Here is a 108427-nt window from a genome sequence, read left to right as displayed (position 1 = left end):
GAGATCGGAGAGAGGGGCCGTCGCCCGTAGTGCCGTCCCACGGCCCAGGAGCCGATGTCGGTGGCGACGATCATCAAGCAGGCCGACAGCGTGATCTCCAGACCGTTGTCCAAACCGCGAAGACTTAGCCAGTGGCTGGGCAAAAAACCGAGGTAGAACAACCCGAAGATCGATGCCGCAATGTCGGCGATGGAACCCGTGACCGGTTGCAGCAGCAGCCAACCGCAGATGGCGGCTCCAGAGAGGGGCAAAACAGCATGGGCTACATCAGCCGGGAGTCCGCCCTGAATCGCCCACTGGGTGGTGAACAGCAGCAGTTGGCAAGCCACAAGGGTGGTTTTGGTGGCGGGGCGAATTCCCTTGAATTGCGCCATCCGGAAGAACTCGAGCAGGCCGAGGTGCACCATTCCCCCCAGCGCTGCGGTGAACCACCATCCCCCCAGGCTCACCACCAGCAGGCCGAAACCGCCTACACCCAGGCCACTGATTAACCGTTTTCGCAGCGCTGCTCGGGCCGTTGGGACTTGGCTCTGATCGAGGACAACCTCACGAATCACGCTGATTGGAGGCATCCTCAAGTCACCCTATCAATCGCCCTTGGAGAGGATCTCGAGCTTTACCGGCACTTCCCCCGCCTGCATCATTTTGAGCTGGGATGCGGCTCCATGGGCCAGATCGATCACCCGGTGGTATCTGAACGGGCCACGGTCATTGATTCTCACCACCACACTGCGGCCATTGCTCAGATTGGTGACGCGCACCTTGGTGCCAAAGGGGAGTGTGCGATGGGCCGCCGTCAGCGTGCCCTTGCGGAAGCGCTCACCATTGGCAGTTGTGCGGCCGTAAAACCCCGGCCCATACCAACTTGCGGCCCCCTGAACCACCTCGATCAGCTTGCTTGGCATGGCTGAGTCGGTTGCTATCGGTTTCGGAGGAGGGGCTGGCAGGGGCCTGACCGGGACGGCCTCCAGGATTCCTGTGATCTCTTCGCTCTCCTGGATGGCCTTAATCACGAACTCTTCGCCATGGGGGCTGGCCGCAACGGAGGGGCCCAGCATCAGCGCCATCAGCAGCGATGTCAGAGGTTTCATCCACCGCAGCCGAATGCGTGGATTGAAGCGGCTGTGGGGTTGGATTTCACCCCCCGTTCACCACAGACAGCGTGTCGGGCATTTGGTCTCCCCAGAACAGCTGCTGGCGCTCGAGCCAGCTCTGCCGCTGACGATCCAGCCGTTCGCCGGGAATCAGCAGGGGGATACCAGGGGGGTAAGGGCACAGCAATTCAGCCGCAATGCATCCCTCCGCGTCCTTCAACGCCACCTGGTGATGCACAGCCGTCCAGGCCTGGCTGGGTGACTGCGCTGTGGTGGTGACCAGTGGCAGCGGTGGGGCTTCGAACGCCGGCAAGGGAGCGCGATCGGGAAAGTGCTGCAGCAGGTTCTGCCAGTGGTGTCGCATTTGGCGCCCCAGCCCTCTGTGGCGTGCCAGCCCCAGGCAGAAGGTGAGGGTGGCTGGTTCCGGTAATTCGCCTACCAGCCCGCGGGCCAGAAACCATTCGTCGGCATCCAGGCCAGTGATTCCGGCCTGGCCTGTGTGCAGGATCAGGCGCAGCGGATCCTGGTTGTGCAGCAGAGGTACGCCGCTGTTGCGTAGGCCCTCGCCGAGCTCTTCAGCCTCCTGCAGACGCCGCAGCAATTGCCGGCGTCCCTTGAGGCGTTGCCAGTGTTGAAGGGCTTCTTCGCAGGAGGCCAGCAGCAGCGCACTGGGGCTGGTGGTCTGCAGCAAGCCCAGGCTGCGTTCCACCCGCACGGGATCCAGACGCTCCCCCTGCAGCCAGAGCACCGCTGTTTGCGCCAGAGCAGCCGCTGATTTCTGCAGGGAATGCACCACCAGATCAGCGCCGCAATGCAGGGCGCTGGGGGGGAGGGGGTGATCCACTCCTGCAGCGAAATGACAGCCGTGGGCTTCATCCACCAGAACGCAACAGCCCTGTTGCTGCAGCCGCTGAATCACCGCCGTCGGGTCATTGGCATAGCCCTGGTAGGTGGGATGCACCAGAACCGCAGCACGGATGGGTGCTCCGTCGGAGGGCAGAGCCTCCAGCACCCGTTCGATCCAAGCTGCATCTGCCGGTGCCGGCTGGCCGCAATCGCTTTGGAAGGGGAGATCGAACAGCACCGGCCGTAGGTCCCCAAGAACGCAGGCCTGAATCAGGCTGCGATGGACATTGCGGGGCAGCAGGACCCGCTCTCCCGGCCGGACCATGGCCAGCAGTGCGGCCTGCAGCAACCCCGTGGCCCCGTTCACCCCGTACCAGCAGCGCTCCACACCCATCTGTGCCGCGGCGAAGCGTTGGCTTTCTGCGATGGCGCCGTCTGCTTCCAGCGGACCGCCAAGGGCTGGCAGTTCCGGCAGATCCCAGATGCCAGCGCGGCGGCGCAGCAATTGACGCAGTCCATCCGGGAGGGCAGCCCCCCGTCCATGGGCCGGCAGAAAAAGGGGCTGACCGATTCGACGGGTGAGCTGGGGCAGAAGCGCCATCGAATCCGCCTGATCTCCTTAAAGTCTCTCTCTGTATTAATCGCGATGCGATGCGTTACGACCCCGGGCGGGATCTGGCCTGGTTGCTGCTGCGTCCCTGGGTCGCCATTCCGCGCCTAGTCCATGTGCTGTGGTCCTTGGCGGGGCTTGTGCTGGTGTTGCTGCTGCGTGGAGGCAGCAGTGACCCCGCCGTTCAGCAGGGGCTGGCGCGTCGCATTCTCAACACCCTGACGGGGCTGGGGCCCTGCTTCATCAAGCTGGGGCAGGCTCTCTCCACCCGACCGGATCTGGTGCGTCGGGATTGGCTGGAGGAACTAACGCGCCTGCAGGACGATCTGCCGGCCTTTCCCCATGCCACCGCCCTGGCCTGCATTCGCGAGGAACTCGGTGCTCCGGCCGAGGAGTTGTTTGAGGAGTTCCCCGACTCGCCGATTGCCGCTGCCAGTCTTGGCCAGGTTTACAAAGCCCGTTTGCAGGGCCAGCACTGGGTTGCGGTGAAAGTGCAGCGCCCCAATCTCAGCTTCATTCTGCGGCGGGATCTGGTGTTGATCCGGGCCTTGGGGGTGATGGCGGCGCCGCTGTTGCCGCTCAACCTGGGTTTCGGCCTGGGCGGAATCATTGATGAGTTTGGCCGCAGCCTGTTTGAGGAGATCGATTACGGCCTGGAAGCGGCCAATGCCGAGCGGTTTTCGGCTCTCTTCGCGGACAACGATGCGGTCTACATCCCGAAGGTGGAGCGGATGCTCAGCTCCACTCGGGTGTTGACCACCACCTGGATCGATGGCGCCAAGATGCGCAACAGCGAAGAGCTGCGCTCTCAAAGTCTTGATCCAACGGCGTTGATCCGCACCGGCGTGATCTGCGGCCTACAGCAGCTGTTGGAGTTCGGCTATTTCCACGCCGACCCTCACCCCGGCAACCTCTTCGCCCTGCCGGGTCGCACCGGCGATCTCGGCCATGTGGGGTATGTCGACTTCGGAATGATGGACTCCATCAGCGACAGCGACCGGCTCACCCTCACTGGTGCTGTGGTGCACCTGATCAACCGTGATTTCTCTGAGTTGGCCAAGGACTTCCAATCCCTCGGTTTCCTCAGCCCCACGGCCGATCTCACACCGATCATTCCTGCTCTCCAAGAGGTGCTCGGCGGCAGTCTTGGCGACTCGGTTGGATCGTTCAACTTCAAGGCGATCACCGATCGTTTTTCGGAGCTGATGTTCGATTACCCCTTCCGGGTGCCGGCTCGCTTCGCCCTGATCATCCGTGCCGTTGTTAGCCAGGAAGGTCTTGCTCTGCGGCTCGATCCGAACTTCCGGATCATTGCTGTGGCCTATCCCTATGTGGCCCGTCGACTGTTGGCGGGAGACACCAGCGAGATGCGAGAGAAGCTGCTGGAGGTGATCTTTGATGAGTCAGGCCGCCTGCGCCTGGATCGGTTGGAAAGTTTGCTGGACGTGGTGGGTCAGGACGCTCCCGCTCCAGGGAAGGAACTGATCCCTGTGGCCGGGGCAGGCCTGCGGCTTCTGTTCAGCCGAGATGGTGCTGACCTGCGCAAGCGTCTTCTGATGACGCTGATCCGTGACGATCGTCTGCACACCGACGACGTGCGTGCCCTTGTCGGACTGCTCGGACGCACCTTCGGCCCTGGGCGTCTGGCCGGTGGGTTCCTGAGGGTTCTCAATCCCCTGGCGGCAGCGTGAGGCTGAGATCACGACTCCAGCGAGATTGCCGAACTCACCGCTAAGGTCTCAGCTCTTTGAGATCGGCGTCGATGCCTGAGGAGATCAGCGCCCAGGAGCTTGAGCAGCTGCTCCAGATGATGACTCTGCCCCAGCCCCCCTACCTACTGGCTGGCATTGGTCTGTTGATGGGTGTGCTCTGCGGCCTGACCTTCGGCCGTCAGGTGCAGAACAAGTTGGATGGCTGGAAGCAAGACCGGCTCCCCCTGTTGCCACTGGGGACAGCAGAGATCAACCTCAGCTATGCCGGCACCCTCATCGGGGTGACGCTGTTCATTGGGTGTTGTCTTCAGATCTTCGGGTTTGCCTCAGGCGCTGCCCTGCTGGTTGCCCTGCTGCTCTCGCTGCTGACCGGTGGAGCTTTGTTTTCTCAGCTCGAGCGCCTGATGCAGCAGGTTGAAGCGGGCAAGTTCAAAGCGGTTGACTTCGACAACTTCGACGAATTCTTCTGAGCTTCGTCTGACCTGGTCGTTTCTCGTTCGTGATCTGAGCCCTTAAGCGAAGCCGCTGTTCTGTTTGAAAGAGAGTGGCCGCGAAGCAGAATGGTTATCAACCACTCCTTTTGGAGATGACAACCCTTTCTGCGGCTGTCTCCACAAGTCGTCTCCTCGTTGTGGAAGACGATGACAGTATTCGGGAAACAGTCGGAGAGGCCTTGCGTGCGGAGGGTTTCGAGGTTCACACCTGCGCCGATGGCGCCTCAGCCCTCAACCTGATCACGGCTGACAGTTCAGACCCATTGGATCTGATTGTCCTCGATCTGATGCTCCCGGGTTTGGGGGGGCTTGATCTTTGCCGTGAGCTCCGTCGCATTAACAACACCACCCCGATCCTGGTGATCAGCGCCCGTGACAGCGAGACCGATCGGGTGCTTGGGCTGGAGGTGGGTGCCGACGATTACCTGGTCAAACCCTTTGGGCTGCGCGAGCTGGTGGCACGCTGCAGGGCCTTGCTGCGGCGATCCCGTCAGACGGAGACGTCGTCGTCCGAACCGAAATCCCTCAGTCACGCCAACCTTTGCCTGTTTCCCAGTGAATGCAGGGTCACCCGGGATGGCACTGACCTCACTCTCTCCCCCAAGGAATACAAGATTCTCGAGCTGTTCATTCAGAACCCCAAGCGCGTCTGGAGTCGCGATCAGCTGCTGGAGAAAATCTGGGGTGTCGACTTCATCGGTGACACCAAAACCGTGGATGTTCACATCCGCTGGCTGCGGGAAAAGGTTGAGCAGGAGCCCTCATCTCCTCAATTGATTCGTACGGTCCGCGGCTTCGGGTATCGCTTCGGCTGAGGGTCCTGTGGTGATCTCTGCCGCACTCGGCTTTGCAGCTGGTATCGGGATCACGCTTCTGTTGCAGCGTCGACGCCGTGCCCTGGCGTCCAAGCGTGCGCCCAAGGACCGCTCCATCGTCTTGAACGCTCCCCAGCTGCTGGCCTGGATTGATGCGGCCACCCAGGGCTGGGTGATTTTGGCCCCGGATCACTCCATTGCCTACATCAACGATCGGGCCGAACGGCTGCTGCATATCCCCTCCAATCGCCTGGTTCGTGGCATGAAGCTCCGGGATGTCCTCGACATTCCTGCCTTGGAGGAGTTGATCTTCAGCAGCCGCTATCAACTGCGTCCCCAGCGTTGTGAATGGGATCAACAGGGGACCCCGCTGGAGGCCGTTGTTCTGCCGGGCAGTGATGAATGCTGGCTGGTGCTGATCCAGAGCCGTCAGTCCCTCGAAGCCCAGCAACAGCAGCAGGAACGCTGGGTGAGTGATGTGGCCCATGAGCTCAAGACTCCCCTCACCGCCCTGATGCTGGTGAGCGATCGGCTGGAACTTGCCGTCAAGGAAGAAGACACGGCTCTGGTGCAACGGCTGCAGAAGGAACTCCGGCGTCTTCAGCTGCTGGTGGAAGACCTGCTGGAGCTGTCGCGGTTGGAGAACAGCCTGCCCCAGGACGACAGCGACCATGTGCCCCTCACCCTGGAGGATCTGGTGGACAGTGCCTGGGGATCCATTGGCCCGATCGCGGAGGAACGGCGGGTGACGCTGCAGCTGGACCGCAGCGAATCCGGGCCCCTGCTTGGTGATCAGCGCCGTTTACACCGTGCGGTGCTCAACCTTCTCGACAATGCACTGCGCTACTCCCCGGAGGACAGCAGCGTTGATGTGAGCGTGCGCCAGAGCGGCGGTTGGTGGTCGCTCAGCATTCGTGACCATGGCCCTGGATTGAGTGAGACCGATCTCACGCGCATGTTTCAACGCTTCTATCGGGGGGATCCTTCCCGCGCCCGCTCCAACCGCAGCGGCAGTGGCCTTGGACTGGCGATCGTTCAGCAGATCGCCGTGAACCATGGCGGCCGCATCGAAGCCCGTAATCATCCCGTCGGCGGAGCCTGCATGGAGCTGCTGCTGCCCCGAGATCCCCTGGGATGACGCGCCAGCGCCTGCAGAAACTGATCGCTGCTGCCGGTCTCTGCTCAAGACGCCGGGCTGAGGAATGGCTGCAGGCCGGCCGTGTGACGGTGGACGGCCAGGTTGCCCGCGTTGGCGACCAGGCCGATCCGCAGCAGCAAACGATTTGTGTGGATGGTCAGCCCTTGCCATGCCGTGGTGTGGCAAGGGTGCTGCTGATGAACAAGCCGGTGGGTGTGATCTGCAGCTGTGATGATCCCCAGGGTCGCCGCACGGTTCTTGACCTGCTTCCTCCGGAGCATCGGGCTGGTCTTCACCCCGTTGGTCGTCTGGATGCCGACAGCCATGGCGTGCTTCTGCTCACCGATCTGGGTGAGCTCACCTTGAAACTCACTCACCCGCGTTACAGCCACGCCAAGACCTACCGGGTGTGGGTGAAGGGTGTACCACCGGAGCCGGTTCTGGACCGCTGGCGTCGGGGTCTGCCCCTGGATGGGCGCTTGACCCGCCCCGCCAGGGTGCGCCGGTTGCGGGCTTGGGGCGACCGTTCACTTCTGGAGATTGAGCTGCGGGAAGGTCGCAACCGACAGATCCGCCGGATCGCGGAAGCCCTGGGCCATCCGGTGCTGGACCTCCAGCGCACGGCGATTGCCGGGTTGCGGCTCGGTGATCTGGCTGAGGGGTGCTGGATCTGGTTGAGCGAGGGAGAATGGAAGCCCCTGATCGAGCGGGCTGATTCGATGAATCTGCCCAACAGCCCATGCGACTGAAGCGTCCAGGACTTTGGTGGCGACGTCCCCGCAAGGGGGCCAGCCCTGATGCCGGCACGATTGAGGCCCAGGAGCAGCAGCGTCTGGATCTGGGGCTGATGCTGCGGCGACGCCGTGAGGAACTTGGCCTCTCGCTTCGTGATCTGGCCAATGAAACCCGGATCACCACCCCCGTGATCGAGGCCCTGGAGCGGGGCTGGCGTGATCGTCTGCCAGAGCGGGCCTATCTCGCCTCGATGCTCCCTCAGATCGAGCGTCGCCTGGCCCTGCCCGGTGGATGCCTCGATCCTCTGCTCCCCCCGCCGGTGTTGCTCCGCCGCGGACCCGCTAAAGCGGGTTTGGGCCGCTTCACCCTGGGCAACATCGATGTGTTCACCACCTGGCAGGGAACGGTCGTTTACGCGGCGGTGATCGCCTTCAGCCTGCTGGCCATCAACCGTCAACAACAGGACCTGGCCCTGCGCAACAGCCTCAGCCTCGAGCCCGTGCGTGCCGACGTTGAGGCGATCACACGAGGCCCGAACCTGGCGAGTTCAGACGAAGGCATCGCGGCCCTGCGACCCCTGGAACAGGTCCAGAAACGCACGCCTCAGCAGTGGCTTGAGCTGGTGCGGGGCGCCCTGCCGCAGTCCCAGGGGGTGCTGGAGGTGGTGGTGGCTGAGCCCAGAGAGCTGCGGCTTTCCAGCGGTGGGGGAGATCGGGTTCAGTTCACGACGAGTGCCGGCAGGTTGACGCTGCAGTTGCTTGCCCCGATTGAGGTCCGCCTGGATCCCCCGGCTGGTGCCGTGGATCAGGTGCTCTGGAACGGAGAGCCTCTGCCTGTGGATCAAGAGCGGCCGGGGATCTACCGGGTCAACAAATTGCCGGCTCCCGAAAGCGACCGTCCCCAGACCGCTCCCCTGCTCCCGTAGCCGCCAAGGGCATTCCCCAGCGCGGCGTCAAAGCTGCAGAGTCTCCAGCTCCAGTTGCCTGTGCTGGTACCTGGGGTGTTGAACCTGGCCCGGTCGTCCAGGTGCATCAGGTCCTGCAGTGGGGCGATCACCAGGCCTGCGGTCGTAGCAAAGGCCATATCGAGCAGATGCCAGGCCGGAGCCGTGATCTCACCATTCACCCGAGCAGCGATGCGACCACGGCTGTCGGCATCCAAAGCGTTCCACCAGCCCAGGGTTGTGGGGTTGTCATGGGTGCCGGTGTAAACGACCCATCGATGCCCATCAGTGTTTTCCGGCAGATAGGGGTTGTCGCGCTCGCCGTCGAACGCGAATTGCAGCACTTTCATTCCCGGCAACCGGAAGGCATCGCGGAGTTCCTCCACATCCGGTGTGATCACGCCGAGATCCTCGGCAATCAAGGGGAGGGCACCACCGGCATCCCTGCGCAGTTTGCGCAGCAGGGCATGACCTGGGGAGGGCTGCCACTGACCATTCTCAGCGGTGCTGTCACCACCGGGGACGGCCCAGAAGGCCGCGAGGGCCCGGAAGTGATCCAGGCGCAGCAGATCCACAAACTCCCGCTGGCGCGCAATTCTTTGCCGCCACCAGCGGAACCGCGTGATCCGATGCTGTCCCCAGCGGTACACCGGTGAGCCCCACAGCTGTCCGGTTTCCGAGAAGTAATCGGGTGGCACACCGCTTTGGGTGGTGAGTTGTCCGTTCTCTTTGACGGTGAATAAGGAACGGTTGCTCCAGACATCGGCGCTGTCACTACTCACATAGAAGGGCAGATCGCCAAACAGCTGGATGCCCAGGTTGGCCGCTTGATGGCGGATCGCCTGCCACTGCCGATCGAGGTGCCACTGGATCAGTTTTTCGCGCAGCAGCGCGTCATGGTGTTGCTCCGCCCAAGCCCGTAGGGCCTTGTTGTCATGCCGGGCCAGGGGGAGCGGCCACTCCCACCAAGCGGTTCCGTGTTGATCGTGCAGGACCTGGAAACGGGAATGGTCGACCAGCCAGGAGCGTTGCTGGTGCGTCCAGCGCTTGAAGTCGGCATGTCGCTCTGGGGCTTGATCAGGCCAGGCTGCAAGTAGTGCCTCCCCCAGGGCATCGGCCCGTTGCTGGGCGAGGCTGAAGTCCACACTCTCAGCTCCCTCCAGCGGTGCATCAGCTCCTGGAGCAGCCCTGAGGGCTTCATCGCTGATGTATCCCTCCTTGGCCAGGTCCTGGCCGTCGAGAAACCAGGGGTTCAGGGCATTGCAAGAGGGAGAGCTGTAGGGCGAGCCGGTGGGATCCGGCGGGGCCAAGGGCAGCATCTGCCAGACGCCGATGTCATGGTCGGCCAGCAGCTGGAGCCAACGGCGACAGGGCTCTCCAAAGCTGCCGCAGATGGGGCTGCCCGGCAGGGCGGTGGGATGCAGCAACACCCCGGTACTGCGCCCAGGTTCAGCCTTGGCCTGGTCAACAGTGGACTGATCCATGGGGGCCTCTTCGTCTCCCAAGGATGGCTGCTTCAGAAAAGTGCGGCATCCCCCAGGTCCTGCCCGGCCATGCCCTCCCGTGCCACACGCTCGAAGAACTGCTCCAGCGTGTCGGTCCCATAGGACGGAGTGGCGGCCGCGTCGTAGCACTGCTTCTTCTCGTCCCAGACGAGCATCGATTCGCTGGCGTAGTAGCGGCCGATTCGTCCAAACTCCGCCGTGTCGTTGATGCCCGGGAACAGCCGAGCCAGGGCGTCCAGAAGGGCGATCGGTGCATCCATCAAGGCAATCGGCACCGACAGCATCCGCTCGGGCTTGTTCAGCGCACGGAAGAGCATCTCTCCCTGCTCCCGGGCGCTCAGCGCCGGACCCGGCCCCCCGATGGGCAGCACCTGGTTGCGTTTGGACTCGTCATGGATGCAGTCCGCCATGAAACGGGCCAGATCGCCTTCGCTGATCGGCTTGCAGCTGGCCATGGTTCCGCCTCCGAACATCACATAGGGGCCACCCTTGCGGCAGCTTTCCACCTGACCGCCCAGGCTTTTGAAGAAGGCGGTGGGGCGAACGATGGAGTGGGTCATGTCCTCGTCCGCCTGCAACACGGCTTCGAAGGCCAGCTTCGCCTTCTGAAATTCCAGCAGTGGTTTCTGCACGCAGATGGCTGAGAGCAGCACGAAATGGGCCACCCCGGCCGCTCGTCCCTGCTCATAGGTGTTGAGGGTTGCTGCATGGTCAATCGCCCAGGAATCCTTGCGGCCGCCGGTGCGGGAGGCCAGGCAACTCACCACCACATCCGTGGGTTGATCGAAGGCCTCGGCCGCGATCGAGGCTGGATCGGTGACATCCCCGAAGCGCACCTCAGCTCCGGGGAAATCGGCGATGACCTCGTCCTTGCTTTGGCGACCACCGATGCCGCTGCGGTCGCGGGCGAAGGCGATCACCTGGTAGCCCCGTTCCACCAGCTCCTTCACCACAAAACGGCCGATGTAGCCCGTGGCTCCGAACACGACCACGCGCACCTGTTCGGGTGGTCGGCTGCGGTAGTCGTGGCGGAGGGACATCGATGACGGCTTCACGGGGTCCAGGCTAGGAACTGGAGATCTGGGCGAAACTAAGCGCCATTGCGGTTGGTCCAGCGAAATGAACTGGTTCTCGCCACCCCGAGTTCGCGGTGCGCTGCGTGTCGGTTCCGCCGTGCTGGGAATTGGTGTCACCGGGTGGTTGCTGGCGACGCTTTGGCCTGAACCCGATCGTGTTGCCGCGAGCGCTCCGCTGAGTGGGGATCAACCTGAAACTCTGGCCCCCTTCCCCGAGGTCCCCGTCACGGTGTTGGTGATTGGTGTTGATGCGGATCGGCTGGGCGCGGCCTCCAATCAGGCTGCACCCAAAGGGCCTGCCAATGCTGATGCGCTGCTGTTGCTTCGCATTGCGGCTCAGGAGCCGCTTCAGGTGCTCCAGATCCCCACGGAGCTCGGGGTTCAGCTTCCTGACGAGAAGGATCCGGGCAGCCTTGCCCAGTTGTGGCGACGGGGTGGCGTCGGCCTTCTCAGCGATGTCATCCGCGACATTGTTGGCCTCCAGGAGGGTGATCCCAAGCGCTATGTGCTGATGCCCAGAGCCGCCCTACGCCGCCTTGTGGATGGACTGGGCGAGGTAGAGGTGGTGTTGAGCGACTCCTACAAGCGCCAGGACAAGACGCAGGGCTACACCGTCCTGCTCCAGGCCGGGCGACAGCGTCTCAATGGCGCCCAGGCGGAACAGCTGGTGCGCCACCTGCCCGACCCCAAGGCTGTCTCCCAGCGTCGCCAGCGCCAGGACATCCTGGTGGAGGGGCTGATCGAACAGGTCAAGGACCCCAGTGGCATCGCGGTGATTCCTGTCTTGGTGAACCAACTGAACACCGAGGTTGAGACCAACCTCAGTCGTTCGGAACAGCTGAGCCTGGCCGCGGCGATCATTGCGAGCCCTGAACCTGCACGGATCAGCCGCCTTCCCTTGGCCGACAGGGCCGGTGAGCAGACTTTGCGCCAGATCAAAGCCGGTGCCCGCCGTCCCCTCTGGCCCCAGCCTTAAGCGGGGTTCCGCAGCTGCAGTCTCAGGGCCAGGGCGTCGACGCATTCGGCCTGATCCGGATGCTTCTCATCGGGAATCCAGCCCAGCCAGCTGAGACCGTCCCGGCGCCGCGCTGGGCCGTTCCAGCGCCCTTGGAGCTGCACGAGACCGAGCAGCGGCACTTGCAGTTCCCGGCAGAGGGCGGCGTAGGCCGCGGCTGCACCAGGGATGGCGCCGTCGGGTTCTGCACTGGTTAACAGCAGCACCGGTTGGCGCCAGTCTGCAAGCGCCTGCAGCCAGCTGGCATCACCCTTTGCGGACGTTCTGGCTGCGTCACCGCTGAGCCGCACCAGCCCTGTGGCCGCCGGGTTGGTCTGCAGGATTTCAGCGGGTGATGCACCACTGGCCACTGTGGAGAGAGGGCATCGGCAAGCCCGGGCCAGGGCTTCGCAGGCCTGACGCATTTTGAGTTCTGGAAGGGGGCCCGCACCCACCAACAGTGGGAAACCTGTGGACATGGGGGCACTGCTCACCTCTACCATCGGATTACAGCAGAATTCGTTCCGCGGGCGCCGTGACCAGTTTCCTGACAGCAGCCCGTTCCGATCAGGAGCAGTTGGCCCCTGACAGCCGCCGCCTGCGTCTTTTCAGCGGCACTTCGAACCCTGCTCTGGCCAAGGAGATCTCCGCCTATCTCGGGGTGCCTGATGGTCCCCGCGTCTGCAAGCGTTTTGCGGACGGTGAGCTCTATGTGCAGATCCAGGAGTCGATCCGGGGTTGTGATGTGTTCCTGATCCAGCCCACCTGCGCGCCGGTGAACGACCACCTGATGGAGCTGCTGATCATGGTGGATGCCTGCAGACGGGCCTCCGCACGGCAGATCACCGCTGTGGTGCCCTATTACGGCTACGCCAGAGCGGATCGCAAGACCGCCGGTCGTGAATCCATCACCGCCAAACTCACGGCCAACCTGCTGGTGAAATCCGGTGTTGACCGCGTGCTGGCGATGGACCTGCACTCCGCCCAGATTCAGGGCTACTTCGATATCCCCTGCGATCACATCTACGGATCTCCCGTGCTGGTGGACTACCTCTCGACGCAGGACCTTGGAGATGTGGTGGTGGTGTCTCCGGACGTGGGGGGTGTGGCGCGGGCCCGGGCGTTTGCCAAGCAGATGAACGATGCTCCTCTGGCCATCATCGACAAGCGCCGCACCGGTCACAACATGGCCGAAAGCCTCACGGTGATTGGTGATGTGACGGGGCGGACGGCGATCCTGATCGACGACATGATCGACACCGGCGGCACGATCTGTGCGGGTGCACGGTTGCTGCGGGAGCAAGGGGCCAAACGGGTTCTGGCCTGCGCCACCCATGCCGTTTTCTCTCCCCCCGCCAGCGAACGTCTGTCCTCCGAGGGGCTGTTTGAGCAGGTGGTGGTGACCAACAGCATTCCAATCCCGCAGGATCGGGTCTTCCCTCAGCTGAAGGTGCTCTCCGTGGCCAACATGCTGGGGGAAGCCATTTGGCGCATCCATGAAGAGAGCTCCGTGAGCTCGATGTTCCGCTGATCGTTGCCTTGGGACCATGGACTGTTGAATGAGCGGGCTTGGTTCGGCTTGATCACGGTTAATCCAAGCCATCCTTGAGGCCCGGTGCTTCAACGGCGTTGGTTCAGCGGTGGAGGCCTCTAGTTGGTGTTGCTCTGGCCAGCCTGATGGCGGGGCTTCCGGCCCCTCTGATGGCCGAGTCTCGATTGGATCGTCTGCTCCGCAACCGCAGCACCATGGGGGTGTGGCTGACCAACAGCCCCAGTCCGCTCTATTACGACCGGAAGCGCATCAGCGCTGCGATGCAGCAGCTGCAGGATGCGGGGTTCAATCGCGTGGTGCCCAACGTCTGGAGCAGAGGCACCACGTTTCATCGCAGCCGCTTCGCTCCAGTGGAGCCACCGCTGCAGAAGGCTGGGATCGGTCTTGACCCCATCTGCACCCTTGCCGCAGAAGGTCGGCGCCGCGGCATCAAGGTGATGCCCTGGTTTGAGTACGGCCTGATGGAGCCGGCCGATTCATCCGTTGTGCGCGATAACCCCAGCTGGGTCTTGGCCAAAGCCAATGGCCAGCGTTGGATGAAGATGCACGGCAACCATCGAATGGCCTGGCTCAATCCGGCCCATCCGGAGGTTCGTGCCCGCTTCATCGGGTTGGTGGTGGAAACCTTGAAGCGCTGTCCAATGGACGGTCTGCAACTGGACGATCACTTCGCCTGGCCGGTTCAGTTCGGTTATGACCCCACCACCGTGGCGCTGTACCAGAAGGAGATGGGAGTGGCCCCCCCAAGGGATCACAGCAATCGACAGTGGATGAAATGGCGCCGTAATCAACTCACCTCTCTCTTGCGTGAGTTGCGGCAACGTCTCAAGCAGGAGCGCCTCTCCACCAGAATTAGCCTTTCTCCAGGTCCCTTCCGTTCGGCCTACAACCTCTGGCTGCAGGACTGGGAGCTCTGGGCTTTGGGCGGGCTGATCGAAGAGTTGGTGGTGCAGAACTATGCCTATTCCGTTCGAGGATTCGCCAAGGACTTGGATCAGCCGGCGCTGCGCAAAGCCCGCAGCTGGGGCATCCCTTCGCAGATTGGCGTGTTGGCGGGATTCGGCAAACGCACCACCTCGATGGCCGTTCTGGAGCAAAAAGTCCGCCTGGCCCGCCAGCGCGGTCATGGCGTGATCTTCTTCTACTGGGAAGGGCTATGGGGCAAGCATGTGGCGGAGCGGTATCGAGATCCTCGTCGCGCGGCATTCACCAGACTTGGATCTGACTGAACAGCAGATCCTGCTTGACATGAGCGTTGTTCGGGTCGAGGTCGACTGCGATCAAAAATTTCCTTCGATAAAATAATTTCTTGACTCTCTGAAAAGCGATGCTCCGAAGTCCTATTTAGCTGCATGAAACAGTTCACCGAAACCAGTTCCGAACCCTATGACCGTCACCACTACCGCGTGTGGTTGTGTGATGGGTCGTTCAAGGATGTTGAGAGCTACGACGAAGCGCAACGCATTTGGTATTCCAGTAAGACAAGGCCAAGGACGATAGAAGTGATGCAACCGAAGGGACGCAAGAGTGCTAAAGGTTTTTAGTGATTTTGGTGAACTTGCTATTAATCAATCAAGTTTCGATCGATTCACTTGGCTGCAGTGAGCTGTTTTCCCCAAGATGATCCGCGTTAAAACTGCAATCTCGCTACGATGTTTATTGTGTAATTTTTGCTTGACTCTTTTGGCTCGTAATTGATGTGTTCCGCATTGATTTTTTGGAACAGCTCTTCGGAGTTCAATAGCCGTGAAGCTTTGGGATTTATGAATGATGAATCAGTTTGAACTCAACCAGATTCGCTCCAAGCTTCGCAGGCTCGACCTCGATGATCAGTTTGTCGAGAAATACATCGATAAGCTAATCAGGAACAAAGAACCGTTTGTTACGGCATCGAAGTCCATTGACCGTTGGGATAAGAAGGATTCAGGTCAATTTGTTCTCCAAGTACTCGCCTGCGGATTGATTGCAGCCCTGGCTGGTGGTTGGTTGGCCGTTGTTCAGTAGCGGAGTGTATGGAGCCATGAGCGACGCAAGCTTGATCGCCCTGTTCAGCGTGGGGATGGCGTCGACATCAACAGTTTTGTTCCTGGGCTTTCGGCGTACCTACCGCCTAGAGCAAGAGCGCACATTGATGCGGAGAATGAGGCGTCGCCTTGATCAGATGTTCTTAAAGCAAAAGCCATAAATCAGGTCTCTCAATCACTTTTGCTCTGCGGTATTGGCTTTGTAGGTGAACAGAAGTGCCAAGCACAGCGTTCCGATCAGTGGACCCGGGGGTAGGTCAACAGCAATCGCCAGCATCATCCCGCCGCCACACAGAAGCAGCCCGGTGCTCGCGCTGCGCAGCATGAGCTCTTTCAGGCTTCGGCTGCGCTCCACGTGCATCAGCACCGGAGCGCAAAGCAGGCCGATCACCAGAATTACGCCCACGGCAGTGATGGCGCTGATCACCACGAGGGCAGTGATCAGGCTGCAGATCAGCCGAATCAAGAGAACCGGTCGTTTGGCAATGGCTGCTCCCTCGGGGTCGATGCCAACGAACACCAGGTCTCGGTAGCCCCACAGCAACATCGCCAACAGGGCACCGGCTGAGATGGTTGTCCGCAGCAGATCTGTTGTGGTGGCAGCCAGTAGATCGCCGAACAGAATTGTCTCCAGGTCCACCCGTGCCTCCAGCAGGGGCACCAACAGCACGCCCAGGGCGGTGAAGCCGGCCAGAACGGTGTTCATTGCGCCCTCTTCCCTGCCCTTGAAGCGTCGGTTCAAGCGTTCAGCCACAAGGGCGCCCAGCAGGCCACTGATCAGGCCGCCGATGCTTGGGTCGATGCCGATCGCCAGAGCGATCACCAAACCGGGCAGAACGGAATGGGCCATCAGGTTGGCCAGCAGCACCCGGCGTTGGGTGATCAGCAACGCTCCAGTTGCTGGACAGATGGCTCCGATCAACAGCGAGATCGTCAGAGGCAGAAGCCACCAGATGTCGGGTTCAACCACAGCAGTGGCTCCCCATCATGCAAGTCAGGTCGCTCAGTTTTTCTCGAACCGTGTTGGGTGATCCGTTGGCCAGGATTTGGCCGTCCATCACAACAACCTGGTCGTAACTGTCGAGGGCGCTGCCCCAATCGTGGCTGCTAACCAGCAGCGTCTGACCGGCTTCCGCCTGATCCCGCATCACCTTGAGTAGATGGTCTCGCGTCGGCGGATCGATGGCGCTGCAGGGTTCGTCCAGCAGCAGGATGTCGGTTTGCTGCATTAATCCTCTGGCCAGCAGGACGCGTTGTTGCTGTCCGCCGGAGAGCTGGTTGAGGCGTCGTGATCCCATGGCTCCCATGCCGACGCGTTCCAGCAGCTTTTCGCAGTGGTCCGCTGCAGCGGCTTCGCCTTTTTTGGGCGTCCCCAGCTGCACCATGTCGCGGGCGGTGATCGGAAACGACCAATCAATGGCTGCCCGTTGAGGCATTAGGCCGATTGGCTTGCTGGTGTTGACCGTTCCTTGGCTGGGTTTCAATCGCCCTTCGATCAGATGCAACAGCGTTGACTTGCCGGCTCCGTTGGGCCCCACCAGCGCCGTCAGTGTTCCTGCTTGGAGTTGCAGGTTGACGCGGTCGACGGTGTTGCGACCTCCGTAGCTGAAGCACAGCTCTGTTGTGCTCAGCACGCACGACGAATGGCTCATCAACTCTTCGCTGGCCGGACTTGGGCCTCTTGATGTTTTGCACACCCCATGTTGGCGAGGGATCAGGCACTGGGCAAAATGATAATCATTCTCACTGGGCCGTCCATGCGTCCTGTTTTGGCTCGATCGGCGGGGGTCAGTCTTGCTCTGGCCATTGGAGCTGCAGTTGTTCCGGCCCATGCGGCTCAACCTGTGGTGGTGGCCGTCGATGGCACGCTGTGCGATCTCACCAAGACCCTGGCTGCCGGTGCCGCCTCGGTCACGTGCCTGATCCCTCCTGGTGGTGACCCCCATTCCTATCGCTTGAAGCCCAGTGATCGCAGCCAGATCGCCAAGAGTGATCTGGTTCTGCACATCGGTTTCGGACTGACTCCTTCCGCCAAAAAACTCAACTCACCGGGAGCAGTAGTGGCCGTCGGTGAAGTCGCCCTGCCGTCCTACGAAGGCAGCGACCCCCACGTTTGGCATGATCCGGCCAATTCCGCTGCGATGGTGCGGGTCATCTCCCGCTCTCTGGCCCCCGTTCTGCCGGCCAGTGATCGTGCGGCCTTGCAGCAACGCACCGCCCAGGCTGTGGCTGTCTTTCAGGCTCTGCAGAGCTGGGAGGCCAATCAGTTTGGTTCTTTGCCCTCAGCGCAGAGGGTCATGGTGACCGATCACAAGACCTACAGCCATCTTGCGGATCGCTTTGGACTGGTTGAGATCGCGATGTTGGACAGCCACACCACCGGTGGCGTGTTGCGGCCCTCCAGTCTCAAAAGAATCACCCAAGAGGTGAAGGCTTCTGGTGCCAAAACCATCTTTTCCCCTGCGGCTACCCCGAACAAAACTCTGAGGCGCATCAGCAAGAGCACCGGCTTGCCTATTGCGGCAACACCGCTCTACGGGGAAGGCATTGCTGCCGGTCGCAATGCTGTTTCGACGGCGACCCTCAACGTCTGCACGATCGTCAATGGCCAAGGCGGTTCCTGCGACACCGCTGGAGCCAATGCATTGAATGCGCAGTGGTCATCGATCCGGTGACATAACGCCGCTTTCCTCTCTGATCTTTTTCTCTTCCATCTCTTCTCGTCTCATGTTCCGTTCACGTCTTGCTCTTCTGGCTCTTCTGTTGAGCCCGTTCGCCTCGATGTCACCTGCCGAGGCCCATGGCTCCCATGGTGGTGGTGGAGAGTCTCTTGAGGCCGGTGAATTCGACTTCACTCCCATCATCACCATCGAAGGGCATGGTGGTTTTGACATCAACCTTGAGGGAGATCCCAAGCATTACGCCATTGATGGCATGTTTGGTGGCGTTTTTGAGTGGGGCCTCGATAATGGCGGCTCTTTCGCGATCGAAGCTGCCATTGGGCCTGCTTTGGTTTGGGGAGAGGCTGAACACTTTTACGGCAAGGTTCATATCGATGATCACGACGATGACCATGAAGAAGATCACGACGATGACCATGAAGAAGATCATGATGACCATGAAGAAGATCATGACGACCATGAAGAAGATCATGATGACCATGAAGAGGATCACGATGATCACGAAGACGATCATGATGATCACGAAGGTCATGATCATGGTCATGACCACAGCCATGACACCGACTTCAAACGTACCGATATCAAGGGCTTTCTTCAGGCCCGTTATGCACCCAATGACCGCTTAAGCATTGCTCTTTCTTGGAATCCTTATTACGTCACTAAGGATCAAGGTGAGGATATTCAGGGCTTGAAGAATGAGCTTGGGGCAAAAGTGACTTGGGCTCTTGGTGATGGAGATGTGAACTTTGCCCTCGGCGATGGTATCGAGGATCTGGTGAATGGTGTTTACCTATCAGTTGATCACCGTCAGGGTTGGGAGTCTGATGGAATGTATGTGGGCAACTACACCGATCCTCGTGTGGGCTTGGGATTCACATTCGGCGGTGATGAAATCTCCTTGATGATTGAGGCTGGCCCTCGTTTCTATGTCCCCGGCAGCTACGCAGGATTGGATCCGCGCACAGACTTGGCTGGTGAAATCGAACTTTCGGTTCCCGTCGGTGATGCAACGCTGTTTGTCCACTGGCAGCAGACCTACAGCTGGGAAGATGCGCCGGGCTGGGGTGAAGGCTGGCAGCACCATGTCGGCACTGGCGTGACATTCACCTTCTAAGTCTGAACAGTCGGTTGAAATTTGTTTGATCAGGAGGGCAGTTTTGCCCTCTTTTTTTATTGCTCAGCCTGCATGCAGCCACTGGGCTTCGCTGATGGGCGTGTTGATCACCTTGATGAGCTTCAAGCTGTCGCTATCGATCAGGCCGGCACGGGCATGGCTTTGGTTCGGTCGCGTCAGCGTCATCAACAGCTGGTTCGTCACCGGGTTCCACTGGATGGGGCTGCCCGCCTTGAGCGTCCATGGCTCCATGGCCATGCGTTGTGTCACCTCTCCCGCGTCGCTGATCAGCACCAGTTCGTGATTGCCCCGTTGCTGTTCCCATCGCCCCAGAACAGCCCAGATCCGTTTGCCGCGGTTGTCGCAGGCCACCCCCAGCACCGCTTGATCACCGAGGTGCAGTTGCTTCGGCGCTTGCCCTGGAACCACCAGCTCAATCGAGCGCCTGTAATCCGGCCAGTGCCGGACCAGCACGGCCCGTCCTGAGGCACCGCAGAAGGCCCCCAGCTCCCGGCTCCCCGGCAGCATCTGCGGCTTTTGCTCGGTTGCTTGCAGGGGCCGAAGGCTCAGACCGTCATAGGTGGGCATCACTACGCCCCCTCCAGCCGGCAGCAACTGCATCGGCCCGGAGGGTTTCAGTGCCAGAGCCTTCCGTTTGCCATCGGCCTGCAGCAACAGGGCTTGGTCGCTGCCCGGCTGGAACCCACCGCTCTGCACCAGCAGATCGCCATTGAGATTGCTGCTGAGATGGGCGAAGAGCACCTCCCCTTTCAACAGCGGTTCCGTGCGGCTGAGCGTCGGCGGCCCCAAGGCCGCCAGACGGTTGGCCGTGCTGCGGGGCTTTAGCTGGTCCCACCACACCTGTTCGGTGCCGTTCTGATCGCGTCCCACCAGCGCAATACCCCGGCCATTCCCAAGGGGGACGACGCTGGGGATGGCGGGCCAGACCCGACTGATCGGCATCCACTCTCCCGATCGCGTCTGCAGTTGAACCTGCTCGCCTCCCGGAACAGGCCGCGTCGCGATCAGCCAGGGTCTCGGGTCCCACCACCATTGCTGTTCTCCCAGCGGCAGGCCGCGTTGGTCCGCCCCTGCGATCGATAGCTCGAGCGGAGCCGTGAGCACGACCTCCGCATCGATCACCATCCGCAGCGGTGTCGTCTCCCCCAGCCATTGATGGGGCACGGTTGGAGTGATTCGGGTGGCCTCGTTGACACGGGGCCGATTCATCGGGCGACTGAACTGCAGATCCAGAGCTGCGCTGCCGCTTTGCACCTGTTGCGGCACCAGGCGCAGCAGCCGGGGAGGCTGTCGCAAGAGCAGCTGTTGCTGCGCCAGAACCGCAGCACAGGCCATGAGCATCAGCAGCAAGGGCCGCCGCGTCATGGTTCCAGGGGCCGCTCGGGCCTCGCAATCAGCGTGATGTTTTGGGGAATCACGACGGGGAGGCGCCGTTCGCTTCGGGTTTGCACGCTCATCGTTCCCTCGATGGCCAACCACTGGTTGGTTTTTGGTGTGAACGACTCCGGCCATTCCACCGCCAGACCAGCGGGCGTGGCGTCAGCCAGGCAACAGCGCACCGTGAGCCTGGCGATCAGCGGTGGGCCCTCGGGCTGCCTCCAGACAAAACCGCTGATGCGCACAGGATTGCCCGCCACAAGATCCGGGTCGGGCTGGCTGCGCAGCAAGCGCACCCATTCCGTGAGGCTGCGTTGTTCGGGGGGCAGAACGAAGGCCAACTCCGGTGGATCGGGCAGGCCCTGGGGGCGGTTGCTGGCCAGATCGCTGAAGGAGGGACTCGGCGGAAGGATCAGCACCAGCGCAGCCATCACGCCGCTGAGCAGCCAAGGCAAGCGCCAGCGTTCGTTTTGCTTCTCTTTTTTCAGCAGAAGGGCCACGCCCAGCATCAGCAAGATCAGGCCGGTGACCCCCACCAGGCCATGGAAGACCCCCCGCAGCAGCAGATCGAGCCGACCGCTGTGGAAGCTCCACAACAGCGTCAGGCCCCAGAGCAGCAGCAGGGTTCCGCGCTTCAACACAACCGGCCCCTCACAGCAGCCACAGGTTGATCCACTGACCGATCAGCAGCACCCCAAGACTGGCACTGATCGCCGTGATCAGGATCGCCTTTGGCCGCATCAGCACGGTGAACAGGCCTGCGAGTTTGAGATCCACAACGGGGCCCAGCAAGAGGAAGGCCAGCAGGGCTCCTGGGGTGATCTGAGCCGCAAACCCCAGGGCAAGAAAGGCATCCACGCTGGAGCAGACCGACACCACCACCGCCAGCAGCATCAAGGCCAGGATCGATGCCGTCGGCGCGCCCCCCACGGCCAACAGCCAACTGCGTGGCAGCCAGGTCTGCACCAGGGCCGCAATCACGCAACCCAGCACCAGTAGTGCCAAAAGATCGAGAAATTCGCGGCAGCTCTGGTCCAGCACCTGCCAGGCCTGGAGGCGCCGGCCGCTCATGGATCGGGGGGGGCTGGGTGATCCGCCGATCACACCACTGCTGCGCTGGAGCAGCCCCAGATTGCTGAGGGGTTGGCTCATGCGGCGTTCCTCCAGAAGTGCGGTTGCCAGGAGCTGCGTCTCGGGCAGTTGCACCAGCAACAGACTCAGCAGGATCGCCAGCAGAAAGGCCCCCAATGGCCGGGCCACCAGCAGCCAGGGCTGATCAGGAAACGCGGCCCAGGTGCTGGCCAGCACGATGGGATTCAGCACCGGGGCTGCAAACAGAAAGCCGAAGGCCGTGCCCATCGGTGCCCCGCTGGCCAGCAGACGGCGGGCGACGGGAACGTTGCCGCATTCGCAGGCCGGGAGGGCAAAACCCATCAGGGCCCCGATGATCGGAGCCAGCACAGGGTTCTTGGGGAGCCGTTCGATCCAGGCACCCGGGGGCACCGCCCATCGGGCCAGCCCTGCGATGGCAACGCCGAGCAGCAGAAACGGAACGGCTTCCAGCAGCAACCCCTGAAAGATCGCCCAGGCCGTGGCGAGCTTGTCCAAGCGTTCGGGCGGCAGTTGCTACTCAACGTTCTCAGGTTGTGTCCTGAAAGGAAAGACAGGAGACGCTTTGTTGAGCAGATGTTGAGACGCGCGAGATCAGTGCTTGGATCCTTAAGGGATGTTTAAGGAGGTGCAGGATGTGGGACCTCGGTTTATCTGTCTTTCTCGCGCTGTCCGGTGTGAGTGTTGTCGAAAGTCCCCGTGACTGCCGTGATCAACCGGGCCTAATGGGTGGCTACATCACTGGCACGAATCTGATTGAGCTTTGTCATGCCAACGTTCATCGTGCTGATCAGGACCTTGAACGGGTGCTGCGCCACGAGATGGTGCATGCCATTCAGGAAAATTTCGATCTTCGGGAGTCGCTGATCCCTGAGCCACTGCTCACCTGGCTGGTCCGCTGGACCATGGATGACCGCGAGGTGATGACGGTGCTGCTTTACGACGAGCACGAGACGGACCAGGAGTTCGAGGCTCGGCTCCTGGCCAACCTCCCCAACTGGGTTGTGGGCTCTCTGCTTTGGATCAGTGAGCACCGGCACCGTGCGGTTCATGCTGGCCTTCAGCTTCCTCAGCCCTGGGATGTGGTCCCTCTGGAGGCGATTCTGTGGAGGGATCAGTACGCCGTAGCCCGTCGTTGAGTCGGCGCGGCAAGGTGGATTCCAGTTGTCAGTCGCCTTGCGATGGGGTGGTGCTTCTGGATTGATCGCGGTGGCACCTTCACCGATCTGATCGGTCGCGATCCAGAAGGCCAGCTGCACGTGCGCAAGGTGCTCTCGGAGCAGGCCGGTGCCGCAGACCCTGCGGTGTCGGCCATGGAAGCGATGTTGACGTCGGCTTCACCGCCCGTGGATTTGGGGGATGTCGACGACGTGCGCCTCGGCACCACCGTGGCCACCAATGCGCTGCTGGAGGGGGCTGGTGCATCGTTGCTGTTGCTCACCAATGCCGGGCTGAGGGATCAGCTTTGGATCGGCGATCAACATCGCGACGATTTGTTCGCGCTTGAGCAGCCCCAGCGCCCCTTCCTGGCGCAAACGGTGCTGGAGCTGGCCGGTCGACTCGATGCCCGGGGTGAGGAGGTGGAGCCCCTGGTGCTGGATCAACTTTTGCGGCGGCGTCTTGAGGAGTTGCGCCGTTCCGGCCTGGACGTCGCCGTGGTGGCGTTACTGCATGCCCAACGCAACCCAGTCCATGAGCAGCGCTGCGCCGCATTGCTGCGGGAGCTTGGCTTTCGCACCGTGGTTTGTTCCCACCAGGTGAGCGTGATGCCCCGCCTGGTGCCGCGGGGGCAGACGGCGTTGGTGGAGGGGGCGGTGCATCCGGTGCTGGATGGCTACCTGCAGCAGGTGCAAGGGGCGTTGGGCGCCGCCACACCACTGCGGGTGATGACCTCCAGCGGAGCGTTGCAGGCTCCAGACAAGCTGAAGGCCAAAGACACCATCCTTTCGGGGCCGGCGGCCGGGATGGTCGGGGCGATCGCCGCGGCACGGATGGCCGGCTTTGACGGAGTGCCGGTGCTGGGCTTCGACATGGGGGGCACGTCCACAGATGTGTTCTGCGTGGCTTCTGCCGATGCGCAGGCCTTGCGGCAAGTGAAAGAACAGACCGAGATCGCCGGCTTGCAGTTGCTGGCCCCACGTCTCCCGATTGAAACCGTGGCGGCCGGAGGTGGATCGGTGCTGGAGCTACAAGGGGAGCGGCTGCGGGTTGGGCCCCGCTCCGCTGGAGCCCAACCGGGCCCGGCCTGTTATCGCGCCGGCGGACCGCTCACCATCACCGACGCCAACCTGCTGCTGGGGAGGCTTCAGGTGGACCGCTTCCCGGCGGTGTTCGGCCCGTCCGGGGATCTGCCACCGGATGTGGAGGTGGTGCGGCATCACTTCGCGGAGCTCGCGGCAGCGCTGGGGCAGACCTCGGAGCGGGTGGCATCTGGGGCGTTGCAACTGGCGGTGGAAACCATGGCCGCTGCGATCCGCAGGGTGTCGCTGCATCGCGGTGAGGACATTCGCGGCGGGGTGTTGGTGGCCTACGGAGGCGCTGGTGGTCAGCACGCCTGTCGCCTGGCGGATGAACTGGGTCTGAGCACAGTGCTGTTGCATCCCATGGCCGGTGTTCTCTCCGCCTTCGGTATGGGTCAGGCCCGCCAGCGCTGCCGGCGGCAGGTGCATCTCGGCGTTGCCCTTTCCTCTGATCTGTTGGCGGCCCTGCCGGATCAGGTGGAGCGGCTGATGGGTGAAGCGCAGGAGACCTTGAGTCGCCAGGGGGATCGCGCTGATGCCGATGCGGGGGAGCCAGAGGTCTGGGTCAACCTGGCCCTGCGTTATCCCTCTGCCGAGCAGACCCTGGTGCTCACCTGGTACGCCGAGCAAGGCGTTGATGCCGTGATCTCGGCTTTCCAGGCGAGCCATCAGCAACGCTACGGCTACTGCATTGATGCCGATCAGGCCCTAATCGTCGAACAGCTCAATGTTGAGGTCACAGCACCCCAACAGTTCGATGCCACAGCCACAGCTGAGATGGCCGAACCAAGACCAGGGGTGGAGACATCCCCGCAGGTGTCGATGCACCTGGAGCTGAGCGGCTGGACGCAGGCTCCGTTGCTGAACCGCAGTGCTCTGCCGCTGAATCAGCGGATTGAAGGCCCGGCCTTGATCGCCGAAGCCACTGGCTGCACGGTGCTGGAGCCAGGCTGGCAGGCCCGGGTGGCGGAGGGGGGCACGCTGTTGCTGGAGCGCTCGTATCCCGCAGACGGATCACCGGTGCTGGCACAGGCCGATGGCCACGACCCGTTGCAGGCGGAACTGTTTCGCCACCGCTTCATGGCGATCGCTGAACAGATGGGGGAACAGCTGCGGCAAAGCAGTCGCTCCGTGAACATCCGCGAGCGTCTGGATTTTTCCTGTGCGTTGTTCGATGCCACGGGTGCTCTGGTGGCCAATGCCCCCCACATTCCGGTGCACCTTGGATCGATGGGCGACAGCGTTCGCGACCTGCTGGCCCAGGTGGCGACCGGTGATGTCGCACCGCTGCAGCCCGGCGACACGCTGCTCAGCAACGATCCTTTCCATGGCGGAACCCACTTGCCCGACATCACCGCCATCTCGCCGGTGTTCTGCAACGGGGATCAACCCAGCTTCTTTGTGGCCAGCCGTGGCCATCACGCCGATGTGGGTGGCATCGCTCCCGGGTCGATGCCGTCCTTCAGTCGCACCATTACCGATGAGGGCCTGCTGCTCCGCAACCAGCTGTTCGTGCGTCAGGGCCGGGTTCTCGCCGGTGATTTGGAAGCGGTGTGGAGCGGCATGGCGACGCCGCCCCGCAACCCTCCGGAACTGTTGGCCGATCTGCAGGCGCAGGTGGCGGCCAATCAGGCTGGGATTGTGGCGCTGCAATCCCTCGTTGAGCGGGAGGGTAAGACCCTGGTGCAACGGCAGATGACCCTGCTGCAGCAGGAGGCAGCCCGCAGTGTTCAGCGGTTGCTCTTGCGCCTAACGGACACCCGGCATCAGTTGGCCCTCGATGACGGCTCCTCTCTGGTGGTGCAGGTGAGCCTTGATCCCAAACGGCAACGGTTGCGTTTGGATTTCAGCGGAACATCGCACCAACGGCCGGGCAATTTCAATGCCCCTCTGGCGGTGACGCGGGCGGCCGTGCTGTACGTGATCCGTTGTCTCCTCGACAGCGATATCCCCTTGAACGAGGGCTGTTTCGCACCGCTCGATCTGGTGGTGCCGGCGGGCTGTCTGTTGAATCCCTGCTCCCCTGCAGCTGTAGTGGCCGGCAACGTCGAGGTGTCTCAGGCCCTCTGCAATCTGTTGTTTGCGGCCTTCGGTGCCCAGGCTGCCGGCCAGGGAACGATGAACAACTTCAGCTTCGGCAATGGCCGCTGCCAGTACTACGAAACGGTGGCTGGTGGTGGCGGCGCTGGTGAGGGCTTTGCCGGATCAGTGGGCCTGCAGTCGCACATGACCAACTCGAGGCTGACGGATCCCGAGGTGCTCGAGAGCCGTTATCCGGTGCGCTTGGAATCCTTCGCGGTGCGCTCCGGCAGTGGCGGTCAGGGCCGTTGGCCCGGGGGCGCCGGGTTGGAGCGCACGATCCGTTTCCTTGAGCCGATGAATGTGTCGCTGATCAGTGGCTCGCGGCAGGTGCCCCCGTTCGGGCTCAATGGTGGGGCCAGTGGTGCCTGTGGCGAGAACCTGCGGCTGGACCGCGACGGTGTCGCCCACCCTCTGCCCGGTGCCGTGCAGCTGGAGCTCCAGGCGGGTGAGGCCATCCGCATGCTTACCCCAGGGGGAGGCGGCATGGGACGTTGAGGGGGGATGCCTTCTGGTGGTGTGATGCCGATGCGATCACAGGGTTGGTGGTTCGGAGTGCTGCTGGGCTGCAGCCTCAGCGGTGCTGCCCATGCCAAAAGCCTCGATCAGCAGGTGTTCCAGTTGCAGCTGGTGATGGATCAGATCCGTCTGGCGCGGTCTATGGGGGATCGTGTTGGCGTTTGCGTTGAATCCCGCCGGGCCAACAACCTTGTGCTCGATCTTCTTCCGGCCCTGCAGTTACATCGTCCGGGCCTCAATCACGCTGCCTTGCAAGACAGGATCCTGTTGGGATTCGAAGACTGTTAAGGCTCTTTGACCGTTGTTTGGTTTGGATCAACCTGACTCCAAGGTTCAAGTTTCCCTGTTGCGGAGATCAAAAGCCTGATTCAGATCATTGCTCCACTGGGCTTTTGCAGAAGTTTCAGGGCTGATGAGAACAGGGTGATGCCGAAGAGTGTTCCCAGAGCCCAGACGCTGTCACTGGGCCACTCGAGCACCAAGAGCAGGCCGATGCCTGCCGAGAGCAAGCCATCGAGCAGCACAAGCCCGGCCATCGGCGCTTTTGAACTTGCCCCCGCCGCCAGTTCCATAATCCCCTCCACCAACACCACAACCCCGGCGAAGAGGGTCAGGCTGATTTCTCCTTCGATGGGGTCAATCAGGATGAACAGTGCCCCACCGATGTAAAGCAGGGCGGAAAGCAGACGGAACAACTTGCCGCTGGCCTGGTCTTGGCCGAGCCGCAGCAGTTGACTCACCCCTGCGGAGAAGGCAATTCCACCAAGGGCAAGGGTGAGCAGCGTCGCCGAAATGAACGGCAGAAGGATCGCAGCCACGGCACCCAAAATCAGCAGGGCTGCTGCAACTTGCCTCTGAAGCTCAGGGGACATAACGGCAAGCCATCTAAATCGAATTTAGGCCCGTTTTTTTAGAATCAGCATGACGACCCATTGTCGATCGGCATCTGCGGATTCAATCTGAATGCAGCAAAGCTGATGGCATGGGTTTGCTTCAAACAATCCAGGGACGGTTGCTTCAGTACGACTCACCGTCGCGGCAGTTGCAACAGGACCATTTCGACGCAGCCCGACGCCTGGCGCAGGCTCAATTTCAGCTGGCTGATGCCGAATTAAGCCAACGCCTTTGGCAGGACGTGGCTGATCGTGATCTCGATGTTGATCGGATCCTGAATCTTCTCTATGGCTGCTGGTTCCAGGATGATCCCGCGGCGCTGCGTGCTGCCGACGCTGCGTTTCAGTCGCGCCGCGAGCGGGAGTTGATCCCAGGGGTGTTCGAACACTGCTGAAGATTTTGGGCCTGGGAAATTGTTGTGCTGAACTGACGGATCCATTGGTGGCGGCGTGCTGTTGATCCCAGAGATCCAGCCATGAACATCGTTGTCCTCAACCGTTCGGATTGGCTGGATGAACGGAATGTTCGTCTTGTGGATCGGCGGGCGGATCACATCCGTTCGGTGCTTCGGGCCGCAGTGGGCGACAGCATCCGGGTTGGTGAGCTGAATGGCGATCTGGGCCAGGGCCGAATCTGTGCGCTGGATGCAGATGCAGTGGTGCTGGAGGTGGACCTCAACAAGCCACCGCCGCCCCGCCATCGGTTCGACATTGTTCTGGCCCTGCCGAGGCCCAAGGTGCTGCGCCGCCTGTTCCGCACTGTGGCCGAATACGGGGTGGCCAACCTGCATCTGATCAACAGTGCCCGGGTTGAAAAGAGCTATTGGCAGTCGCCTTTGCTTGCACCCGAGAAGATTCACGATGCCCTGCTTGCTGGGATGGAGCGCGCCAGCGACACGGTGGCGCCCCGGGTGCATCAGCACAGGCGCTTTCGCCCCTTTGTTGAAGACCAGCTCAAGGAGCTTTGTGCCGGACGCCCCTGCTGGATGGCCCAGATGGGGGCCTCTCTTCCGTTACGCGACACCCCACCGGGGGCTGCCGTGGTGATGGTGGGGTCGGAGGGTGGTTTTGTGCCGTTTGAACTGGAGTTGGCTCAGGCGGTGATCGCGCAGCCTGTGCATCTGGGATCGCGCACCTTGAGCGTGGACACGGCCCTCACCACCGCGCTGGCCCAGGGATGATGGTGATGCGTGTGTTGCTTCAACGGCGACGGCAATGAACGATCTGGCTGGATTGCAAGCTCTTGTGGAGGACGTCGGGTCCGGCAACGTCATCGATGCCGAACTGCTCGATGGGTGTCCGGTGGAAGCCCACGAACTGGATGAAATGGATGCGTCCCAGGCCGCGCAGGTCGCCGCCCATTGCTTCGGCCTGCTCTTCGATCACAAGGTGGAGCAGCTGGAGGGAATCGAGGCGGATCTTGATGCAGGCCTGTGGACCGGAACCGTTGATGGCTTCGGGTTTCGGATCAGTCGTGATGACGTCGGCGATCTTGTCCTCGATTTCTCGAGCCAGCAGGCGTGACGGTTGATGAGCTGCGCAGCGACCTGACGGCCCGGCTTGGTGAGCAGGTGGAGCAGGTCTTCACCCGCGATGGAGCCCCTGTTGATGACATCACCGAGCTCTATCAGCCCTCTCCGGCGGGTTTTGGCGGCCAGCTGCGACTGCAACGCAGCGGCCGCCGCCTGGCCTGGGAGCTTTGGCTGGAAGACGGTGACTCTTGGAACTTCCATGCAGCCGACCTGGCCGAGTAAGCCGACTCGCTACAGCGTCTGCGGATGCAGGCGACTGGGGCGATAGGAGAGCAGGAATTTCTGCTCGTCCTTGGCCTTGCGTTTGACGGCCGTGATCAGGTCTTCCCCGGTGTTCCAGACCCAGATCTGATCGCTGCTGTCTGCCTCTTCAATGCTCGTGCTGAGCGGTGAGCCGTGACGGGCCCGCAATCCGGCCAGCACCTCTGTCATGTCGTCGATGGCGAACTCGTAGGCCAGCGATTTCAGGCCCTGGGTCTGGCTCAATTCAAAGGTGACCCGGGAGACCGGCAACCGGTCCAACAGCACGTCGTGGGCTTCAAATCGCTCCTGAGCCCGATCTCCGGTCGATTGAACTGGCCCCAGATGGGCATCCACCTGCTCCAGCGGCATTCCCCAAGCCAAACCTTCCACACAGGCTGAAGCCGGGGTCCCATGAAGGAACACCACAACCACTGCCATCAGGGCAATCAGGAGTGATCTCACTGTTGGTTATGCCCCGTGATGCGTTGTGCCCATTCTGCAGAGCCTGTCTTTTTCTTTCCCTAAAGACAACTGAAGAATCATGTGCTTTGAATCGATTGCTGGGGCTTCAAGACCAAGCTTCGTGGGTCAAAACACCTATCCATGCGTCACCTTCTTTCTCTCGCGCTTGCCGCTTTGATCGCGTTGTTTGCGCCTTCCATGGTTTCCGCTGCAGATGTGGCCCATGGTGAGCAGGTGTTCTCGTCCAATTGCGCGGCCTGCCACATCGGAGGCGGCAACGTTGTGAACGGTCAGCGCACGCTCCAACAGGACGATCTCAAGGCGTATCTCGCCAACTACAACGACGGCCATGAAGAAGCCATTGCGTATCAGGTGACCAATGGCAAGAACGGTATGCCTGCTTTCGGCCCAAAACTGAGCGATGCAGATATTGCTGATGTTGCTGCTTACGTCGAATCCCAATCGGTCAAAGGCTGGTCTTGATTCAACTGTCTTGACCACATCGCAAATCTGAGCCCAACGCTCTCCAACCGTCCCCTGGCTGGTGCACCGGTCAGGGGCTTTTTGATGTGGAACTGACGCTCTGTGGTGGCGCCGGTAGGGTGGGGTGCTGGTTTCAGCGGGGAACAGCCGCTGAAGGAAACGGGGAAAGAGCAGTGAAAATCTGCCGCTGTCCCGCAGCTGTGAAACGTCGGCTCTCCGCCCACGTCAGTCAGAACGCCCGCCAGATCAAACCGACGAGGATCGACTTTTGAATTCTTTGCCACTGGCCCTGCGCAGGCCGCTGCAGATCGCCGGCCCTTCGCTTCTGGCGGTTCTTCTCCTGGCCAGTCCGGCGTTCGCCCACCACCCCTTTGGCATGGGCGACAGCGCTGCCCTCACCCCCCTGCAGGGATTGCTCAGTGGCGTTGGTCATCCGCTGCTGGGTCCTGACCATCTCCTGTTTCTGCTGGCCATCGCCTTCATCGGCCTGCAACGTCCCCGCGCCTGGGTGATTCCTCTGCTGGCTGCAGGCCTGGGCGGCAGTGTTCTGTCGCAGTTCATCCCCCTGCCGGATGCCGTGGCTCCCTGGGCGGAGGCCATGGTCTCCCTCAGCCTTGTGGTGGAGGGTTTGATGGCTCTCACCGTGGCCTCCACCCGTTGGTTGCTGCCGCTGGTGGCCCTGCATGGTTTTCTGCTGGGCAGCACCATCGTTGGAGCAGAACCCACCCCGCTGTTCACCTATTTCCTGGGCCTGCTGATTGGTCAAGGCGCGCTGCTGCTGGTGGTGAGCAACTGGTCCAAGTCTCTGGTTGAGCGCCTCGGCTCTCAGGGGCAACGGCTTGGTGCAGGCATCTGGATGGGCATCGGCATGGCCTTTGCCTGGGTGGCTCTGATCGACTGAAACCCCTTGTTGCGTCCTGCCCAAATGGCTTGACGCCAAGAGAGGGATGTTGCGTCATGGGCACATCGCCCATGACCCATGACGCTTGTTCGGCAACTGCTGATGGCTCCTGCTGCCCTTGGCCTTCTGGCCACCGGCGCTAATGCCGCCGAGTTGAACATCAACGGCGTTTCTGATTACGCGGCCACATCCAGTGGCAACAGCCTTGATCAGGTCACCAGCGTCACCCAATTCTCCGACGTCTACCCCACCGACTGGGCCTATCAGGCTCTGGCCAACCTGGTGGAGACCTACGGCTGCGTCGCCGGTTACCCCAACGGCACCTTCCGTGGCAACCGGGCCATGACCCGCTACGAAGCGGCTGCCCTGCTGAACGCCTGCCTCGACCGGATCACTGAAGTGACCGACGAGCTGCGTCGTCTGCTCAAGGAATTCGAAACCGAGCTGGCCATCCTCAAGGGTCGCGTTGACGGCCTCGAGGCCCGCGTTGGCGAACTGGAAGCAACCCAGTTCTCCACCACCACCAAACTCAAGGGCCAAGCCACCTGGGTGTTCGGAGCCAGCCGCTTCAAGGGCTCCGCATCCCGGTTGCGTTCGGAGAGCAATGAAGCGTTGGGCGGCACCACGTTCAATTACGACCTTCAGCTGGGGTTGGAGACCTCCTTCACCGGCAAGGATCAATTGACCACGGTGTTGCGTGGCGGCAACTTCGACGGAGACGGAAACGTCTTCGGCAGTGGAGGGCCCTCTGGCCTCGCCACTCTGGAAACTGCGTTTCAGGAGGGTGATCGCCCCAATCTGGTGGCAATCGACAAACTCTTCTATTCCTTCCCGTTGGGGGATGAGATCACCATCACCACTGGCCCGGTTGTTGGCCAGGAAGACATGCTCGCGATCTGGCCGAGCGTCTATCCCAGTGATCCGATTCTCGATGTGCTCACGGTGAATGGAGCTCCGGGGGCCTACAACAAAAACAAAGGTGCGGGCGTGGGCATCAGCTGGGCCGCGGAAAGCGGAGCCCGCGCGTCGGCCAACTATGTGGCGGCCAATGGTGCCTCAAGCGACACCCGCTCCGGTGGTTTCGCCACCGACGAGGCGGGGGGCACCGGCACGCTGCAGCTGGGTTGGGAGGGTGACAACTGGGGCGTTGCTGCCCTCTATTCCAAGGTTCAGAACGGTCAAGACCTGATCGTGTACGCCACGCCCTTCGTCAGGGATCGCTTCAGTGATCGGGGCGTGACCCACGCCTATGCCCTTGGGGGTTTCTGGCAGCCATTGGAGAGCGGCTGGCTTCCTTCGCTGTCGCTCGGTTGGGGCATCAATCAATCCGACACCCAGCGCAAGGGCCAGGTGAGGACCAGTCAGTCCTGGAGGGCTGGGCTGCAGTGGAACGATGTGTTGATGGCGGGGAACAACGCCGGAATGGCTGTGGGCCAGCCTGTTTTTGCGACCGATCTGCGAGGTGGCGACACCCCTGCTGATGGCCAGTTCATCTGGGAGTGGTGGTACCAGTTCCAGGTCACCGACAACATCAGTGTCACCCCGGCGCTGTTCTATCTGTCGCGACCGATGGGTGAGCTCACACCGGACGGTTCAACCTTCCGGCAACTGGGCGGTTTGATCAAAACGACATTTGTTTTCTGAGCTGTGAATCAATAGAGACGTCGCGCGGTTGCAACGGATCCACCTGTTGTTGAAGGCCCCGTTGAACGTGGTGGCAGCCCGTCACCTCGCCCATGCTTCGGATTCAAGGGGATGCCCAGTTGCTCCGCGCCCTGCTGCTGCACGTCAACGAGCAGGTGTTGGCTGCAGTTGAGAAAAGATCTCAATTTGGAGGGCTTATTGAGAATGACTTGCAATATCGACAAGAGATCTGTACTGTTGCGAGTAATTCTCAATCGCGATAGCCCGTGACCGCGTCCGCTTACCGCTTCCTGCCGGACAATCCGACAGCTCCGTTGAGCATGCCCCGTCTACAGACGGTGCTGATTGATCCGGCAGGGCGTGATCAAGCCTCTGTTCTTGAAGTGATTGAAGGGGTGTGCCGCGTGTACTGCCCCTGCGAAGAAACGGAAGGAATGACTCTGGCGTTTCTGCAGTCGGGTGATCGTTTGCGCACCGATCGTCTTTGCAGCGAAGGCGTTTGCATCGAGGCGCTCACCGCTTTGAAATTTCGGCGTGATGCTGTCTCAACCGACGAGCTGGGCCTTGATGCGGTGAATGAATGGACGCTCCAGCTGCTGCGAGTCCGCCATCTCGGTCAGGCCGAGCAGCGTCTTCATGCTCTTTTGGCTCTTTTGGTGAATCGTCTAGGCGTCCGTTGCAGCGATTGTTATCAGCTTCCTTTTCGTCTCACTCATGATCGCTTTGGTGAGCTGATTGGTGCTACACGGGTAACCACAACACGTCTCCTCTCCAAATGGCGCCAAGCGGATCTGGTGGCTATGGCACCTGGGGATGTCACCATGCGGATTTCACCTGAGCTTATCAATTCTTCACCACTCCAGTTCTGAAGGTCGTGAACTCTCTCGGTTTACTTGGTGACCTTTGCAGGGAAGTTGAATGGATTTGGCGGCGTATACAGTGCGCCTCTCATTCCATTCAACGATGCCAGGATCGGCGATTAGAAGAGCGGCTTCTCGTAGAGATGTCTATTTATCGTTACCGGTGTACGTCAATAAAATCTCTGTTGCCTGAAATTAAATATTATTTTGAGTCTAATTCGATTCAAGAAATTTTGCTTGAAGAGTTGCTTTGTAGATGTTTGTCGGCAGCTCAAAAAGCTTGTTGGCCGCGCTAAATAAAGTTGGAAAAACACTACGATTTGTTGGCCATCAATCGGGCTTGTTTGTGGGTGCCTTCTATCCTTGGAGAGATGCAGGTTTATTGTTGCTTTGATCAAGCTCGTTGTCGATGATTAATAGGGCTGCTGCTTGATTGTCTGCAAACTTCACTCTTCCCAGTAGGTGGGCAAACTCATGTTCTGACTGTGTCTGCATCTCCACCATGGGGTCGAGAAACACAGTTGTTCTTGTGTCGTTTGTACGCTCCGCCGTGGAATACAGCTGTTGCAAAGAGGCTGTAACGTCAATTTCCATTTGGAATGCCGACGCCATGACATCAGCTGGAGATGCCCACCCTTGAAAGGGAGCTTCAACTGCTGTCAACTCAACGCTTTGTCCTCGCGCGATGATGTATTCGGCAACCTTTGCAGCGTGTTGATGTTCACTATTGGACTCGTCGCGGAAGAATCTTGAGAATCCCCGTAATTCGCGTTCGGCAAACCAGATTGCTGCCGCGAAATAGGAGGCGTGGGCTTGCCTCTCCATATTGAGATGGGCTTGGATGGCGTTTAGCAGATCAGTGTCAATTGCTTCAGCAATTGCCCTGCCTGCTGGTCCGCAAACGATCGAAGATGAGGGGCTTGAACTAGATGTTGAAAGCAATTTTTACCCGCTGATATTTAAACGATACATACCGGCGAATTTAAATGCACGCTTGGCGTGTCATTTGCACCAAGTTAAATGAGACTCATTATCAATAGGTAATCAATCTCAGAATTTTCTCCTGCAACTAACATAAAAGTTATTTTTAACGCCAGCCAGCCTGCGCCATCACTTGAACCGCTTTCTTCTGATTTGCACCGATCGCGCTGATGGAGGCGTTGTCGGGGGTAAATCGTCCGTACTGTTTCAGCACGCTTGAGGTTCCCTGACTTTTCAGAGGATATTCGTGGGTTGGTCCAGCAAGTGTCTGGCTCCCCTTCGGAGATGAGAGAAATTCAATCAACTTCAGCGCTTCCCGTTTGTTTTGGGCTGAGGTGGCAATGCCCGCTGCACTGATGTTCACGTGTGCTGGATTGGGCATGATCAATTTCACATTTTTTGCCAGCTCCTGATCACCATTGCCATTGTCTCCGGCTTGCATGCGTGCCAGGTAGTAGTGATTAACGACGCCCACGCCACATTTTTCCTGGGCAACGGCACGTATGAGGGATGTATCTCCTGAGAAGAAGGGCTGCTTGACATTGCCCACCATTGACCTGACCCAGGCTGTTGCTCCGGCTTGACCCTTGAGAACAATTTGGTCAGCAACAAGGGATTGATTGTAGACATTTTTTCTCTTGCGCAGGCAAAGCTTTCCTTTTAATTCCTGCTTGCCGAGATCGTCGTAGCTGTTGATCGTGGAGGTATTAACAAGCTTGGGATTGACAATGATCGAGCGCACGCGTCTTGTTAAGCCAAACCAGCGGTTGGATGGGTCCCGATATCGCGCTGGGATGTTCTTTTTCAGTGTGTTGCTCTGAACCGGCTGCAGCAATCCTGCATTGGCTGCATCATTGATACGCGCAGCATCCACCAAGAGGATCACGTCTGCCTTGGAGTTGCTTCCCTCTCGTTTGAGCCGTTCCACCAGCGAGATTCCGGTGGCTTCAATCAGTCGAACTTTGATCCCTGTTTTTTCGCTAAAACGTTTGAAAACCTGTCGGTCAGTGTTGTAGTGGCGACCCGAATAAACACGCACTTCCTGCGCACCAACAGCAGCGCATCCAACCAGGGGAGTAACGACGCAGAGCCCAGCGAGGACCTTCAGCATGGCTTCATTCTTCATCCCATCATCATAGGTCTTGGATGTCATCTGATATAGCCAGTTTGTGCGATGGTTTCGTATCATTTGGTCGACTCTCTAGGGTGGTCTAAAGTTTTTGCCCTCATTGCGGATGGATCATCTTGTGCGTCCACTGCTTTCACAGGCTGATGTTGATTCCATTTACCAGCAACTGAGTGCTGCCGATCTGCCTTGGCTGGATGGGCGACTCACGGCGGGAGAGCAAGCGGCCTCGGTTAAAAAGAATCACCAACTCGATCCTGAATCCCCTTTGGCGATTCGGGTGGCCAACTTGGTGTCGAACGCATTGAAAGCAGATCCTTTGATCAAGAGTTTCGCTTTGATCCGCAAGGTGCACAGTGTCTTGATCTCCCGCTGTTCGTCTGGCGATGGATATGGATGGCATGTGGATAATCCGTTTTCCCGTTATGGCCGGCGTGATCTATCTTTCACCGCTTTTTTAAGTGAGCCGTCTTCCTATCAAGGTGGAGTTTTGCAATTGCAGACGGGGCAGCATGGTGAGGAATTTTGTTGTTGCGCTGGTGAGATTGTTGTGTACCCCAGCTCTTTATTGCACTGCGTTGCGCCAGTGACGCAGGGGACGCGCTATGCCTGTGTTGGCTGGATCGAAAGCTATGTGAAATCCGCTGAGGATCGTTCCTTGCTGTTCAACCTGGATGCTGGGGCACGCGGATTGCTGGCCAAGCATGGACGTTCGGATGAGCTTGATCTCATTTTTCAGGCCTATACCAATGCTGTGCGGCGGCTCTCTGACTGACGGTGTTTCAAATGATGCGTTGACCTGACTCATTCGTGGAGGCTTGGGCGCTAGCGTTGAACAGAATGACTTTTTGGCGTTGGATCATGGCCAAACCCTCTGCAGTCACTGTGTTTTTAGCCGCTTCATCTCTGCTGCTGGCTTCAGTTGATTTACCGGTGGTGCAGGCCGAGGATGGCGGCGGCTTAAAGGAGTGGTCTACAGATCAAGCTGTCGATGACGACAGTGTGATGAATGATGAGGCTGAGGCTCTTCTCAAAAAAGCCGAGCAAGAAGATATCTGCGTTCCTATTGGAGAGGGCGAGAACTGCTGGTGATTCTTATCCGCTATTGATTTCAGGGGGGATTTACCCCCCCCCCCCTTTTTTGCATAAAAAAAAGCGCCCCTAGGGGCGCTTTGGTCTCGATCAACGAAGGATCAGAACTTGAAGGTCGTTTTTACAAGACCGCCAAACTTGTTGGCACCATCAATCTGATCCTTGCCCTTGGCATCATCAACCCAGAACACTGCGGGAGTAACGGTGATGTTGTCGGTTACAGCGAAATCGTAGTAAGCCTCGATGGCGAAGTTTTGGTCGCCGCCATTGGGCCGGTCACGAATCTCGGTGGCGTAGCTGGAATAGGAACCGAAGCCCAGTCCCAGTTTGTTGCCCTCCATGAAGGCATCATTCCAGTTCAGGCCAACCATCCAGCCCTTCACGGCTTCTGCATTGCCGTAGTACTCACTATCAGCCCAGCCGAAGTCCAGACCCGCACTGATGGTGGGAATGAAGCCGCTGTCTTCAGGTGACCAGTAGCCGCGTAGGCCGACGGCGTGCAGGGGGTGAGCCAAGTTCTTAGCAGTTGGGGTTGAGTAACCCATGGCTGCTTTGGCGGTCGATGACCCATCAGGCTGGCGTGCATTCTTCAGGGCATAGAGCGCTGAGAGGTACCACTTACGGTTGCCGTAGCCAATTTGGCTCAGCAGATAAGCATCGGTGTTTTCACCAAACATGCCTTTTTCTGAATTGCTCGTGGCACCGTCACCACCGTCGGCAACGTAGTTGACAGCAATGTTGAAGGCTGCATCACCAGGATCAACATCCTGACGCCACTGCACACCAAAGCCTTGACCGGTGCTGGCACCCAGAACTGCACCGTATCCACCCAGTTTGAAGGCCTTGAGGATTGGCTTGTAACGGGTGGGCGTTTCGATCATGTAGTAGTTCTCGATCAACGCACCAACGGTGACCTTGAACTCATCCCCAATTGGGAAGCTGTACCAGAGCTTGTCCACCTTCAGGGTGTTATCACCGCTCTTGGCATCGGACAGATAGGAATCTGATTCCGTCCAGACGTTCTTCATGTTGCCCGTGCGCAGACGGGTGTACAGCCGATCCTTACCCGTGAAGGATGTGTCCAGATTCAGGGTGTAGCGGTACGAGAAGTTGAATCCGTCGCTCTCGCAAGCTCCGGCTACTTCCTCGTTGCACTCATCTCGGTCGTCGTACTTAACGGCGCCCATAAAGAAGTCCGCTTGACCACGCAGTTTGGTGGTGGTGGAGAACTGGGTTGCTTCCAGTTCGCCAACGCGGGCCTCGAGGCCGTCAACGCGACCCTTGAGGATGGCCAGCTCGGTTTCGAATTCCTTGAGCAGACGACGCAGCTCGTCGGTCACTTCAGTGATCCGGTCGAGGCAGGCGTTCAGCAGGGCAGCCGCTTCGTAGCGGGTCATGGCCCGGTTGCCACGGAAGGTGCCGTTGGGGTAGCCGGCGACGCAGCCGTAGGTCTCCACCAGGTTGGCCAGAGCCTGATAGGCCCAGTCGGTGGGGTAGACGTCGGAGAATTGGGTGACGCTGGTGACCTGATCAAGGCTGTTGCCACTGGATGTGGCCGCGTAATCAGAAACGCCGTTGATGTTCAGCTCGGCGGCATTAGCGCCGGTGGCCAGAAGGCCAAGGGCAGCAGGAGCCACCAGCAGTTGCTGGAAAAGCTTCATTGAATTCCTCACACAGGAAAGCCCAATACGGGCAGTTCTATTTTGCTCTTCTGATGTGTCGCCTGCTACTCGTTTACTTCATCCTCAAGTAGCTTTCTATACATCTACAAGTGCTTTTGATTCGAGTCTTTGCTGATTCTTCGGATGTAGGCAAGCGTTCTAAACCCTTATAGGTCTCACTTGGCTTGGATTAGATGACTTGATAATTTGTGTCTTTTGTTACTCTGCACGTTGTTCGCAGCCTTGAGAAGAGCAGTATTGTTGTGGAATGATTTCCTGGAATCTTGGCCGAGTCTTCCGAAAAGCGTCTTTCAGCAAGTAAAAAAAAGGGTTGCAAGAAATCCAAATGTTCTAAGTGGAAGGGTGGAGCATGTCGGTGTGGACGTTAATTAATCTGGCGGCAAAATCATCTGATTTTTTAATTCATCAATATAAATCTGTTGATTCTTTCTGAGCTTGCTAATCGTTCTTGATACTGTTGATCTAGTCGATCCAACGATTTCGGCAATGCGTGCATGAGGCAGTGTGTGCTCCAGTAGCAACCCCTCTGATGTTCGCTTACCTAGTCTGTGCATAAGTAACTCAAAAAATTTCATCAGTCGTCTTTCCAGGTTTGCCTCATGCCTCACGATATGCAATTGAATTATCCAGTCCATGATGGAGTCGCTGGTGTTGGATTTTGTTTTACTTCTTGATTTAACAAAACAAGTTGTGTCTGCTACTGCCTCTATCGTGATTTCTAGATCTCTTGGATATTGGAATTTGAAAATGTCTGCTCTACATGCAAAGGCTAAAGTCATATCTTCTGCATTCTTGTATTGGTTGGCCGCAATCCTTATGGCCCCACCCTTTACTATTATTTCTATTTCTTCTCCGGCGTGAGGTCTGTCTAGGGGGAATGTCTCGGACGAATTCAGGAATATTGGCCTCCCTTCCTTGTCTCGATAGTTGTGCTTAGTGTTCATTGATGTGCCGACTTGTTCTTTTTGCTACACCGGCTTGTGCTTAATTTTGTTGTTAGAATCCGTTTGCTATGTATGAAAAAGTGTTGCAAGATTTTGTGCGTATTTGATGCCTTTTATAGCACGATGTGGCTTTTTGGTTTTGTCTTTCCTTGTGATATTTGCTTTCTTTGAGGTCAGGTACGACACAATGCGTCGGCGCGATAAGGGTGCTGTGTCTGTTAATTTTTTATCCACAGTATATTTTCGGCGTTAACGTTCTGGAGTGATTCCATGTGCTCTTCCGTCAGGGCTTGAGCTGCCTTGTTGTGACCATTGATGGAAAGGTGTGATGCTCGTTGGTAGCACCATGCATTGATTTCTTGAAGCGTCTTGTATCTGAGTTGATTAATGTTGTTCATTGGCTTTGAGGCGCTCCTCTGATTATTTTCTATTCCCCGATTGATTCCCGTGGATTTAATTGCTTCTGCTTGTGTTATATGGTTTGTTGCGCCGTGATTATTGACCTTTCTTTGTTTTGTTCTTTTTGCCTGTTCTTGTTGCTTGGGTCAACCCTTTACTGCTAAATGTCTGGATGTGATGAGAACCGTTGTCGCTATTTCTGCATAAATCGTGTGTGGGAATGGTGTGTTCTTCCTGGGATCTTCTGTTTTTTGACCTATACAACAGCGAGTTGATTGCTTGTGATGGTTTCCGCTACGCCCTGTGCCTGTCCGAGTTGCACCTGTGAGGTGCAGGCGTCCCAAGCAGTCGTTCGCGATGGCCAGAGTTTCTGTTCAGATGCCTGTGCCACCGGTCATCCCAACCACGAGCCCTGTCATGGCAGTGGTTCCTGCGGCTGCAGTTGCGCGGAGTGAGGACGTCGGGGTGATTTCACCCCCCTTTCGTACGGGCTGGCCTGAGCAGCATCGTCAGCCCAGACACAGTCACAACAATGGTGAGACCCCCTAGCAGGATTGGGTACAAGGGCTGAAGGTTGAGCCAGCCGAACTGTCCTGTGTGCAGCTTGAGCAGCCAGAAAGCATCAATGTTTTTCTCCAGCAGCAGGCTGTAGAGGGTGCCGGTTCCAGCGGTGATCAGCAGCGGTGCTGCGGCGATCGGCACCAGCCAGCGATGGATGCGCCGCGCCTGTCGACTGGTTGTTCTGGACCCTTTCATTGCTTGCGCAGATGTTGGTGGAGTTCCCGTTCATCACTGCAAGGCATCCAGCGACCGTTGTTCTCGTGAACGCTGCTGCAACCGATTTCAGCCGCCCGCTGCCTGGCTTCGGCTTCGGTGCCATAGAGCCCCTTGCCGTGGGCCATTCCTGGCGTTGGGTTCACCAACAGGGCCAAAACGCCGAAGCTGAGAGCCGATAACGGTTGGATGGCGCGCATCGGTTCAGAAGCCTTCGCAGTGTTCGACGGCTTTGAGGTAATTCATCTTGCCGGGATTTGTTCCTCCCTTGGGATTGATGCTGGCCCGCATGGCGATCTGTGCATCGATGCAGCGGTTGTAGCGATGGGTTTGGACGGCTTGCGGGATCAGCAGAACAGCGATGCTGAGCAGGCTGAGGCTGCTGACGGCCGCCAGTACGGGGTAGGCGTGGGCTCGCACCATCTCGCGAGCCGTGAGCTGTTGTTGGTTGTGATCGCCCATGCGTCGCTTTTTGGTTTCCAGCGTATGGACAGCCTTACGCGTTGATTGGCATCGAGCAACGTGGCTTTCAGCCAAAACCTCGACCCGCAACATGGGAGGGTTCTCCCGCAATTCGAAACTCGATGTGATCGGTGGCGGGGTCGTAGAGGGTGTAATGCCTCCCCCCGCCGATGCCGATCACGCTTCGTTTGGGCACAGCCTGTTCGCTCTGCTGTTCACCGGCATGGTCTTTGACGTGGGATTGGATCGATCCACCGGAAAGCTCCAGTCGGAACTGACGCTGACAGCGCGCCGTAAACAGTCGGTTCACATCCAGCCGCGTCAGCCGATCCAGCAGTACCAGGGCTGAGGTGTCTTCCGTCAGCCGGTCGCCGACATCAGCGGAGCTGCCATGAATCAGAGCGCAGTCGAGTTCGATGAAGCCGAATTGCAGCGATGCCAGCCAGTTGAGATGGTCGGCGTCTACCGCAGCAAGAAGCTCGCCGACCGCAGCCTCGCCTTGCTCTGCTCTGAGGGCTTCAGCCTTGCGTTCGCCGCGGTAACCACACTCCGCCAGAAGTTGCTCTTCCCACCAGCCGTAGATGCAGTCGGGCTGAAGATCAGCGCGCTTCGGCTGCCTCAGGCGCTCGAGCAGTGCATTGCACTTGCGTTGTGATCCGATCAGATCACCGAGAACGAAGAGATTGGCAACACCCCGCTGTTGCTTTAACTCCTTCTGAATCTGCTCGTACAGATCGAGGTCTCCTTGGAGACCACTCACCAGGGCCCAGCGTTCCATCAGCGCTCACACACGTGGCTGGCGTCTTCAGCCCGCTCGGCGTATTCGAAGCCGTGGCTGAGCCTCCAGGCAAACACCTCAGGTAAGCCCGCATCAACGATCGCTCGACAGGTTTTGGCGACGTCGTAGTCGACCTCTCGAATCGTCACCTCTCCGGTGTTGTCGTTATGGATGACATAAGTCGCTTTGGTGCTGCCATGACGCGGTTCCCCAACGGAACCTGCGTTAACGATTTGCCGCATCGGCAGTTCCAGCTCCTGCTCTGTTGGTGCGCCTTGAGCGCGTTGTTGCACCTTCACCCGAATGGACCCCTGCCGTAGCTCGCGCACATAGGGCTGGTGGGTGTGGCCGCAGAACAAGGTTTCCGCCCCTGCAGTTTCCACCCGCTCAAGGGCCGCAAAAGCATTCATGTCAGGCAACAGATATTCGTGCTGACTGTTCGGACTGCCATGCACAAACAGCAGCTTGTCGCGCCGCAGTGTCATTGGAAGTTCAGCCAGAAAGGCCTTGTTCTCGTCCGTCAGCAGCTCGGCTGTCCAGTGATGGGCGCGATGGCCTCGTCGTTCCGCCAGCTGGGAGGGATAGCTGCATTCACAGGCATTCAGACCGTCAATGATGTCTTCGTCCCAGCACCCCTGGCAGCTGGGAATTTCGCGCTGACGCACCAGTTCCACCACTTCATTGGGTTGGGGTCCATAGCCGACAAGGTCGCCAAGGCAGGTGATGGTTTGGATGCCCTGGGAGTCGATGTCGTCGAGCACGGCCTCCACGGCCGCAAGGTTGGCATGCAAACAGGAGATGACGGCGTGGTTCATGTCAATCAGCCTTGCGATGTGGGTTGTTGTTGCTGGAGCTGTTGTTGCTGTATGGCGAGCACGTCATCCGCGAGCAGACAGTCGTTGATGGTGGCTTGCATGCCTTCAGGGTTGAGTGCCTTTCCCTGAACAACGAGCTCTGAGGTTCGACTGGGGCGACCTTGCGGCGGTGCTGTGGTGTCCAGGGGCAGGAACTGGGATGACTCCTGGGAAACCATCCAATTGCAGAAGAATGCCCGCCCGTCAGGAAGATTCATCAGGCCTTTGGCTCGGTACACATCGCCGTAGGCACCGTTGACGAGTTCAAACCAGAAGCTGCTCAGGCTGTTGGGATCCCAGACAGAACGGGCAAGGGAGGTGTGCCAGGCCTCGAGCTTGCTGAACTCCAAGGTGTCCTTAGCGGGCAATTCAGGGTCTCGCCCGAAGTGCAGCAGTTGGTCGGGGTGCAGCTGCAAGGCCTCCAGCTTGGAGCGAACGTCGTCTCCGAGACCTTCAATGCCCTTCTGGCTGGGGTGATGAAACTGCTGCACTTCGATCAGGGTCAGCCCATCGTTGTCCTGCTTCAGTTCCGCACCATTGGACGGCGTCGGCTCTTCAAGTCTGGGCACTTGGTCTTTAAGCCAGGCCAGGTCGATTCCGCTGTCTGCCCCCTGCTCGAGACCTGCTTTCTTGTCTCCCTTCAGCCGCAGGTAGGCGCAGGGGCCTTGATGCTGCTGAAGCCTTTGGAGCGCCCAGGTTGTTTTCCCGCACCCCGGAGGGCCTGAAATCAGGCACACCTGACCCATCGCAACCCCCTCGAAATTCGAGAATCATTCTCATTATGAGCCGTTGTCGCCGCCTTGTCCCGTCCTCTTCTTGTTGTTGGACGCTTGGTATCGCTTGCTGTGGCGCTCCCTGCTTCTCTCGCTAAGGTCGTCAGAACCCGGTTTTGATCTATGCAGGCCTTGGAGTTCCTCGCCCTCGTGCTGGTGAACTTGGCTCTGACGGTTTATCTGGTTGAAAAGGGGACCAAGTTCTGGAAGGAGCAGCGCCGCCTGAAGCGCCTTGTCAACCAGCATCCTGAAATGAACGGGGTGCATCCCGATGAGGATGGTCTCTTTGTGTTTGAGAGCGATGATTCGCTAAAGGTGCTTGTGCTGGAGAACGATCAGCCCGGTGCTGATGAGCCCTTCTACGTCAGAGAAGAGGATCTCGAAGAGGAGTGAATGGTTTGGTGCAGGAATGGAACGATGAGTTCATTACCCAGGCTCAGCACGAGCTCAAGGGGATGGTGGCTGACTGGAAATATGACTACGGCGTGAGTGACCGAGATTGTTCGGCCATGTTGCTTTGGATGCTGATCAAGCTCAATCCCGACGCCAAGATTGATGCCGGCCTATTGGATCGGTGAACTGACCACTGGCTAGGTGCAATCACTGATGCCGTTAAGTTCCTGGGAATACACAATGAATGAGTAACCCCCAGCTCAGAACAGGGGGAAACTGCGTCGAACAGGGGGGGATTAGGGAACCCTCCCTTTTTTGTGCCCTGCCTGCAGTGTGTTGGTCCGGCGCTAGATCTGGGGTCTGGCCACAAAAAAGCCCGCCGAAGTGGCGGGCCGGGTGATGGGGGACCCCAATATAACGACCATGGCCACCATATGCAGCGTCTGTTTGTGATCAAGGGCGATGCATAAGTGATATTGCTCCCCCTAGATCTGGGGCTTCAAGAGTATTATCGAGCCATCGGATCAAGATCTGGTGCAGTTGGCCGGGTGATGGGGATTGCTCCGGCTTGATGATTCGCTCCATGGCTGGGGAGAATTTTTTTGTTATCGATGTGAGCGGTTGTGTTGCTCCACTTCAGGCACGTTGCGGCTCAGGTAAAGGGCGTTGCTGAGCCCCATCACAACGGTGCACCCGGCCGGTCCGCAGACCCGATACAGATGATTGCCGATCGATTCCACTGTTCCGTTGCCTTGAACGGAGTAGGGCAGGCGCAGGGTTTCGGCCATGGGATCACGCTTGAAACTGGAGTCGTCCTACGGATCCGCGATTGGACCTGACTGCGACAACCGATACGGGTTTGATTTTCTTCGCGTCTCTCAGCATTCCTTAAGAATCGACTTCCGGGACTGGTGGTGCCTTAGGTGCCTGGAAAATCGCTTGTCTTAAGGCGATTGAGGTGATCGCGCACCTCCAGATCCGGCATGCGCATCACCCGTTGCAGCAGGTTCTGCCGATGGGCGTAGACCCCTTTGCACCCCTTGAGCGGTTCAATCAGCAGATCGAGTTGTCCACACATCACCCACTCGAGGGGTTGTGGGCGCGGATCCAAGGAGATGTCTCCCACTTTTGAGGGGACGTCGTCTCACCACTCCCCTTAACGTGACATGTCTTCTGGGGTTCCGATGAAGGTTCTGCAATCCGTTCTGGCGGTGCTCTTGGTGCTGGTGCTGGGTTGTGCAGCAACCTCAACGGTGTCTGCTGCAACGATTGAGGAGTCGGCCAGTGTTGATCTGATTGCCACGCTGGAAAAGGCTCGGGATGTGCGCGAGCAGGCAGACCTCAAGATTCGGGAAAATCTCAAATTGATGGCGTCGAGTTGTCTGTATATGAGTGATTCGTTGAAGGAGTTGATGGCTCTGGAGAATCAGTTTGAAGACCGCCAGATCGAAGATTTCACCGTAGGAATGGCGGACGCGGTTGAGCTGGAATTACTCGATGAGGAGTCACGCAAGATCAAAGCGCTCTACCGCAGATCTCACTGTGATGATCCGATCATCCTGCGGGAGCAACTTCGGCAGGCTGATCAAAAGCGCAAGGCCTGATTCAGCAGCAGACCCCCGGTCCCTGTGACGGAAGGGGCCGGGGGTCTGTGTCTGAACAGTGTTGTTCAGGGTTGACGTGGCCGTCCCGTTCCGATGAACAGGCGGCCTAACTCGCTCGTTTGTGCATGACGCAATCCATCAGGTATCGCTGAAGGAAGGTCGAAGCGTCTGGCTTATGGCGCCTGGGGCCATGTTCCAAGGGGTCGGGTGATGGGAGCTCCTTAGGGCACCTGGCACGGTGCAGATGGAGTGCCGATCGGCCTGGCCTTTCGCACAAGGCCTGTCGAAGGGCTCACCCAACAAGAGGTGTGAAAACTGTTGGAGCAGGGGCCTGAAAGTCAGCTTGCTTCTGATGTCTGCTCGGTTGGACCGTCGTCTCGCATGGACGCCTCCGATCTCGATGCACACAGTCTTGGGGCTGGGCCAGGCCCTGACAATCCGCACGAACACGCATTGCCTTTCAGGGGAGAAATAGCTGAAAGTGGGGGTGGCGTGGCAGACATCTCATTAGCCTTAACCACCGTGCGAGGCTGATGACCATTCCCTTCGGCACGCCTGAGCCTTCGGATGGTCTGCTGAACAAGTCGGTGTCTTCCACCCGACTTCGCGCTTGGTTGAACACTCGTCTCCGCCAGCTCGCGGTGGGGCAGCGGATTCAGGATGCGCGTGCCCTGCGAAATGAATTTCTGGTGGAGTGATGTTGATCGCGTGCTGCTTGGGTGAGCGTCAGAGCTCGTCCTGCTCACCCTCCACACGGCTTCGATCGATCCAGGCACACATTTGCCGAAGTGCAGCTTCATCCATCTCCACCAGATGATCGGCCCACTCCTGCATGATCAGTTGGAGGTGATCAGGATTGTGGATGGTGAGCTCCGGGCCCATCAGCACGTATTTGATGCTGAGCAGTTTCCAGGCCTGGGCCTCGAGCAACCAGGGGTGAGCTGCCAGTAACCGTTCCACCCGGCTGATCGGCTGATATTCACTGTCCATGGGCTGATTCAGTGCCGAGACACCTACGCAGCCTTCTGGCTTCGCTGATGGGCCTGAAGCGCAAGGAAAAGCGCGCGGGGATTGCCGTAACGGTCAGGGAGGGCCTGATGCAGTCGGTTCAGTCGTTGCCAGCAGACGCTCTCTCTGGCCTCTCCTTCTTTCACGCCATCCGCCACCAGGTATTCCATGGCGCGGGTGTACAGCGCTTCAGTTTCCCGCAGTTCTGCCAGGGACGGTTCTTGGGTGAAGGTGACTACTGCCATCTCGTCGCGATATCACTGATCGCTACCCATTGACGCCTGGGCAGGGTCTTGACCTCTACCCCCATCTGGGGTGAATCGTTCGCTCAGATTTGAACCATCCCGCAGCGCATTCCCTTCAACACCGCCTGAACCCGGTTGTTCACTTCAAGGGTGCGCAACAGCCGCTTGGTGTAGGTACGCGCGGTCTCTTCGGTGACGATGAGATCTTCGGCAATTTCCCGGTCGGACATGCCGCGGGCGAGGCGGTCGAGAACTTCGTATTCCCGTGGTGTTAGTCGCGGGCAGCTGAGATAGGGAAGTTCATCCGAGCGCAGGGATGGGCTGCGGTAGGAGTGATGCCCCATTACCGCAAGCACTGCTGCCTCAAGGGGTTTGCGGTCTTCGATGATGTCGGCTTCGGCAACCACGGCTTCCAGCCAGGGTGCATTGTCGTACTCCACCGGAATGGCATCGCTCAACGCCAGCACCACAACTTTCAGGCCGGGTTGATGTTCTCGGGCTTTGCGTGCCAGCTCAAAGCCATTGCCTTTTTCAAGCAGATCCGTGCAGAGAAGCAGCTCAAATGAATTCCTTTTGAGATAACTCAGGCAGGACTCTTCATCAGTGACAGCACATCCGATGCGAGATCTTTCGCTGAAACTTTCGCAGAAACAGCGCAGGAAGAATCTCCCCTTCATTGCTAAGGCAATGCTTCCGTTGATGGCAACGGAAAGCAGGGGCTCTTCGTCGGGAGATGAGGGTTCGCTCTGCAGGTATGGGGTCAGATCCATGGGATTCCCTGCATCTTTTATCCATCTTTGCGGGCCACCCGGCCCATATGGTTTCGACCGTCGTCAGTCGTCATAGACCCGGCATTCCGGAGCCTCGGGATTCAGGTCGCAATGGACCTCGAGGGAGGTGGGGTCCTTGTGCTCATCGGGATGGTGGCTTCGATAGGTCTCGAGCCCTTCGAGTTCGGTGGCGTAGTGACGCGCCTTGGCCTGGTCTCCGCTCGCTTCCGCCTTGGCTAGTTCCTCACGGTCTTTGGCGATGTGGGTTTCGATTGATTCCACGCTCAAAATTGCAATCAAAGGCATCTAACGCACTTACTGGATCGTTCAGCTACCCCCATCCGGGGACAGAGCGATTGTCCCCATATGGGAGGCGATGCAATGGCCTCATGCGCTGCAGAGTTCTCTATGGAGCGCGAAGAATCAATGAGCACATCCAACCTCAGCATCGGAGAGCTCGAGGCCAAGTATCCGCTGTACTGCAAGGCCTTGAAGATGCTGATCAAGCAGAGGAAAACAAGTGCTGAACTTGAGCGAACACTCTGTTGGGATCGTTTGCGATTGTTGCACCGCTCCTTGCCAAGGCAATACAAATCTCCTGAGCGGTTGATGTTGATGATCCAGGCCGAATTTTTGTCAGAGACCGATGCCTAAGGAGGGATGATGTCAATCGAAGCTGATTCCATCAAGGCCCAAGTCGTGACCGAGGTGATGCAGAGGATTACAGCCCTTGATCAAGCGCAACGCTATGAAGACAGCTACGCGCTGACTCAGGAATTCAGGGAGTGGTTGCTCGACCCTCGGATTCAACCGAGCTCGAGGCAGGCCAAGCCATAAACGTTGCGGTCGTGGCCCTCCGGCATCAGGCCCTTGTACATGCGCACAGTCGAGCCCATTGGTTTGAAGCCCTTCGCTGTCGTGATCGTTTTGGCAGACGGGTTATGCCCCGGGGTGTCGATCAGAACGACTCCCTTATGTCGGTCGATGGCGTTGTTCAGCAACAGCGATGCCATGGCGGGATCTTCCGCCAGCCAGGGCCCCACCCGCCAACCTGCACCGATCGGGAGCAGGCAGGGCCGAATGCGCACGTAGCCATGGCACTCTCCCTGAGGATCCCTGGCCACAAAGACGTCTCCTGCCCGGTGGCGTAACCACAGTTCAAGGAAATGGGGACGCGGGCTGATTTCGTGGCGTTCGTCGTAGAGCTGAATCGCCTCGATTGAGATTTCACGCAGTGGCACAACGGTGATGTCGCTGCGGTGGAGCAGGGTGGTGTTCGGGTGTTGTGGTTGATCACTGCGGCAGAGCATCTGCCGGCGTGTGGTGACGCAGTCCTTCTGAAATCCGGCTTTCTCGTAAAAGCCCACCATCTGGACTGCGGCTTCCAGGCCGATGCACTCCACGCTGCTGAGGGTTTTCAAGGCGTGTTGCCAGAGGCGACGGCCGATTCCCTGCCCCCGATGCTGCGGCTTCACCACGAACAGGCCGATGAAGGCGTAACTGGGGTTGTAGGTGACTGCGGCGATGCAGCCCACCGGCGCATTGTCTTGCCAGGCAAGCCAGATTCCCTGACGGTCGGTGTTGGCATAGATCTCGATATCCCCAACCCCTGGAGCGAAATCCTGTTCACGGGCCATCCCTGTGACCACGTCGAGGTCAGATGGCGTGAACGGTTTGATCTCCAGCATCAATAGTCAGGCGAGGGATCTGCAACCTGAGCGTTCGATCAATGGTCAGGCGACGTCAGGCGGCCTGAAGAATCGAATCCACACTGGTTGGGTAACGGCGCACATAGGCATCGGTTTCCATGGCGACGATGCGCGCCTCATGGCGATTGGCCGCCTTGAGTTGCAGTGTGTGTTGGCTGCCGTCGTTTTTCTTGATTCGAACCAGAAAAAGTTGAGGAGTGTTTGTCATTGCGCTGAAACCTTTCGTCCGATGCGCACAGTTGCTGGCCGCAGGGCGCAGGCAAGGGCGTGGAATGGGCGGTGGGTTCCCTCAACAATGAGGCTTCCCATGGGTTGTGCTTGAGCAAGGTCGAGCTTCATGGCTTTGCCTCGAATGGAACTGTCTTACTGCGTCTCAACGCGCTGATCCATCCCCCATCTGGGGACAATTCGTTCTGCGCATCAATCGGTGCATCCAATCAGTGCATGAAACAGCGCGTAGGAGATCCGAACCGTTGCGGCCGGTTCTCCTCTCCCCGCTCTTCAGCCTCCCAGGCGACGCTGATATCGGACGGATGTTCATGAGGGGACCAACCCCTGAGGCTCGCCCCTCAGGGGTTTTTCATGGCTGTTCTTGGTGAACAGTTGCTCTCTAGGGTGCTGGTCACGACTCCTCTGCCCTGCGGGCTTCTGATCCCCATGACTGCTTCGAAGCTGTTCGATTTCCTCGGCCGGGTGCTGATGGCGGCCGTGTTTGTGAATGCCCTGCCGGCCAAGTTCACCAACTTCGCTGAAACCGCAGGCTTCATTGCTTCCAAGGGCATCCCCGAACCCCTGGCTTCTGTGCTGTTGGTGGCGGGGATTGTGGTGTTGATCGCTGGATCGATCCTGCTGGTGTTCGGCAGCAACACGGTGCTGGGGGCCTCGCTGCTGCTGCTTTTCCTGGTGCCCACCACGCTGATCTTCCACACCTTTCCGGTGGACAGTGGCTTTGCGATGAACCTGGCGCTGATCGGGGCGCTGATCCTGGCCATCACCCGTGCCTGGGGCAATGGTGTTCCGAGTTTCACTCACCTGCGCTCCAAGGGCTGATCGCTGGTTTGCTGGATCAGGGCAGGGCCAGGGCCGTGCCTTCGCGGCGCGGGTCAGCGGCCCCCTGCCAGCCAGTACCGATTTTTTGCAGCAGAGCGGTGCCGCTGGCGATGCTCTGACGCCGCGGGCTTACCTCGCTTGTGAGCTGCTGCAGCGGAAAGGGCCAGTGCAGCGGGGGATCCTTTTCCAGCACCAGCGTTGTGCTCCGGCGTGAGAGATGGGGAAGGCCCACCGCCCGCGCCGGCGGTTCGTTCCAGACCAAGGACGCCAGCAGCACCCGGCTGAGTAGATGGGGAATGCTGCGGCCGCCGGGGCTCCCTAGGGCGAGAACCGGCTCGCCGTTGCGGAACACCAGCGTCGGTGCCATCGACGACATCGGCCGCCGTCCCGGCAGGCGGCGGTTAGCGACCGGTTTGTCGCCAAGGCTGGGCTTGAAGGCGAAATCGGTGAGCTGATTGTTCATCACCATGCCTCCCACCAGGTGCCGACTCCCGAAGATCGTCTCCACCGAGGAGGTGTAGGAGGCGATGTTGCCGCGGGCATCCACGATCGTGATCTGGCTGGTGCCCTGTTCGATGCCCCGATCCGGCCGGCCGTAGGGATAGCGATCGATGCCTGGGGGCAACCCCGGCGTTGGCCTTGCGCCGTTGGCGCGCTGCATGGCTCTGGCCCGGCTGGCGATGTAGGCCGGATCCAGCAGGTCTGTGCTGGGCACCGCTCTATCGATCGGGTCATGCACCCAGTACAGGCGGTCGGCATCGGCCCAGGCCTGGGCGCGGGCCAGCTGCCGCCACACCTGCGGCTCCCCAGCGCTGGAGCTGGCCAGGTTGGTGGTTTGGTTCAGCAGTGCCAGGGTTTGCAGCAGCGCCAAGCCACCGCTGCTGGGGGGTGGCATCGTGCAGATCCGGTGCTGCAGCTGCTCGCTGCAGAGGGGGGTGCGCCGGACTACGGCATAGCTGCTCAGATCAGTGGAGCTCCATCCCCGGAAGTTCGGCTCGCTGGCCTGCAGGGCGTTGATCCCGCCCAGGATCTGCTGCGCCACAGGCCCTTGATAAAAGGCCTGGCCACCTTCCTTGGCCAGCAGACTCATGGTGCGTGCCAGGGCTGGGTTGCGAAAGGGTTGATCTGCTGCGGGTGGCTGGCCGCCGGGCAGGTAGAGCGCTTGAAAGTCAGGGCTGTGGGCCACGCCAAAACGCTTGGCCAGGCGAATGGAGCGCAACAGCCGTGGGCTCGGCAGGAAGCCATCGCTGGCAAGGCGGATCGCCGGTTGCAGGGTTTGTGCCCAGGGCAGCCGGCCGTGGTTTTGATGGGCCTGCCAGAGCAGGGCCACGGTGCCGGGAATGCCGATGGCGTTGGCTTGGCTGGTGGCCTGTCGCCAGGGGATGGGATTCCCCTCAGCATCGAGCAGGTCGCCGGGGCGGCTGCGTTCGGGGGCCACTTCACGGCCATCCAGCGCTGCAAGCTGGCGTTGCTTGGCATCCCAGTGCAGCAGAAAACCGCCACCCGCCAGGCCGGAGCTCTGGGGTTCCACTACTCCCAGCACCGCCTGGGCTGTGATCAGAGCATCGATGGCGCTGCCGCCGTTCTTCAGCGCAACCAGCGCCGCCGCGCTGGCGAGAGGATTGGCGGTGACCACCACGGCGGATCCGCGGGCGGTGGAGATGCCTCTGCTGTTGGGGATGCTGGATTCCGGATCGTCGCGGCTGATCGGGGCTGCCGCTGCGGGGAGGCTGCTCCAAAGGCTCAGCGCCAGCAACAACGCTTTGAGCTGGGGGAGCACGGCGGTGGATCAGCTGGTTGCAGTCTTGTGGCTGGTGAGGCGGACTGCTGGCCTTCCGATCAAAAAAAGAGCCGGCCCCTCAGCCCGCTCCTGCTTGGCGCGTCTCAGGTAGCCAATAAAAAACCCCTGCCATGGGCGAAGGGTTGAAGAAATTGATTGTTTTGGCTGATCGGTTCAGAGGCCGAGGAATTTGGCGGGAATGCCATCCAGGCTGTTATTGCCCATCATCTGGAAGATGACGTTGATCAGCATTCCTCCGATGTGGAAGGCTCCCACCAGAGCCAGGCCTCTCCAGAGTTTTTCGGCTGCTGCTGGGGGCTGATTGTTGGCCCAGGTGCCGGATCCGTTGGTCATTGGTTGATCGCAACTTCGATCAAGTTGGCGAAAGAGTTCGCAGGGGTCCAGCAGTCGTCACTGACATTCATCAGCTCAAGGTTGGAGGGCCTTGGTGAGCGCCAAGACACGTTAGGTATTGCTGCTCTGGAATTACTCCATCAATCCGTCGTAGGGATCAAATCATCAGCCCAAAGGAGGCTGCCATGTTTGAGGTCCTCAAGGGTCATACCGGCAGCTGCCAGCGCAGAACCTGTCTGAAGTGGGAAATCAACGGTGAGTTGTCAGCTCTTGATCGAAAGAACCTGATGCAGCTGTTGTGCCAAGTGGACAAACAAGCCTGTATCGATGATGTCGGCCTCGAGCTCGATGCAGAGATGGATGGAAAGTGATTCACTCTTCTTTCTCCATGTCTGATCGCCCTTTCTTCAATGCGCTATGGCGCTCATGGTTCCCCTCGTGCACCCGAGCCATAACTGAGGAGTCCAACGGAAAGGGCTAAGGCCAAGCCAAGTGTTTCTCTGATTGAGTCATACCGGTCCCGTGGGGGAGAGGTTTTTGATGCCATCAGCGCACCGGTGGTGGACAGCGCCGCCAGCCTGTTTTGAGCATCCTGTTCCAGGCTTCGATGGCGTTGTGCCGCAGCATCCGCCGCCGGGTCTGGGGCACCGGCGGATTGGGCGGGATCCAGCTGTAGGTGCGTATTACTACCCACTGGGCATGAACGGTGGATGCATCTGGCTTGAACTCCACCACCTTCTGCTGCTCTGGGCTCACCAGCCAGCCTTCTCCGCCGGGCTGTTCCGGTGGTTCGTGGGTGGCGCGGTAACGGGGCAATGTGATCGGTAGACGGCAACAGATGACAGATCCGCAAAGCACCTGCTGCCGTAGCGATGCCTCAACGTCACGATGGCAAGTTCACAACTTGGACTGTGGACCGGTTCGAGCAGAAAGCCGTTCAGCTGCATGGCTTGGAGGACGCTGCCAATTCCAGCGGGAACAATGTGGATGGATGAGTTGTTGTTCTCCAGAGAAAGAAGCTTGTCTCAGTCAAAACGAGGCTTGAGAGAAGCTTCTGGTGGCCTTGGCTTGCGACCACGGTCCAACCAAGGCATGACACCTTTGCACCGGTTAATGCCTGGGTCGAGCTCCTGAAAAAAGATGTCGAGCATCTTTTTGTTTCTCCAAGAAAAAATATAAAGTTTTGTTTTTGCGTGATAAGCAAGGATTCGAAGTTTAAATCATTGGTTCAAAAAGTTATTGGTGCTTCATCGTTTCCTCGCATACATTCCGGCAAATCCAGAAAACGATGCCCTGCCGTCAGGTTGAAGATTTTTCCCAGAAAATTGCCTCAGACTTTGCCGCAGCCTGCAGAAGTGATGAGGAGAGTGATGATTGTTTTGGGACTGCTTACAACTACGGTCGCGATCATGTGACCCGTCTGACGCACGAGATCATTCGACTTCAGCGGGAGAGTGGTTTGTCGCGAAAGGAGATCGTTGCATCGATTAAAGATCTAGCCAGTCATATGAATGCACTCTCCTATGTGTTTCTTGTGTCGGCCGATGTTGCCGAGAAAGCCTTGGATCATGATTAATCCTGAGGACGCGCCCGCGCATAACGAGACAGCTGAAGATGCTCCTTGTTACGCCCCGCGGGGCGACTTTCTGATCGGTCTTGCTCAAGAAGCGCTTTCCTTCACCAGGAGACGGAAGCTTGAGCAAGAGATCGCTGTGATTAAAACAGCGTTGAAGGGCCCTAACGACAAACCCACAACCCGTCGCGCCAAGCAACTTAAGAATCGTCTCGACCAGCTCAAGAATGAATTGAACAGCAATCCATAGGCATCGCTGCCAAAACCCCTGGCACTTTCACCATCGGTCGCTCAGACCCTGCTGTATCCGAGCTTGGTTTCAAAGATTTTGAGTGGAAGGCCAAACGACTCCATGAGCTGCAGGCATTCATTGCCGACCGTGCCGTAAACCTCAATGCTGAAGCCATCGCCGAGCTCGGCGTGCTTTTGCAGATACTCCTGAACAGGAGGGTTGGAGACATGGGCGCTGAACGCCTTGTCGTTGGCGTAGACCTCTGACCACACGAACGACTGAGGATCGTCTGGGTCTTGATCAAAGGTGTGATGAATCATGCCTGGCTCAGAAGCCTGAACGGCTTCGTCGGTGACGCGGGCAAGCTCCAGGTACTGGTCCACACAACCTGGCTTGACGTGGATTCGCGCCAGCAACATGAAGGGTGTGGACTTGTCGAAGCTGGCCATGGGCTTTCAGGCGGTGCCCAAGTGTTCCACGGATTCAGGTTGAAAACCCCTGGAGGTGCACTCTCCAGGGGAACCCATGCTTGTGGTCAAGTCACGTTCTAATGGTGACGATCAGGCGGCCAAAGGCTGTTGTTTCAGCGATAAGCGACCGCCAGCCATCGAGTTGTGAACCAAGTCTTCGGCGTAGCGGCGGCCTGCTTGTTGTGCTTCTCGAACGCTTTTGAAATTGCCGACAAAGTCGTATTCCTTTCCATCAACCGTCGCCGCAACCGCATAGAGCCTGTCAGCAACCTTGCTCACAGACCAGCGCAAAAAGCAGGTCGGGGAGTTCTTCTGACTGTGCATACTGTCCTCCATGAAATAACGGGATGACTTAAGCACTTGCTTGCTTGTTCAATTTCAAAGCTTTAAATATCGCAAATAGGTAATTATATTTTTTTCATCATTTTCTTATGAAGGTCTCATTGGATCGAATGGTGCTGGTGGCGTGACCGGCATCTTCGAGCAGCTCCCTCTGCCGCGATGGCTGACCTTCAACCAAGCTGCGACTTAACGATGTGGAGCCACGGAACCGCGAGGAGAAACTGGTCCTCCCCGAGCGATGCGATATCCGCATCAACAAGTTCGCTGAGTCAGATTGATTTGTGCCTGATGCACTGAATTTCTACAGCTTTAAGACACAGAGAGATTTCCCCGTCGATCGCTCTCGATGGGGAAAATCTTCTGCCAGCACTAGGGTCGCTCTCCCCATGCTGCTCAGCACCACTTCTGGTGTGCGGCAACTGAGAATTCAATGATGAGGCCATTCAGCAGGCTTGTCCGGGAATTTCTGAAGATGTTTTGATCCGCCAAAAATTTCGGCTGATCCAGGCGATGGTTGCAATTGATACGGACTCATTCAATGCTCGATTGGACCCGCCTTTTGAGGAGGTTCTCCCCGGCCTTGTGATCGATGGGGCATGGGAGAACAGCTGGATTCGCTAGGCAAACGGACCCAGCAGTTGCCGCTGACATGGGTCCGCGTCCCGGGCTAGGTGCATGAAACCAGGACTCGTCACACTTAAGCCACAAGAGTCAGGCGATTCAGCGAAATTCGCTACTCAAATGGCTCCACTCGTAAGGCTGGCGATTTGCGGAAATTGGTTGAATAGGGGAACCGGTAGCCAAGCTCCATCTCCTCAAGCTGCTCTTCGGCGAGATAAAGGCTGCGCGTGAAGAAGCAAACGTTCTCGCTATCGCACACCAGAAACTTGCCGGCTTCGATTTTCTGGATGGATGAACCGCGCGGGGTCTGAGCTATCAAGTTTGCTTGAGCCATTGAGCTTTCTCGCAAATCACCCATGTCATGGCTTCCATCGTTGTCATCTGGGCGTTACAACGCTCACACTTCGACAATGTCATTTATTCAAGCTTTTTGGTAACAACAGATACTCGAGTTAAGCGTTAAAAAGAATCTCTCTGGCCAGCCTAAATATGGGCTATGTACGGTTTCGGTTGACAGCGATGCGATGAAATGGCTGCTCTCGAAACTCGGTTGGCTCAAGCAGGTCAAAAAGCTCCAGAACCGGAAGGACGATCTCTCGTTTTTTAAGACCTCGATTCGCTCCAATGCCATTGCGTGTCAATGGGTTCTGAGAAAGCAAACTCAGCTCTTGCTGAGGCAAAGCAAAGGATCAGCGTTGATGATCAGAATCAGGGATGCATCCGGTGATGGCACCGTTGCGAGCAAGCTGGTGGAGCTCAGCCTCAACGCAACGCAAGCACAGATCGATACTCCATCTGCGAGTGGCCAGATGCTTCTTGAGCTTGGTTATCGAACTGTTGGAGGTGACTTCATTACGCTTGAGTATTCATTCGTTGATCTGGGCCCCAAAAAAGTTATGCAGCCAGAGTTGGCTAATTGGTTCAACAAGGAATCAGATAATATTCACCAGGAAATGTATGACTTGGCGACCAAGGGAAGAGCTCTTGGTGGATCAGAAGTCATGCCCGTGCGCCGCTAGGCGAGGTCGTTATGGTGAATGGTTTGGGTGTGGGAGAGTGAATATTGTGAGTGATGAAAACAACAGTCACTGACCGGTTCATCAAGGCGGGAAGACGAACGAAACAGGACGGTTCGCCTCTTTGTATTTCTGTGCGGCAGATCTAGACAAAGATCAGACGAAGGGAGGCTCAGATGCTTTACACCCTGTTCCTCACAGCTGCAGCCTGCGCGGCAATCATTGGCGTGATGGTCCTCGTCTACGGCACTGTTCGGTGGATGCAGAACACTCAGTGACGCTCAGTGTTTTGAGGGGCTGGCAGGCTCTGTACAAGACAACACTCAGGCATTGAGTGCAGCTGAGCCTGAGCCTTCAAGCCCTCGGCGTGGATGGCTCAGCATGCGTCAAGAAAGGACCTCTGTGGGTGATCCACTCGCAGGGGTGTGTGCCCCTCGTTTGACGCTCTTTGACGCCATCGGAACAGCGGGGCGGTCAGAATGATTCTTATTCCGTGAGAACAACTCTCAGTTAATGCTCATTTGAGTTTGGTTAATTTCGCTTTTTTGGTGCGCTTTCTGGTCATAGCTTTTTGCTTATTGGAGCAGATCATGCATTTCCCCCCGGAATCGCAGCAAAAACGCTTGTCAAAAGCGCAGTTCTTGCATCTAGCAAAGGAAGCAGAAGTCGAAGCGAACAAGCGACGTTGGAGTGCCATCTCCGAGCGTTATCTCCATCCAGTCAAGTAAGCCACCGCCGACTCCCCCTTAGTGTTTACCAATGGTGCTGGCAGCGTTACAACACTGATCACGCTCATTTGATTCAGCCCCCTGCTCTTGATCCGCAGCCGATGGGCCTTGGATTGCAGCGCCACAACATTGGGGTAAGTCATTTGTGCCGCCTCAACGCTTCATCGGCACACCCATGTCTTTCCCACCGAAGGCATGGTGGACCCGGAAGGTGCAAACGAAGGCTCCTTCTCCCCAATGGTTGTTCCGTTGACCATTGGGCGCTGGTCACTGCACTGACTCCCTTCTGGCGATGCGGGGAGTCAGGCCAGCGTTATTGCCTGTTGCCGCAATGTTTCTGCTGAAAGCGGAGAGGCCAAGTAGATCAAGGGTTAGAGCAAACCAGCTCTAACGTTCTCTTTTTGCTTTAACTCCGCCTTTGCGGACTCCGGGATAGATCCCTTTGGAGCAGGGGATCTGCAGAAAGTGTTGGCAGTGACGCCCCCACCAGCCAACTGTACTAGTACAATTGTATTGCTGCGGAAGGTTATGGAGGAGTGGGGCTATGTCGATGAATGCGAGCTGCAGAACTGGAAGGGCGGCGTGGTCTGCATGACATGCCAGCACTTCATCTATGGCGTCGACCAGCACTGCCACACGATGGTGGGCTGCAACCTCAGGCAGAAGCAGCTGCAACAAGGACAGCACCTAAAAAAGCGGTGCAAGCTCTGGGCACCCACCTGGCAGAAGGAAGTGGGCTGGGCGCCTGAAGCTGGTTAACCCCAATGGGGAAACCAGGCTGGTAGAAGTCCTGCGCGGGCTAGGCCAAATACGACCGCCAGCGTCGCGAGCTTTACTCCCGTCAGGATGCCTGCCGTCTTCCAGGTGAACAGCGATTTCGTCAGGGTGCTCACTGCGTATGTTCAGCCAAAGGCATCATGTGCCATTGACGAGCTGGGCACCGGAGGCGGGTTGGCGGCGTAATTGTTGATTTGATGCCGGCGTCATCAACTGGGTCAATGCCGATCTAGTGACTCACATCGTTCCAAGGGTCTGAATCGCTACCGCTGACATCCTTGACCTCAGCCTTAATTGGCGAATGAGAAGGCGTTACTGGATTCCCTCTGCTCTGCTTGTGACCCTGGCTGGCCTTGGCGCTCGGGGCTACTACAGCCATGCAGACGCATTTCTCCCATCAGAGTCGGCTGGAAATGACGCTGCTTCTCCAGCTGTAACCGACAAGCAGGCCAAAGCCCACTTTGATTTCAAGAGTGCAGGGATCGTCTCTGACTACAAGAGGTGCGACTGGACCCGTGACCAGCTCAACAAGGCTGAACCGGGCACAGGAGACGAGCATTTCAAATGCGAAGAGCTCAAGTCTTATGTGCAGCCTGTTGAAAGGTTGAAGGCCGCTTCGCGTCAGGGCTTGGTTCAAAACTGTGAGCAGGCAATCAAAGCTGCTCTCTGGGATCCAGGCAGCTATGCCTTCGTAGATCACCTGTACGTCGCCAACAAAATCAACGGTGTCGATGTTCGTTTGACCTACTTGGAAAACGACGGTTATGGCGGTCGTGATCAGTGGCAAACAACCTGCAGTTACCAGCTGTGATCAGACGTTGATCACGTTGGGCGTTCCAAGGGTCGGATTTGAACGCTGACCTCGTATCAAATGACGTGTCATGGGGGCTTTAAACGTCGTTAACGTCTTCTCCATGAAACTCTCTATCGCCTACATAGGTGGCGGCGTTGTCGTCGCGGTCATGTTCCTGGCAGTTTTCGTTGGCGGTGCCAACGCTGGTGACTGCACTCGCAGCCAGTCAGCTGAAGCACCAGCTGCAAAGGGCCATGACTGAGCCTGTGCCCCACATCGTTCCCCGCTGCTGAAAACTCTCAGTGAGGCCTCAGAACAAACACGAGTAACGCTCTTATGAATGGAGGGTTGCTCAACGAGGGACCCAGGTGACGCTCACGCCTGGGTTTTTTCTTGCCTCAGCAGAGTGGGGAAAACTCAAGGCAGCCACGTCTGACCGATGCCTCAAGACACACGCATTGCCCTGATGCCTTCAAGTGCTGGCTTTCTGGTGGGGTGCAAGACCTAGCGGAGCCAGTGGTTGAGGAGCTGCTGCTGGGCTGGCTCTATTCGTTCCTGACGGTTGAAGAGAAGGTCAGGCTGGTGGGTTGGCATCTGGGGGTGAGCCTCTAACCAGGTGGGAGATAAAGCCCGCCGAATAAATCCCTACCCCGTCAGCAATGGCGGGTTTTTTACATGGAACACCAAGGAAGCTGGCGAAAGACACTGACTTGATCAAGCGACTCCAAGCTTTTACTTCTGTCCCCAGTTGAATCCGAGCCGCTGCTGGGCAGATGCTTCCATCTCCTTGCGGATCTGCTGCATTGCTTCGCGCGCAAATGCCTTTTCGTTCTCCTGTGCAGTAATGATCTGCTTCGTAAGAGCACGGAGCTTTTCAATATCCTCGCAGCCATCGATCTCTCTGAAGGCTGCTTCCAAATGAAACCGTTGCTCAACTGACAAGTGATGATTGGTCATTAGAGATACGTAAAGGAGTTACAGCCCTGCTGTTATGGCAAGGCTGCTGTTCAGTCCGTGACAACTCAGGCTGCAGAAATGCTCATAGGAGCGGCTGGGAAGCTTGTAGGCATGGGGTCAGCCTTGCCATCTGCAAGTGCTTTGGCTCGACGGTACATCTCGCTGTTGGTTGCACCTTGCGCTTCCATTGCAGCTGCGACGACAGCCCAGTTACGAATTTCAGTTGTCATCTTTAGGTGAATGAGAACCTATTAACTCTTGCCAATCACTGCTTCTAGCTGTGTGGTGGTTAACCGAATGCAGACCGAACCGCAGTTGATGCATATTTTTTGTTATTGCATCCAATGTCAGGGATGAGATGTAGTGTTGGTCACCTTTTAGATCAACGGAAGCCACGACCTAGATGGCTTATTTCTCAAACTTGGTTCTGTCTGAACGTCTGCTTCCTGATTAAACCTCCGACACAACACTCACTCCGTCGCAATGGCGGGAGTTGGCTGTGCCTGAAGCTTCAGTGCCCCAACCGCATTTAAATGCTGCTTGGAGTCGATGCTGGCCTGAATGATCTGGTCGAGCAGGGCTAGACATGTGCCAAGGAAGTCAGAACGTTCGACTGTGTAGTCAGCCTTGATGATTTCGCGAGCACGCCTCCATCAAATTCGGTGGCTTGGCCTCCGCAGGCAAAACGGACGTCGCGAGTCAAGAGTCAAACGTGATTGAGCTGAGTGTTCCCCGCTCTGCTCAAGCATTAAAAAACTTGCCTTGCGACACGGTGAATGTTCTTTCGAGCACTGGATGACGACAATCACTCTGCCCGACCCAGAACAGTAGGAACGGTTGAGCCATCAGGGGGTGATCGACTACCCCTGTGGCAATGAGCCATTAGGCCGATTTCTTTTGTATCGCTTGGGCACAAACTAATTGAGGGGCAAGTTTGGCGGCTTGCCTGCGTCGTGAAAAGGGGAGGCAGGGGAACGACCTTGCCTTTTTATTCACCAGCTTTTCCTCCAGACAGATGACCTTTCAGTGGTTTATGGCAGCTCGCAAGATTGGTAAACGCCTGGCATCAATTGAGCCACCCACTCTCCGCGAACTGAGCGACGAGACCCACGAGGTGATCTGTGGTGTCGCTGGCTGCGTGGTCAAAAAGAAGAAGCTCAGACGCATCACTGAGTAAAACTGCCCCCATCATTGGGTGTCGAGCCACAAAAAAGCCCACTTCAAGAGTGGGCCGGGTGATGGCGGCTTTAAACCTGAAGCTAGTCACCGCTACATGTAGCGTCGCATCAACCCAAAGAACAAACGAGATTTAAAGGCACCGCGCCCTTAAGTGACTGTGGAGGGATCCATATCTAGGTGATCTATGAGTATTATTTGAGTATTGCATCAACAAGTGGTGCAGATGGCCGGGTGATGGGGATTGCACGGCTTCGAACAACCGCTCCACATCTAGGGGCGGTTTTTTTTGTCTGCAGATTGGATTTATGGTTCGGTCAGCTGTAAAGCAGCAGCCACTGGCCTTGCGAGTCTTTAACGATGCTCAACGATTCGCTTCAGGCTAGGTCTCATTTTTTTTTGAGCTTCTCGAAAGCTGCCATCACATTTGCAGTGGCTACCGCTTGAGACTCTCCAGTGTTTTGCATTCGTCTCTCTACAAGCTTTTCGATGAGTCTCTGCGTGGAGTCCATTCAGTCGTCGCTGCTTAGAACTCAACGGTGAACCAGGAGCGCCAGGACGTACCCGATCACGAGACCTTTGCTGAAGGTGAGCCAGAGCATTTGGTACTTGCTCAGACCAAACCGCTGCCTGAGCCGCTTGATGAATGTCTGATGCCAGAGAAGGACCGAGTTGGTCTCTTTGGCCTTTTTCGCTTTTTTGGATTTCTTGCCCATGATCCAAGGATGGCAGCGATTCCCTGAAACGCCCAATCCGCTCGACGACTCGGTGAGACAACAAAAAAGAGGGCGGCCCCTCAGCCATCCCTCTAGACGCATTCGGAGGCACCACTGCCTCATGAATCAGTCTGGTTCAGGTCGGTATGCAATGTGTAGCCCTACGAACTGAATTGCAGATGAATTAGGCGTTTTTTCCTAATGAGAGTTGTCATCGAGGCGTTTAGGAATGGACTACGCGCGTGCATCACTGCTTTTGCGCGAATGGGGGATGAACGATGCGGGTTCCCTCGCCCGCGTCTCCCTGGCTCCTCATCGACTTGTCAGAGTGCAGCGTCGCAACCTTGCTGCGGATCATTTGGTCACTGCCACTGCCTCGTTGGGACGTCACTGAACCAATGGAACCTGCATGACCATTGGCCGTTCAAAAGCATCAAGCCCCCGGGGGTGATTTTGTCCGCAGTTGAATCGAGTGACGGCTTGAGCCAGAACTGGTTTGTCGCAGCAATTCAGATGGCTTTCAGCACTGAGCAAGGCAAGGTAGAAACCACGAACTCCATCCGCATTGCAGCTGGACTCATCTTCGGGTTGGGTTGTTTCTCTGCGGTGCTCACCGGTGGGATCTTTGTTGGGCAGACCATCGGGGAGGGGTTGAGCATGCTCCAGACCATCGCTCCGGTTGAGGTCGACCCTCTTCGCTGAACCGTCTGATCAGATCAGGCTTCGACTTCAGCCTTGTCATCGGCTTTGTGATGGGCCTCAACTGAGGTTGCTTCAGCTGACTTGCTGCGAGGGCAGTCACCAGCGTTGGCGGCGCCGATAAAAACAACGACAGCCATGATCGTGACGATCACGGAGCCACCAAAGAAGGCAAGGTTCTGACCTTTCATGCGAGGTGTGTGCCGAGAGTGGGAAGAACCTAGTGCTGGATTCAGGCCTTGGGGGTGATGTGGGTGGCAAGGTCAGTGTTCACCCACCTGATGACGTCTATTGATCCTTGTTCTCTTTGTATCTGGGCAGGTCAGTCGGCTGAGCCAGCACGTAAACGACGGCTGCAGAAATGACCACAGTGACCACGATGAGAGCTGTGATGGCTGCTGAGTAATCGGTCACTGAGATCTCTTCAAATTGAAAGGTTAGTGCTGAAGCTTTGCTCTCCGCGTTTATTGCCTGAAAGCCCCTGCTTCAGGGGCTTTCAGGCAATAAACGCAATCAACGTCTAGCTGGCTGCAAGAGCCTGGCCGTGAATCGTCGTCATCGTGTTGTTCAGATCGCCTACGTCCCGAAGACCTTCGGCACTGAACCAGGGTGCGTTCTCCCAGCTGAAGCCTTCTCCAAATGTGTTGTCTGGTGCAGTGACGTACCAGTGACAATCCACGTCCGGCGTATCAACAGAGCACTGAGACCAGTCCGGCTGCCACTGAGGCACCTGAACCCACATCACTGCTGCAAAAACCAGGGAGAACAAGGCTTTCAGCATGATCTTTGCGCTACTTATCGAAACTTTACACGAATTAGTCTCAGTATTGGACCCGCTGAGCGACGTGCGCTGCAAGGTCAGCGTTGATCCAGTTGATGACGCCGGTTCGACATCAGCCACCTGAAACAGGATTGGAACCATCGATGGCAGTGACGATCACAACCTGAAGACTCAAGCGAGAACGGTCATCGGTAGTAAGTGACTCGATTCCTATCTGTCGAGTGGGGATACAACCGAAGTGCCGTGTTGTGCGTTCGAGGGCACACCGGTGGCGGAATCGCATCCCTCATCGCTCGACGCGATGTGATTCCGTCTTGTGCATCCAAACGTGATCGACGTCTAGGACGCAAAAGCAACCTTTGAGCGTGAAGGCTCCATGCTTCCCGTCACCAACTGAAGACGTGATCCCGAAGCTGACTTGTAGATCGAGGGCAACCAGCCGCAGCCTCATCAAGCTGCGTGTCCTCTCTGCTCCAAACGATGTACTGCGTTGAACGAAGCGATGGCCCCGATCAATGGGTTCAAGAACAATGCTTCAAGACTGAGTTCAAGGCGTTCATCAATGCACGAGCCAAATCGCTTGCTTTGTCGAACGTGTATCGAGTCATGTATCACAGCCCTGGACTCGCAGGCGAAGTGGTGAGAGTTTCGAAAGGAAAGGCACTTTTGAATTCTGAAGACCGACTCGTTGGATAAGCCCCGTTCAGATCAGGGATCTTGTGATGGTTCCCCGTGGGGAATCGAACTGGAGTTGAGTGTCGATTTGTCCGCCCCTTGGGTCACCTGTTCCGCTGTAGCCAATCTCTCCACCAGGCTGAGGGTGTCATGAGGAGATAACTCGCCGTCATCGCCCCACTTGAGACTGGAAAGGTCAAGTGGGCACATACGGGAGCGTGATACTGCTTGGAAGCTATGAGCACCGAGATGCCTGCTGGGGCAATGCCCCCCGAAGATTCACGGAAGAAATCCTGAATTCGGTAACCCCTCGATACTCATTGGTTGGTCACGGCTTCATCCAGTCACGATCCTGCCTTCATGGCGGCAGGTAATCGGGAAGGGTGACTTCCTTTTTTGTGGCTTCTCCTCTGCCACATACCTCAACCACAAGCTGTTCCAAAACAGAAAACCCTGGAGTGACGGCTCCAGGGCTTCCCTTATTCAGCCGAAAAAGCCAGTTTCAAAACTCTCTCGGATTCGAGGAGGAAAACCCCAAGAGCATGGAGGATCTCAGGGTATTCACTCGACGACCGCCGACAGACTGCAGCATCTGCCGCCGGTGTGATCAATCAAACCGATGCATCCGCTTCTCGATACCCCCATTAGGGGGGGGCATCTGAGCGGTCATCGCAGCCACGGCGATTGCGTCACCTCCAGGGTGTATTCACCCGTTCGGGTGAAGCGCAGTGGGATGGCGTTGATGCGGATGTAGGTCTCGCCCTGCTCGGCAGCCAGAAAGCTGAACTCGTGCTCAGCGCTGTTCACCAGAACGTTGCCACTGCGCTGCATGAAGTCACAGCGGAAGGTTTCCACGGTGGTGTATGGGCCCTCGTAGCTGAGTAGTCGACAGGTCGAGGGCACCATTTCGGCTGCTGCCGGAATTGCTGAAGTGATGGCCAAGACTGCAGCCGCCAGGCTGGTTCGAATGCAAATCATCGGAGCACTCCGCAGTGCGTTGCGTTCGATTCGTGAACTCACTGTGCTGCCTCAGCCCCCTCCAGGCTTACCTTCTCGGTTGACTCGTCAGATTCTCTTAACTATTGCGGGGCGCGTCTGAAACTGATCTGCGCGATAGTTAAGCCACGCGAAGGGGCCGAGAGACCACGACGCGAGATCTGAATAACAGGAAGTCCCAATGAGCAGGAGAGGTATTCATCCCCTTTTGATGGGGTTGGACAAGCCCGACCGCAAACCAGATGAGTCTTCGCAGCCAATCGACCTCTCTGGCAATGAATCCGCTCAACGCAAGCGTTTCATTCGGTCGAAGGAAGAAGAAACAGGCAACCAGCAGGCTGCATGATCTTCCATCAAACGAGTGATCAGGGCGCAGGTTAGACCAACCATCAGCTTGATCATGCAACCGTTTTTCCTGACGGAAGAGCGGTTTTTTTGTGTAAAGGAATGCGTTAAGTACCTATTGATTTTGCAGGGGAGAGGAGTAGAGATAAGTCAGCGACAAGGAGAGAGATGGTCACGATTTGTTCAGGTTTTTTCGATCTGTGCATTCCCCTCAATGCATTTGACAAGACGCAGCCAGAGCAGGCTGATGAGCCCAAGCAAGCGATGAAATCCCAGCACGATCTGTACTGGGAGGAACGTTGCGACAAATCCCCCACTGCGCCTGGATGCAAGATCTACGACGACTGAGCGCAGCACGTCTCAGTTGAGGTGATTGTGGCAATGCAAGCTATTGTCGTTTGTTGAATTGGGAGGCTCTGGCGAACCGGCTTGCGTTTGTTGTTCACATCCGCTGATCTCCCCGCTTCTTAACTGCGGGGAGAAGGCAACCGCTTGCTTCGATTTTTGCGGATCACACTTGATTGAATTTTGAACACCAATTGATCATTCAATGGTGAGAATAAATGAAAAACAAAATTGTCGTTCTCGACACGAATGTTCTGCTTCACGATCCTGAGGCTCCACATCGTTTTGGCGACTTGAGAGTTGTGATCCCCATGCAAGTGGTTGAAGAAATCGACCGCTTCAAAAAAGATCACTCTGAAAAAGGGCGGAATGCTCGGCGGATTTCAAGGCTCCTGGATTCCTATCGAGCCCGCGGAAGTCTTGCTGATGGTGTTCCCATCGAGGGCACCAATCACGGCTTGCTGCAGGTGATCTTCTGTCAGGCCCGAGCCCTTCAGGAATTACCGGCAGAGTTGCAGGGGGGCGGCGGCGACAACAACATCCTCGCCGTGGCTCTCCAGCAGATGCGATGCAGTGGGCTGAAGCAGGCGCCCGAGGTTGTGCTGATCAGCAAAGACATCAACCTGCGAATCAAGGCTGATGCGGTGGGCCTGCAAGCCGAGGACTACGTCAACGACAACGTCTCGATCGACGATCTCTACTCAGGGTTCCGTGAACTCAGCACCGATGCGGAGACGATCAAGACCCTGCATGACGAGGATCAGCTGCCTTTGGAGGCTGTCACCGATCCCGACGGGCAGCATCTCCAGGCCAATGAAGGCGTTGTGCTGGTGGATCAGCGCAACGACAGCCACACCCTGCTTGCTCGGCATCAAGGCAATAGCAACGCCATCAAACCGCTGCACTGGCTGAATCGCGCCCATTTGGGACGGATCAAGGCGAGAAACCGGGAACAGAGCTTCGCGCTGGATTTGCTGCTCGATCCATCCGTCGCTCTAGTGACTCTGGTGGGCAAGGCGGGCACAGGCAAAACGCTGCTGGCCATCGCTGCTGGGTTGCACCAGGTGGCCGATACCCACCAATACGCGCGCCTGTTGGTGACGCGTCCGCCGATCTCCCTTGGTAAGGACATTGGCTATCTGCCCGGCACGCTTGAGGAGAAACTCGGCCCCTGGATGAAGCCGATCATCGACAACATCGACTTCATCACCGGTTCCTCCTCTGGTGAGAATCCTGAGCAGACGAAGAAACAGCGGCACCGCGAACCACGGAATGCCTGGGCCGATCTGCAAGGGATGGGCTTGTTGGAGGTTGAAGCGATTAACACCATCCGCGGCCGATCGATTCCCCATCAGTTCCTGGTGGTGGATGAGGCGCAGAACCTGACGCCCCTGGAAGTGAAGACGATCGTGACGCGGGTGGGTGAAGGGACCAAGGTTGTTTTCACCGGTGATCCTTATCAAATCGACAATCCCTATGTCGATGCCGAAAGCAACGGACTCACCTGGCTGGTGGAAAAACTCAAAGGTCAGCCCCTGGTTGGGCACATGACTCTCACCAAGGGCGAGCGCAGTGAACTGGCTGAACTGGCGGCCAACATCCTCTGACGCGAGACAACACAGCCGACACCAATGACTGTTGAACACATGACTCAATTTCCAGAACCTTCAACACCTGAGCAAGCCAACCTGGATGCAATTCTGAATTCCCCCACCTACAGAATTGCCCATGAAGATCACGACTTGCTGAACAGCAGCGACATGCGTGGTGTGCGCATGCTGCTTGAAATCACCAAGCCGGATCTGCATTTAGAAACAGCGGGGATCGAATCGACGATCATTGTTTTTGGTGGCGCCAGGATCGTCGACAAAGACACTGCTGCAGCGAAGCTGGTGCAAGCAGAGCAGCGCCTGATTGAACAGTCCGACTCTTCAAGCTTGAAGCGAGCGGTGACCCATGCTCAACACCTTGTGGACCTGTCGCGTTTTTACGACGCAGCTCGGGAATTCGCTTATTTGGCTTCCCTGCACGGGCAGTGCAACAGGGAAGCAAGCGATGACTGCTCATCCCACGTGATCGTGACCGGCGGTGGGCCGGGAATCATGGAAGCCGCCAACCGGGGTGCCTTTGAGGCCGGCTGCCGGTCGATTGGACTGAATATCACGCTTCCGTTTGAACAACATCCCAATCCATACATCAGCCCCGATCTGTGCTTCAAGTTCAACTACTTCTCGCTACGCAAATTCCATTTTGTGATGCGCTCCGTTGGAGCCATTCTCTTCCCGGGCGGCTTTGGCACGCTCGATGAACTGTTTGAGCTGCTCACTTTGCGGCAGGTGGGTACCAAGGGAACCATGCCTATTGTTTTGTTCGGAACAGACTTCTGGAAACGACTTATTGACTTTGACTACCTCGCCCAGATGGGCCTCATCTCAGAGGATGATCTCGATCTGATTCATTTTTCGGATACCGCAGAAGAGGCTTGGGACTTCATTCGCCGCCGCGCCGAAGCAGATCCTGAGGCCTGCTCCTGCTGATCAGAACAACAAATTGGGTGATATCAAAGTAGCCTTCGCCACATCCTTGCTGCGATCCAACTCAGGTCCTCCATGGAGTTACTTGCTTTTCTATTGGCTGTCCTGGCGATTGCTTTCTTTCTCGCCAAGGCGATCGGCAAGCGTGGAGCTCGGAAGGTCAAGATCAAGAGGCCCATCAGGGCATCTGGCTTTCGAGAGGCTCGATCCGCTGAGTTCCGAGCAGAAGCTTCTGAGTTAACGACGTCATCATCGTTGGTGGCTTTGGAGGAGCCGCCTGCACTGTCCAAGCCGCCTCTGGTGGACACTGTCGATAGCGATCTTGACTGGATTTACGGATCCCAGTGCGCGGGCAAAACCCCTGGAGAGATCTTGGGGATGATGTTCCCTCAGGCGCGCCTCGTTGAGAAGCAAGATTGGACGTCTCTGAAGAACTCTGCAGAGAGCAAAAAGGATCTTGATTTGATGCTGGCCTGTTGTAAGGCCGAGATTGAGACATCTCAAAGCCAGCTTGTGTTCCCTCAGCCTGAATGTTTCAAGTGTGTTGCACGGCTTCTTCGCAAGCGGAAGGACTATGCCCGCGAGCTGAGTGTTGTTGAGCTCTATTGGCAGCTTTGCGACTCGGTTTATGAGGAGGTGAAGCGGCGAGTCGGCCTGAGGGCCCAGCTCATGGCCCAGCATTCAGCTTTAAAGGCTGGTTTTCAAAAACGCTACGATAAAGCCCGTATTTTGCTAACCACAAAGAGTGAGAATGCTGCACTAATGACTCATTAGTTGTACGCAACCTGTAGTTGTCTATTCGAAGTTGTTAGCATTGAAGTTGTGATGCAAAATTATACTTTGAGGTTTAAGTATTGCGTCAATGTGGTTCGGCTTTCAATTTTCTTATGTCTTCTTTTACGTGCCATTAACCGCGTGATGCCACTGTTTTGGTGTTGAACCAGCGGACATTTGGTCCTGTCCACTATGGCCTCAGACCTGAGCGATGAAGCCCTCCAGGATTCTCTTTCAGTCCGATTGGCGAGTATTCGCCGCAGCCGTTATTGGATGAATGTCACGGACATCGGCGAGGCGCTCCATGATTTGCGCCCGGCGGTGATTGACTTGATTGACTTGTTGGAGGAGGTTCAGCAACTCAAGCCAGAGGTTGTCCCCTATGACCCCAGCCGAGATGCCGATGTTGCCCTGCTGGAAGATATCGCCTACCTCCTCACTCGTTTGGCGAGGCTGATGAAACATCGTGACGAGAGTCTTCCCTCCAAGTAATGCTTGAAGTCTGATCGAGAATTAATCCATCAGCCAGTCAAAATCATCGTCTGTTTCCCAATCCCTGCTCTTTTTTGACCTGCGTTTCCTTGGTTTGGCCTGTTCATCGACAAACGGCGGTGGAGGAAGCAAGACCGGCAGGACAGGCGTGGCTTGCTTGTTCACTTGATATGGAATCACCTGCAGCCGTATTGGTTCCCCCGCCTGTGCAGGCACCACAGCGCAAACCGCCAATGCCAACATGAGCCTTCGCACGACACTCTGTTTTTGAGTGATGCTCATCTTCGGTTACAGGGTTGATCAGGTGCCTGTGCTGTAACGCACATTGGCTTGGGCTCAAAAGTCGTGAAATTCTTTGTCGCGTGTGTTCCTCAATACGTACATCTCTTTGTGTCGCATAGCACCATTGAGATTGGTGTCATGGTGCGGTGACTTTTCAGCAATTGCTACGTGGATTGAGATTCTTGGTTGCAGCTGGCTTGTTGGGATGGGTTGTTTGGTTGTTTGTGGAACACCAGCGCCTCCACGATCGGGGTTGCCTGACCGAATCGGCATGGACCACACAAAATGATGAAATTTACGATCGCGAGCTGAAGGTTGAATGATGTTTAAGCGCTTTTCGTTTTCCAGCCCAGTTTGGCTGATTCCTGCTTTTATAGTCTCAATTGCCTGTGTCATTCAGACCATGCACGTCGTTGAGCATGGCCGCTATTGCAAAACCAGTGATGAATGGCGCCAGATTTACGATCAGTAGGTTTCATTCCTGAATCTTCCGATTCGTGGCATTGGTTTTTCAAGGCATTCTGATCTGGTGTGCTCCATGATACTTGCATTCTGGTTTGATTGAATTAGATATGGTCGATATATTTTTGGCCAATGTCTTCTAGCTCCCTTTCTCTTGAACAGTCACTCGATGCTCCTCCGGATCAACATTTAAAGCAGTTGATTCGTGAAGCTCTTGGTGAACTGGCTAATTCTCCACTGGATGGCCAAGATTACAACCGGGTTGTAGAGGCCTTCGTGCGTCGGAATCTGATTTAAATCCTTGTCTGGATTATGGCGGTAACGCTCAAAACCTGGTCATATTGTTTCTTGTCAAGCCGATGACTTTGCGCCGCCGCTCCGTTCTTTCCCTGCTTGGTCTCGGCACTGCCGGCATGGTGACAGCCCGCGTCCTCTCTGATGGATCTTTTGATCCATTGGCTGAACGGGTGGGTCGTCGGAGTCGACCTTTCAACCCCGTTCGTGTTCCCCTCCCGGTGGAGGGTGATGGCTTAACGGCTTCCGAGCAGCACAACGTTTATCGCGACATCTCTCTAGGAGACCGCCTCACGCTGCCAGATGGATTCAGCGCCGATTTGCTGGCGGCCTGGGGAGACCGTCTTGGAGACAGCCGTTTCGGCTTCAACAACGACCACCTTGGTTTCGTGCAGTACGGGGCTGATCAAGCCTCGATGACCGTCAACTTCGAATACATCAGTGCGTTGCCTTGGGCTGAGGGTTTCGAGGATGTGATCGGTCAAGCTCTGCCGTTTTCACGCCTGGTGGAGCAGCTGGCCCCGGCCGATGGCGAAATCGATTGCACAGCACTGCCCGCTGGGGATCCCTTGCTGAATCTGATCCGGGCTGTGGCTGATCAAGCCATGACGGATCTGGGGGTCGGGGTGATGAGCTTGCGGCGTGATGCCCAGGGGCATTGGGTTCGTGCCGACGCCGCCACTGATCGACGCATCACCGGCATCACGGGGCTGAGCGATCCCTCCCAGCGATTGGTCAGTACAGGACCCGCTGTGGCGGTGTTCCGCGCACGACAGCGCCTCGGCTATGACGATGGCCTTGGTGATGGCATCGTTGGCAGCTTCGCCAACTGCGGTGGTGGCATCACCCCCTGGGGCACGGTGCTGAGCGCCGAAGAAAACATTCAGTCGCAGGTGCCAGAGGCGGTGTATGCCGATGGCAGCTCAGTGCCTCCATCGGAACGGCCGTTTCTCTGCCGCGAAGGAAAGCTGGCCGGGCTGGGCAATGTCTACGGCTTGGCGGGCAACAAATACGGCTGGATGGTGGAGGTCGATCCGCAGCGCTCAGGCAATGCGGTGTGCAAGCACACGGCCCTTGGACGCTTCCGTCACGAGGCTGTTGCGGTGAGGGCCCAGGCCGGTCTGCCGCTTCAGGTGTATTCGGGTTGCGACCGCCGCGGCGGGCATCTCTACAGGTATGTCAGCAGCGGCAGCGTGACCGACGTCGCTGACAAAGCGAATTCAAGGCTGCTGGAGGCTGGTGAGCTTCAAGTGGCCCGCTTCCATGCCGATGGCTCTGGCGAGTGGTTGCCATTGACTCCAGATGCCGTGGTGGATCCTTTCCGGCCGAGTCGTTTCAGCGAAGCGAACCTCACCTGCCCCGTGGAGCTGCCCCACCGCGACCGCGCCCAAGCCGGTGCGGAGCTGTTTCGTGACGATGCCTCCGTTGAAGCCTATGCCCGTCAGTTCCGCACGCTGGCCGATCTGTATAGAGGCGAGGGTGATGGACTCCAGGGAGCCATCCTGATCGATGCACATCTGGCCAGCAGTGCCATCGGTGCCACGCCAACAGCCCGCCCGGAAGACACCAAGATTGACCCGATCAGCGGTGATCTGCTGATCGCCTTTACCTCGGGTTCCCCCGGGGGTCGGGGCGGTGCCGATCCGGCTGTGTTCCGTGGTCCGGAGGGCCAGAGCAGCTGGGGCCATGGCTGGGTGATGCGTCTCACGGAGCGTGGGGAGCGCGGTTTCCGCTGGACCATGGCTGTGACCGGCGGCGAGCCCTGGGCTGGAGGTCTTGGGCTGACCAATCCTGACAACCTGGCGCTGGATCAACGGGGCAATCTCTGGATCGTGACCGACCGCTCGATGAAGTCGGCCGCCGGTGATGTGTTCGGCAACAACAGCTGCTGGTGGGTGCCGCGGGATGGCGGCTCAGCTCTTTGCTTCGCTACCGGCCCGACGGAATGTGAGCTCACTGGGGTATGCCTGGACCAAGAGGAAACCAGCATTTTTTTAGCGGTGCAGCACCCCGGTGAGGTCAATGGCGCCAGGTCGCCCGGTGATTTTGAGTTTCAGTCGCACCGGCTGGTGGATCGTGAGGGTGAGACCTTCGATCAGCTGCGTCAGGTGCCATTGGGGTCCAATTGGCCGGCCCAGGCTCCGGGTCGCCCCCCCCGTCCCGGTGTGGTGGCCATCCATCGAGCCAATGGCAAACCCCTTTTGGCGGGTTGAGTTGGCTTCGGGAGCATTCATAGGTTCAGGCCTGCACCACCCAGGACCACCGCTTGAGATCCATCTGAGCTCTCGCTCAGATGCCTGGGTGCTCCACAACACACGCCAGCAATGAATCCGCTGCAACGCTGAATTGCTCTGAGCAATGCGCGCAATTGCCGTTGTTGACGTCCCGTCGCGTCCTCATCGCCGCTGCCCTTTTCGCCGTGATCTGCCTGGGTCTGCAGGCCTGGCGTTCTTGGGTTCTGCTGGCTAGCTACGACCAAGGCATTTTTCAGCAGGTGCTTTGGAACAGCCTGCACGGCCATTGGTTCGAGAGCACCCTCTCCTCGCAGCTTTCCACCAACGTGGAGCACGCCGGAGAGCTGCCTTCGGTGGATTACGAACGGCTTGGTCAGCACTTCACGCCAACCCTTCTGCTCTTTGCTCCATTGCTGGGGCTGCTCGGGGGAGCCGCCCTTCCGCTCGTGCAGGTGGGCCTCATCACTGCCGCAGGTCTTGTCTTGCATCGCCTCGCCAGTGGTTGTTTGCCGGAACGCATCGCCAACTGGATCGCCTACGGCTACTACGGCGGCAATGCCTTGATCGGCCCCACCCTCGGCAACTTCACGGATCTCTGTCAGCTGCCTTTGGCCGTCTTTGTGCTGATGCTTGGCCTGGTGGAACGGCGCACCATGCTGATCCTGCTGGCCGCCGGCCTGATGCCCCTGATCAGAGAGGACACGGGGGTGCTTCTGGTGGCGGTTGGCTTTTGGCTAGTCGTGCGCCAACGCGATCGCTGGCTCTTGGCTTTGGCACTGATCAGCTGGGGCGGTGGATGGGTGTTGCTGTGCACCAACGTTTTGATGCCGCTGTTCTCCGATGACAACGCCAAGCGTTTCATGGTGGAGAACTTCGGTCAGTACCTCCGCGGCGAGAACAGTGAGGGAAGCAACAGTCTTGTGGTTCTCCAACGGATGTTGACTCAGCCACTTCTGCTGCTGCAGCAACTGGTGGATCCCCCCGGAGGGACCATTCGCTACCTCCTCGGCCACAGCCTCCCGTTTCTCTTCTTACCCCTGATCAGCCTCGATGCCTGGCTGCTGGCGGGCCCAAGCCTGTTGGGACTGTTCCTGGCTCAGGGAGCGAACAACCCCCTGGCGATCACCATTCGCTACACCCTGCTGGTGGTGCCTGGCTTCGCCCTTGGCACCCTGTTCTGGTGGCAGCGGCGCCCCTATCTACAGCTCGGCCCTCGGATCAGGCTGGCTTGGGGTGCAGCCATCAGCCTCTCTCTGCTGCTCACGTTGACCAGCAATCCCCATCGCAGCCTCTCGTTTCTTGTTCCTGCCAGCGTGCAGCCATGGGTGCACAGCAGCCCGGCTGAGCAATGGAGCCATGGTGCAGCGGCTCGGCGTGCCTTGGCTGTGATTCCTCCGCAGGCCAGCGTTGCGGCGAACACATCGCTGGTGCCTCTTCTTGCCCGCCGCGAGGTGTTGGTGCGCTTCCCCTTCAACACCGACTATCTGGACCGCAAGGGCCGGCCTCAGAGCGTGGACTGGGTTGCCGTGGACCTCGATTTGCTTGAGCGTTACGGCCAGGCCTTCGCAGGAGATTGGCGTCAGCTCCGCAACAGCAAGCGCTGGATTGAACAGCACCGCCAGGTCTATCGCGTTCAATCCCTGGATGATGGCGTTGTGGTGCTCCAGAAGGAAGGCCCGATTCATGCCGAATTCGAAATCGCTCTGGACCAGCACCTGCAGCAACCACTCCCAGCCAATCCGCGCCGACGGGGCTCATGAAACGCTGCCGTACCAGCTTCGTCGGATGAACTAAAGCCAGGTTCAGAACTTCATCGACGGGCAGGTGATTGATCTGGATGTAAAAAATCTTCAATGCGGAAGACTCGCACTCACTCGATTCACTTCACCGCAACGAAATGAACTCACTCCTGTACCTAAGCAAGGGGGTAAGTTGTATCTGTCTTCTGTCCGTCTCGCGCTTGATCTCGGATTATTCCTGAGGTGAGGTCTTAAGAATCCATGCGCGTCTGTTGACGGGTAAGCCTCTACAGGCGTTCATCACGGCTTACTAGCGGCCTGCGCATTGTTCTGTTCTCACGCTTTGTTCAGCGAACGCACGCTCGGATGCCAATTTCCAGGGGTTCGGTATGACAAGCGCAAAGATCAAGAGTGCCCAAGGAAATAGGCTGAGTGGTTTTTCAGTCATTGATATCGAGCACTAACCAATAATCTTTGCTGAGCTGGTTTAAGTGAAATTTGTGGATGGCTTCAGGAGCAATTAAGCCATGTTGGCCGTGTATTCCAAAGCACATCCTTCGGTGATCGGAGCCTGCTGGAGGTAAGGTTCTTCCATCAAGAATTCTTGATGCATTAATGGGTCTCTTCGAGCGCTATCTCTCTGTCTGGATCGCCCTGGCGATCGTGGCTGGGGTTGGCCTCGGCGCTTTTTTTCCTGATGCGGCGGCAAGCATCGCAGCCCTGGAGACTCTGGGGATCAACCTGCCGATCGCGGTTCTGATCTGGGGAATGATTTTCCCGATGATGCTGGCGGTCGACTTCTCCTCCATCGGAGCGATTCGCCAGCAGCCACGGGGGCTGTTGGTGACAGCTGTCGTGAACTGGGTGATCAAGCCCTTCACCATGACAGCCCTTGCCTGGCTGTTCATCCGTGGCGTGTTTTCTGCGTGGATCCCGGCAGCCGTCGGCCAGGAGTACGTGGCCGGGATGATTCTTCTCGGGGTCGCTCCTTGTACGGCGATGGTGTTTGTGTGGAGTCGCCTTAGCGACGGCGATCCCAACTACACCCTGGTGCAGGTCGCGTTGAACGACGTGATCATGGTGTTCGCCTTCGCTCCGATTGCGGCGCTTCTTCTGGGGGTTTCGGAGGTGTTGGTGCCTTGGGACACGATGCTTACGGCGGTTGGGCTGTTCGTCGTGGTTCCCCTAGTGGCCGGGTGGTTGACGAGGGTGAGTTTGAGAAGTGCCCGCCGGATTGAGCGGTTGGAGACGCGGCTTAAGCCCCTGGCGATTGGCGCCTTGATCGCCACCGTGTTGCTGCTGTTCATGGTGCAGGCCCAGGCGATCCTGGCCAATCCGCTGGCCATCGTCTTAATCGCCATTCCTCTCATCCTCCAGACCTATCTGATCTTCTGGATCACAGCGTTTTGGATGCGCTCAGCAGGCCAGCCGCGATCGATTGCGGCACCTGGGGCCATGATCGGCGCGTCCAACTTTTTTGAGTTGGCGGTTGCGGTGGCAATCAGCCTGTTCGGTTTGAACTCCGGGGCTGCATTGGCCACGGTTGTTGGTGTGCTGGTGGAGGTTCCAGTGATGCTGTCGCTGGTGGCGATTGCCAATCGGAACCAACGCCTGTTCCCTGCCTGAGAGGAGCAGCGTGATGCCCAGGCCGCTGCAGGTGTTTGTTCAGTTCTTCGTGTTGGGGCTGACCTCCTTCGGAGGCCCCGTGGCCCATCTCGGTTACTTCCACGAGCGCTTTGTGCAGCGGGAGCGTTGGATTACAGCTGAGGCCTACGCCGATCTCGTTGGGCTCTGTCAGCTGTTGCCCGGTCCTTCGAGTTCCCAGGTGGGCATGGGTCTGGGGCTGATGCGGGCCGGTTGGCTTGGAGGGCTGGCGGCCTGGGCGGGGTTCACCTTGCCCTCCGCCGTGTTGATGGTGCTGGCGGCGTCGCTGCTCTCGTCCCATCCCACCTGGATGGACGGGGGCTGGGTGCATGGCTTGATGGTGGCGGCTGTGGCTGTGGTGGCCCAGGCCGTTCTGGGCCTGCAGCGCAAACTGGCTCCCGATCGGCAGCGGGCCAGCTTGATGGTGGCGGCAGCTGTGCTGGTGCTGTTGGTGCCACGCGTCTGGGCTCAGCTGTTGGCCCTGCTGCTTGGTGGCCTGGTGGGGTTTTGTGCTCTGAAGCCGCCAGAACTGGAGCCATTGGCGCCTGAACGTCTCGTGGTTCCATTGCAGCGCTCGGTGGCGCTGGGGTTGCTGGCCTGTGTAGTGCTGCTGTTCGTGGCTCTGCCCTGGCTTTCCGCTGAGGCCAGGCCGCTGCTGGTGCAGCAGCTCAGTGGATTCCTGCGCACGGGTGCCTTGGTGTTTGGTGGTGGCCATGTGGTGCTCCCTTTGCTGGAGCAAGCGCTGGTGCCCAACGGTTGGATCGACCTGCAGCAGTTCCTTGCGGGGTATGGCGCCGCTCAGGCGGTGCCGGGGCCGATGTTCAGCTTCGCGGCCTTTCTTGGCTTTGATCTGCAGCCTGGGCTTCAGGGCATCGCCGGTTCTCTGATGGCGCTCATCGCTCTCTTTTTTCCTTCGTTCTTGTTGATTGGCGGGCTCTTGCCCTTCTGGAGTGATCTGGGCCGATTGGCTCCGATGCGTCGTGCCCTGCTTGGCATCAATGCATCGGTGGTGGGCATCCTGCTGGCGGCCTTGTTTCAACCCGTCTGGCAAACGGGAATCCGCGGTGGCGCTGAGTTCAGCCTGGCGTTGGTGGCGTTTGTGTTGTTGGTGAGCTGGCGGCAACCGGCCTGGCGGGTGGTGCTGTTCTGTGCCGGGGTGGGTGGTTTGACCTTGGCCTGATGGATTCCTTTGCAGAATCACTGAATTGATGTGGAGCCTGTTGGCTGGAGCTTCTTATGCAAGATTTCTCCAGTGCCTACTTGATGATTCGCATTAGCGGAGAGGCCTTTAGAACGATCTAACTCGCAAGGTCAATTGCCTGGATCGACTCCCATGGCATGACTTTGATTTTCCTTGGCGGCAGAAAAATCATCACTCAGCTTCTGCCAGGAGGTGCCCAGAGCTTGCACCGCTTGGTCAGGGGAGTGCGACAGAGGTCACCAACGGTTAATGGGCGGTTCCGTCTGGCGCGTGGAGGGAGCAGAGCAGAGCAGAGGCCTTAGGAAATCGATTGCTCATCCGATAGCCAGGAGCCTCATCTGCTGATGGTGCAGAGTGCTGTTATGAAACAGCCGAACACTCAGCAACTGCGATCGCTTCGGCTTTATGCGCTCGCTCGGGATGACAGGGCCGTAGCGGAACTGAATTCACGCATATCCAACTCTCCGGATTACCTGATTGACGAACTGATGATTCGTCACGGATGGCCTGCCCACGAAGCTCTCTGTGCAGTCCAGCAACTTCAAGAGGAAGCCCTCCGGGGCACGTCAGATCAGCAAGTCTCCTGATTGGTTCCCATTCAAAGTGGGCCAATAGGCACAGCTGATGAACCAGTTCAGTCTCAATTACAGCTCCCCGGGCTGATTAGGGTTATTCGCAAATTCAAGGTCATCCCAAGTGAGCTCAACCCAGTTGAGACCCTCTTCAATCTCTTGTTTGAGAACCGCAGCCTTTTCGTGAGCGCCATCGGCGACGAGGCTTAAATATCTTTTGTATTCAGCCAACCAGGCAACGATGTTTGGAGTGCTGTTGGTCATGTTCTGATCGACAAGTTGCACAGTGAAAAAAATCTCGACTGTGGCCGCTTACCCGTGATGCGATGAGGGCAGGTTGCTTTAACCCAACTGTTCCCTCATCTTGCCACCTCAGTTTGACCCGGATGAGAGAAGGGTCGGCACGAGCATGACGCCCACACACTGATACCAGTTTCACGGTTTGGCATCAGTAGTAATTCAGGAAATCCGCCGCAATGACGGCTTGGTGATGGCCATGGAGTGAGTGCCGATATGCCTTTATTTCCGCTACGCAAGGTCGCCCGGCGGCGAAGACCAAGCCCACTAATCGGTTGTTCATTTCTAGAGAATGCCTCGGTGCAGAGGGCCAGCACATTTCTTCCAGCCCATCGACTTGAGCCTGTTCCATTTCTCCAGAGCCTCTTCATGTGTCATCAGTTGACTCCCCTGAGGGATCGGGTCATCAGGTGGTCGCCAATGGAAGCTGCGCAAGCAGATCAAATCATTTCGAGAGTCAACTTGATGGCTGGTGAACTGGCAGTAAAGCCGCTGTGGCTCATTAGCAAGCCAGGCGACAACAGGCTTGTACGAAAGCTTTTCAGTGATGAGTTCGCTCCATAGGAGATGAACCTGGTTGATCCCTCAGGCGTCTTTTTTCGTAGTTGAGCTGGCGAAGCTTCTCGATGTGCTGCTCATGCTCTCCGCTGCTCCAGTGTTGGGGGAAGGCGACTCGGGCTTGAAGCTCCGAGATCTCGTTGTTGAGTTCTCTCGCTAGGTCCTCGGACCAAATTTCTCCTCCACGCTGATCCATGACTCGCTGTAAGGGGCGAAAATACAGAAAAAAGGCAGAAGAGCTCCTCACTCCAGATCAACATTGACGAATGAAAGTGGCAGTTTGTCTTTCATTAGCGTGAAATTAACTCTGGAGTCATCTGCATCCGACTTCGCAGGTTGCACAACGCCCTGGTCTCCAACCGACGAACCCATTCCCGGGAAATACCCATTTTTTTGCCGATCTCGGCAAGGGTGTGTCCTTCAAAGAAGCGCATCAGAATGATTTGGGCATCTTGCTCATTGAGCCGACTGAGTACGGCTTGGACTGCTTCTTCCGCATCAGTCACCTCCGGCTCGTCCCCATTGGACGCGATTAGATCCATAAGGCTTCTGCCTCCGTCTGTGAGTGCTGAATCGAGAGAGAAGCAGCGGGTACGTAAATCGTCTGCAAGGGTCTTCGTTACTTCTTCCACTGTTACGTCCAACTGATCAGAGATCTGTTGCACCGTCGGCTGGTCCTCTAGCTCCAATGTCAGCCGGTTTCTTACAGTTTTGATTTTTGAGAGCAGCTCCCTCCGGTTTGAGGGAATTCGAATCGTTCTGGTCTGCTGGCTGATTGCTCTGTTGAGCCCCTGACGAATCCACCAGTAGGCGTAAGTCGAAAACTTGTAGCCTCTGGTTGCATCGAATTTTTCGGCGGCTCGGCTTAGGCCCAGAGAACCCTCTTGGACCATGTCTTGTAACTCAAGACCACGCCCCAGGTTTTTTTTGCAAACGGAAACAACCAAGCGGAGATTGCCTGACATCAGCCGTTCCTTAGCCCGCTTGCCCCGCCGCTGAACTTGTGTGGGTGCGGCTTCGGGTCCGCCAACGTATTGGAGCCATGCCTGGATCTGATGCGAGCAGTAGATCTCCTCTTGGTCCGTTAGTAGTGGAACCCGTCCAATCTCTTGCAAATAGTCGCCGAAAGAGTCCATGAGGCGACCATTGATTCAGCGATCGTTGCAGGTGTTTCTGCAGCGATCGCAGAACCATCCAGATTTCTCCGCACATCTGCTTGCATTCAACATCTTTCACCTGTGCCGTACTAAAGGCGACGGAGGCTGCGCGATTACGCGATCGTGGCTTCGCAGAAGATGCGGAGCGTGATCGAGCCAGCTGAAGCTCAGTTAAATCCTGCGCTTTGCTCTGACTTTGAGGGCCTGCTTGTTGCGCCAAATAGCGAGGTAAACCCCAAGCCCTAAGCCGATCAGCAGAAGAAGAGGGCTCATTTTGGGGAGATCTTGCTCAGGTTGCATCCTGGTGAACTCCGCAAGCTCTGGATTTAGACATTTCTGGATCTGCAGAGCAAAGGCGTTTGATCAGTTCATCGTGATCGTGCTCCGACAATGAGCCGTCAGCAGACCACTTCAAGCAAGTTCTTTCGGTCCAAGTTTTGGGAATGAAGGCCGGAGTCATGAACACCTCCTGTCTTGATTGTGCCAATCTCCCATTCGACACAAGCTCCTCAATACCCCTGCATGGGGACAAAAAACCTGGAGTGTGACTTCCCCAGGTGGCTTCTTGAGAGAATGAGGAAAGCCCTGTTGTCTTCGGTTCAGGGCTTCCGCTCACTGATCAGTTGAAGGTTGGCGAATGCAGCGGATGGGATCAATCAACTCAGCATTCCCGGCATGGGGTCTATTTGGCTTCCGGGCTAAGGCCTTAGTTTCAAAGCAATCAAAAGAATTAAGGGCTGATTACCCCTTCTGTTTATTGGCTCGGATCTGTTTCATGTGAGGCTGAAGTGGACAGGCGAGAGCGCGAAATGGATGATGTTTGCCGTCGTTGATGAGAGTCCCCATCGGTTCTGCGTTAACGGTGCAGATGATCTGCATTGGAATCTTGGAGCTGCTATTGGTCTAACCATCACCTTGTACCTGTCGAGGCATCAAAGCAAACATTCCAACTGTCTTAATAACGTCTTGGTAAGTCGCGATTTTGACTAGCGCTTTTGATATATGCAGACAGGTTTAAGCATTGCGACTAGCCCGTGGAGGCTGACGGCGAGCCGCTTTCATTTACTTCGTCTGCGTATTCCCGCTCGAGGTGCTCAAGTCGAGCCAAGCACTTTTCTGCATCTGCCCAGTGGCCAAAGCGGCTGAACCATCTGCTGCGTAGCCCTTCCCACCTAATGCCCCAACGCAGCGACTCGGCGTAGCTCCGTGATGCTCCGCCGCTGTAAGTGAGCCGACTTCGCGTTGAACGTTTAGAAATTGGAGCCTCCTCCATGAAGGAGACCCTTAGGACGGGCATCCGCTTAACCACTTCTAGTGGGTTGGATCACCAGCTGTGGATGTCAACCCCACCACCAGCCTGTGCATTGACGACTGTTGTAATTGAATCTTCTGCTGATCAAGCGATTTTGGCCGTGAGGAGATCCTTGCGAAACTGGTCTGCCGCCGCGATGAATTCGAACCCTTCTCCGAACGATGCCCGATGTTGCCTGATCCCATAGATGAATATGGGTGGAAATAAAGAGGCTTAGTTGGTTTTGAAGAAAGGGCAGTTTTTTAATGAACCGGAGATGCCCCACTCTCGGATTACTTCCCCTATGACGCCTTGCTGTTTTTGCATGGGCGTCCACCCCTCTTCAGGTTGAGCCACATTGCTTTCTCAAGCGACGTGAGCTTTGGAGACGTTTCATCCAAGGCAGCTGTTGCACGTGCCCTTGCCGCAATGATGAAACGCGCTGTCTTATCTACCCCGTCGAAAGCCATTTTCCTAAAGAGGCAGATCAATAAAATCTAGGGTTGTGAAATTTGGCTTGCATTGAATGACAGTGAGCCCTCACTTCAAGCGAGGGCAAGAGCTGCCTGGGATCGACTCTCTCCAGAGAACCCCTTTTGCAGTGCCGAGCACCGACCGCAACGATTCGCATCAGCAGCGGTTAACGTTTCTTTACAAAAAGGTGCGCTCTGTGCTTTCTGGCTTATTCCCTCTCGCTTACGCCATTGTCTTGACGTGCTTGCTCCTGCAGGCGTTTCGGGTGATGCGTTTGTCTTCTGCCTCAGTGGCCAGCGCGCCGAGGGACCGGACAGGCCTCAAAACCATTCATCCAGAACTGTTGGATGAGAACGGTCTGATGACCAACGAAGAACTCTGGACTGTTCGCTTCTCGGACCAGGACGGCGTTGTTTTCCCTGAAGCTTGAGCGTGATTATCGACTTTGGTTTCAGCAGGCTCGACATGTCGCGTCGTTTCCGGAAAGTCGCCGGGTTCAAGGGACGATGATGTTGGCCCTCTGCCTCACCAAAGACCGGCCTGTTGCTGTCTGATCTGACAGCTCGGCTCCCGATCCTGTTGCTCGACCACGACAAACGTTCCACATCTGATCGATTTATGTCGCTGCTCGCATTCCGGGCAGTGATGCGCGAAAGTACCAAAACGCGAATGGGCCGAGAGACCACAACGCGAGACCCGAATAAAAGGACCTCTCAATGAGCGGAAGAAGAATGCATCCCCTTTTAATGGGTGTGGATAATGCGCGAAAAATCGCGAAACAGCACGTTGAGCTGACTGGTAATGAATCGGCTCAGCGCAAACGTTTTCTCCGTGCTGTAGCAGAAGAATCAGAAACTAAGGTGAAAGCGGAGTCGTCGCCTGAGCGTCCAAAGCCGCGGCATCTCCAAGTGGTTGTTTCCCCCTAGTGGATCGCCCCTTAGAACGATGTAAGTGGCAGGTCAGATCTATTTAGACAACTCGAAGGCTCCAGCGGCTTCATCGGGGAAGGTCCATGGCTTTTCCACCTCGTTCGATTTGCGCTTCAGCCAGGCCTCAAAGCTGTCCTCGTCTTGCTCAAGGATCGGTCGGTCGGCTGGATGGATTCCCATCCAAACACCTTATTTTGATTTTCCTTGGCGGCAGGAAAAGCACTACCCAGCTTTAGAAAAGCTGCCATTTTGATTTAACAGCTAGGTGCTCAGAGCCCGCAGAGCAAAGAAACCAGTATCTCGGAGCAGTCCCAACTGTGTGGGCGGGTTTGCGATCCTGGAATGGCGGTTCTCCTAACTCAAATTTGCAAGAGTTGGGCGTAGAACTAGATCAGTAGATAGGGGTGTCAATGCTCAACCAATTCACTCTCACGGCCACCACTTCCGTGGCCATTATTGGCCTAATGGCACTGCTGTATGGCGGTGTGCGGTTCCTACAAAACCATTAATCACAATGAAGAAGGTTTTACGCCCACTTCGCCGGGCGGCTGTCTACGGATCTTTCAGCTACCTGGGCTTAGTCGTGATCAATAACAGCGGCCTCGACCTACCCAGTCTTTGGATTGCTTACCTACCAATGTTTGTCGGTGTTTATGCCCTTTCGATATGGATCGATCAGAGATTCAGCTCATAATGACCTCTGGCCCTAGGGGTGATTGTTCGACTCGAATACATATTTAAGACTCCCTGACTGACTTGTACCTAAGAGTGCTAGGCATGTTGGAGAAGCTCAGTTCAACGATTCAGCTTTTCAGGCAATGAGTCTTGACTCCGACGTCAAACAGGAGTCTTCGTTGTGGTGGGGTGGTGGTAACGGCGATTCCGCTGCTACTTGGCTCCCAGTTGGCCTTGGAATGTTTTGCAATTGGGTGTGTTCAAGAGCAACTCGCGATAATGCAGAAACCGATCCCATATGCCTGAGAAGGCAATCCATGACGGCATTCCGATTTCTTTGTCAGTGTTCAGCTGCTGTGCGCACGGGCTTGGTTGGAGTTTTTGTGGTTGGCTCGCTGCTTTCGGTGATTCAGCCGGTTCAGGTGCACGGCGATATCAAAGGGGGTGCTGCGATGCCCGACACCAGCAGGGCGACGGGGCCCCAGATGTCGGTGTATCGATCGGCGAGTTGCGGTTGCTGTATGTCATGGGGATCGCACATCGCTTCAGCGGGATTTCGCATTGATGACCATGTCACTGAGGACATGGATGTTGTGAAAAAGGCGCGTGGTGTCAGCCCTCAACAGGCTTCGTGTCATACCGCGGTTGTGGAGGGATATGTGATCGAAGGGCATGTGCCTGCTTCTGCGATCCAGAGGCTGTTGAAGGAACGGCCCAATATCCGTGGTCTTGCTGTTCCAGGGATGCCAATGGGTTCTCCTGGGATGGAGGTGGCTGGCGTCGAGGCTGAACGTTTCGAGGTGCTTGCAATTGCCCATGACGGAACAACCTCCGTCTTCGCGCGTTACTAAGCGGTTTCAGTGAGACCGCTTCAGGGAATGAGGAGTCATCGCGATAGTTTCAAGAGCATCGCTGCACCAGACACTGTCACGATGACGGTGAGCCCACCCAAGAGCACTGGGTAGACGGGCTGAAGGTTCAGAACACCGAAATTCCCGGTGTGGATCTTGAGCAGCCAGAAGGCATCAATGTCTTGCTCCAAGAGCAAGCTGTAGAGAGATCCCGTGCCTGCGGTGATCAGCAACGGAACAGCGGCGATTGGAACCAGCCAACGGTGAATCTTGCGTGCTCGCCGTGAAAGCGGACGTTGGTTCATAGCTTGCGAAGTTGGCGGTGGAGTTCACGCTCATCTGCGCAGGGCATCCACTTTCCGTTGTTCTGATGCACCGTATTGCAACCAATCACACTGGCACGTTGTTGCGCGACAGCTTTGGATGGGTAGATGCCTTTGCCGTGAGCATGGCTGGCCATCGGATGGACAACGAAAGCAGCGATGAGGGCGAATGAGATGGAGATACAGCCCATCATCCTTGGGGTGAAGGCATTAAAGGTGATTGCTTTCACAGCGCGAAAAGGCCATCAAATTTGTAGTAGTTCGGCTTATTCAGTCCTCCGCTTTGCAGCATCTTGCGGAGTTCGATGATTTCTTTGCGCTGGGCAACGATGATCTCGCGCGCCAGCCGCAGGATTGTGGGGTTGGTGGATTTATCCAGGGCGTCGTGCGCCATCTCCAGTGCACCGCCGTGGTGCTGAATCATGCCCTCAAGAAACCAGTTCACCCGGGTTTCAGGGCTGGGGGCCGATCCGCTCATCTGCATCGCCGTGATCTGTGCGGCGCTCATCCGCCGCAGGGCTTCCAGGCTGTTGGGATTGCCACCGGGAGGCAGCATCACTGGATACACCGGAGCCTGGGGATACCAGGCTTTGCGCCACTGCCCCATCGCCTTGATCTCATTGCTCTGCTCATTCCAGATGCCGTTGGCCAGGGCTCCCACGCCCGGTGAACCAATGTTGAATACGAATTCACTCATGCGCAGCGCACCGATGTGGTGCTGCACCATGGCGTCGATCCAGCGCAGGTCGTAGGTGCTGCCTGCAGGGCCCACCGAATGGTCATGCCCATGGTGCGGCTGTTGGCTCGGTTGCCGTTGATGGTGGTCGTGGTTGTGATCGTGACCTGAGTGATCCATCGCCGGCTGTGCCACGGACACGGCCGGTAGCCAGAGGGAGGCAAAGGCAACCAGAGGAAGAAGGCGACGCAAGTCGGACAGCACGAGTCCAGATAGTGTCTGGTCTCCCCTTACAGGAGAGTCAATCCCCGTGACGGCTTCGGATGCGTTGCTCAAGATCGGTGCGGTGGCGGAGCGCAGTGGCGTTTCGGTGAAAACGATCCGCTTCTACTGCGACCAGGGCCTGCTCCAGCCGGTGGCGCGCTCTGATGGGCGCTACCGCCTGTTCGACGACTCGGTGTTTGCCGAGCTGGCCTTGATCCGCCGTCTGCGGGCCATGGATCTACCGCTGGCGACGGTTGGCACTGTGCTGGGTGCACGGCGATCCGGGAATTGCACCTGCAACGATCTCCAGGCCACGATCCGCGGCAAGCTCACCGAGATTCAGCAGCGCGTCCACGAACTACAGAGCCTGGAAGCCGAACTCAACACGATGCTGAACACCTGGGAGCGCTGCGGCGGCCGTTGATGCGTTGCGCGATCAGCGCAGTGCTCAGGCTTCGATCAAGATGTTGCCCATCATGCCGAGCTCCTCGTGATCGAGGATGTGGCAGTGATACACGCTCTTGCCAGCAAAGTCGCTGAAGCGGGTGCGCACTCGCACGGTTTCGCCAGGGCGCACCAGCACCACATCCCGCCAGGCCCGGTAGGGCTCAGGCCTGCCATTGCGGCTGATCACCTGCATCGGATTCACATGCAGATGGAAGGGGTGATCCATCACGCCTGTGTTCAGCAGCTCCCAGTCCTCTGTGTCTCCCAATTGCACGCGCGTGTCAATGCGCCCATGGTTGTAGCTCTGGCCGTTGATCAAAAAGGCCATGCCCATGCCTGGTGCCATGCCGTGATTCATCACAAATCGGCGCGTACGCAGCGGGCTGGGGAGCTCCTCCACCGCTAAGAGCTGCTGCGGCAGAGGCTGCGGCGCTACAACGCCATTGGTGCTCACCGTTGCGATGACATCAGCTTGTTCCTGGCCAGACACCGCTCTCCCCATGCCCATACCCATACCCATGCCCATACCCATGCCCATACCCATGCCGCCCATCATTGGGCGCCCCAGGCGCCTGTAGGGGAGGTTGTTCAAGCGAAACCGACCACCTTCGGGAGCCACCTGCACCAACACATCGGCACGCTCGCCGGGCACCAGCAGCAACTCCTGCAACGGCAGTGGTTGCTCCAGTGCACCACCATCAGTGGCAATCAGATGCATGGTGTGACCCTCCAGCGCCAGTCGCCAGAAGCGGGCATTGGAGGCGTTGAGAAGGCGTAGGCGCAGCAAGCCGCCGGCTGCAACCTGCAGCTCGGGCTTCACCTGGCCGTTCACGCTCAGAATCGAGCCTTCTCGGCCAAGCATCACACCAGAACCGGAGCGCTGGTTGGCGGCTGGAAGATCCTTGAGCACAAGCACTTCTTCCTGGGCCGCCTGCACTTCAGGGATGCGATCGAGATCGCCTCTCACCAGCAGCGCACCACCCAGGCCACCAAACACCTGGTCAGCCACCGTTCCATGGTGATGGGGGTGGTAGTAGAAGAGGCCCGCCGGGTGATTGTCCGGCAAGGAGAAGCTGCAGCTCTGTCGCTGGCCAGGAGCAACCCTCAGGAACACATTGTCGGCTGCTCCGCTGGGTGGAATGTGCAGGCCGTGGTAGTGCAGATTCGTTGGCTGAGTCAGGCGGTTGTGCAGCTGGATCCGCACCGCATCACCAGGCTGCAGTTCAAGCTGGGGGCCAGGGAGTAAGCCGTTGTAGGTGAGTGCCCGTCCTGATGTGCCAGGGATGCTGATGGACGTTTCCTGCGCTACCAGATCCAGCTCCAGCAGGCCAGCTTGAGAGCGCACTGGCGACGTCGCCGCCGCGTTGATGCTCCTCCGTGGATCTGCGGCCCAGCCATGGCAGCCATGGCGCAGAGCCGCGACTGAGGCTGCTGCAGTGCCACCGGCTGCCAGGGCGAGAAAGGAGCGCCGGCTGATCACAACGCACCCCCAGAAGCAAGAGCCATCACTGGCTGAATCAACATCGCCAAACCCATCAGCCCCATGATCAGATTCTCAGCGAAGCTCACCACCCCCAGCGGTGTGCGGGAGTTGCCGCCCACGCAGGCACAGTTCAGTGCCAGGTGATCGACGAACACGGCTTTGCCGACGGAGACCATGCCCATCACACCGAGAAGCACTGCTGTCACGCCAATCACAGCTTCAAGGCCCATACTCTCGGCCGATTGCAGCATCCCAAGTCCCACCAATAGCTCAACAGCGGGATACAGTTTTCCCCAGGCCTGCCAACGCTGCGTGAGCAGGTCATATTTGCGGAAGCTTGCAGCGAATGCCGCAATATCCATCAGCTTGAGCATCGCCAACAGGCAGATCGCCAGGCCCATGTAGCCCCGGATTTCGCCCCCTAATGCCAGGTTGATCAACAGAGCGCTCAGGAACACAGCGATCACTGGTGCGTAGGACACCTCTGCTGTTTCCGCGGTGACACCAAGCCGTTTCGCCAGCTCGGTGTAGCCCCCAATGCGCTCCGCGCCGGCAAACACCTGCGGCGTGGTGGTCACACCGTGGGCATGCTTGAAGGCTTCCACCTCCGCCTGGCTGCGCAGAGGATGATCCTCAAACGGAATCCCCTGGGCGCGCAGGAGCTGAAGCGCGCGCTGCCCCCACGGACAGGCATGCTCGGGCGTCTCCATCCTGTAGAGACGCACAGCGCTGAGTTCCGGCTTAGCCATCACCCTCCACCGTCTGGAAGGCTTGGGTCCGGCCGGATTCGGTGAAGGTGAACACCGTGTAGCTCTCTGTCTTGAACGGTGATTCCATGCCGGGCGAACCGAGCGGCATACCGGGTACGGCAATTCCGGCCACCTGTGGGCGTTCCTTCAGCAGCCGCTGAATCGCCGACACTGGAATATGACCCTCAACCGTGTAACCCCCAATCCGGGCGGTGTGACAGGACTGCAGCTGAGGTGGAACGCCGTAGCGCTGCTTGATGCTCGCAAGGTTGCTCGTCACGTAGTCCTTCACTGTGAAGCCGGCTTGCCTGAGGTGGTCCAGCCAGCCTTTGCAGCAGCCACAGCTTGGGGAGCGATAGGCGGAAACCACCGCAGGCACAGGTATGGCGGCGACTGGAGGCATCAACAGAGGCACAGGAGGACGGCGACTGCTTCCACCGTAAACACTCCAGTCGGTGGAGAGTCAATGGGGTGGCTCAGCCGCCGGAATCTCCAGGGAGAAGCAGCTGCCGCATCCAGTCCTGGAGTGCACCTGGATTGCTGCGCGATGGCGGACGGCGATGGCTTGCGCGATGGCCAGCCCCAGCCCACTGCCACCCTGGAGGCGTGAGCGAGACGGATCCAGTCGCGTGAAGCGATCAAAGATTCGGCCCTGCATCTCCTCAGCGATGCCAGGTCCGTTGTCGGTGATTGAAAGCTGGAAATGGCGACCCTGGTGCTTCAGGGAGACGTCGATCGCGCCACCTGCTGGGCTGTGCTGCATCGCGTTGCTCAGCAGATTGATCACAAGCCGGCTGAGTTCTGTCTCCGCCCCAAGCACCTTGGCACTGGACATCCATGACGTGTGAATCAGGCTCACCTGAGCAGCCGCAGCTGTCTCTGAAAAATCCTCCATCACATCGGCCGTGATCTCGGCGAGATCACACACCGTTGCCGGCTCCCGCTCGCAGGGTCGTTCAAGGCTGGCGAGCAACAACAGGTCGCCGATCAGGTTCTGCAGGCGCCGGCCCTGGGCCAGCACCCGATCCCAGCGTCCTGTCTCCACCACTGCCATCAAGTTGGCCAGCGGGGTGCGTAATTCGTGGGCCACATCGGCGCTGAACTGCTCCTGTCGCTGATAGGCCTCCAGTAATGGTGCCATCGCCAATCCAGCCAGCCACCAGCTGGCAGCGCCCATGGCCAGCAGCGCAACGAGGAAGACAGCATGTCCCAACCACACCAGCTGTTGTGCTTCCCGGTCCAGATCGTTCAGGCTGTGTGAAATCTGAAGGAATCCCCAGACGGGTTCTCTGTTGCTGTTGGAGTGATGCAGATGAATGGAGTAGGTGAGCCAGCGCCGGCCAGCGGGTTCTTGCGTGAGCTGCCAACCTTGATCAGCCGCTGGCGGGAGCAGGATCGGAGCCCCGGGGGAGCTGGCCAGCAGAGCACCGTTGGGATCGAGAACACGCAGCTTGTAGCGGTCGGAATCGGTGGCACTGATGGCATGGCGTTCAACCAATGAATCCGGTGCCTTGCAAGGCTCTCCTGCAATACAGAGGCCCGGTAGAACCGAAACAAGTGCGGGCGTGGGCCGGGCCGCCTGCGGCAGCAGGACAGGCTTGAGACTGTCGTGCAGGGTGCCGGCAAGAGCTTGCAGTTCACGCCGGATGGCGCTGTCCTGGCTCTGCAGCAACAGCCGTCCCATCGCGAACCCCGCGCCGTAAAGGAGTGCACCCATCACCAGCAAGGAGAGTCCCGCCAGTCTCAATCGAGCTTGAAATAACAGGCGATGCGCTGGCGTTTGGATGGTCATCACAGCAACACCGCAGCATGCGGGTTCAGCCGATACCCCTTACTCGGTATGGTTTCAATCGGAGAAGCAAGCCCATGAGAAGCAAGCTTGCGCCGCAGCAATCGCACCTGGGCGGCAACAACATTGCTGATGGGATCCTGCTGCAGATTCCACAGTTGGTTGCGCAAGCGTGAGCCGGAAATCACCTCACCGGGGTGTTCCAGGAAATAGCTCATCAGTTGCTGCTCTTTCGTGGAGAGCTCAATGCAAACCTCAGCTGCGGCTGTTGCCACGAGCAACTGCCCCGCGGCGAGATCCAGCCGGAAGCAACCGGCTTCCAGGAGCGGCGCCCGATAGCTGGGCTGTCGCCGCTGCAACGCCCGTACCCGTGCGAGCAGCTCCTCCATCGCGAAGGGCTTGCTCAGATAGTCGTCCGCGCCGGCATCCAGGCCCTCAACCCGGTCGGCTGTTTCGTTACGGGCCGTGAGCAGCAAGAGCGGTAGCGCCAGGCCCCGCGATCGCGTTCGCCTGCACAGATCGAGGCCGCTGAGCTCCGGGAGCATCCAATCAAGAATTCCCAGGTCGTAGTGGGCCTGATCACTCCCCAGAAGCACCCAGCCGTCCTGACCGCTGACGCAGTGATCCACCACATGGCCCTGGCCCTCCAGGACTGCCTGGATGGATCGCGCTAGATCCATCTCGTCCTCCACCAACAGGATCCGCATGGGCATCGGCGTGGCGGATCAACAGGGCACAGATCTTAGTTAGGGGCAGTGGATTTCATCTGTTTTTCATCCCGGTTGTGCCAACTTCCGCCTATCCAGTGCTTCCCCAGGCCTTTGCTTCCCCGAATCCTGCAGCTGGCGGCCAGCGCCAGCCTTGCTGCCACAGCCTTACTCGCAGCGCCCATCGCCACGCCCCTGGCCCTGGCGCATGTGGGCCATGGCGATGAGTTTCAGCAGCAGGGCGACGCACGCCAGGTGCGCCGCAACGCCGAAACCGATGCCCTGTTGGGGGTGGCCACGGCAACGCCGGAAGACGGGCCGGATGGGCTCTCGGTTCCCTCCACTGCTCTAGTCGATGCGAATGGCAAGCCACTGCTGTTCGTGCAAACCCAGACCACCTACGACCCTGTTCTCGTGGTGACGGGTTCCAGACAGGGTGACCGGGTTGTGATCACCGAGGGCCTTGATCCCACCGACGAGGTGGTGATCTCTGGCGCCCTCTCGCTGTACGCCGAATCGAAGAAGACACCACAGGCTGAGCCGGCAGCAGATAACAAAGCCGCTGCGCCACAGGACAGCGCGACGGCGAGCCCGTCCGCTCTACCCATTCCCGCCCTGGCAGCTGGCGCGGTTGTCGTACTCACCGCTGGGGCTATCTGGCTGAACCGCCGCAGGAAGACGGATGCTTGAGCGGTTGCTCAACACAACGCTGCGGTTTTCGATCGCACGCCGCTGGCTGATCGTTGCCGCCGCGGTGGTGATCAGCCTCTGGGGCCTGCTGGCGGTGAGCCAGATGCCCCTGGATGTGTTTCCCCCCTTCGCGCCGCCGCAGGTGGATGTGCAAACCAGCGCCGCTGGGCTCTCACCGGAAGAAGTGGAAACCCGCATCACGCTGCCGATCGAATCGGCAGTGAATGGCATTGCCGGGGTGGAGACCGTGCGCTCCTCCTCCAAGCCGGGTTTGTCGATGGTGCAGGTGGTGTTCAACCAGAACGCCGACATCTACCGCGCCCGCCAATCCGTGGCGGAGCGGCTGCAACAGGTGAGCGCCCAGCTGCCTACCAATGCAGATCCCCCCGAGCTCTCCCCGCTGGTGTCGCCTCTGGGCACAATCCTGCAGGTCGCCTTCACCGTGAACGGCGATGGCGCCACATCGCTGATGGATCTGCAGCAGCTGGTGTTGCGCTCCTATCGCCAGTCGATCCTGGCGGTGCCCGGCGTCGCCCAGGTGACGATCTACGGCGGCGATGAGCAGCAATTTCAGGTGCTCCTTGATCCCCAGGAGCTGCAGGCTCAGGCTGTCTCGCTCAAGGCGGTGATGGAGGGTGTTGGCTCGGCGATGGCCACCAGCCCTGGAGGCTTTCTGATCGGGGGTGGCCAGGAGCGGTTGATTCGCCCCTTGGCTCAGGTCACACAGGTGAGCGATCTGGCGGATGCGGCGGTGAAGAGCGAGCAGGGACGATCGGTGCTGCTCTCAACACTGGGAGAAGTGAAGCGCGGTGCAGCGCTCAAACGCGGTGACGCCAGCTTCAACGGCAAGCCAGCTGTGGTGCTGATGGTGACCAAGCAGCCCGATGTGGACACCCCCACGGTGTCCCGGGCAGTGGAGCAGCGCTTGGCCGAGCTGAACCGCACGCTGCCGAGCGATGTGCAGGTCCAGACCACATTTCGTCAGAGTAATTTCATCGATAGTGCCATCCGCAATGTGAGCGAGTCGCTGCTCCAGGGGGTGGTGATCGTTTCGGTGGTGATCGTGCTGTTTCTCATGAACTGGCGCGCCGCCGTGATCAGCCTCAGCGCCATTCCGCTGTCACTGCTGATTGGCCTGATGTTGATGAAGAGCCTGGGCCTGGGCATCAACACCATGACCCTGGGTGGGCTGGTGGTGGCGATCGGTTCGGTGGTCGACGACTCGATCGTCGACATGGAGAACTGCTATCGGGGGCTGCGCCGCAACCGGGCCAGCGACACGCCCAAATCGCCCCTGCAGGTGGTGTTCGACACCTCGGTAGAGGTGCGCCAGCCCGTGCTGTTCTCCACCGTGATCATCGTGGTGGTGTTTGCGCCGATCTTTTCGCTCACCGGCGTAGAAGGGCGCATCTTTGCGCCGATGGGCCTGGCCTACCTGCTGTCGATCGCGGCCTCCACCCTCGTAGCGGTAACGCTCTCTCCCGCGTTGTGCGCCATCTTGCTTGCGCCTGCGGAGCTGCCAGAGGAGAACACCTGGCTGGCTAACCGGGCTGAGCGGCTCTACCGGCCAATCTTGGATCTAGCGCTGAGATCACCGCAGCGCGTGCTGGCCATCGCTCTGGCGCTGATCGTCGCCACCACAACGATCCTGCCGGCACTGGGCCGGGTGTTTCTACCGGAATTCCGCGAACAATCGCTGGTGAGTTCGATGGTGCTCTACCCCGGGGTGTCACTGGAGATGACCAACCGAGCGGGGCTTGCACTGACCCGTTCGCTGCAGAACAACCCGTTGTTTGCATGGGTGCAGGTGCGCACGGGCCGCGCCCCCGGTGATGCCGATGGGGCCGGCGTGAACCTAGCTCACGTGGATGTGGAACTGAGCGATCAAGCCATGGCCAATCGGCCCGCTGCCATTGCCGAGCTGCGGCAGGCTTTTTTAAAGCTGCCCGGTGTGGCGCCCAACATCGGCGGCTTCATCTCGCATCGCATGGATGAGGTGCTCTCGGGGGTGCGCAGCGCGATTGCAATCAAGATCTACGGCACCGATTTAGGCGAACTGCGCCGCATCGGTGAGGCGGTGGAGAAGGCCATCAAACCCATTGATGGAGTGGTGGATCTGCAGTTGGAACCGCAGCTGCCGATTCCCCAGGTGCAGATCCACTACGACCGCCCGCTTGCGGCGGCGCTGGGGCTCACGGTGGAGGAGCTGTCGCAAGCAGTGGAGATCGCGCTCAACGGCAAGGTGGTGGGCCACGTGGTGGAAGGGGGTGTGCGCAGCGATGTGCTCGTGCAGCTTCAGGAGAATGCTCGCCAGAACCTGGAGGCCATCCGCTCGTTGCCGGTGGCCTTCAGCAATGGCATGACCGTTCCTCTCGGCAGTGTTGCCTGGGTTGAGGAAGGTCTGGGGGCCAACATCGTCAACCGAGAAGATGTTTCCCGCATGATCGTGGTCTCCACCAACGTCAGCGGCCGGCCCCTCGGCACTGTCGTCAAAGACATCCAGCGCACCATTGCCCGTGAGGTGCCACTGCCTCAGGGCTACACGATCCGCTACGGCGGCCAGTTCGAATCAGAAGAACGGGCAACCGCGTCTCTGGTCTTCTACAGCGCTGTTGCCGCAGTGGTGATCGGTGTGCTGATGGTGATTTCGGTGAAATCAGTGCCCGCCACAGTGGCGATCATGCTCAACCTGCCCCTGGCCCTGATCGGAGGTGTGGTGGCGGTGTTGCTCACGGGAGGAGTGCTATCGATCGCCTCGTTGATCGGCTTCATCACGCTGTTTGGCATCGCCGTGCGCAATGGGTTGTTGCTGGTGGACAACTACAACCGCCGCCACGGCGCAGGGCAACCCCTGGGCGAGGTGATCCGTGAGGGAAGCCTGGAGCGCCTCAACGCCATCCTGATGACAGCCCTCTCCTCGGCACTCGGAGCCTTGCCTCTTGCACTCGCTTTCGGGGCCGGGAATGAAATCCTGCAACCGTTGGCTGTGGTGGTGCTCGGTGGATTGACCACCTCCACGGCCCTGACCCTGCTGGTGCTCCCGGCGCTCTATGCACGCTTTGGCCATTGGCTGCTGCCCGCCCGCGACGGTTCGGCGTCGTCTCTTGCCTCTCTCCCGTCATGAACCTGAGCCTTAACCACCTCACGCATCACCTGCGCCAACCCGGCGTGCTTCTTCCTCTGGCGATCTCCGCATCTCTGCTGGTTGGAATCGGTGTGGGTCGCCAGAGCAGCCGGCCGGTCTCTGCGCCATCGGTTGCGGCGATGGACCGTGCGGATGCCAATGGCAGCGTGGCTCTCAGCGAAGACCAGCTTCGGCGATTGGGATTGACCACTGTTCGCCCCGAACTGAGCTCGGGCACGGAACGTCCGATCACTGGTTTTGTTGAAGCAGCAACATCGTCGCGCTCAAGCGTGGGGATGCCTGTGGCGGGACGTGTTTTACGTCTGATGGTGTCACCGGGCACCCGTGTTCGTGCTGGCGAACCGATCGCAGAAGTCCAAAGCGCTGATGCGGCTGCTGTACGCGCCGATGCCGATGCAGCGCAGGCCACGGCGCACTCGCTCGCATACCTGTACCGCCTTGCCGAACCCATGGCACGGCAAGGTGCACTCTCGACCCAGGAGCTGGAAAGCCGCCGCATCGCCAGCGTTACAGCCGCGACGACAGCCAGGGCAGCCGCTGCCAAGGCTTCAGCGCTAGGGAAGCCTGATGATTCAGGGCGTCTGTTGATTCGCAGTCCAATTGCCGGTCAGGTCACTGCTGTGAGCACCTCACCCGGTGCCGTCCTGTCTGTGGGGGAAGACGTGGCCCAGATCAGTGATGTCACAGGGGGTGAGCTTCGCTTCCTCGTGTCACCGGGACTCGCCACGAACATCAGGACCGGACAGCTGCTGCGCGTTCGAGCGGGAGCTCAGACGCTGCAGGCACGGGTGATCGCTGTGGCACCTGATGCGCAAACCGCCGGGCGCGTGATGCTGCTCCGCGCGCAACCTATTGATGCTCAACTCCCACCGATCGGAACAGCTATCACGGCCTTTGTGCAGATCCCATCCTCCGAGCAACGGTTCATTGTTCCGCAGGATTCCATTGCCCTGATCAATGGATCACCGGTGGTCTTTCGCTATCAACGGGGGGCTGTGGAACAGGTTGCTGTGGTGGTGGCCCAGCAAACGGCGGGGCAAGCGGAAATCCTTCAGGGTGTTCGTCAAGGTGATGTGCTCCTGAGAGGCAACACGCAGATGTTGCGCAACGCACTGGATGCTTCCAAGGACAGCAGCCAGAACTGAGTGAAGTTCAGCAACCCGATCAAACCGATGGCATCCTTGAGATGCGGTCAACTCTCTGGCTTCGCTGCGGCCGTGCTGTTCGGATGCGGATAGGCCGCTTGTCATGCAGCAGCTCAGTGCCTTTCTGCGAACGGGAGCCTTGGTGTTTGGCGGTGGGCATGTGGTGATGCCGTTGCTGGAACACTCCCTTGTCCCCCAGGGTTGGATCGGACTGGATCAGTTTTTGGTGGGCTATGGCGCGGCGCAAGCTGTTCCAGGTCCAATGTTCAGCTTTGCGGCATTCCTTGGTTTCGATCTGCAGGATGGTCTTCATGGCCTCGCTGGCGCTTTGATGGCCTTAACGGCTCTCTTCCTCCCCTCGTTTTTGTTGATCGGAGGCGTTTTGCCTTTTTGGAGTGCCCTCGGTCGTCTGCGCATGATGCGTCGGGCTCTTTTCGGCATCAATGCAGCGGTTGTTGGCATTTTGGTGGCCGCATTGTTTCAACCGATCTGGCAATCGGCGATTCTTGGTCGCCCTGAGTTCTGCCTTGCAATCACTGCATTTCTGCTATTGGTCTGCTGGAAGCAACCAGCATGGAGAGTGGTGCTGTTGTGTGCCGTGGTGGGCGGCTTGGTCTTCACTTGATCGTTGCTTCTACAGAATTAAGGAATCTGTGCCGGAGGAGTTGGTTGTCTGCAAGCGGAATAAAACCTTCTGACCAGCACTGGGGTTAGTGGCCACTGCTGCCAATTAAATGTATTTGGTAGCAGTCGATTTAAGAGGTATGTCCCTGAGTTGACCCTGATTTTTTGTGCAATTGGGCAGGATTGTGTGCAACTGATTGATGCCTGAGATTTGAATCTGACATTGCGGCTAATCGTCCTACTTCTCCAAGCAGAGCATGCCTGAAATGATTTGCTATGTCTCTAAACCTAAGCTTGAAGCATGGCCTTCCTGGCCGCTTGAATACCCGCCTCGATGGCCCCTTCGAAATAACCGGGCCACCGACTCGAGGCTTCCGTCCCGGCCCAATGCACTCGGTCGTGAGATTCCTGCCATTGGTGGCCGTAGGTCGTCCAGGTGCCTGGTGTCACAAAGCTGGTGAAGGCTCCGGTGGACCATGCCTCCTGGTTCCAATTTTGAATGATCAGTTCTTCGGGTGATCCGGCTTCGGGTCCCCAATAGGCCACAAGATCGTCCAGAACAGCTTTGTGTTGATTGGCCGCTGTCATCTGCTGGAATTCGACAGCTGCACTGGCGGTAACGAAGGAGGCGAGGATTCCGGGAGTGCCGCTGGGTAGTGAGCTGTCTGCGGTGATTTCCAGTGTTTTCAGGTTGCCTATGGCGAACCCGTTGAGATTCTGGCGTCGCCAGAAGGCCGATTTATATATCGCGAAGACCTTGATCATTGAACCCATTGGACTGCGCTGGAGGAATGAACGCATCTCAGCGGGAAGGTCCGGCGTGAAGGTGATCTTGTTTCGTAATGGCGGCGGGATCGCGACGATGGCGCTTTTCGCCTGAATCAGTTGGCCACCGCCGAAATGCACTGTCACGCCCCCCTCGTTCTGATCAATCCCATGGACGGGTGAGTTCAGACGAATGAAGGGTTTCAACTCGTTCGTCAGTCGTTCGGCCACTTGGCCGGCGGCTCCTTTGAGCAGCCATGATTCCGGCCCCTCGTCCTGTGGGGCTACCGCTTGCGTCCAAGCCAGGTGAAGGATAGATGCGTCCCATGGATCAAAGCCGCCTGACCCACCAACGACCGAGAGCCATTCCAGTTCGAAATCGCTGAGGGGGGATTCGCTGTTCTTATCGCACCAGGTGCGAATCGTTGTGCGGTCAAGCTCCACAGCATTGGGCGCAGTCCAGGGGCGGGCAGGATCTATGGAGGCTGCAATGGCACGGAACGACTTCATCGCCGCCTTTGCCTTGGTGATCTTGTCCGTTGGCTGTCCAATCTGTTCTCCTTCAAAGAGGAGAACACTGTCGGAAGGATGTTTGGCGAGGTCGGCTTCGACTCTGCTGCCATCCCACAACAGCACTCCTTTTCCGTCGTAGTAGCTGGGGAAAGTCTTGATATTGAGTTCATCGACCAGGGATTCAAAGCGGTGATGGGTGGCCCCTCCCCATTGGCCTCCAAGGTCAATCACGGCACCAGTTTTGGTGGTTTGTCGGATCATGCGTCCACCTGTTCTTGCCCTTGCCTCAAGAATGAGAACGCGTAGGCCTTTTTTGCGGAGTTCACGCGCAGCAATAAGTCCGGATAGGCCTGCGCCCACGACCACCACATCCACATCCTTGTTTACCGATGTGGCTTGGCTGTTGTGCTGAAGGCTGATGGCACTAAGACCTGCCAAGCCTGCACTGGTGATTAATTCACGACGGGAGAGTGCCATCCATCTAACTAGTCCGGATCTCAATATAGGCTTGTCAAAATTTTCTAGTTACACAATCATCTCTAGTAATGACGTAAATAGGGCTCAAATTTATAATTTTTGCCTTAAAACTTTTTCCGAGATATTTGAAATATATACTTAGATGTGAAAAGCGTCGTGCTGCCACTTAAGAATGTTTAATTGCAACTGGGTAGGAGTGTGTGCAACTGCAGCCTGGGGTTAGAAGCGATTGTTTTAGGTGTGACGGTTTTGCCTTGGATGGTGGCGATGCCGGTGCTTGATCGTCGGTGATGCAGGACCTGTACCTGGTGAGGTGACGTCGATCTCTCAAAAAATGCGCTTAAGGCAAGTCTTCTATAGAGCGTTTTGCCTTAACGGCATTGTTTAGGTAGCGGTAATTCCCCCAGAATCTTGGACCGACCGTCTCCGCAGCGCTTCCATTGGCCACCGAGCTGTTTGACGATGACGCCAATGGCTTTTACCGCGTTGGCTGCTTTGTGCTTTGAGCGACTGGCCCGAACTTGGAGAGTGCTGGACCGCTTAAACAGCTCTATTGCCTCTGGTGACTGCAGAACCTGACCACAGGCAACGATCTGGGGGTCGTTCTTGGGTCTAGGCGTCCCGTCACATAGCTGAACTAACCCTGAGCGCTGCAAGAGATCAACGACCTTGGCTGCGTTGGCTCCGACCAGATCAACGAGGCCACCGCCAACTGCCTTGCGTTCAATGGCTGCGACTTCTTCCGCGTTCAATAGACCAATCAGACCCTTAAGAATCAGCTGCTTGACAGGTGACAGCTCCTCAAAGGGTGTCATTCCCAGAATATTGGCTACTTTGGCGACCCGTTTACGTCCCCTCTGACCGTGCTCAAAATCGCCTAATGCTTCTAAGGTCCAACCGTCTTGATGTAAGTACGCCAAGGCATAGTCAGTGAACAACGCAAGTTCTGTGATCGACCGCTCGTAATAGGCGAGTGATGTAGCGATCATCAGCTCCTCGACCGGGCCAAGGGTGTTGATGTCGCGGTCATGTTCGAGCAACGCCTTATGGATGACCTTGGCATTCTCCTCTGGATCTGAAGTGAAGAACGGACAGCTCTGGTCGACCTCGGTGCGAGGCAGGTAGCCATAGCAAGTCCCCAGGGTCCGCTCTCTGCGCGCGCCTTGCGAGACGCAGTTTGGCGGCAGAGTCAGGCCACCAGCAACGAAGCCGACTTGATGGAAGTCACCGATAAAGGAGAAACCCGACTGAGCGACGGGCGTGACAATGACGACGTCCGCGATGCCCATGTCTTTCTCCATCAGGATCTTCCGCTGCTCGGTCTCGTCTTTATTGAGGCTGTCGATTACGACAACATGCAAACGTGAGAAGGTCACCGGATGGTCCAGCTGGGGTGAAGTGATCTCCTCGGCTGTCTCGATTTCGATGAAACGCTTAAGTGCCCAGGCAGATATGCCCCTAGTGGAGTCGTCTTTCTCCTCCCCCTTAGCGCCCGTGACAACCAGTACAGGCTTTGTTCTATCGGCGTCCTGAATCGTCTCCAGTAGCGCTGCTCTCCAGATGTTCTGCTTGTTCGTCCAGCGGAACACCCCGCCGTTTTCTTCCCTTGGGTTGCCGATCACAGGCAGAGACCTATTTACCTCGCGGACGCTGTTTATGAAGTCGATCTCAGGTGCGCCTAGCTGAGCATCCATCCCGTAGACCTGGGCGGCGTTGCGGATTGTCCAGACCAACCGACAGAACGTCTCAACGCGCTCCCCAGGCGACCCCCAGAACTCCCCTGGCCCAGCCTTGCCTAACAACACGGCCTCCATTACCTGGCGGAGCTCGTCGATGATCAACAACCCTGCTGCTGGCATGACACCGTCGCGCCAGAGCAGCTCGTTGCCATGGCGCTTGTGATCTAAACCCCAAGACTGGAGGCAGGCTATGTAGAAGTCCTCTAGAGACCCGCGACCTGTGGAAACGTCGCGGCCACCTGTGATCTGAGCGTTCTGTGCGTTGATTGTTCGACGGGGGCTGATGCAGCCAACAGAGAACTTCGAGCGATCACCATTCCGCTGGCGGCTTTCCCGGTGCATGTCGACTGCCTCCCCGAGGGCTTGCTTTGACTTGCCCTTCCCGGTCCGGCAGTTGGTCAGGATCGATCGTCCCTTGAGAGTTGCCCGTAGCTCCTCCTCACTGTTGATGAGCTCTGTAGCGGGGTCAGCAACGATTGAGGTGGAGGCCCTGGGACGTTCCCAGCCGTACCTGGTAGCGGCCATCGAGATGAGCCGCGCAGTGGCATCTGCTGGATTTACTGGCTCTACAAACGACGAGCACCACTCCAATAGGCCCTTGAGGTCATGCTCACCGACCTTGTCGTAATGGCCTTGGTCGTAGAGGAGCTGGGCGGCTTGTTCGGCTCCTAAAACAGATGTGAGATTGGCGACCAGTGGCAGAACCTTCGGATAAGTGGCCTCACCTGGAATGCGCTTGTCCCAGACCTGAGCAATCGTCGCGAGGATTTGCATGGCCTCGTCGCCCTCGTAACCGAGGACACGGCCAGCGGTGCAAGTGCAAGCGACTGCTCGCCGGGTGGTCGACTCTTTTCGGAAGTCATCGACATCCTTAGGGCCACACTCGATCTGCTCGAGGGAGCATTGCTTGCCGAGTTGCAGCACTGTGGCGACTTCTCCGGTCTTCTTATGAATTGCACCAGGCAGCCGCATGGCTTGAGTGATTCGGCTTACGGCGTCGTCGGCCTTGTAGTGGATGTCGTCTATGCGAGCCACATCTACTAGCCGTTCGTGGAAGCACCGGCACACCAGCTGATAGCGCTCCACGGTGATGACCTCATTTATTGAGAGATAGGCATGAAGCGATTTACCTCCTGTGTCGACGATCGTGAAGCGGACGTCGTAGGTGTGCTCGAAGGCCCGCAGCACTGCAAGTTGCTGATCCTTTGGCAGCATGTCGCACTCAACCTTGAGGCACGGCGAGCCCTGTGACTGCGCCTTGGTGCTGCCGCCAAACATCGGGTAAAAACCGAGTTGGTGACCCTGACGATGGAATCCATCAATTGACCAGTCCAGAATTTGTTCCTGGATCAGATTGATATCGACAGGCCTGCAGTGGGTTGCACCATCAACCTTTTGCCAGTGCCAGTTGCCGCCATCTCCGCCATAGAGCGTGAGACATACCTCCGATGCCTTAATGCCTATCGCTTCAAGAAATTCGGGAATTCGCCTGATTTCTGCCTGGACTTTCTGAGAGTCATATCCGGGCTTACCAAGTCTCTGATGACCACCTTGCCGATCAGAGGAGTTGTGAGGACGTGATTTGCTTACCAACGACTAGAGAGCTGATTCTTCAAATTACTGGGGGTTACTTGAGCTTCTCTTTGCTTTTAGATCGAGATGTAGTTGAAGCCGTTTAGGTCTCTCTGACGCTTATTGGAACCCTCAAGGAAAGAGCAGCTAACGATGACCTCCTTTCCCCAGCTTCCCGGCGAGCCCGCAGATTCCTTCGAGCAGCTCCTTGTGCACCGGGAATTTGGACCTGCTCGTCAGTTCAGGCAGACAGCAGTTGTCGTGGGTTGCTCTGAGTCAACCCTTCGCCGACGAGCGGATCATTGGAACTGGAGTGAGCGCCTAGCTGACTACGACTCAGGGCAGCTGAAGACAGTCTCAGAAGCACGAACTGAAGCAGAGCTCGAGCGATATGAGGAACAGCTCGAGACCTTTAGACAAGAACAGCTCGCAAGAGCACGAACCGTTGCAGAACGAGCGGACGAGCTGCTTGCCTTGGTCGAGCGCAGCTTGAAGCACCATCTCGAGGCCGGCACTGTCCTCCATGGACGAGAGCTACCTTCCGTGATTGCCGCAATCTGCAAAGCAGTAGAGGGTTCAATGAACATCGAGGCAACGGCGCTCGGAATATCTGAGCTTTTGAATGACAACTGAGCTGATGCGAATCCTGAATATCACCTGAGTTGCAGGCGATTATCCGCAAAGGTGAGAAGACACAACTAAGTTCGCTGATGGCTTCACTTTCAGCTCCTTCGATCAACACGGGTAGTTTGTAGTAGATGGTTGATTCACATGTCGAACACTCCGATTACTTGGATGCGTACAAGAGAGTTGACCTCTTGTCTCGGGGTGCATCGCAACACTCTTGGGAACATGCTCAGGGCAGGTCTTCTTCGGGATGGGCTTCACCGCCGCAAGATCAACCCGTTGTCACCGCGCGGCGAATTCCTCTGGAATCAAGAAGCAGTTCTGATGACATTGGGGCGTCTGTGACGGCCTGAGTGCCATTTCAGGGACAAAATGAGACTTGCCACAGTGATTGCTGTCTTTTAAGTGGCTTGGCAAGCCTCTATTCCAGTTCGCCCGCAGCAACTTTTGCGCGAATCTTCCGTAGGAGCGTCTCAACATCTTCCTCAAGGCCCGGCACAGGCGCTGTAGCTCCCTGCCATCGATCGGCTCTCGCGAGATGGAATAAGGCGCATCGAAGTTCAGTAAGTGTTCGTGCAGTGTGAATAGAAGAGCGTTGATCTGTCTGCTTGATCAATGGGTCAACTTCGTAGCCGTTAATGGTGTGTGCGAAGTGGATCCATCGATCACTGCCACTTTCAGGATCAGGAATCTGGATGACTCTCAGATCTTCGTTGGAGATTTCTTTCATAGCCTTTATTGAACTCAGAGATCTACCCGAAGACCTCTCTGATGATCTCGTTCGAGCGGAAGCGGTGATGGTCGGAATACGTCCTCCTGAGCATGTCCTCAGATGTTGAGAGAAGACCTGCAATCTGTAGAAGGTCGAGCTGTTTCACCTCCAGCAGTCGTCGCGCAGCGTTGTGCCGAAGAGTGCGTAGCCCGATGAAATCGCGATCAGCTCTCAATCCGCGCTCTTCTGAGAATTCTCGCCAGATCCAGCCATGAATGGCGTTGAGCTCTTGTTCTGTTCTCCTCTGTTGTTCTTGGTTGGGTTTCTCATTCCATGGACTGGCGGCATCTCGGAGGCGTTGCGGAGGAGTGCTCAGTTTTTCAATCCCAACGGCTTCAAGAAGCTCTTTCCATGAAGGACAGAGTTGTGCCTGCCGATTCCTACCCCTTTTGCTATCACGGCATTCCACATAACCCCCAACGACTACTTCCACCCTTCCTGGAGGAGTCCACAACAGTTGTGAGGCCATCACCATCGCGCCACGAGCACCGGTGAGAGCAACCCAAGACGTCAGCCATGCGGCTGCATGAGCAAGCTCAGAGGTTTCAGCTCGATCCCAGAGTTTCAAGATGACGCGCTGTACCTCTTCAGGATCAATCGGTCGTCCCTGCCCTGCCTGGGGTTCTTGGTAAGCAAACTCTTTGCCTGGGTTGAGTTGCTTGCCATCTGTCGCGATCCCGAAGATCAGGCATGCAGAGGAGATGGCATCGCGACGACTTCTCGCTTCTGCTGGCCAACTTGCGATCCAACGCAGCAGATCCTCTCGGCTCGTAGCCCTGCCGTTGTTTTCGGAGAGCCACTGAACGCAGCTCTTAAGCCACTTCACACGACGAGCAGCGTGCTTCTCAGAGTTCCCGTCTGTTTCGATGCGGCTTAAAGCCTGTCTTTGATAGACACCAAGTGAGCTACCAACAGGACCACCCGCATTCCTTTTGACGTTGCTGTCGAAGTCGGCTAAGGCCTGATCGATGGCACGCGAAATAGCGAGGTCTGTGTCCTCATAGGACGCATTGAGTTTCAGCCACTTCTGATCTCCCCCCCCATCAGGTCGCGTCCTGAACGAGAGGTAGATCAGCTCCTGACCGTTAGGTCTGCTTTTGCGCCTGAGAGATAGGCCATACCGCTCTGAATGAACGGTCCGGAGATACTGGGAGAGCTGCTTCAGCCTTGCGCTGTTTCGGCGTTGCCCAGTGGTGTCTGTCATCTAGGGACAGGGCGGCTTGTCTGCCTATTTTATCCCTAATTTGTCCCTAAAACCACTTGCACAAGGTTATGCCCACTTGCACAACCTGGAACAACGGAACAGTCAATTTGAGTGATGGCAAGTGATCTGAGTGCAACTGAGGGCATCTCGCCAGCCGACCAACGCTGGCCTTGGTGGCCGCTGCTGCCGCTTTATCCCTATGGCCGTCGCCGCACGCTGCTGAGTGAGCTGATCCCTGGTCAGCTCTGGAGCCTGGAGCAGCTGCAGGGTGTCTATTACGTGGCCGTGCCGGTGCGGCTCACCGTGGCCAAGGTTCCTGGTGGCTTGATGTTGGTGAACCCTCTGCCGCCCACCGGTGAGGTTCGCCAAGCCATTTCCGAGCTGGAACAACAGCACGGTCCGGTGCGCTCGATCGTGCTGCCCACCGCCTCTGGTTTGGAGCACAAGCTTCCCCTTGGTCCCCTGGCACGCGCCTTCCTGGATGCGGACATCTGGGTGTGTCCGGGCCAGTGGAGTTTCCCGGTGCAGTTGCCCCTGGCTTGGCTGGGCGTTCCGGCAGGTCGCACCAAGGTGTTGTTCGACGATGGCGTCCCCCACGGCGATGTTTGTGAGTGGTTCTCCCTAGGACCGCTGGACCTTGGCGTGGGCCGCTTCCAGGAAGTCTCCTGTTTGCATCGCCCGTCAGGCGCGCTGCTTGTAACCGACGCCCTAGTGGGCATCAGTGCTGATCCCCCGGCTTTGTTCGATCTCGACCCAACGCCGCTGTTGTTCCATGCCCGCGAACGCGGCGATGAGCCCCTCAGTGATTCAGCGGAAGCCCGCCGCCGCGGCTGGGCCCGGCTGGTGCTATTTGCCTCCTACCTGAGGCCGGAACCGCTGGAGGTGCCTGCGCTGCCGGAGTTGCTGCGGGATGCGTTCAAGCCCGGGCTTCGTTCCCTGAAAGCCCACTTCGGCCTCTACCCCTTCCGCTGGAAGGCTGGTTGGCAGGCTGCAGCCGATGGCTTGATCGGCGAAGAAGCGCCCAAGTTGCAGGTAGCCCCTGTGCTTGAGCGGTTGGTGTTGCCCAGGGCCCAGGAGGCTCTGTTGCGTTGGCTGCAAGCGTTGAGCGGCCTGGCTGAGCTGCGCTGGCTGGTGCCGGCTCACTACAGCGCGCCGGTCACATTTACCCCAGAAACCGTGCAGCAACTGCTCGAGTCATTGCAACAGCGGGAATGGGCGCCCAGTTCAGAGAACTGGGAGTTTCTCGGATCTATCGATCAGCGTTTGCTGGATCTTGGCGTCGTGCCAGATCAGCCCGTGATCAAAGCTTGAGTTCGTCTTCCGGCTCGATTGCCATCTGTTCGTCAGCGAACAGGGTTTCCTCGAGCTCCTTGCGTTGTTCCATCTGGCGCAGGAAATAGCCGGTCATCATTGCCGAGGCAAGCATGTTGGCGAGGTTGTCGCGGTTGGCTGTCACCTTCACCTCAAAGTGCTCGCCGGGAAGCATTCCCAGCAGCCCCTGAACGTTGTGGCGAATGATGTCTTGAATATCGTTGCTTGCTGATTTGGCGACCCGCTGCAGGGTGTCTGGTGACTGCTCCTGCAAGTACTGGATCAGGCTGTTCCCCGCGTGACCCTCACTGCTGTCAGTTGTCAGAAACTCGGGGTTAAACATTCGACTGTGATCTACATCACGAACCCGACCCTAACGCAGCCCATTGGCATCAACCGCCATCGCGGCTGTCGGTGATCCGTAACGGACCGAACCTCTGCAGCGGCCAATACCGCCAGACCGCCGTGCCCAGCACATTGGTCTCTGGCAGTGATCCCCAGAGATGGGAATCAAGGCTGGCATTGCGGTTGTCCCCCATCACCCACAGTTGGTCCGCCGGCACGGTGATCGGAGCCATGTCGTAGTTGATCGGTTCCGCCAACCAGGGTTCTGCTGCCTTTTCGCCGTTGCGGAACAGCTTGCCGTCGTGCACGACCAGCTGATCGCCAGGAAGCCCCACCACCCGCTTGATCAGAGCAGCGGATGCGTCGTAGCCAGCGGCCACGAGCTGCTCGGGAGGGGCGAACACCACCACATCGCCTCGGTGCAGATGGCCGTGGCGGCTGCGGGCCAGGCGGGGCCTCACCTTCTCCACCAGGATGCGGTCCTGCAGCTGCAGGGTGGGCAGCATCGAGCCGGAGGGAATCCAGCGCGGTTCCACGACCAGCCAGCGCAGCAGCAGTGCCAGCAGGGCCCAGAGAATCAGATTGCGCCAGAAGCCCTTGCTGTCTTCTCCTGGAGCGGGTGTCGTGGGTTGGGTCATCGTTGACCGAAGATCACACCAGCCTGGCCTGCAGCACTGTCCATCGCTCGCGCCAATTTGCAGGCCGCCCTCACCTTGCTTGAGGCGTTGTGCCTCCAGGGGCTGAAGCAGCTGGTGCTTTGCCCTGGCAGCCGTTCCGGCCCCCTGGCAACAGCGGCAGGAGTCCTGGCGTCCGAGGCGAAGCTGCAGTTGGTCACGGCCATCGATGAGCGGTCGGCGGCCTTTCTGGCCCTCGGCATGGCCACTGCCCATGGACGTGCCGTGGCGGTGGTCACCACCTCAGGCACCGCGGTGGCCAACCTGCTGCCCGCGGCGGTGGAGGCGGACCGCTCCTGTCAGCCCTTGCTGCTGCTCACGGCGGATCGCCCCGCCCGGCTCAAAAACTGCGGCGCCAATCAGACAGTTAATCAGGAATCCTTTCTGCTCCCGGCCTGTCGTTGGTTCGGCAGTGGCGCGGCAGACGGCGTCCACACGCAGGACAACGACGCCCTTAATGCGCTGGCGGTTCAGGCCTGGCAGCAAGCCCAGGGTGCAGGCACTGGGCCGCCGGGACCGGTGCAGCTCAACCTTCCCTTCGAGGAGCCGCTGCACACCACTCTCGAGCAACAACAACAGCTGGTTTCGGGTGCACGTTCAACAACTGTTTGCACTGAGCTTTCGCCCGAGATTGGGCCTGCGCCTCGCCTCGATCCAGAGCGCCCTGGGATTGTGATTGCTGGCCCCTGGCGTGGACTCACGCCTTCCGTGGAGGCCTTTCAACAGGCTCTGCATCGCTGGCTGAACCTCAGCGGTTGGCCTCTGTTGGCGGATCCCCTCGCCGCCCTTGCCGCCGATTGCCCCAACCGCATCGAGCACTGGGAGCTGCAATTGGATCGGCTGAACCTCCCTGACGATGCTCAGGTGTTGCGGCTTGGACCGATGCCCGCCAGCCGGCGGCTTGAGGCCTGGCTTCAGCACCATCAGGGTCCTCAACTGTTGATCACCGAAGGGGATTCAAGGCCGCTGGATCCGCTGCAAACGGCCCGCCAATGGTCGGGGGGCATGGCCGCCTGGATCGCCCAACAGCCCGTTCTGGATCAGCTGAGCAAGCCATCGGTCGGGTCCAATGAACTCTCGCCGTGGATTGAGGCCCAGCTGCCCTTGAGTGGTGCCGTCAATGAGCCCGCTCTGGCTTACTGGCTTCCCCAACTCCTGCCAGAGCGGTTGCCGGTGATGCTGGCTGCCAGTTCACCGGTGCGCGACTGGTTGACCTGGGGCGGGCCCGCCTGCAGCCGCCACCGTTGCTTCAGCTTCCGTGGGGCCTCTGGCATTGACGGCACTTTGTCTCTCGCCATGGGCCTTGCGGCGAATCTCGGTCCGTTGGCTTTGGTGACCGGTGATCTGGCCCTCCTGCATGACAGCAACGGTTGGCTGCATGCGTCGTCCACCTCGGCACCTCCACCACTGCTGGTGCTGCTGATCGACAACGGCGGCGGCGGCATTTTTCAGCAGTTGCCCATTGCCAAAGCGGGCTTCGAATCACTCTTTGCCATGCCCCAGCAGGTGGATCCCCTGGCCCAGGCGGCGGCCCATGGTGTGCCTGGACGCCAGGTGGCCTGTTTGGACGACCTTCAGGAGTCCTTGGCCTGGGGCTTGTCGCAGGAGAGGCCGGTGTTGTTGCGGATCTGCAGCGACCGTGGTCGTGATGCCGACCTGCGTCAGCAGCTGCGCGCCGCTGCTCAGAATGAATGTACTGAGCTCTGAGCCCGATGAGTGACATGCGTCAGGTGCTCCCCGGTGCGCCAAGCGCGCAATGGACAGCGTGGGGCAGCTACCAGGACATCCTTGTGGACCGTTGCGCGGACGGCCTGGCTCGCGTGGCCATCAACCGCCCCGCCAAGCGCAATGCCTTCCGCCCGCAGACGGTGATGGAGCTGTGTGATGCCTTTACGCGCATCCGGGATGACCGTGAAATCGGTGTGGTGCTGTTCACGGGGGTCGGCCCGGCCCCCGATGGTGGCTATGCCTTCTGTTCCGGTGGTGATCAGAGTGTGCGTGGGGACGGTGGTTACATCGGTGAGGACGGCCTGCCGCGCCTGAACGTGCTGGATCTGCAGCGCATCATCCGCAGCCTGCCCAAGGTGGTGATCGCTCTGGTGGCGGGCTATGCCATGGGTGGCGGTCAGGTGCTGCATCTGCTCTGCGACCTCAGCATCGCCGCCGACAACGCCGTGTTTGGCCAGACCGGACCCAAGGTCGGCAGTTT

The 108427-nt window shown here is 58.1% G+C and carries 122 protein-coding genes and 1 riboswitch (2 of these 123 running past the window's edge); of the genes, 60 read left to right on the top strand and 62 right to left on the bottom strand.

Annotated features, from left to right (window positions below):
- The 3 genes in view from FZZ90_RS02435 to FZZ90_RS02425 are tightly spaced (at most 46 nt apart) and all read right to left on the bottom strand, a layout consistent with a single transcriptional unit that may run on beyond the window.
- Positions 1–572: the 5' portion of a phosphatidate cytidylyltransferase gene (locus FZZ90_RS02435; RefSeq protein ID WP_226424171.1), read on the bottom strand. The gene continues 310 nt to the left of window position 1, outside the view; the window shows 572 of its 882 coding nt (coding positions 1–572); the start codon lies at positions 570–572; its stop codon lies off the left edge, out of view.
- A gap of 15 nt (positions 573–587) precedes the next feature.
- Positions 588–1091, bottom strand: coding sequence for a septal ring lytic transglycosylase RlpA family protein (locus tag FZZ90_RS02430; RefSeq protein ID WP_226424170.1), 504 nt, complete (start codon positions 1089–1091; stop codon positions 588–590).
- 46 nt (positions 1092–1137) lie between these two features.
- The gene (locus tag FZZ90_RS02425; protein WP_226424169.1) at positions 1138–2541 is read right to left on the bottom strand and encodes an aminotransferase class I/II-fold pyridoxal phosphate-dependent enzyme; all 1404 of its coding nucleotides are present in this window, start codon (positions 2539–2541) and stop codon (positions 1138–1140) included.
- Between the two features lie 50 nt (positions 2542–2591).
- Between FZZ90_RS02425 and FZZ90_RS02420 the strand changes: the two genes are divergently transcribed.
- The 6 genes from FZZ90_RS02420 (at position 2592) to FZZ90_RS02395 (ending at position 8369) form a co-directional block, all read left to right on the top strand.
- Positions 2592–4241 (top strand): AarF/ABC1/UbiB kinase family protein, encoded by a 1650-nt coding sequence (locus FZZ90_RS02420; RefSeq protein WP_226424168.1) that lies wholly within the window; start codon positions 2592–2594, stop codon positions 4239–4241.
- A 71-nt stretch (positions 4242–4312) separates the two neighbouring features.
- Entirely contained in the window at positions 4313–4732 is a 420-nt protein-coding gene (locus tag FZZ90_RS02415) for a hypothetical protein (RefSeq protein ID WP_186497386.1), read from the top strand.
- A gap of 116 nt (positions 4733–4848) precedes the next feature.
- Positions 4849–5571 carry a response regulator transcription factor gene (locus tag FZZ90_RS02410; protein ID WP_226424167.1) on the top strand — a complete coding sequence of 241 codons (723 nt, stop codon included), beginning with the start codon at positions 4849–4851 and terminating at the stop codon, positions 5569–5571.
- A gap of 7 nt (positions 5572–5578) precedes the next feature.
- Positions 5579–6709, top strand: coding sequence for a HAMP domain-containing sensor histidine kinase (locus tag FZZ90_RS02405; protein WP_226424166.1), 1131 nt, complete (start codon positions 5579–5581; stop codon positions 6707–6709).
- On the top strand, positions 6706–7458 hold the full coding sequence (locus tag FZZ90_RS02400) for a pseudouridine synthase (protein WP_226424165.1): 753 nt from the start codon (positions 6706–6708) through the stop codon (positions 7456–7458). The genes FZZ90_RS02405 and FZZ90_RS02400 overlap by 4 nt, the downstream gene beginning before the upstream one ends.
- Positions 7449–8369 carry a RodZ family helix-turn-helix domain-containing protein gene (locus FZZ90_RS02395; RefSeq protein WP_226424164.1) on the top strand — a complete coding sequence of 307 codons (921 nt, stop codon included), beginning with the start codon at positions 7449–7451 and terminating at the stop codon, positions 8367–8369. The genes FZZ90_RS02400 and FZZ90_RS02395 overlap by 10 nt, the downstream gene beginning before the upstream one ends.
- Here FZZ90_RS02395 and malQ read toward each other — a convergent pair.
- Positions 8303–9871 (bottom strand): 4-alpha-glucanotransferase, encoded by a 1569-nt coding sequence (gene malQ / locus FZZ90_RS02390; protein WP_226424163.1) that lies wholly within the window; start codon positions 9869–9871, stop codon positions 8303–8305. The genes FZZ90_RS02395 and malQ overlap by 67 nt on opposite strands.
- A 32-nt stretch (positions 9872–9903) precedes the next feature.
- Positions 9904–10932, bottom strand: coding sequence for an NAD(P)-dependent oxidoreductase (locus tag FZZ90_RS02385; protein ID WP_226424162.1), 1029 nt, complete (start codon positions 10930–10932; stop codon positions 9904–9906).
- Between the two features lie 79 nt (positions 10933–11011).
- Between FZZ90_RS02385 and FZZ90_RS02380 the strand changes: the two genes are divergently transcribed.
- On the top strand, positions 11012–11944 hold the full coding sequence (locus FZZ90_RS02380; RefSeq protein ID WP_226424161.1) for an LCP family protein: 933 nt from the start codon (positions 11012–11014) through the stop codon (positions 11942–11944).
- Here FZZ90_RS02380 and FZZ90_RS02375 read toward each other — a convergent pair.
- On the bottom strand, positions 11941–12441 hold the full coding sequence (locus tag FZZ90_RS02375; protein WP_226424160.1) for a hypothetical protein: 501 nt from the start codon (positions 12439–12441) through the stop codon (positions 11941–11943). The two genes, FZZ90_RS02380 and FZZ90_RS02375, sit on opposite strands and share 4 nt — an antisense overlap.
- Before the next feature lie 56 nt (positions 12442–12497).
- Here FZZ90_RS02375 and FZZ90_RS02370 point away from each other — a divergent pair, with 56 nt between their 5' ends.
- The 3 genes from FZZ90_RS02370 (at position 12498) to FZZ90_RS02360 (ending at position 15518) form a co-directional block, all read left to right on the top strand.
- Positions 12498–13493, top strand: coding sequence for a ribose-phosphate pyrophosphokinase (locus FZZ90_RS02370; RefSeq protein WP_226424159.1), 996 nt, complete (start codon positions 12498–12500; stop codon positions 13491–13493).
- Positions 13494–13639: 146 nt separating this feature from the next.
- On the top strand, positions 13640–14743 hold the full coding sequence (locus FZZ90_RS02365) for a glycoside hydrolase family 10 protein (RefSeq protein ID WP_370631021.1): 1104 nt from the start codon (positions 13640–13642) through the stop codon (positions 14741–14743).
- Positions 14744–15284: 541 nt separating this feature from the next.
- A complete protein-coding gene (locus FZZ90_RS02360) occupies positions 15285–15518 on the top strand; it encodes a hypothetical protein (protein ID WP_226424157.1) in 234 nt (77 codons plus the stop codon).
- A gap of 195 nt (positions 15519–15713) precedes the next feature.
- Here the strand turns inward: FZZ90_RS02360 and FZZ90_RS02355 are convergent, their stop codons facing one another.
- Both FZZ90_RS02355 and FZZ90_RS02350 read right to left on the bottom strand, forming a co-directional pair.
- Positions 15714–16508 carry a metal ABC transporter permease gene (locus tag FZZ90_RS02355; protein WP_226424156.1) on the bottom strand — a complete coding sequence of 265 codons (795 nt, stop codon included), beginning with the start codon at positions 16506–16508 and terminating at the stop codon, positions 15714–15716.
- On the bottom strand, positions 16501–17190 hold the full coding sequence (locus FZZ90_RS02350; RefSeq protein WP_226424155.1) for a metal ABC transporter ATP-binding protein: 690 nt from the start codon (positions 17188–17190) through the stop codon (positions 16501–16503). The genes FZZ90_RS02355 and FZZ90_RS02350 overlap by 8 nt, the downstream gene beginning before the upstream one ends.
- Before the next feature lie 105 nt (positions 17191–17295).
- Here FZZ90_RS02350 and FZZ90_RS02345 point away from each other — a divergent pair, with 105 nt between their 5' ends.
- Together FZZ90_RS02345 and FZZ90_RS02340 are read left to right on the top strand one after the other, a co-directional pair.
- Positions 17296–18213, top strand: a complete 918-nt coding sequence (locus FZZ90_RS02345; protein ID WP_226424154.1) for a metal ABC transporter substrate-binding protein — start codon at positions 17296–17298, stop codon at positions 18211–18213.
- A gap of 52 nt (positions 18214–18265) precedes the next feature.
- Entirely contained in the window at positions 18266–19333 is a 1068-nt protein-coding gene (locus FZZ90_RS02340) for a hypothetical protein (RefSeq protein ID WP_226424441.1), read from the top strand.
- A 63-nt stretch (positions 19334–19396) separates the two neighbouring features.
- Here the strand turns inward: FZZ90_RS02340 and FZZ90_RS02335 are convergent, their stop codons facing one another.
- Genes FZZ90_RS02335 through FZZ90_RS02325 form a run of 3 tightly spaced genes read right to left on the bottom strand, consistent with a single transcriptional unit; the run spans position 19397 to position 22339 of the window.
- Positions 19397–20719: a hypothetical protein gene (locus FZZ90_RS02335; RefSeq protein ID WP_226424153.1), complete on the bottom strand. Its 1323-nt coding sequence runs from the start codon at positions 20717–20719 to the stop codon at positions 19397–19399.
- Positions 20716–21369: a TIGR03943 family protein gene (locus FZZ90_RS02330; RefSeq protein WP_226424152.1), complete on the bottom strand. Its 654-nt coding sequence runs from the start codon at positions 21367–21369 to the stop codon at positions 20716–20718. The genes FZZ90_RS02335 and FZZ90_RS02330 overlap by 4 nt, the downstream gene beginning before the upstream one ends.
- Before the next feature lie 13 nt (positions 21370–21382).
- A complete protein-coding gene (locus FZZ90_RS02325) occupies positions 21383–22339 on the bottom strand; it encodes a permease (RefSeq protein WP_226424151.1) in 957 nt (318 codons plus the stop codon).
- 137 nt (positions 22340–22476) lie between these two features.
- On the opposite strand from FZZ90_RS02325, the gene FZZ90_RS02320 reads away from it, so the two are divergent.
- The 3 genes from FZZ90_RS02320 to FZZ90_RS02310 are packed head-to-tail and all read left to right on the top strand — an operon-like array spanning position 22477 to position 26967.
- Entirely contained in the window at positions 22477–22980 is a 504-nt protein-coding gene (locus FZZ90_RS02320; RefSeq protein ID WP_226424150.1) for a hypothetical protein, read from the top strand.
- A 42-nt stretch (positions 22981–23022) separates the two neighbouring features.
- Complete coding sequence (locus tag FZZ90_RS02315) at positions 23023–26658, top strand: hydantoinase B/oxoprolinase family protein (RefSeq protein WP_226424149.1); 3636 nt, start codon at positions 23023–23025, stop codon at positions 26656–26658.
- Positions 26659–26682: 24 nt separating this feature from the next.
- Positions 26683–26967, top strand: a complete 285-nt coding sequence (locus FZZ90_RS02310) for a hypothetical protein (protein WP_226424148.1) — start codon at positions 26683–26685, stop codon at positions 26965–26967.
- A gap of 80 nt (positions 26968–27047) precedes the next feature.
- Here the strand turns inward: FZZ90_RS02310 and FZZ90_RS02305 are convergent, their stop codons facing one another.
- Positions 27048–27551 (bottom strand): HdeD family acid-resistance protein, encoded by a 504-nt coding sequence (locus tag FZZ90_RS02305; protein ID WP_226424147.1) that lies wholly within the window; start codon positions 27549–27551, stop codon positions 27048–27050.
- Between the two features lie 110 nt (positions 27552–27661).
- On the opposite strand from FZZ90_RS02305, the gene FZZ90_RS02300 reads away from it, so the two are divergent.
- The 4 genes from FZZ90_RS02300 (at position 27662) to FZZ90_RS02285 (ending at position 29326) form a co-directional block, all read left to right on the top strand.
- Complete coding sequence (locus FZZ90_RS02300) at positions 27662–27967, top strand: hypothetical protein (protein ID WP_226424146.1); 306 nt, start codon at positions 27662–27664, stop codon at positions 27965–27967.
- An 81-nt stretch (positions 27968–28048) separates the two neighbouring features.
- Positions 28049–28753, top strand: a complete 705-nt coding sequence (locus tag FZZ90_RS02295; RefSeq protein ID WP_226424145.1) for a 16S rRNA (uracil(1498)-N(3))-methyltransferase — start codon at positions 28049–28051, stop codon at positions 28751–28753.
- A 34-nt stretch (positions 28754–28787) separates the two neighbouring features.
- Positions 28788–29096 (top strand): hypothetical protein, encoded by a 309-nt coding sequence (locus tag FZZ90_RS02290; RefSeq protein ID WP_226399374.1) that lies wholly within the window; start codon positions 28788–28790, stop codon positions 29094–29096.
- Positions 29093–29326: a hypothetical protein gene (locus FZZ90_RS02285; RefSeq protein ID WP_226424144.1), complete on the top strand. Its 234-nt coding sequence runs from the start codon at positions 29093–29095 to the stop codon at positions 29324–29326. The genes FZZ90_RS02290 and FZZ90_RS02285 overlap by 4 nt, the downstream gene beginning before the upstream one ends.
- A gap of 9 nt (positions 29327–29335) precedes the next feature.
- On the opposite strand, the gene FZZ90_RS02280 is transcribed toward FZZ90_RS02285, so the two are convergent.
- Positions 29336–29785, bottom strand: coding sequence for a hypothetical protein (locus FZZ90_RS02280; RefSeq protein ID WP_226424143.1), 450 nt, complete (start codon positions 29783–29785; stop codon positions 29336–29338).
- Positions 29786–29950: 165 nt separating this feature from the next.
- Between FZZ90_RS02280 and FZZ90_RS02275 the strand changes: the two genes are divergently transcribed.
- The 4 genes from FZZ90_RS02275 (at position 29951) to FZZ90_RS02260 (ending at position 33706) form a co-directional block, all read left to right on the top strand.
- Positions 29951–30292 (top strand): c-type cytochrome, encoded by a 342-nt coding sequence (locus tag FZZ90_RS02275; protein ID WP_370631011.1) that lies wholly within the window; start codon positions 29951–29953, stop codon positions 30290–30292.
- A gap of 111 nt (positions 30293–30403) precedes the next feature.
- Positions 30404–30553, top strand: a riboswitch (cobalamin riboswitch).
- A gap of 7 nt (positions 30554–30560) precedes the next feature.
- On the top strand, positions 30561–31193 hold the full coding sequence (locus FZZ90_RS02270) for a HupE/UreJ family protein (RefSeq protein WP_226424142.1): 633 nt from the start codon (positions 30561–30563) through the stop codon (positions 31191–31193).
- 78 nt (positions 31194–31271) lie between these two features.
- Positions 31272–32837, top strand: coding sequence for an iron uptake porin (locus FZZ90_RS02265; RefSeq protein ID WP_226424141.1), 1566 nt, complete (start codon positions 31272–31274; stop codon positions 32835–32837).
- Between the two features lie 320 nt (positions 32838–33157).
- Entirely contained in the window at positions 33158–33706 is a 549-nt protein-coding gene (locus FZZ90_RS02260; RefSeq protein WP_226424439.1) for a Crp/Fnr family transcriptional regulator, read from the top strand.
- Between the two features lie 348 nt (positions 33707–34054).
- On the opposite strand, the gene FZZ90_RS02255 is transcribed toward FZZ90_RS02260, so the two are convergent.
- Both FZZ90_RS02255 and FZZ90_RS02250 read right to left on the bottom strand, forming a co-directional pair.
- On the bottom strand, positions 34055–34639 hold the full coding sequence (locus FZZ90_RS02255) for a ferritin (protein WP_226424140.1): 585 nt from the start codon (positions 34637–34639) through the stop codon (positions 34055–34057).
- Positions 34640–34784: 145 nt separating this feature from the next.
- A complete protein-coding gene (locus FZZ90_RS02250) occupies positions 34785–35831 on the bottom strand; it encodes an extracellular solute-binding protein (RefSeq protein WP_226424139.1) in 1047 nt (348 codons plus the stop codon).
- Positions 35832–35913: 82 nt separating this feature from the next.
- On the opposite strand from FZZ90_RS02250, the gene FZZ90_RS02245 reads away from it, so the two are divergent.
- Together FZZ90_RS02245 and FZZ90_RS02240 are read left to right on the top strand one after the other, a co-directional pair.
- Positions 35914–36579 (top strand): Fe2+-dependent dioxygenase, encoded by a 666-nt coding sequence (locus FZZ90_RS02245; protein ID WP_226424138.1) that lies wholly within the window; start codon positions 35914–35916, stop codon positions 36577–36579.
- A gap of 86 nt (positions 36580–36665) precedes the next feature.
- Positions 36666–36896 (top strand): hypothetical protein, encoded by a 231-nt coding sequence (locus tag FZZ90_RS02240; protein ID WP_226424137.1) that lies wholly within the window; start codon positions 36666–36668, stop codon positions 36894–36896.
- A 101-nt stretch (positions 36897–36997) separates the two neighbouring features.
- Here FZZ90_RS02240 and FZZ90_RS02235 read toward each other — a convergent pair whose 3' ends face one another.
- Positions 36998–38557 (bottom strand): iron uptake porin, encoded by a 1560-nt coding sequence (locus FZZ90_RS02235; protein ID WP_226424136.1) that lies wholly within the window; start codon positions 38555–38557, stop codon positions 36998–37000.
- A gap of 389 nt (positions 38558–38946) precedes the next feature.
- Positions 38947–39522, bottom strand: a complete 576-nt coding sequence (locus tag FZZ90_RS02230; RefSeq protein ID WP_226424135.1) for a helix-turn-helix domain-containing protein — start codon at positions 39520–39522, stop codon at positions 38947–38949.
- Between the two features lie 683 nt (positions 39523–40205).
- On the opposite strand from FZZ90_RS02230, the gene FZZ90_RS02225 reads away from it, so the two are divergent.
- Complete coding sequence (locus FZZ90_RS02225; protein WP_226424134.1) at positions 40206–40376, top strand: metallothionein; 171 nt, start codon at positions 40206–40208, stop codon at positions 40374–40376.
- A gap of 16 nt (positions 40377–40392) precedes the next feature.
- Here the strand turns inward: FZZ90_RS02225 and FZZ90_RS02220 are convergent, their stop codons facing one another.
- The 6 genes from FZZ90_RS02220 to FZZ90_RS02195 form a co-directional block, all read right to left on the bottom strand.
- Positions 40393–40677 (bottom strand): hypothetical protein, encoded by a 285-nt coding sequence (locus FZZ90_RS02220; protein WP_226424133.1) that lies wholly within the window; start codon positions 40675–40677, stop codon positions 40393–40395.
- The gene (locus FZZ90_RS02215; RefSeq protein WP_226424132.1) at positions 40674–40895 is read right to left on the bottom strand and encodes a DUF3721 domain-containing protein; all 222 of its coding nucleotides are present in this window, start codon (positions 40893–40895) and stop codon (positions 40674–40676) included. The genes FZZ90_RS02220 and FZZ90_RS02215 overlap by 4 nt, the downstream gene beginning before the upstream one ends.
- Before the next feature lie 4 nt (positions 40896–40899).
- Complete coding sequence (locus FZZ90_RS02210) at positions 40900–41157, bottom strand: hypothetical protein (RefSeq protein WP_226424131.1); 258 nt, start codon at positions 41155–41157, stop codon at positions 40900–40902.
- A gap of 67 nt (positions 41158–41224) precedes the next feature.
- Entirely contained in the window at positions 41225–41935 is a 711-nt protein-coding gene (locus FZZ90_RS02205) for a phosphoesterase (RefSeq protein ID WP_226424130.1), read from the bottom strand.
- Entirely contained in the window at positions 41935–42750 is an 816-nt protein-coding gene (locus tag FZZ90_RS02200) for a metallophosphoesterase (protein ID WP_226424129.1), read from the bottom strand. The genes FZZ90_RS02205 and FZZ90_RS02200 overlap by 1 nt, the downstream gene beginning before the upstream one ends.
- 5 nt (positions 42751–42755) lie before the next feature.
- Complete coding sequence (locus FZZ90_RS02195; RefSeq protein ID WP_226424128.1) at positions 42756–43535, bottom strand: GTP-binding protein; 780 nt, start codon at positions 43533–43535, stop codon at positions 42756–42758.
- Positions 43536–43685: 150 nt separating this feature from the next.
- Between FZZ90_RS02195 and FZZ90_RS02190 the strand changes: the two genes are divergently transcribed.
- Together FZZ90_RS02190 and FZZ90_RS02185 are read left to right on the top strand one after the other, a co-directional pair.
- Positions 43686–43955: a hypothetical protein gene (locus tag FZZ90_RS02190; RefSeq protein WP_226424127.1), complete on the top strand. Its 270-nt coding sequence runs from the start codon at positions 43686–43688 to the stop codon at positions 43953–43955.
- Between the two features lie 5 nt (positions 43956–43960).
- Positions 43961–44140 carry a hypothetical protein gene (locus tag FZZ90_RS02185; protein ID WP_186493370.1) on the top strand — a complete coding sequence of 60 codons (180 nt, stop codon included), beginning with the start codon at positions 43961–43963 and terminating at the stop codon, positions 44138–44140.
- 420 nt (positions 44141–44560) lie between these two features.
- Here FZZ90_RS02185 and FZZ90_RS02180 read toward each other — a convergent pair whose 3' ends face one another.
- Both FZZ90_RS02180 and FZZ90_RS02175 read right to left on the bottom strand, forming a co-directional pair.
- A complete protein-coding gene (locus tag FZZ90_RS02180; protein ID WP_226424126.1) occupies positions 44561–44743 on the bottom strand; it encodes a hypothetical protein in 183 nt (60 codons plus the stop codon).
- A 131-nt stretch (positions 44744–44874) separates the two neighbouring features.
- Complete coding sequence (locus tag FZZ90_RS02175) at positions 44875–45066, bottom strand: hypothetical protein (RefSeq protein WP_226424125.1); 192 nt, start codon at positions 45064–45066, stop codon at positions 44875–44877.
- A gap of 73 nt (positions 45067–45139) precedes the next feature.
- On the opposite strand from FZZ90_RS02175, the gene FZZ90_RS02170 reads away from it, so the two are divergent.
- Both FZZ90_RS02170 and FZZ90_RS02165 read left to right on the top strand, forming a co-directional pair.
- Positions 45140–45559 carry a hypothetical protein gene (locus FZZ90_RS02170; protein ID WP_226424124.1) on the top strand — a complete coding sequence of 140 codons (420 nt, stop codon included), beginning with the start codon at positions 45140–45142 and terminating at the stop codon, positions 45557–45559.
- Positions 45560–46092: 533 nt separating this feature from the next.
- On the top strand, positions 46093–46257 hold the full coding sequence (locus tag FZZ90_RS02165) for a hypothetical protein (protein WP_226424123.1): 165 nt from the start codon (positions 46093–46095) through the stop codon (positions 46255–46257).
- Between the two features lie 28 nt (positions 46258–46285).
- Here FZZ90_RS02165 and FZZ90_RS02160 read toward each other — a convergent pair whose 3' ends face one another.
- The 4 genes from FZZ90_RS02160 to FZZ90_RS02145 all read right to left on the bottom strand — a co-directional run bounded on the left by FZZ90_RS02160 (position 46286) and on the right by FZZ90_RS02145 (position 47864).
- Positions 46286–46549 (bottom strand): hypothetical protein, encoded by a 264-nt coding sequence (locus FZZ90_RS02160; RefSeq protein ID WP_226424122.1) that lies wholly within the window; start codon positions 46547–46549, stop codon positions 46286–46288.
- A gap of 23 nt (positions 46550–46572) precedes the next feature.
- Positions 46573–46812 (bottom strand): DUF3136 domain-containing protein, encoded by a 240-nt coding sequence (locus FZZ90_RS02155; RefSeq protein ID WP_226424121.1) that lies wholly within the window; start codon positions 46810–46812, stop codon positions 46573–46575.
- 83 nt (positions 46813–46895) lie between these two features.
- Positions 46896–47582 (bottom strand): response regulator transcription factor, encoded by a 687-nt coding sequence (locus FZZ90_RS02150; protein ID WP_226424120.1) that lies wholly within the window; start codon positions 47580–47582, stop codon positions 46896–46898.
- 63 nt (positions 47583–47645) lie between these two features.
- Positions 47646–47864, bottom strand: coding sequence for a CP12 domain-containing protein (locus FZZ90_RS02145; protein ID WP_226424119.1), 219 nt, complete (start codon positions 47862–47864; stop codon positions 47646–47648).
- A gap of 144 nt (positions 47865–48008) precedes the next feature.
- Here FZZ90_RS02145 and FZZ90_RS02140 point away from each other — a divergent pair, with 144 nt between their 5' ends.
- Entirely contained in the window at positions 48009–48236 is a 228-nt protein-coding gene (locus FZZ90_RS02140) for a DUF3136 domain-containing protein (RefSeq protein ID WP_226424118.1), read from the top strand.
- Positions 48237–48388: 152 nt separating this feature from the next.
- Here the strand turns inward: FZZ90_RS02140 and FZZ90_RS02135 are convergent, their stop codons facing one another.
- Together FZZ90_RS02135 and FZZ90_RS02130 are read right to left on the bottom strand one after the other, a co-directional pair.
- A complete protein-coding gene (locus FZZ90_RS02135; RefSeq protein WP_226424117.1) occupies positions 48389–49270 on the bottom strand; it encodes a GNAT family N-acetyltransferase in 882 nt (293 codons plus the stop codon).
- Between the two features lie 55 nt (positions 49271–49325).
- The gene (locus FZZ90_RS02130) at positions 49326–49499 is read right to left on the bottom strand and encodes a hypothetical protein (protein ID WP_226424116.1); all 174 of its coding nucleotides are present in this window, start codon (positions 49497–49499) and stop codon (positions 49326–49328) included.
- Positions 49500–49948: 449 nt separating this feature from the next.
- On the opposite strand from FZZ90_RS02130, the gene FZZ90_RS02125 reads away from it, so the two are divergent.
- Positions 49949–50341, top strand: coding sequence for a DoxX family protein (locus tag FZZ90_RS02125; protein WP_226424115.1), 393 nt, complete (start codon positions 49949–49951; stop codon positions 50339–50341).
- A 16-nt stretch (positions 50342–50357) separates the two neighbouring features.
- On the opposite strand, the gene FZZ90_RS02120 is transcribed toward FZZ90_RS02125, so the two are convergent.
- The 3 genes from FZZ90_RS02120 to FZZ90_RS02110 all read right to left on the bottom strand — a co-directional run bounded on the left by FZZ90_RS02120 (position 50358) and on the right by FZZ90_RS02110 (position 53333).
- On the bottom strand, positions 50358–52121 hold the full coding sequence (locus tag FZZ90_RS02120; protein WP_226424114.1) for a gamma-glutamyltransferase: 1764 nt from the start codon (positions 52119–52121) through the stop codon (positions 50358–50360).
- A 174-nt stretch (positions 52122–52295) separates the two neighbouring features.
- The gene (locus tag FZZ90_RS02115; protein WP_115009204.1) at positions 52296–52475 is read right to left on the bottom strand and encodes a hypothetical protein; all 180 of its coding nucleotides are present in this window, start codon (positions 52473–52475) and stop codon (positions 52296–52298) included.
- A gap of 546 nt (positions 52476–53021) precedes the next feature.
- On the bottom strand, positions 53022–53333 hold the full coding sequence (locus FZZ90_RS02110; protein WP_370631010.1) for a DUF1651 domain-containing protein: 312 nt from the start codon (positions 53331–53333) through the stop codon (positions 53022–53024).
- Positions 53334–53347: 14 nt separating this feature from the next.
- Here FZZ90_RS02110 and FZZ90_RS12785 point away from each other — a divergent pair, with 14 nt between their 5' ends.
- The 3 genes from FZZ90_RS12785 to FZZ90_RS02100 all read left to right on the top strand — a co-directional run bounded on the left by FZZ90_RS12785 (position 53348) and on the right by FZZ90_RS02100 (position 54298).
- A complete protein-coding gene (locus tag FZZ90_RS12785; protein WP_255613463.1) occupies positions 53348–53470 on the top strand; it encodes a hypothetical protein in 123 nt (40 codons plus the stop codon).
- 293 nt (positions 53471–53763) lie between these two features.
- Positions 53764–54051, top strand: coding sequence for a hypothetical protein (locus FZZ90_RS02105; protein WP_226424113.1), 288 nt, complete (start codon positions 53764–53766; stop codon positions 54049–54051).
- Positions 54044–54298 (top strand): hypothetical protein, encoded by a 255-nt coding sequence (locus FZZ90_RS02100; protein ID WP_226424112.1) that lies wholly within the window; start codon positions 54044–54046, stop codon positions 54296–54298. The genes FZZ90_RS02105 and FZZ90_RS02100 overlap by 8 nt, the downstream gene beginning before the upstream one ends.
- Before the next feature lie 41 nt (positions 54299–54339).
- On the opposite strand, the gene FZZ90_RS02095 is transcribed toward FZZ90_RS02100, so the two are convergent.
- The 3 genes from FZZ90_RS02095 to FZZ90_RS02085 form a co-directional block, all read right to left on the bottom strand.
- The gene (locus FZZ90_RS02095; RefSeq protein ID WP_226424111.1) at positions 54340–54729 is read right to left on the bottom strand and encodes a putative quinol monooxygenase; all 390 of its coding nucleotides are present in this window, start codon (positions 54727–54729) and stop codon (positions 54340–54342) included.
- A gap of 111 nt (positions 54730–54840) precedes the next feature.
- The gene (locus FZZ90_RS02090; protein WP_226424110.1) at positions 54841–55110 is read right to left on the bottom strand and encodes a hypothetical protein; all 270 of its coding nucleotides are present in this window, start codon (positions 55108–55110) and stop codon (positions 54841–54843) included.
- Between the two features lie 715 nt (positions 55111–55825).
- On the bottom strand, positions 55826–56071 hold the full coding sequence (locus FZZ90_RS02085) for a hypothetical protein (RefSeq protein ID WP_226424109.1): 246 nt from the start codon (positions 56069–56071) through the stop codon (positions 55826–55828).
- A gap of 166 nt (positions 56072–56237) precedes the next feature.
- On the opposite strand from FZZ90_RS02085, the gene FZZ90_RS02080 reads away from it, so the two are divergent.
- From FZZ90_RS02080 to FZZ90_RS02065, 3 genes are all read left to right on the top strand, one after another.
- On the top strand, positions 56238–56732 hold the full coding sequence (locus FZZ90_RS02080) for a hypothetical protein (RefSeq protein WP_226424108.1): 495 nt from the start codon (positions 56238–56240) through the stop codon (positions 56730–56732).
- A gap of 1238 nt (positions 56733–57970) precedes the next feature.
- Complete coding sequence (locus tag FZZ90_RS02075) at positions 57971–58216, top strand: hypothetical protein (protein ID WP_370631009.1); 246 nt, start codon at positions 57971–57973, stop codon at positions 58214–58216.
- Between the two features lie 319 nt (positions 58217–58535).
- Positions 58536–59045 carry a hypothetical protein gene (locus FZZ90_RS02065; protein WP_226424107.1) on the top strand — a complete coding sequence of 170 codons (510 nt, stop codon included), beginning with the start codon at positions 58536–58538 and terminating at the stop codon, positions 59043–59045.
- Between the two features lie 714 nt (positions 59046–59759).
- Here FZZ90_RS02065 and FZZ90_RS02060 read toward each other — a convergent pair.
- Both FZZ90_RS02060 and FZZ90_RS02055 read right to left on the bottom strand, forming a co-directional pair.
- A complete protein-coding gene (locus FZZ90_RS02060; RefSeq protein WP_226424106.1) occupies positions 59760–59984 on the bottom strand; it encodes a hypothetical protein in 225 nt (74 codons plus the stop codon).
- Between the two features lie 65 nt (positions 59985–60049).
- Positions 60050–60214: a hypothetical protein gene (locus tag FZZ90_RS02055; protein WP_226424105.1), complete on the bottom strand. Its 165-nt coding sequence runs from the start codon at positions 60212–60214 to the stop codon at positions 60050–60052.
- 704 nt (positions 60215–60918) lie between these two features.
- Here FZZ90_RS02055 and FZZ90_RS02050 point away from each other — a divergent pair.
- The 3 genes from FZZ90_RS02050 (at position 60919) to FZZ90_RS02040 (ending at position 62578) form a co-directional block, all read left to right on the top strand.
- The gene (locus FZZ90_RS02050; protein ID WP_226424104.1) at positions 60919–61161 is read left to right on the top strand and encodes a hypothetical protein; all 243 of its coding nucleotides are present in this window, start codon (positions 60919–60921) and stop codon (positions 61159–61161) included.
- A 538-nt stretch (positions 61162–61699) separates the two neighbouring features.
- Entirely contained in the window at positions 61700–61903 is a 204-nt protein-coding gene (locus FZZ90_RS02045; RefSeq protein WP_226424103.1) for a hypothetical protein, read from the top strand.
- A 486-nt stretch (positions 61904–62389) separates the two neighbouring features.
- Entirely contained in the window at positions 62390–62578 is a 189-nt protein-coding gene (locus FZZ90_RS02040) for a hypothetical protein (protein WP_226424102.1), read from the top strand.
- Between the two features lie 14 nt (positions 62579–62592).
- On the opposite strand, the gene FZZ90_RS02035 is transcribed toward FZZ90_RS02040, so the two are convergent.
- The 3 genes from FZZ90_RS02035 to FZZ90_RS02025 form a co-directional block, all read right to left on the bottom strand.
- Complete coding sequence (locus FZZ90_RS02035) at positions 62593–62766, bottom strand: hypothetical protein (RefSeq protein ID WP_226424101.1); 174 nt, start codon at positions 62764–62766, stop codon at positions 62593–62595.
- A 329-nt stretch (positions 62767–63095) separates the two neighbouring features.
- Positions 63096–63356, bottom strand: a complete 261-nt coding sequence (locus tag FZZ90_RS02030) for a hypothetical protein (protein ID WP_226424435.1) — start codon at positions 63354–63356, stop codon at positions 63096–63098.
- Positions 63357–64697: 1341 nt separating this feature from the next.
- A complete protein-coding gene (locus tag FZZ90_RS02025; protein ID WP_226424100.1) occupies positions 64698–65051 on the bottom strand; it encodes a hypothetical protein in 354 nt (117 codons plus the stop codon).
- A 193-nt stretch (positions 65052–65244) separates the two neighbouring features.
- Here FZZ90_RS02025 and FZZ90_RS12780 point away from each other — a divergent pair, with 193 nt between their 5' ends.
- From FZZ90_RS12780 to FZZ90_RS02005, 5 genes are all read left to right on the top strand, one after another.
- Complete coding sequence (locus FZZ90_RS12780) at positions 65245–65373, top strand: hypothetical protein (RefSeq protein WP_255613461.1); 129 nt, start codon at positions 65245–65247, stop codon at positions 65371–65373.
- 562 nt (positions 65374–65935) lie between these two features.
- On the top strand, positions 65936–67324 hold the full coding sequence (locus tag FZZ90_RS02020) for a PhoH family protein (protein ID WP_226424099.1): 1389 nt from the start codon (positions 65936–65938) through the stop codon (positions 67322–67324).
- A 24-nt stretch (positions 67325–67348) separates the two neighbouring features.
- Positions 67349–68254, top strand: coding sequence for an LOG family protein (locus FZZ90_RS02015; RefSeq protein WP_226424098.1), 906 nt, complete (start codon positions 67349–67351; stop codon positions 68252–68254).
- A 72-nt stretch (positions 68255–68326) separates the two neighbouring features.
- Positions 68327–69025, top strand: a complete 699-nt coding sequence (locus tag FZZ90_RS02010; protein WP_226424097.1) for a hypothetical protein — start codon at positions 68327–68329, stop codon at positions 69023–69025.
- 273 nt (positions 69026–69298) lie between these two features.
- The gene (locus FZZ90_RS02005) at positions 69299–69517 is read left to right on the top strand and encodes a hypothetical protein (protein ID WP_226424096.1); all 219 of its coding nucleotides are present in this window, start codon (positions 69299–69301) and stop codon (positions 69515–69517) included.
- 21 nt (positions 69518–69538) lie between these two features.
- Here the strand turns inward: FZZ90_RS02005 and FZZ90_RS02000 are convergent, their stop codons facing one another.
- Together FZZ90_RS02000 and FZZ90_RS01995 are read right to left on the bottom strand one after the other, a co-directional pair.
- Positions 69539–69799 (bottom strand): hypothetical protein, encoded by a 261-nt coding sequence (locus FZZ90_RS02000; RefSeq protein ID WP_226424095.1) that lies wholly within the window; start codon positions 69797–69799, stop codon positions 69539–69541.
- A 54-nt stretch (positions 69800–69853) separates the two neighbouring features.
- Positions 69854–70195, bottom strand: coding sequence for a hypothetical protein (locus FZZ90_RS01995; RefSeq protein ID WP_226424094.1), 342 nt, complete (start codon positions 70193–70195; stop codon positions 69854–69856).
- A gap of 425 nt (positions 70196–70620) precedes the next feature.
- Between FZZ90_RS01995 and FZZ90_RS01990 the strand changes: the two genes are divergently transcribed.
- From FZZ90_RS01990 to chrA, 4 genes are all read left to right on the top strand, one after another.
- On the top strand, positions 70621–72768 hold the full coding sequence (locus FZZ90_RS01990) for a PhoX family phosphatase (RefSeq protein WP_226424093.1): 2148 nt from the start codon (positions 70621–70623) through the stop codon (positions 72766–72768).
- A gap of 80 nt (positions 72769–72848) precedes the next feature.
- Complete coding sequence (locus FZZ90_RS01985) at positions 72849–74549, top strand: DUF2079 domain-containing protein (protein WP_226424092.1); 1701 nt, start codon at positions 72849–72851, stop codon at positions 74547–74549.
- Positions 74550–75143: 594 nt separating this feature from the next.
- Positions 75144–76154, top strand: a complete 1011-nt coding sequence (gene arsB / locus FZZ90_RS01980; protein WP_226424091.1) for an ACR3 family arsenite efflux transporter — start codon at positions 75144–75146, stop codon at positions 76152–76154.
- A 13-nt stretch (positions 76155–76167) separates the two neighbouring features.
- Complete coding sequence (gene chrA, locus FZZ90_RS01975) at positions 76168–77352, top strand: chromate efflux transporter (protein ID WP_226424090.1); 1185 nt, start codon at positions 76168–76170, stop codon at positions 77350–77352.
- Positions 77353–78017: 665 nt separating this feature from the next.
- Here the strand turns inward: chrA and FZZ90_RS01970 are convergent.
- The 3 genes from FZZ90_RS01970 to FZZ90_RS01960 all read right to left on the bottom strand — a co-directional run bounded on the left by FZZ90_RS01970 (position 78018) and on the right by FZZ90_RS01960 (position 79936).
- The gene (locus FZZ90_RS01970) at positions 78018–78209 is read right to left on the bottom strand and encodes a hypothetical protein (RefSeq protein WP_226424089.1); all 192 of its coding nucleotides are present in this window, start codon (positions 78207–78209) and stop codon (positions 78018–78020) included.
- Between the two features lie 318 nt (positions 78210–78527).
- Positions 78528–78791, bottom strand: a complete 264-nt coding sequence (locus FZZ90_RS01965) for a DUF1651 domain-containing protein (protein ID WP_226424434.1) — start codon at positions 78789–78791, stop codon at positions 78528–78530.
- A gap of 299 nt (positions 78792–79090) precedes the next feature.
- Positions 79091–79936: a sigma-70 family RNA polymerase sigma factor gene (locus FZZ90_RS01960; RefSeq protein WP_226424088.1), complete on the bottom strand. Its 846-nt coding sequence runs from the start codon at positions 79934–79936 to the stop codon at positions 79091–79093.
- A gap of 1973 nt (positions 79937–81909) precedes the next feature.
- Between FZZ90_RS01960 and FZZ90_RS01955 the strand changes: the two genes are divergently transcribed.
- Positions 81910–82152, top strand: a complete 243-nt coding sequence (locus FZZ90_RS01955; RefSeq protein WP_370631020.1) for a DUF2973 domain-containing protein — start codon at positions 81910–81912, stop codon at positions 82150–82152.
- 535 nt (positions 82153–82687) lie between these two features.
- Here the strand turns inward: FZZ90_RS01955 and FZZ90_RS01950 are convergent.
- Positions 82688–82831 carry a hypothetical protein gene (locus FZZ90_RS01950; protein ID WP_226424086.1) on the bottom strand — a complete coding sequence of 48 codons (144 nt, stop codon included), beginning with the start codon at positions 82829–82831 and terminating at the stop codon, positions 82688–82690.
- A gap of 812 nt (positions 82832–83643) precedes the next feature.
- Between FZZ90_RS01950 and FZZ90_RS01940 the strand changes: the two genes are divergently transcribed.
- Positions 83644–84177: a DUF411 domain-containing protein gene (locus tag FZZ90_RS01940; RefSeq protein ID WP_226424084.1), complete on the top strand. Its 534-nt coding sequence runs from the start codon at positions 83644–83646 to the stop codon at positions 84175–84177.
- 35 nt (positions 84178–84212) lie between these two features.
- On the opposite strand, the gene FZZ90_RS01935 is transcribed toward FZZ90_RS01940, so the two are convergent.
- The 3 genes from FZZ90_RS01935 to FZZ90_RS01925 are packed head-to-tail and all read right to left on the bottom strand — an operon-like array spanning position 84213 to position 85428.
- On the bottom strand, positions 84213–84482 hold the full coding sequence (locus FZZ90_RS01935; protein WP_226424083.1) for a hypothetical protein: 270 nt from the start codon (positions 84480–84482) through the stop codon (positions 84213–84215).
- Positions 84479–84730 (bottom strand): DUF3721 domain-containing protein, encoded by a 252-nt coding sequence (locus tag FZZ90_RS01930; protein ID WP_370631008.1) that lies wholly within the window; start codon positions 84728–84730, stop codon positions 84479–84481. The genes FZZ90_RS01935 and FZZ90_RS01930 overlap by 4 nt, the downstream gene beginning before the upstream one ends.
- Complete coding sequence (locus FZZ90_RS01925) at positions 84727–85428, bottom strand: DUF305 domain-containing protein (RefSeq protein WP_226424082.1); 702 nt, start codon at positions 85426–85428, stop codon at positions 84727–84729. Before FZZ90_RS01925 ends, FZZ90_RS01930 begins: the two co-directional genes overlap by 4 nt.
- Positions 85429–85486: 58 nt before the next feature.
- On the opposite strand from FZZ90_RS01925, the gene FZZ90_RS01920 reads away from it, so the two are divergent.
- Positions 85487–85864 carry a MerR family transcriptional regulator gene (locus tag FZZ90_RS01920; RefSeq protein WP_226424081.1) on the top strand — a complete coding sequence of 126 codons (378 nt, stop codon included), beginning with the start codon at positions 85487–85489 and terminating at the stop codon, positions 85862–85864.
- A gap of 24 nt (positions 85865–85888) precedes the next feature.
- Here FZZ90_RS01920 and FZZ90_RS01915 read toward each other — a convergent pair whose 3' ends face one another.
- Genes FZZ90_RS01915 through rppA form a run of 5 tightly spaced genes read right to left on the bottom strand, consistent with a single transcriptional unit; the run spans position 85889 to position 90621 of the window.
- On the bottom strand, positions 85889–87367 hold the full coding sequence (locus tag FZZ90_RS01915) for a multicopper oxidase family protein (RefSeq protein WP_370586622.1): 1479 nt from the start codon (positions 87365–87367) through the stop codon (positions 85889–85891).
- Complete coding sequence (locus FZZ90_RS01910) at positions 87364–88119, bottom strand: MauE/DoxX family redox-associated membrane protein (protein WP_115070382.1); 756 nt, start codon at positions 88117–88119, stop codon at positions 87364–87366. The genes FZZ90_RS01915 and FZZ90_RS01910 overlap by 4 nt, the downstream gene beginning before the upstream one ends.
- Positions 88112–88522 (bottom strand): DUF411 domain-containing protein, encoded by a 411-nt coding sequence (locus FZZ90_RS01905; protein WP_115070381.1) that lies wholly within the window; start codon positions 88520–88522, stop codon positions 88112–88114. The genes FZZ90_RS01910 and FZZ90_RS01905 overlap by 8 nt, the downstream gene beginning before the upstream one ends.
- A 60-nt stretch (positions 88523–88582) precedes the next feature.
- Positions 88583–89911 (bottom strand): cell wall metabolism sensor histidine kinase WalK, encoded by a 1329-nt coding sequence (locus FZZ90_RS01900; protein ID WP_186473046.1) that lies wholly within the window; start codon positions 89909–89911, stop codon positions 88583–88585.
- On the bottom strand, positions 89911–90621 hold the full coding sequence (gene rppA, locus FZZ90_RS01895; protein ID WP_363159579.1) for a two-component system response regulator RppA: 711 nt from the start codon (positions 90619–90621) through the stop codon (positions 89911–89913). The genes FZZ90_RS01900 and rppA overlap by 1 nt, the downstream gene beginning before the upstream one ends.
- A gap of 108 nt (positions 90622–90729) precedes the next feature.
- On the opposite strand from rppA, the gene FZZ90_RS01890 reads away from it, so the two are divergent.
- The 4 genes from FZZ90_RS01890 to FZZ90_RS01875 all read left to right on the top strand — a co-directional run bounded on the left by FZZ90_RS01890 (position 90730) and on the right by FZZ90_RS01875 (position 96220).
- Complete coding sequence (locus FZZ90_RS01890; protein ID WP_226424080.1) at positions 90730–91305, top strand: hypothetical protein; 576 nt, start codon at positions 90730–90732, stop codon at positions 91303–91305.
- Positions 91298–94429, top strand: a complete 3132-nt coding sequence (locus FZZ90_RS01885) for an efflux RND transporter permease subunit (protein WP_186515170.1) — start codon at positions 91298–91300, stop codon at positions 94427–94429. Before FZZ90_RS01890 ends, FZZ90_RS01885 begins: the two co-directional genes overlap by 8 nt.
- Positions 94426–95595 (top strand): efflux RND transporter periplasmic adaptor subunit, encoded by a 1170-nt coding sequence (locus tag FZZ90_RS01880; RefSeq protein WP_115070378.1) that lies wholly within the window; start codon positions 94426–94428, stop codon positions 95593–95595. Before FZZ90_RS01885 ends, FZZ90_RS01880 begins: the two co-directional genes overlap by 4 nt.
- 103 nt (positions 95596–95698) lie before the next feature.
- The gene (locus FZZ90_RS01875) at positions 95699–96220 is read left to right on the top strand and encodes a chromate transporter (RefSeq protein ID WP_370631007.1); all 522 of its coding nucleotides are present in this window, start codon (positions 95699–95701) and stop codon (positions 96218–96220) included.
- A gap of 287 nt (positions 96221–96507) precedes the next feature.
- Here FZZ90_RS01875 and FZZ90_RS01870 read toward each other — a convergent pair whose 3' ends face one another.
- The 4 genes from FZZ90_RS01870 to FZZ90_RS01855 all read right to left on the bottom strand — a co-directional run bounded on the left by FZZ90_RS01870 (position 96508) and on the right by FZZ90_RS01855 (position 103888).
- Positions 96508–97974 (bottom strand): flavin monoamine oxidase family protein, encoded by a 1467-nt coding sequence (locus FZZ90_RS01870; RefSeq protein WP_226424079.1) that lies wholly within the window; start codon positions 97972–97974, stop codon positions 96508–96510.
- A gap of 371 nt (positions 97975–98345) precedes the next feature.
- Complete coding sequence (locus tag FZZ90_RS01865; RefSeq protein ID WP_186473049.1) at positions 98346–101306, bottom strand: hypothetical protein; 2961 nt, start codon at positions 101304–101306, stop codon at positions 98346–98348.
- Between the two features lie 1027 nt (positions 101307–102333).
- Entirely contained in the window at positions 102334–102642 is a 309-nt protein-coding gene (locus tag FZZ90_RS01860) for a hypothetical protein (RefSeq protein WP_226424078.1), read from the bottom strand.
- 22 nt (positions 102643–102664) lie between these two features.
- Positions 102665–103888: a hypothetical protein gene (locus FZZ90_RS01855; RefSeq protein WP_186473050.1), complete on the bottom strand. Its 1224-nt coding sequence runs from the start codon at positions 103886–103888 to the stop codon at positions 102665–102667.
- Positions 103889–104002: 114 nt separating this feature from the next.
- Here FZZ90_RS01855 and FZZ90_RS01850 point away from each other — a divergent pair, with 114 nt between their 5' ends.
- Entirely contained in the window at positions 104003–105199 is a 1197-nt protein-coding gene (locus tag FZZ90_RS01850; protein ID WP_226424077.1) for a DUF4336 domain-containing protein, read from the top strand.
- On the opposite strand, the gene FZZ90_RS01845 is transcribed toward FZZ90_RS01850, so the two are convergent.
- Together FZZ90_RS01845 and lepB are read right to left on the bottom strand one after the other, a co-directional pair.
- Positions 105189–105542 carry a DUF760 domain-containing protein gene (locus FZZ90_RS01845; RefSeq protein WP_186515172.1) on the bottom strand — a complete coding sequence of 118 codons (354 nt, stop codon included), beginning with the start codon at positions 105540–105542 and terminating at the stop codon, positions 105189–105191. The genes FZZ90_RS01850 and FZZ90_RS01845 overlap by 11 nt on opposite strands.
- A gap of 49 nt (positions 105543–105591) precedes the next feature.
- Positions 105592–106182 (bottom strand): signal peptidase I, encoded by a 591-nt coding sequence (gene lepB, locus FZZ90_RS01840; protein WP_186515173.1) that lies wholly within the window; start codon positions 106180–106182, stop codon positions 105592–105594.
- A gap of 57 nt (positions 106183–106239) precedes the next feature.
- On the opposite strand from lepB, the gene menD reads away from it, so the two are divergent.
- The gene (gene menD, locus FZZ90_RS01835) at positions 106240–107925 is read left to right on the top strand and encodes a 2-succinyl-5-enolpyruvyl-6-hydroxy-3-cyclohexene-1-carboxylic-acid synthase (RefSeq protein ID WP_226424076.1); all 1686 of its coding nucleotides are present in this window, start codon (positions 106240–106242) and stop codon (positions 107923–107925) included.
- A 5-nt stretch (positions 107926–107930) separates the two neighbouring features.
- Positions 107931–108427 carry the 5' portion of a 1,4-dihydroxy-2-naphthoyl-CoA synthase gene (gene menB, locus FZZ90_RS01830; protein WP_226424075.1) on the top strand. 373 nt of this gene lie beyond the right edge of the window, so only the first 497 of its 870 coding nucleotides appear in the window; it begins with the start codon at positions 107931–107933; its stop codon lies beyond the right edge, outside the window.

This window comes from Synechococcus sp. MU1617, from assembly GCF_020514235.1.
In the GTDB taxonomy this organism is placed as follows: domain Bacteria; phylum Cyanobacteriota; class Cyanobacteriia; order PCC-6307; family Cyanobiaceae; genus Parasynechococcus.
Note: the sequence above shows the minus strand (reverse complement) of the source record. Positions and strands in the feature narration are given on the sequence as shown.

What these genes read in the sequence shown, in the direction of transcription:
- FZZ90_RS02200 (WP_226424129.1), bottom strand. Translation starts at nt 42,750, where the DNA reads ATGAACCACGCCGTCATCTCCTGTTTGCATGCCAACCTTGCGGCCGTG.
- FZZ90_RS02420 (WP_226424168.1), top strand. Translation starts at nt 2,592, where the DNA reads ATGCGTTACGACCCCGGGCGGGATCTGGCCTGGTTGCTGCTGCGTCCC.
- FZZ90_RS02215 (WP_226424132.1), bottom strand. Translation starts at nt 40,895, where the DNA reads ATGCGCGCCATCCAACCGTTATCGGCTCTCAGCTTCGGCGTTTTGGCC.
- FZZ90_RS01875 (WP_370631007.1), top strand. Translation starts at nt 95,699, where the DNA reads ATGCAGCAGCTCAGTGCCTTTCTGCGAACGGGAGCCTTGGTGTTTGGC.
- FZZ90_RS01995 (WP_226424094.1), bottom strand. Translation starts at nt 70,195, where the DNA reads ATGACACAGGCAATTGAGACTATAAAAGCAGGAATCAGCCAAACTGGG.
- FZZ90_RS02060 (WP_226424106.1), bottom strand. Translation starts at nt 59,984, where the DNA reads ATGACCAATCATCACTTGTCAGTTGAGCAACGGTTTCATTTGGAAGCA.
- FZZ90_RS02430 (WP_226424170.1), bottom strand. Translation starts at nt 1,091, where the DNA reads ATGAAACCTCTGACATCGCTGCTGATGGCGCTGATGCTGGGCCCCTCC.
- FZZ90_RS02115 (WP_115009204.1), bottom strand. Translation starts at nt 52,475, where the DNA reads ATGACCAACGGATCCGGCACCTGGGCCAACAATCAGCCCCCAGCAGCA.
- FZZ90_RS02375 (WP_226424160.1), bottom strand. Translation starts at nt 12,441, where the DNA reads ATGTCCACAGGTTTCCCACTGTTGGTGGGTGCGGGCCCCCTTCCAGAA.
- FZZ90_RS02205 (WP_226424130.1), bottom strand. Translation starts at nt 41,935, where the DNA reads ATGGAACGCTGGGCCCTGGTGAGTGGTCTCCAAGGAGACCTCGATCTG.
- FZZ90_RS02170 (WP_226424124.1), top strand. Translation starts at nt 45,140, where the DNA reads ATGAAGGTTCTGCAATCCGTTCTGGCGGTGCTCTTGGTGCTGGTGCTG.
- FZZ90_RS01990 (WP_226424093.1), top strand. Translation starts at nt 70,621, where the DNA reads ATGACTTTGCGCCGCCGCTCCGTTCTTTCCCTGCTTGGTCTCGGCACT.
- FZZ90_RS02055 (WP_226424105.1), bottom strand. Translation starts at nt 60,214, where the DNA reads ATGACAACTGAAATTCGTAACTGGGCTGTCGTCGCAGCTGCAATGGAA.
- FZZ90_RS02260 (WP_226424439.1), top strand. Translation starts at nt 33,158, where the DNA reads ATGCCCCGTCTACAGACGGTGCTGATTGATCCGGCAGGGCGTGATCAA.
- FZZ90_RS01935 (WP_226424083.1), bottom strand. Translation starts at nt 84,482, where the DNA reads ATGAACCAACGTCCGCTTTCACGGCGAGCACGCAAGATTCACCGTTGG.
- FZZ90_RS02130 (WP_226424116.1), bottom strand. Translation starts at nt 49,499, where the DNA reads ATGACAAACACTCCTCAACTTTTTCTGGTTCGAATCAAGAAAAACGAC.
- arsB (WP_226424091.1), top strand. Translation starts at nt 75,144, where the DNA reads ATGGGTCTCTTCGAGCGCTATCTCTCTGTCTGGATCGCCCTGGCGATC.
- FZZ90_RS02225 (WP_226424134.1), top strand. Translation starts at nt 40,206, where the DNA reads ATGGTTTCCGCTACGCCCTGTGCCTGTCCGAGTTGCACCTGTGAGGTG.
- FZZ90_RS02230 (WP_226424135.1), bottom strand. Translation starts at nt 39,522, where the DNA reads ATGAACACTAAGCACAACTATCGAGACAAGGAAGGGAGGCCAATATTC.
- FZZ90_RS02245 (WP_226424138.1), top strand. Translation starts at nt 35,914, where the DNA reads ATGGATCATCTTGTGCGTCCACTGCTTTCACAGGCTGATGTTGATTCC.
- FZZ90_RS02000 (WP_226424095.1), bottom strand. Translation starts at nt 69,799, where the DNA reads ATGAGCATCACTCAAAAACAGAGTGTCGTGCGAAGGCTCATGTTGGCA.
- FZZ90_RS02280 (WP_226424143.1), bottom strand. Translation starts at nt 29,785, where the DNA reads ATGGCAGTGGTTGTGGTGTTCCTTCATGGGACCCCGGCTTCAGCCTGT.
- chrA (WP_226424090.1), top strand. Translation starts at nt 76,168, where the DNA reads ATGCCCAGGCCGCTGCAGGTGTTTGTTCAGTTCTTCGTGTTGGGGCTG.
- FZZ90_RS02250 (WP_226424139.1), bottom strand. Translation starts at nt 35,831, where the DNA reads ATGACATCCAAGACCTATGATGATGGGATGAAGAATGAAGCCATGCTG.
- FZZ90_RS01910 (WP_115070382.1), bottom strand. Translation starts at nt 88,119, where the DNA reads ATGGCTAAGCCGGAACTCAGCGCTGTGCGTCTCTACAGGATGGAGACG.
- FZZ90_RS02210 (WP_226424131.1), bottom strand. Translation starts at nt 41,157, where the DNA reads ATGGGCGATCACAACCAACAACAGCTCACGGCTCGCGAGATGGTGCGA.
- FZZ90_RS02275 (WP_370631011.1), top strand. Translation starts at nt 29,951, where the DNA reads ATGCGTCACCTTCTTTCTCTCGCGCTTGCCGCTTTGATCGCGTTGTTT.
- FZZ90_RS01905 (WP_115070381.1), bottom strand. Translation starts at nt 88,522, where the DNA reads ATGCCTCCAGTCGCCGCCATACCTGTGCCTGCGGTGGTTTCCGCCTAT.
- FZZ90_RS02085 (WP_226424109.1), bottom strand. Translation starts at nt 56,071, where the DNA reads ATGGGTGATTTGCGAGAAAGCTCAATGGCTCAAGCAAACTTGATAGCT.
- FZZ90_RS01885 (WP_186515170.1), top strand. Translation starts at nt 91,298, where the DNA reads ATGCTTGAGCGGTTGCTCAACACAACGCTGCGGTTTTCGATCGCACGC.
- FZZ90_RS01870 (WP_226424079.1), bottom strand. Translation starts at nt 97,974, where the DNA reads ATGGCACTCTCCCGTCGTGAATTAATCACCAGTGCAGGCTTGGCAGGT.
- FZZ90_RS02300 (WP_226424146.1), top strand. Translation starts at nt 27,662, where the DNA reads ATGGGTTTGCTTCAAACAATCCAGGGACGGTTGCTTCAGTACGACTCA.
- FZZ90_RS01985 (WP_226424092.1), top strand. Translation starts at nt 72,849, where the DNA reads ATGCCTGGGTGCTCCACAACACACGCCAGCAATGAATCCGCTGCAACG.
- FZZ90_RS02385 (WP_226424162.1), bottom strand. Translation starts at nt 10,932, where the DNA reads ATGTCCCTCCGCCACGACTACCGCAGCCGACCACCCGAACAGGTGCGC.
- FZZ90_RS02335 (WP_226424153.1), bottom strand. Translation starts at nt 20,719, where the DNA reads ATGACGCGGCGGCCCTTGCTGCTGATGCTCATGGCCTGTGCTGCGGTT.
- FZZ90_RS01940 (WP_226424084.1), top strand. Translation starts at nt 83,644, where the DNA reads ATGACGGCATTCCGATTTCTTTGTCAGTGTTCAGCTGCTGTGCGCACG.
- FZZ90_RS02150 (WP_226424120.1), bottom strand. Translation starts at nt 47,582, where the DNA reads ATGGATCTGACCCCATACCTGCAGAGCGAACCCTCATCTCCCGACGAA.
- FZZ90_RS02035 (WP_226424101.1), bottom strand. Translation starts at nt 62,766, where the DNA reads ATGAAAGGTCAGAACCTTGCCTTCTTTGGTGGCTCCGTGATCGTCACG.
- FZZ90_RS02095 (WP_226424111.1), bottom strand. Translation starts at nt 54,729, where the DNA reads ATGGCCAGCTTCGACAAGTCCACACCCTTCATGTTGCTGGCGCGAATC.
- FZZ90_RS02395 (WP_226424164.1), top strand. Translation starts at nt 7,449, where the DNA reads ATGCGACTGAAGCGTCCAGGACTTTGGTGGCGACGTCCCCGCAAGGGG.
- FZZ90_RS01960 (WP_226424088.1), bottom strand. Translation starts at nt 79,936, where the DNA reads ATGGACTCTTTCGGCGACTATTTGCAAGAGATTGGACGGGTTCCACTA.
- FZZ90_RS02065 (WP_226424107.1), top strand. Translation starts at nt 58,536, where the DNA reads ATGAGAAGGCGTTACTGGATTCCCTCTGCTCTGCTTGTGACCCTGGCT.
- FZZ90_RS02235 (WP_226424136.1), bottom strand. Translation starts at nt 38,557, where the DNA reads ATGAAGCTTTTCCAGCAACTGCTGGTGGCTCCTGCTGCCCTTGGCCTT.
- FZZ90_RS02315 (WP_226424149.1), top strand. Translation starts at nt 23,023, where the DNA reads ATGGGGTGGTGCTTCTGGATTGATCGCGGTGGCACCTTCACCGATCTG.
- FZZ90_RS02310 (WP_226424148.1), top strand. Translation starts at nt 26,683, where the DNA reads ATGCCGATGCGATCACAGGGTTGGTGGTTCGGAGTGCTGCTGGGCTGC.
- FZZ90_RS02400 (WP_226424165.1), top strand. Translation starts at nt 6,706, where the DNA reads ATGACGCGCCAGCGCCTGCAGAAACTGATCGCTGCTGCCGGTCTCTGC.
- FZZ90_RS02415 (WP_186497386.1), top strand. Translation starts at nt 4,313, where the DNA reads ATGCCTGAGGAGATCAGCGCCCAGGAGCTTGAGCAGCTGCTCCAGATG.
- FZZ90_RS02040 (WP_226424102.1), top strand. Translation starts at nt 62,390, where the DNA reads ATGGCTTTCAGCACTGAGCAAGGCAAGGTAGAAACCACGAACTCCATC.
- FZZ90_RS01950 (WP_226424086.1), bottom strand. Translation starts at nt 82,831, where the DNA reads ATGGGAATCCATCCAGCCGACCGACCGATCCTTGAGCAAGACGAGGAC.
- FZZ90_RS01860 (WP_226424078.1), bottom strand. Translation starts at nt 102,642, where the DNA reads ATGAAAGAAATCTCCAACGAAGATCTGAGAGTCATCCAGATTCCTGAT.
- FZZ90_RS02030 (WP_226424435.1), bottom strand. Translation starts at nt 63,356, where the DNA reads ATGCTGAAAGCCTTGTTCTCCCTGGTTTTTGCAGCAGTGATGTGGGTT.
- FZZ90_RS02105 (WP_226424113.1), top strand. Translation starts at nt 53,764, where the DNA reads ATGCCCTGCCGTCAGGTTGAAGATTTTTCCCAGAAAATTGCCTCAGAC.
- FZZ90_RS02320 (WP_226424150.1), top strand. Translation starts at nt 22,477, where the DNA reads ATGTGGGACCTCGGTTTATCTGTCTTTCTCGCGCTGTCCGGTGTGAGT.
- FZZ90_RS02180 (WP_226424126.1), bottom strand. Translation starts at nt 44,743, where the DNA reads ATGGCCGAAACCCTGCGCCTGCCCTACTCCGTTCAAGGCAACGGAACA.
- FZZ90_RS02290 (WP_226399374.1), top strand. Translation starts at nt 28,788, where the DNA reads ATGAACGATCTGGCTGGATTGCAAGCTCTTGTGGAGGACGTCGGGTCC.
- FZZ90_RS02350 (WP_226424155.1), bottom strand. Translation starts at nt 17,190, where the DNA reads ATGAGCCATTCGTCGTGCGTGCTGAGCACAACAGAGCTGTGCTTCAGC.
- FZZ90_RS02340 (WP_226424441.1), top strand. Translation starts at nt 18,266, where the DNA reads ATGTTCCGTTCACGTCTTGCTCTTCTGGCTCTTCTGTTGAGCCCGTTC.
- FZZ90_RS02380 (WP_226424161.1), top strand. Translation starts at nt 11,012, where the DNA reads ATGAACTGGTTCTCGCCACCCCGAGTTCGCGGTGCGCTGCGTGTCGGT.
- FZZ90_RS02265 (WP_226424141.1), top strand. Translation starts at nt 31,272, where the DNA reads ATGACGCTTGTTCGGCAACTGCTGATGGCTCCTGCTGCCCTTGGCCTT.
- FZZ90_RS02220 (WP_226424133.1), bottom strand. Translation starts at nt 40,677, where the DNA reads ATGAAAGGGTCCAGAACAACCAGTCGACAGGCGCGGCGCATCCATCGC.
- FZZ90_RS02345 (WP_226424154.1), top strand. Translation starts at nt 17,296, where the DNA reads ATGCGTCCTGTTTTGGCTCGATCGGCGGGGGTCAGTCTTGCTCTGGCC.
- FZZ90_RS02295 (WP_226424145.1), top strand. Translation starts at nt 28,049, where the DNA reads ATGAACATCGTTGTCCTCAACCGTTCGGATTGGCTGGATGAACGGAAT.
- FZZ90_RS02005 (WP_226424096.1), top strand. Translation starts at nt 69,299, where the DNA reads ATGAATGTCACGGACATCGGCGAGGCGCTCCATGATTTGCGCCCGGCG.
- FZZ90_RS02160 (WP_226424122.1), bottom strand. Translation starts at nt 46,549, where the DNA reads ATGGACAGTGAATATCAGCCGATCAGCCGGGTGGAACGGTTACTGGCA.
- FZZ90_RS02080 (WP_226424108.1), top strand. Translation starts at nt 56,238, where the DNA reads ATGAAATGGCTGCTCTCGAAACTCGGTTGGCTCAAGCAGGTCAAAAAG.
- FZZ90_RS12785 (WP_255613463.1), top strand. Translation starts at nt 53,348, where the DNA reads ATGCCTCAACGTCACGATGGCAAGTTCACAACTTGGACTGTGGACCGG.
- FZZ90_RS01855 (WP_186473050.1), bottom strand. Translation starts at nt 103,888, where the DNA reads ATGACAGACACCACTGGGCAACGCCGAAACAGCGCAAGGCTGAAGCAG.
- malQ (WP_226424163.1), bottom strand. Translation starts at nt 9,871, where the DNA reads ATGGATCAGTCCACTGTTGACCAGGCCAAGGCTGAACCTGGGCGCAGT.
- FZZ90_RS02360 (WP_226424157.1), top strand. Translation starts at nt 15,285, where the DNA reads ATGAATCAGTTTGAACTCAACCAGATTCGCTCCAAGCTTCGCAGGCTC.
- FZZ90_RS02240 (WP_226424137.1), top strand. Translation starts at nt 36,666, where the DNA reads ATGGCCAAACCCTCTGCAGTCACTGTGTTTTTAGCCGCTTCATCTCTG.
- FZZ90_RS02020 (WP_226424099.1), top strand. Translation starts at nt 65,936, where the DNA reads ATGAAAAACAAAATTGTCGTTCTCGACACGAATGTTCTGCTTCACGAT.
- FZZ90_RS02155 (WP_226424121.1), bottom strand. Translation starts at nt 46,812, where the DNA reads ATGGCAGTAGTCACCTTCACCCAAGAACCGTCCCTGGCAGAACTGCGG.
- FZZ90_RS02410 (WP_226424167.1), top strand. Translation starts at nt 4,849, where the DNA reads ATGACAACCCTTTCTGCGGCTGTCTCCACAAGTCGTCTCCTCGTTGTG.
- FZZ90_RS02305 (WP_226424147.1), bottom strand. Translation starts at nt 27,551, where the DNA reads ATGTCCCCTGAGCTTCAGAGGCAAGTTGCAGCAGCCCTGCTGATTTTG.
- FZZ90_RS01970 (WP_226424089.1), bottom strand. Translation starts at nt 78,209, where the DNA reads ATGACCAACAGCACTCCAAACATCGTTGCCTGGTTGGCTGAATACAAA.
- FZZ90_RS02190 (WP_226424127.1), top strand. Translation starts at nt 43,686, where the DNA reads ATGCAGGCCTTGGAGTTCCTCGCCCTCGTGCTGGTGAACTTGGCTCTG.
- FZZ90_RS02140 (WP_226424118.1), top strand. Translation starts at nt 48,009, where the DNA reads ATGAGCACATCCAACCTCAGCATCGGAGAGCTCGAGGCCAAGTATCCG.
- FZZ90_RS01880 (WP_115070378.1), top strand. Translation starts at nt 94,426, where the DNA reads ATGAACCTGAGCCTTAACCACCTCACGCATCACCTGCGCCAACCCGGC.
- FZZ90_RS02365 (WP_370631021.1), top strand. Translation starts at nt 13,640, where the DNA reads ATGGCGGGGCTTCCGGCCCCTCTGATGGCCGAGTCTCGATTGGATCGT.
- FZZ90_RS02010 (WP_226424097.1), top strand. Translation starts at nt 68,327, where the DNA reads ATGGAGTTACTTGCTTTTCTATTGGCTGTCCTGGCGATTGCTTTCTTT.
- FZZ90_RS02015 (WP_226424098.1), top strand. Translation starts at nt 67,349, where the DNA reads ATGACTGTTGAACACATGACTCAATTTCCAGAACCTTCAACACCTGAG.
- FZZ90_RS02135 (WP_226424117.1), bottom strand. Translation starts at nt 49,270, where the DNA reads ATGCTGGAGATCAAACCGTTCACGCCATCTGACCTCGACGTGGTCACA.
- FZZ90_RS02425 (WP_226424169.1), bottom strand. Translation starts at nt 2,541, where the DNA reads ATGGCGCTTCTGCCCCAGCTCACCCGTCGAATCGGTCAGCCCCTTTTT.
- FZZ90_RS02195 (WP_226424128.1), bottom strand. Translation starts at nt 43,535, where the DNA reads ATGGGTCAGGTGTGCCTGATTTCAGGCCCTCCGGGGTGCGGGAAAACA.
- FZZ90_RS01900 (WP_186473046.1), bottom strand. Translation starts at nt 89,911, where the DNA reads ATGACCATCCAAACGCCAGCGCATCGCCTGTTATTTCAAGCTCGATTG.
- FZZ90_RS01850 (WP_226424077.1), top strand. Translation starts at nt 104,003, where the DNA reads ATGGCAAGTGATCTGAGTGCAACTGAGGGCATCTCGCCAGCCGACCAA.
- rppA (WP_363159579.1), bottom strand. Translation starts at nt 90,621, where the DNA reads ATGCCCATGCGGATCCTGTTGGTGGAGGACGAGATGGATCTAGCGCGA.
- FZZ90_RS02125 (WP_226424115.1), top strand. Translation starts at nt 49,949, where the DNA reads ATGACTGCTTCGAAGCTGTTCGATTTCCTCGGCCGGGTGCTGATGGCG.
- FZZ90_RS02100 (WP_226424112.1), top strand. Translation starts at nt 54,044, where the DNA reads ATGATTAATCCTGAGGACGCGCCCGCGCATAACGAGACAGCTGAAGAT.
- FZZ90_RS01845 (WP_186515172.1), bottom strand. Translation starts at nt 105,542, where the DNA reads ATGTTTAACCCCGAGTTTCTGACAACTGACAGCAGTGAGGGTCACGCG.
- FZZ90_RS02165 (WP_226424123.1), top strand. Translation starts at nt 46,093, where the DNA reads ATGACCATTCCCTTCGGCACGCCTGAGCCTTCGGATGGTCTGCTGAAC.
- lepB (WP_186515173.1), bottom strand. Translation starts at nt 106,182, where the DNA reads ATGACCCAACCCACGACACCCGCTCCAGGAGAAGACAGCAAGGGCTTC.